The 114949-nt window shown below is 66.6% G+C and carries 104 protein-coding genes and 3 pseudogenes (1 of these 107 only partly in view); 55 read left to right on the top strand and 52 right to left on the bottom strand.

What is annotated here, in order from left to right:
- The 4 genes in view from F7O44_RS09720 to F7O44_RS09705 are tightly spaced (at most 11 nt apart) and all read right to left on the bottom strand, a layout consistent with a single transcriptional unit that may run on beyond the window.
- Positions 1-1050 carry the 5' portion of an N-acyl-D-amino-acid deacylase family protein gene (locus tag F7O44_RS09720; RefSeq protein WP_162449989.1) on the bottom strand. It extends 528 nt beyond the left edge of the window, so 1050 of the gene's 1578 nt are visible here — the first part of the coding sequence; its start codon is at positions 1048-1050; the stop codon falls past the left edge of the window.
- The gene (locus tag F7O44_RS09715) at positions 1047-1295 is read right to left on the bottom strand and encodes a hypothetical protein (RefSeq protein ID WP_162449988.1); all 249 of its coding nucleotides are present in this window, start codon (positions 1293-1295) and stop codon (positions 1047-1049) included. Before F7O44_RS09715 ends, F7O44_RS09720 begins: the two co-directional genes overlap by 4 nt.
- 9 nt (positions 1296-1304) lie before the next feature.
- Positions 1305-2147, bottom strand: coding sequence for a serine hydrolase (locus F7O44_RS09710; RefSeq protein ID WP_162449987.1), 843 nt, complete (start codon positions 2145-2147; stop codon positions 1305-1307).
- A gap of 11 nt (positions 2148-2158) precedes the next feature.
- The gene (locus tag F7O44_RS09705) at positions 2159-3568 is read right to left on the bottom strand and encodes an SLC13 family permease (protein WP_222851220.1); all 1410 of its coding nucleotides are present in this window, start codon (positions 3566-3568) and stop codon (positions 2159-2161) included.
- Between the two features lie 440 nt (positions 3569-4008).
- On the opposite strand from F7O44_RS09705, the gene F7O44_RS09700 reads away from it, so the two are divergent.
- Positions 4009-5184 carry an MFS transporter gene (locus tag F7O44_RS09700; RefSeq protein WP_162449986.1) on the top strand — a complete coding sequence of 392 codons (1176 nt, stop codon included), beginning with the start codon at positions 4009-4011 and terminating at the stop codon, positions 5182-5184.
- Positions 5185-5227: 43 nt separating this feature from the next.
- Here F7O44_RS09700 and F7O44_RS09695 read toward each other — a convergent pair whose 3' ends face one another.
- From F7O44_RS09695 to infC, 9 genes are all read right to left on the bottom strand, one after another.
- Positions 5228-6037, bottom strand: a complete 810-nt coding sequence (locus F7O44_RS09695; protein ID WP_162449985.1) for an SDR family NAD(P)-dependent oxidoreductase — start codon at positions 6035-6037, stop codon at positions 5228-5230.
- 86 nt (positions 6038-6123) lie between these two features.
- Positions 6124-6900, bottom strand: coding sequence for a polysaccharide deacetylase family protein (locus F7O44_RS09690; protein ID WP_162449984.1), 777 nt, complete (start codon positions 6898-6900; stop codon positions 6124-6126).
- Positions 6901-7008: 108 nt separating this feature from the next.
- On the bottom strand, positions 7009-9549 hold the full coding sequence (gene pheT / locus F7O44_RS09685) for a phenylalanine--tRNA ligase subunit beta (RefSeq protein ID WP_162449983.1): 2541 nt from the start codon (positions 9547-9549) through the stop codon (positions 7009-7011).
- Positions 9549-10658 carry a phenylalanine--tRNA ligase subunit alpha gene (pheS, locus tag F7O44_RS09680; protein ID WP_162449982.1) on the bottom strand — a complete coding sequence of 370 codons (1110 nt, stop codon included), beginning with the start codon at positions 10656-10658 and terminating at the stop codon, positions 9549-9551. Before pheS ends, pheT begins: the two co-directional genes overlap by 1 nt.
- A 932-nt stretch (positions 10659-11590) precedes the next feature.
- On the bottom strand, positions 11591-12052 hold the full coding sequence (locus F7O44_RS09675) for a PPOX class F420-dependent oxidoreductase (protein ID WP_162449981.1): 462 nt from the start codon (positions 12050-12052) through the stop codon (positions 11591-11593).
- 166 nt (positions 12053-12218) lie between these two features.
- Positions 12219-13052 (bottom strand): TrmH family RNA methyltransferase, encoded by an 834-nt coding sequence (locus F7O44_RS31720; protein WP_162449980.1) that lies wholly within the window; start codon positions 13050-13052, stop codon positions 12219-12221.
- 242 nt (positions 13053-13294) lie between these two features.
- Positions 13295-13675 carry a 50S ribosomal protein L20 gene (gene rplT, locus F7O44_RS09665; protein ID WP_162449979.1) on the bottom strand — a complete coding sequence of 127 codons (381 nt, stop codon included), beginning with the start codon at positions 13673-13675 and terminating at the stop codon, positions 13295-13297.
- A 74-nt stretch (positions 13676-13749) separates the two neighbouring features.
- On the bottom strand, positions 13750-13944 hold the full coding sequence (gene rpmI / locus F7O44_RS09660; protein ID WP_162449978.1) for a 50S ribosomal protein L35: 195 nt from the start codon (positions 13942-13944) through the stop codon (positions 13750-13752).
- Between the two features lie 14 nt (positions 13945-13958).
- Entirely contained in the window at positions 13959-14696 is a 738-nt protein-coding gene (gene infC, locus F7O44_RS09655; RefSeq protein WP_187361179.1) for a translation initiation factor IF-3, read from the bottom strand.
- Positions 14697-15003: 307 nt separating this feature from the next.
- Here infC and F7O44_RS09650 point away from each other — a divergent pair, with 307 nt between their 5' ends.
- Entirely contained in the window at positions 15004-15309 is a 306-nt protein-coding gene (locus F7O44_RS09650; protein WP_162450097.1) for a DUF1844 domain-containing protein, read from the top strand.
- 34 nt (positions 15310-15343) lie between these two features.
- Here F7O44_RS09650 and F7O44_RS09645 read toward each other — a convergent pair whose 3' ends face one another.
- A complete protein-coding gene (locus tag F7O44_RS09645) occupies positions 15344-15844 on the bottom strand; it encodes an SseB family protein (protein WP_162449977.1) in 501 nt (166 codons plus the stop codon).
- Between the two features lie 164 nt (positions 15845-16008).
- On the opposite strand from F7O44_RS09645, the gene F7O44_RS31715 reads away from it, so the two are divergent.
- Positions 16009-18210 carry a PASTA domain-containing protein gene (locus F7O44_RS31715; RefSeq protein ID WP_162449976.1) on the top strand — a complete coding sequence of 734 codons (2202 nt, stop codon included), beginning with the start codon at positions 16009-16011 and terminating at the stop codon, positions 18208-18210.
- A gap of 1 nt (position 18211) precedes the next feature.
- Complete coding sequence (locus F7O44_RS09635; protein WP_162449975.1) at positions 18212-19081, top strand: deoxyribonuclease IV; 870 nt, start codon at positions 18212-18214, stop codon at positions 19079-19081.
- A gap of 26 nt (positions 19082-19107) precedes the next feature.
- Here F7O44_RS09635 and F7O44_RS09630 read toward each other — a convergent pair whose 3' ends face one another.
- Positions 19108-20151, bottom strand: a complete 1044-nt coding sequence (locus F7O44_RS09630) for a Kelch repeat-containing protein (protein ID WP_162449974.1) — start codon at positions 20149-20151, stop codon at positions 19108-19110.
- Positions 20152-20437: 286 nt separating this feature from the next.
- On the opposite strand from F7O44_RS09630, the gene aroF reads away from it, so the two are divergent.
- Entirely contained in the window at positions 20438-21496 is a 1059-nt protein-coding gene (gene aroF, locus F7O44_RS09625; protein ID WP_162449973.1) for a 3-deoxy-7-phosphoheptulonate synthase, read from the top strand.
- Positions 21497-21551: 55 nt separating this feature from the next.
- On the opposite strand, the gene F7O44_RS09620 is transcribed toward aroF, so the two are convergent.
- Both F7O44_RS09620 and F7O44_RS09615 read right to left on the bottom strand, forming a co-directional pair.
- Positions 21552-22448 carry a sulfite exporter TauE/SafE family protein gene (locus F7O44_RS09620; RefSeq protein WP_162449972.1) on the bottom strand — a complete coding sequence of 299 codons (897 nt, stop codon included), beginning with the start codon at positions 22446-22448 and terminating at the stop codon, positions 21552-21554.
- A 226-nt stretch (positions 22449-22674) separates the two neighbouring features.
- Entirely contained in the window at positions 22675-23712 is a 1038-nt protein-coding gene (locus tag F7O44_RS09615) for a threonine aldolase family protein (protein ID WP_222851219.1), read from the bottom strand.
- A gap of 316 nt (positions 23713-24028) precedes the next feature.
- On the opposite strand from F7O44_RS09615, the gene F7O44_RS09610 reads away from it, so the two are divergent.
- The 4 genes from F7O44_RS09610 to trpS all read left to right on the top strand — a co-directional run bounded on the left by F7O44_RS09610 (position 24029) and on the right by trpS (position 29390).
- Positions 24029-24676 (top strand): DUF2461 domain-containing protein, encoded by a 648-nt coding sequence (locus F7O44_RS09610; RefSeq protein WP_162449971.1) that lies wholly within the window; start codon positions 24029-24031, stop codon positions 24674-24676.
- A gap of 58 nt (positions 24677-24734) precedes the next feature.
- Positions 24735-26384, top strand: a complete 1650-nt coding sequence (locus F7O44_RS30190; RefSeq protein ID WP_343073848.1) for a LuxR C-terminal-related transcriptional regulator — start codon at positions 24735-24737, stop codon at positions 26382-26384.
- 276 nt (positions 26385-26660) lie between these two features.
- Complete coding sequence (locus F7O44_RS09600) at positions 26661-28022, top strand: FAD-binding oxidoreductase (protein ID WP_222851218.1); 1362 nt, start codon at positions 26661-26663, stop codon at positions 28020-28022.
- A gap of 306 nt (positions 28023-28328) precedes the next feature.
- A complete protein-coding gene (gene trpS / locus F7O44_RS09595; RefSeq protein ID WP_162449969.1) occupies positions 28329-29390 on the top strand; it encodes a tryptophan--tRNA ligase in 1062 nt (353 codons plus the stop codon).
- A gap of 56 nt (positions 29391-29446) precedes the next feature.
- Here trpS and F7O44_RS09590 read toward each other — a convergent pair whose 3' ends face one another.
- Positions 29447-30808: a class II 3-deoxy-7-phosphoheptulonate synthase gene (locus F7O44_RS09590; protein WP_343073847.1), complete on the bottom strand. Its 1362-nt coding sequence runs from the start codon at positions 30806-30808 to the stop codon at positions 29447-29449.
- A gap of 238 nt (positions 30809-31046) precedes the next feature.
- Between F7O44_RS09590 and F7O44_RS09585 the strand changes: the two genes are divergently transcribed.
- Entirely contained in the window at positions 31047-32261 is a 1215-nt protein-coding gene (locus F7O44_RS09585) for a pyrophosphate--fructose-6-phosphate 1-phosphotransferase (protein WP_162449967.1), read from the top strand.
- A 90-nt stretch (positions 32262-32351) separates the two neighbouring features.
- Here F7O44_RS09585 and F7O44_RS09580 read toward each other — a convergent pair whose 3' ends face one another.
- Positions 32352-34427, bottom strand: a complete 2076-nt coding sequence (locus tag F7O44_RS09580) for a penicillin-binding transpeptidase domain-containing protein (RefSeq protein WP_162449966.1) — start codon at positions 34425-34427, stop codon at positions 32352-32354.
- Positions 34424-35275, bottom strand: coding sequence for a hypothetical protein (locus F7O44_RS09575; protein ID WP_162449965.1), 852 nt, complete (start codon positions 35273-35275; stop codon positions 34424-34426). The genes F7O44_RS09580 and F7O44_RS09575 overlap by 4 nt, the downstream gene beginning before the upstream one ends.
- An 87-nt stretch (positions 35276-35362) precedes the next feature.
- Between F7O44_RS09575 and F7O44_RS09570 the strand changes: the two genes are divergently transcribed.
- From F7O44_RS09570 to F7O44_RS09525, 10 genes are all read left to right on the top strand, one after another.
- Positions 35363-36322, top strand: a complete 960-nt coding sequence (locus F7O44_RS09570; protein WP_162449964.1) for a LysR family transcriptional regulator — start codon at positions 35363-35365, stop codon at positions 36320-36322.
- A 24-nt stretch (positions 36323-36346) separates the two neighbouring features.
- The gene (locus F7O44_RS09565; RefSeq protein ID WP_162449963.1) at positions 36347-37249 is read left to right on the top strand and encodes a serine hydrolase; all 903 of its coding nucleotides are present in this window, start codon (positions 36347-36349) and stop codon (positions 37247-37249) included.
- Positions 37250-37422: 173 nt separating this feature from the next.
- Positions 37423-37851 carry a DUF6153 family protein gene (locus F7O44_RS09560; RefSeq protein ID WP_162449962.1) on the top strand — a complete coding sequence of 143 codons (429 nt, stop codon included), beginning with the start codon at positions 37423-37425 and terminating at the stop codon, positions 37849-37851.
- A gap of 154 nt (positions 37852-38005) precedes the next feature.
- Positions 38006-38638 carry a DUF305 domain-containing protein gene (locus tag F7O44_RS09555; RefSeq protein ID WP_162449961.1) on the top strand — a complete coding sequence of 211 codons (633 nt, stop codon included), beginning with the start codon at positions 38006-38008 and terminating at the stop codon, positions 38636-38638.
- Positions 38635-39501 carry a F510_1955 family glycosylhydrolase gene (locus F7O44_RS09550; RefSeq protein WP_222851217.1) on the top strand — a complete coding sequence of 289 codons (867 nt, stop codon included), beginning with the start codon at positions 38635-38637 and terminating at the stop codon, positions 39499-39501. The genes F7O44_RS09555 and F7O44_RS09550 overlap by 4 nt, the downstream gene beginning before the upstream one ends.
- A gap of 337 nt (positions 39502-39838) precedes the next feature.
- Positions 39839-40450 (top strand): NYN domain-containing protein, encoded by a 612-nt coding sequence (locus tag F7O44_RS09545; RefSeq protein ID WP_162449960.1) that lies wholly within the window; start codon positions 39839-39841, stop codon positions 40448-40450.
- An 85-nt stretch (positions 40451-40535) separates the two neighbouring features.
- A complete protein-coding gene (locus F7O44_RS09540) occupies positions 40536-42332 on the top strand; it encodes an N-acetylglutaminylglutamine amidotransferase (RefSeq protein WP_162449959.1) in 1797 nt (598 codons plus the stop codon).
- An 89-nt stretch (positions 42333-42421) separates the two neighbouring features.
- Positions 42422-44113 (top strand): N-acetylglutaminylglutamine synthetase, encoded by a 1692-nt coding sequence (gene ngg / locus F7O44_RS09535; protein ID WP_162449958.1) that lies wholly within the window; start codon positions 42422-42424, stop codon positions 44111-44113.
- A gap of 175 nt (positions 44114-44288) precedes the next feature.
- Entirely contained in the window at positions 44289-45809 is a 1521-nt protein-coding gene (locus F7O44_RS09530; RefSeq protein ID WP_162449957.1) for a M48 family metallopeptidase, read from the top strand.
- A gap of 113 nt (positions 45810-45922) precedes the next feature.
- Positions 45923-47086, top strand: coding sequence for an osmoprotectant NAGGN system M42 family peptidase (locus tag F7O44_RS09525; protein ID WP_162449956.1), 1164 nt, complete (start codon positions 45923-45925; stop codon positions 47084-47086).
- Positions 47087-47228: 142 nt separating this feature from the next.
- On the opposite strand, the gene F7O44_RS09520 is transcribed toward F7O44_RS09525, so the two are convergent.
- Positions 47229-47942: a 1-acyl-sn-glycerol-3-phosphate acyltransferase gene (locus F7O44_RS09520; RefSeq protein WP_162449955.1), complete on the bottom strand. Its 714-nt coding sequence runs from the start codon at positions 47940-47942 to the stop codon at positions 47229-47231.
- Positions 47943-48308: 366 nt separating this feature from the next.
- Between F7O44_RS09520 and F7O44_RS09515 the strand changes: the two genes are divergently transcribed.
- Positions 48309-48833: a hypothetical protein gene (locus F7O44_RS09515; protein ID WP_162449954.1), complete on the top strand. Its 525-nt coding sequence runs from the start codon at positions 48309-48311 to the stop codon at positions 48831-48833.
- A gap of 33 nt (positions 48834-48866) precedes the next feature.
- On the opposite strand, the gene F7O44_RS09510 is transcribed toward F7O44_RS09515, so the two are convergent.
- The 4 genes from F7O44_RS09510 to F7O44_RS09495 are packed head-to-tail and all read right to left on the bottom strand — an operon-like array spanning position 48867 to position 51557.
- A complete protein-coding gene (locus F7O44_RS09510) occupies positions 48867-49658 on the bottom strand; it encodes an endonuclease/exonuclease/phosphatase family protein (RefSeq protein ID WP_162449953.1) in 792 nt (263 codons plus the stop codon).
- 6 nt (positions 49659-49664) lie between these two features.
- The gene (locus F7O44_RS09505) at positions 49665-50618 is read right to left on the bottom strand and encodes an ROK family glucokinase (RefSeq protein ID WP_162449952.1); all 954 of its coding nucleotides are present in this window, start codon (positions 50616-50618) and stop codon (positions 49665-49667) included.
- Positions 50615-51061, bottom strand: a complete 447-nt coding sequence (locus F7O44_RS09500; RefSeq protein WP_162449951.1) for an SRPBCC family protein — start codon at positions 51059-51061, stop codon at positions 50615-50617. The genes F7O44_RS09505 and F7O44_RS09500 overlap by 4 nt, the downstream gene beginning before the upstream one ends.
- Positions 51062-51104: 43 nt before the next feature.
- Positions 51105-51557, bottom strand: a complete 453-nt coding sequence (locus F7O44_RS09495) for a hypothetical protein (RefSeq protein ID WP_222851216.1) — start codon at positions 51555-51557, stop codon at positions 51105-51107.
- Positions 51558-51703: 146 nt separating this feature from the next.
- Here F7O44_RS09495 and F7O44_RS31710 point away from each other — a divergent pair, with 146 nt between their 5' ends.
- On the top strand, positions 51704-53281 hold the full coding sequence (locus tag F7O44_RS31710; protein WP_162449950.1) for a histidine kinase: 1578 nt from the start codon (positions 51704-51706) through the stop codon (positions 53279-53281).
- 18 nt (positions 53282-53299) lie between these two features.
- A complete protein-coding gene (locus F7O44_RS09485) occupies positions 53300-53923 on the top strand; it encodes a response regulator transcription factor (protein WP_162450092.1) in 624 nt (207 codons plus the stop codon).
- A 459-nt stretch (positions 53924-54382) separates the two neighbouring features.
- Here the strand turns inward: F7O44_RS09485 and F7O44_RS09480 are convergent, their stop codons facing one another.
- The 3 genes from F7O44_RS09480 to F7O44_RS09470 form a co-directional block, all read right to left on the bottom strand.
- Entirely contained in the window at positions 54383-55513 is a 1131-nt protein-coding gene (locus F7O44_RS09480; protein WP_162449949.1) for a glycosyltransferase family 4 protein, read from the bottom strand.
- A gap of 328 nt (positions 55514-55841) precedes the next feature.
- On the bottom strand, positions 55842-56885 hold the full coding sequence (locus F7O44_RS09475; RefSeq protein WP_162449948.1) for an NlpC/P60 family protein: 1044 nt from the start codon (positions 56883-56885) through the stop codon (positions 55842-55844).
- Between the two features lie 504 nt (positions 56886-57389).
- On the bottom strand, positions 57390-58679 hold the full coding sequence (locus F7O44_RS09470) for an NYN domain-containing protein (RefSeq protein WP_222851215.1): 1290 nt from the start codon (positions 58677-58679) through the stop codon (positions 57390-57392).
- Positions 58680-58877: 198 nt separating this feature from the next.
- Between F7O44_RS09470 and F7O44_RS09465 the strand changes: the two genes are divergently transcribed.
- Both F7O44_RS09465 and F7O44_RS09460 read left to right on the top strand, forming a co-directional pair.
- The gene (locus F7O44_RS09465; RefSeq protein ID WP_162449947.1) at positions 58878-60614 is read left to right on the top strand and encodes a DEDD exonuclease domain-containing protein; all 1737 of its coding nucleotides are present in this window, start codon (positions 58878-58880) and stop codon (positions 60612-60614) included.
- A gap of 80 nt (positions 60615-60694) precedes the next feature.
- The gene (locus F7O44_RS09460) at positions 60695-60979 is read left to right on the top strand and encodes an Lrp/AsnC ligand binding domain-containing protein (RefSeq protein WP_162449946.1); all 285 of its coding nucleotides are present in this window, start codon (positions 60695-60697) and stop codon (positions 60977-60979) included.
- Positions 60980-61148: 169 nt separating this feature from the next.
- On the opposite strand, the gene trpD is transcribed toward F7O44_RS09460, so the two are convergent.
- Both trpD and F7O44_RS09450 read right to left on the bottom strand, forming a co-directional pair.
- Positions 61149-62192 (bottom strand): anthranilate phosphoribosyltransferase, encoded by a 1044-nt coding sequence (gene trpD, locus F7O44_RS09455; RefSeq protein WP_162449945.1) that lies wholly within the window; start codon positions 62190-62192, stop codon positions 61149-61151.
- Positions 62189-62605: a hypothetical protein gene (locus tag F7O44_RS09450; RefSeq protein WP_162449944.1), complete on the bottom strand. Its 417-nt coding sequence runs from the start codon at positions 62603-62605 to the stop codon at positions 62189-62191. The genes trpD and F7O44_RS09450 overlap by 4 nt, the downstream gene beginning before the upstream one ends.
- Before the next feature lie 181 nt (positions 62606-62786).
- Here F7O44_RS09450 and ctaE point away from each other — a divergent pair, with 181 nt between their 5' ends.
- From ctaE to qcrB, 4 genes are read left to right on the top strand one after another with little or no spacing between them, the layout of a single operon-like run.
- Complete coding sequence (gene ctaE / locus F7O44_RS09445; protein WP_343073846.1) at positions 62787-63425, top strand: aa3-type cytochrome oxidase subunit III; 639 nt, start codon at positions 62787-62789, stop codon at positions 63423-63425.
- An 11-nt stretch (positions 63426-63436) separates the two neighbouring features.
- On the top strand, positions 63437-64312 hold the full coding sequence (qcrC, locus tag F7O44_RS09440; protein WP_343073845.1) for a cytochrome bc1 complex diheme cytochrome c subunit: 876 nt from the start codon (positions 63437-63439) through the stop codon (positions 64310-64312).
- Positions 64309-65388, top strand: coding sequence for a cytochrome bc1 complex Rieske iron-sulfur subunit (gene qcrA / locus F7O44_RS09435; RefSeq protein WP_222851214.1), 1080 nt, complete (start codon positions 64309-64311; stop codon positions 65386-65388). The genes qcrC and qcrA overlap by 4 nt, the downstream gene beginning before the upstream one ends.
- Positions 65385-67079 (top strand): cytochrome bc1 complex cytochrome b subunit, encoded by a 1695-nt coding sequence (gene qcrB / locus F7O44_RS09430; RefSeq protein WP_162449941.1) that lies wholly within the window; start codon positions 65385-65387, stop codon positions 67077-67079. Before qcrA ends, qcrB begins: the two co-directional genes overlap by 4 nt.
- Positions 67080-67262: 183 nt before the next feature.
- Here the strand turns inward: qcrB and F7O44_RS09425 are convergent, their stop codons facing one another.
- The 4 genes from F7O44_RS09425 to ctaC all read right to left on the bottom strand — a co-directional run bounded on the left by F7O44_RS09425 (position 67263) and on the right by ctaC (position 70905).
- The gene (locus tag F7O44_RS09425) at positions 67263-67736 is read right to left on the bottom strand and encodes an SRPBCC family protein (protein WP_162449940.1); all 474 of its coding nucleotides are present in this window, start codon (positions 67734-67736) and stop codon (positions 67263-67265) included.
- A 159-nt stretch (positions 67737-67895) separates the two neighbouring features.
- Entirely contained in the window at positions 67896-68291 is a 396-nt protein-coding gene (locus tag F7O44_RS09420) for an aa3-type cytochrome oxidase subunit IV (protein ID WP_162449939.1), read from the bottom strand.
- Positions 68288-70093 (bottom strand): aa3-type cytochrome oxidase subunit I, encoded by a 1806-nt coding sequence (gene ctaD / locus F7O44_RS09415; protein WP_343073844.1) that lies wholly within the window; start codon positions 70091-70093, stop codon positions 68288-68290. Before ctaD ends, F7O44_RS09420 begins: the two co-directional genes overlap by 4 nt.
- Complete coding sequence (gene ctaC, locus F7O44_RS09410) at positions 70090-70905, bottom strand: aa3-type cytochrome oxidase subunit II (RefSeq protein WP_222851213.1); 816 nt, start codon at positions 70903-70905, stop codon at positions 70090-70092. The genes ctaD and ctaC overlap by 4 nt, the downstream gene beginning before the upstream one ends.
- Before the next feature lie 179 nt (positions 70906-71084).
- Here ctaC and F7O44_RS09405 point away from each other — a divergent pair, with 179 nt between their 5' ends.
- Entirely contained in the window at positions 71085-72224 is a 1140-nt protein-coding gene (locus F7O44_RS09405) for a cysteine desulfurase family protein (RefSeq protein ID WP_222851212.1), read from the top strand.
- Positions 72225-72236: 12 nt separating this feature from the next.
- Positions 72237-72467 carry a sulfurtransferase TusA family protein gene (locus F7O44_RS29610; RefSeq protein WP_222851211.1) on the top strand — a complete coding sequence of 77 codons (231 nt, stop codon included), beginning with the start codon at positions 72237-72239 and terminating at the stop codon, positions 72465-72467.
- Positions 72468-72622: 155 nt separating this feature from the next.
- Here F7O44_RS29610 and erpA read toward each other — a convergent pair whose 3' ends face one another.
- Positions 72623-72970: an iron-sulfur cluster insertion protein ErpA gene (gene erpA / locus F7O44_RS09400; RefSeq protein WP_162449937.1), complete on the bottom strand. Its 348-nt coding sequence runs from the start codon at positions 72968-72970 to the stop codon at positions 72623-72625.
- A gap of 145 nt (positions 72971-73115) precedes the next feature.
- Positions 73116-74240 carry a glycerate kinase family protein gene (locus F7O44_RS09395; protein ID WP_162449936.1) on the bottom strand — a complete coding sequence of 375 codons (1125 nt, stop codon included), beginning with the start codon at positions 74238-74240 and terminating at the stop codon, positions 73116-73118.
- A gap of 17 nt (positions 74241-74257) precedes the next feature.
- Between F7O44_RS09395 and F7O44_RS09390 the strand changes: the two genes are divergently transcribed.
- On the top strand, positions 74258-75100 hold the full coding sequence (locus tag F7O44_RS09390) for a GNAT family N-acetyltransferase (RefSeq protein WP_162449935.1): 843 nt from the start codon (positions 74258-74260) through the stop codon (positions 75098-75100).
- Positions 75101-75257: 157 nt separating this feature from the next.
- Here F7O44_RS09390 and F7O44_RS32305 read toward each other — a convergent pair whose 3' ends face one another.
- Positions 75258-75497 carry a hypothetical protein gene (locus F7O44_RS32305; RefSeq protein WP_162449934.1) on the bottom strand — a complete coding sequence of 80 codons (240 nt, stop codon included), beginning with the start codon at positions 75495-75497 and terminating at the stop codon, positions 75258-75260.
- Positions 75498-75852: 355 nt separating this feature from the next.
- Here F7O44_RS32305 and F7O44_RS32300 point away from each other — a divergent pair.
- Positions 75853-76137: pseudogene (locus F7O44_RS32300) on the top strand (amidohydrolase family protein); the annotation flags it as partial.
- 258 nt (positions 76138-76395) lie between these two features.
- On the opposite strand, the gene F7O44_RS09375 reads toward F7O44_RS32300, so the two are convergent.
- On the bottom strand, positions 76396-76674 hold the full coding sequence (locus F7O44_RS09375; protein WP_222851210.1) for a hypothetical protein: 279 nt from the start codon (positions 76672-76674) through the stop codon (positions 76396-76398).
- An 86-nt stretch (positions 76675-76760) separates the two neighbouring features.
- Between F7O44_RS09375 and nadA the strand changes: the two genes are divergently transcribed.
- Together nadA and F7O44_RS09365 are read left to right on the top strand one after the other, a co-directional pair.
- Positions 76761-77948 carry a quinolinate synthase NadA gene (gene nadA / locus F7O44_RS09370; RefSeq protein ID WP_162449931.1) on the top strand — a complete coding sequence of 396 codons (1188 nt, stop codon included), beginning with the start codon at positions 76761-76763 and terminating at the stop codon, positions 77946-77948.
- Between the two features lie 120 nt (positions 77949-78068).
- Positions 78069-78305, top strand: coding sequence for a helix-turn-helix domain-containing protein (locus F7O44_RS09365; RefSeq protein WP_162449930.1), 237 nt, complete (start codon positions 78069-78071; stop codon positions 78303-78305).
- A gap of 119 nt (positions 78306-78424) precedes the next feature.
- Here F7O44_RS09365 and F7O44_RS09360 read toward each other — a convergent pair whose 3' ends face one another.
- A complete protein-coding gene (locus F7O44_RS09360) occupies positions 78425-79228 on the bottom strand; it encodes an alpha/beta fold hydrolase (protein ID WP_162449929.1) in 804 nt (267 codons plus the stop codon).
- A gap of 206 nt (positions 79229-79434) precedes the next feature.
- A pseudogene (locus tag F7O44_RS09355) lies at positions 79435-79941 on the bottom strand (LamG domain-containing protein); the annotation flags it as partial.
- On the opposite strand from F7O44_RS09355, the pseudogene F7O44_RS09350 reads away from it, so the two are divergent.
- Together F7O44_RS09350 and F7O44_RS09345 are read left to right on the top strand one after the other, a co-directional pair.
- A pseudogene (locus tag F7O44_RS09350) lies at positions 79942-80247 on the top strand (ABC transporter permease subunit); the annotation flags it as partial. It abuts the pseudogene before it with no gap.
- 253 nt (positions 80248-80500) lie between these two features.
- On the top strand, positions 80501-80923 hold the full coding sequence (locus tag F7O44_RS09345) for a pyridoxamine 5'-phosphate oxidase family protein (protein ID WP_162449927.1): 423 nt from the start codon (positions 80501-80503) through the stop codon (positions 80921-80923).
- 252 nt (positions 80924-81175) lie between these two features.
- Here the strand turns inward: F7O44_RS09345 and pspAB are convergent, their stop codons facing one another.
- From pspAB to F7O44_RS09325, 4 genes are all read right to left on the bottom strand, one after another.
- Positions 81176-81742 carry a PspA-associated protein PspAB gene (gene pspAB / locus F7O44_RS09340; RefSeq protein WP_162449926.1) on the bottom strand — a complete coding sequence of 189 codons (567 nt, stop codon included), beginning with the start codon at positions 81740-81742 and terminating at the stop codon, positions 81176-81178.
- 9 nt (positions 81743-81751) lie between these two features.
- A complete protein-coding gene (gene htpX, locus F7O44_RS09335) occupies positions 81752-82651 on the bottom strand; it encodes a zinc metalloprotease HtpX (RefSeq protein ID WP_162449925.1) in 900 nt (299 codons plus the stop codon).
- A gap of 84 nt (positions 82652-82735) precedes the next feature.
- Positions 82736-83029, bottom strand: a complete 294-nt coding sequence (gene pspAA / locus F7O44_RS09330) for a PspA-associated protein PspAA (protein WP_162449924.1) — start codon at positions 83027-83029, stop codon at positions 82736-82738.
- Positions 83026-83793, bottom strand: a complete 768-nt coding sequence (locus tag F7O44_RS09325; RefSeq protein ID WP_222851209.1) for a PspA/IM30 family protein — start codon at positions 83791-83793, stop codon at positions 83026-83028. The genes pspAA and F7O44_RS09325 overlap by 4 nt, the downstream gene beginning before the upstream one ends.
- A 142-nt stretch (positions 83794-83935) precedes the next feature.
- On the opposite strand from F7O44_RS09325, the gene F7O44_RS09320 reads away from it, so the two are divergent.
- Positions 83936-84559, top strand: a complete 624-nt coding sequence (locus F7O44_RS09320; protein ID WP_162449922.1) for a DUF3043 domain-containing protein — start codon at positions 83936-83938, stop codon at positions 84557-84559.
- Positions 84556-85077, top strand: a complete 522-nt coding sequence (locus tag F7O44_RS09315; protein ID WP_222851208.1) for a GNAT family N-acetyltransferase — start codon at positions 84556-84558, stop codon at positions 85075-85077. Before F7O44_RS09320 ends, F7O44_RS09315 begins: the two co-directional genes overlap by 4 nt.
- Before the next feature lie 63 nt (positions 85078-85140).
- Here F7O44_RS09315 and F7O44_RS09310 read toward each other — a convergent pair whose 3' ends face one another.
- Together F7O44_RS09310 and F7O44_RS09305 are read right to left on the bottom strand one after the other, a co-directional pair.
- Entirely contained in the window at positions 85141-87141 is a 2001-nt protein-coding gene (locus tag F7O44_RS09310) for a TPM domain-containing protein (RefSeq protein WP_162449921.1), read from the bottom strand.
- 198 nt (positions 87142-87339) lie between these two features.
- Complete coding sequence (locus F7O44_RS09305) at positions 87340-87561, bottom strand: hypothetical protein (protein WP_162449920.1); 222 nt, start codon at positions 87559-87561, stop codon at positions 87340-87342.
- Between the two features lie 633 nt (positions 87562-88194).
- Here F7O44_RS09305 and F7O44_RS09300 point away from each other — a divergent pair.
- The 5 genes from F7O44_RS09300 (at position 88195) to F7O44_RS09280 (ending at position 94258) form a co-directional block, all read left to right on the top strand.
- Positions 88195-88944 carry an SCO2322 family protein gene (locus F7O44_RS09300; RefSeq protein ID WP_162449919.1) on the top strand — a complete coding sequence of 250 codons (750 nt, stop codon included), beginning with the start codon at positions 88195-88197 and terminating at the stop codon, positions 88942-88944.
- Positions 88945-89001: 57 nt separating this feature from the next.
- Positions 89002-90114 carry an energy-coupling factor transporter transmembrane component T gene (locus tag F7O44_RS09295; protein WP_162449918.1) on the top strand — a complete coding sequence of 371 codons (1113 nt, stop codon included), beginning with the start codon at positions 89002-89004 and terminating at the stop codon, positions 90112-90114.
- Positions 90111-91928 carry an ABC transporter ATP-binding protein gene (locus F7O44_RS09290; RefSeq protein ID WP_162449917.1) on the top strand — a complete coding sequence of 606 codons (1818 nt, stop codon included), beginning with the start codon at positions 90111-90113 and terminating at the stop codon, positions 91926-91928. Before F7O44_RS09295 ends, F7O44_RS09290 begins: the two co-directional genes overlap by 4 nt.
- Before the next feature lie 40 nt (positions 91929-91968).
- A complete protein-coding gene (locus F7O44_RS09285; protein ID WP_162449916.1) occupies positions 91969-92778 on the top strand; it encodes an ECF transporter S component in 810 nt (269 codons plus the stop codon).
- 220 nt (positions 92779-92998) lie between these two features.
- The gene (locus F7O44_RS09280) at positions 92999-94258 is read left to right on the top strand and encodes an MFS transporter (protein ID WP_162449915.1); all 1260 of its coding nucleotides are present in this window, start codon (positions 92999-93001) and stop codon (positions 94256-94258) included.
- Between the two features lie 233 nt (positions 94259-94491).
- On the opposite strand, the gene F7O44_RS09275 is transcribed toward F7O44_RS09280, so the two are convergent.
- Positions 94492-95502 carry a LacI family DNA-binding transcriptional regulator gene (locus F7O44_RS09275; protein ID WP_162449914.1) on the bottom strand — a complete coding sequence of 337 codons (1011 nt, stop codon included), beginning with the start codon at positions 95500-95502 and terminating at the stop codon, positions 94492-94494.
- A 270-nt stretch (positions 95503-95772) separates the two neighbouring features.
- Between F7O44_RS09275 and F7O44_RS31705 the strand changes: the two genes are divergently transcribed.
- Positions 95773-97281 carry an alpha-L-arabinofuranosidase C-terminal domain-containing protein gene (locus F7O44_RS31705; protein ID WP_162450087.1) on the top strand — a complete coding sequence of 503 codons (1509 nt, stop codon included), beginning with the start codon at positions 95773-95775 and terminating at the stop codon, positions 97279-97281.
- A gap of 96 nt (positions 97282-97377) precedes the next feature.
- On the opposite strand, the gene gcvT is transcribed toward F7O44_RS31705, so the two are convergent.
- The gene (gcvT, locus tag F7O44_RS09265) at positions 97378-98463 is read right to left on the bottom strand and encodes a glycine cleavage system aminomethyltransferase GcvT (protein ID WP_222851206.1); all 1086 of its coding nucleotides are present in this window, start codon (positions 98461-98463) and stop codon (positions 97378-97380) included.
- 307 nt (positions 98464-98770) lie between these two features.
- Complete coding sequence (locus F7O44_RS09260; RefSeq protein WP_162449912.1) at positions 98771-99241, bottom strand: VOC family protein; 471 nt, start codon at positions 99239-99241, stop codon at positions 98771-98773.
- A 53-nt stretch (positions 99242-99294) separates the two neighbouring features.
- Between F7O44_RS09260 and F7O44_RS09255 the strand changes: the two genes are divergently transcribed.
- Positions 99295-100188 carry a helix-turn-helix domain-containing protein gene (locus F7O44_RS09255; RefSeq protein ID WP_162449911.1) on the top strand — a complete coding sequence of 298 codons (894 nt, stop codon included), beginning with the start codon at positions 99295-99297 and terminating at the stop codon, positions 100186-100188.
- A gap of 112 nt (positions 100189-100300) precedes the next feature.
- Positions 100301-101800, top strand: coding sequence for a leucyl aminopeptidase (locus F7O44_RS09250; RefSeq protein ID WP_162449910.1), 1500 nt, complete (start codon positions 100301-100303; stop codon positions 101798-101800).
- Positions 101801-101874: 74 nt separating this feature from the next.
- On the opposite strand, the gene F7O44_RS09245 is transcribed toward F7O44_RS09250, so the two are convergent.
- The gene (locus F7O44_RS09245) at positions 101875-102198 is read right to left on the bottom strand and encodes an oxidoreductase (protein ID WP_162449909.1); all 324 of its coding nucleotides are present in this window, start codon (positions 102196-102198) and stop codon (positions 101875-101877) included.
- Positions 102199-102449: 251 nt separating this feature from the next.
- On the opposite strand from F7O44_RS09245, the gene lpdA reads away from it, so the two are divergent.
- The 3 genes from lpdA to F7O44_RS09230 all read left to right on the top strand — a co-directional run bounded on the left by lpdA (position 102450) and on the right by F7O44_RS09230 (position 106740).
- On the top strand, positions 102450-103835 hold the full coding sequence (gene lpdA, locus F7O44_RS09240; protein WP_162449908.1) for a dihydrolipoyl dehydrogenase: 1386 nt from the start codon (positions 102450-102452) through the stop codon (positions 103833-103835).
- Positions 103836-103988: 153 nt separating this feature from the next.
- Entirely contained in the window at positions 103989-105806 is a 1818-nt protein-coding gene (gene sucB, locus F7O44_RS09235; protein WP_162449907.1) for a 2-oxoglutarate dehydrogenase, E2 component, dihydrolipoamide succinyltransferase, read from the top strand.
- Positions 105807-105831: 25 nt separating this feature from the next.
- Positions 105832-106740: a TIGR01777 family oxidoreductase gene (locus tag F7O44_RS09230; RefSeq protein ID WP_162449906.1), complete on the top strand. Its 909-nt coding sequence runs from the start codon at positions 105832-105834 to the stop codon at positions 106738-106740.
- A 155-nt stretch (positions 106741-106895) separates the two neighbouring features.
- Here the strand turns inward: F7O44_RS09230 and F7O44_RS09225 are convergent, their stop codons facing one another.
- Positions 106896-108740: a protein kinase domain-containing protein gene (locus tag F7O44_RS09225; RefSeq protein ID WP_162449905.1), complete on the bottom strand. Its 1845-nt coding sequence runs from the start codon at positions 108738-108740 to the stop codon at positions 106896-106898.
- A 299-nt stretch (positions 108741-109039) separates the two neighbouring features.
- Between F7O44_RS09225 and lipB the strand changes: the two genes are divergently transcribed.
- From lipB to F7O44_RS09210, 3 genes are all read left to right on the top strand, one after another.
- The gene (gene lipB / locus F7O44_RS09220) at positions 109040-109714 is read left to right on the top strand and encodes a lipoyl(octanoyl) transferase LipB (protein WP_162449904.1); all 675 of its coding nucleotides are present in this window, start codon (positions 109040-109042) and stop codon (positions 109712-109714) included.
- Positions 109715-109777: 63 nt separating this feature from the next.
- On the top strand, positions 109778-110713 hold the full coding sequence (lipA, locus tag F7O44_RS09215; protein ID WP_162449903.1) for a lipoyl synthase: 936 nt from the start codon (positions 109778-109780) through the stop codon (positions 110711-110713).
- A gap of 97 nt (positions 110714-110810) precedes the next feature.
- Complete coding sequence (locus F7O44_RS09210; protein ID WP_162449902.1) at positions 110811-111524, top strand: DUF4191 domain-containing protein; 714 nt, start codon at positions 110811-110813, stop codon at positions 111522-111524.
- A gap of 151 nt (positions 111525-111675) precedes the next feature.
- Here F7O44_RS09210 and F7O44_RS09205 read toward each other — a convergent pair whose 3' ends face one another.
- A complete protein-coding gene (locus F7O44_RS09205; protein WP_162449901.1) occupies positions 111676-112101 on the bottom strand; it encodes an RDD family protein in 426 nt (141 codons plus the stop codon).
- A gap of 260 nt (positions 112102-112361) precedes the next feature.
- Here F7O44_RS09205 and glnA point away from each other — a divergent pair, with 260 nt between their 5' ends.
- On the top strand, positions 112362-113786 hold the full coding sequence (glnA, locus tag F7O44_RS09200; protein ID WP_162449900.1) for a type I glutamate--ammonia ligase: 1425 nt from the start codon (positions 112362-112364) through the stop codon (positions 113784-113786).
- 295 nt (positions 113787-114081) lie between these two features.
- Entirely contained in the window at positions 114082-114780 is a 699-nt protein-coding gene (locus F7O44_RS09195) for an RNA polymerase sigma factor (RefSeq protein WP_343073843.1), read from the top strand.
- Positions 114781-114949: the final 169 nt, after the last annotated feature.

Here is a 114949-nt window from a genome sequence, read left to right as displayed (position 1 = left end):
GCCGACCGCGTCAGCGAAACGTCCCGCTCCCAAGTCGGCCAGGACCACTTTGGACGGGTCAAGACTCTTGCCACTCTGTGCCCGCAACTCGTCGGCGATCCGCGACCGTACCACCGGATCGGCCAGCCGAGACAGCAAAGCGGTGGGGCCGCCGTCCATCGACCATGTCGGCAGCCGCGTGGTCAGCGTCGTGCTGGACGCGGCATAGGGGTAGACATCCGCGGCGACGTCCACCCCGCGCCCGGCCGCGGCGTCGATGAGCTCTAGGGCGCCGACGACGGTGCCGTGGTAGGCCGGTCCGGCCGCCTTCAGATGGGAGATCTGCAGCCGGGCTCCCCCAGCTTCGGCGGCAGAAATCGCCTCGCTGATCGCCTCGTGCAGCCGCTCGGACTCGTTGCGGATGTGGGTGGAGTACAACACGCCGGCGCGTGCGGCTGCACCAACCAGGTGCCGCACTTCGCGCTCGTCGGAGTACGTGCCCGGGGCGTAGATGAGCCCGGTGGAGAATCCTTGCGCCCCGGACCTCGCGGACGCCGCCAACAGCTCGGCCATGCGGTGGAGGTCGTCGTCGGAGGCGATCCGCTCCGCGCCACCCATGACGGCCATCCGCAATGCGTGATGCCCGGTTTGCATCGCTATGTTGATCGCGGGACGGGCGGCATCGACGGCCTTGGCGAAGGCATCGTGGTCGAACCACTCCCACGTCAGCTCAGGCTCGAAGAACGCCGTGGCCGCCTTCATCTCATCCAGGTCGCCTACCGGGAACGGAGAAAACCCGCAGTTCCCCGTCAGCAGGGTGGTGACGCCTTGATGCAGCTGAGAATGCGCCGCGGGCCAGCCCTGGACGCTGAAGTCGGCATGTGAGTGCAGATCGATGAACCCGGGCGCCACCACCTGTCCGGCGGCATCCACCTCGGTGCGTCCGCGCAGCCGGCTATCCGACACCTGCTGGACGGTGCCGCCGGAGATCCCGACGTCGGCCCGCACGGGGTCCGCTCCGGTTCCGTCCAGGACCTCGCCGCCCCGGATAACGACATCGAACTCGCTCATACGAACCGCTCTCCCACAATCTGGCCATGAAACTTCTGACCGGTCGGGATGAACCCCGACCGCAAGTAGAACTGCTCCGGCCCTTCCGGGTGCTCGACCCACAGCACCGTGATCCGCGACTGGCCGCATGTTTCGGCGAGCGAGTGCGCCACCGACGCGACGAATCGATCCTGACCGTCCTCCAACTGCAGCGCACATGCCGCACGGACGTTGTCCTGAGCGACGAGTTCCAGCCGTGGTGCCATCTGCCGAGCCTACTGTCCCGCACCGGATGGCAGGGTTCGGGCGTTCTCGACGACTGCCTGCGCCGCTGCCCCGATGACGTCGGCGGCCACGCCGGTGCCGACGGAGTGCGTCGCCGGATCCGCCAGCTCCGAGCTGAGCGCCGCCAGCACCACCTGCCGGCCGTCGAACTCCAAGATGCCGACGTCGTGGCGCACACCGGACAGCTCGCCGGTCTTGTGCCGGCAGACGATGTCCGGACCGAGCCGGGCCGGCATGCGGTCGTTGAATTGCTGGCGGCCGAGGATGTCCAGCGCGAGCCGCCGCGCGTCCTCGCTGAGCAGCTGAGTTCCGGTCAGCAGGTCGAGCAGGAGCGCTTGGTCGTCGGCCGTGGTGACGTTGTCACGGCCGGAGCGGGCCGCTTCGAGGTCCATCAGGCGGCGCTCCAGCCTGGTACTACGGGCCCCCAGGGCGTTGATACGGGCCGAAATGTGGTCAAGCCCCAGCAGATCGACCACGATGTTGGTGGCGCAGTTGTCGCTCACGCCGATCATGAGCTCCAGCACCTCCCTCAGCGGCAGTGTCCGCACCGAGCGCATCAGTTTCAGCACACCGCTTCCGCCGGCTCGCTCCTCGGGAACATCGAGCTCGCTGTCGAGGCGGCATTGCCCGGCTTCGACATCCTGCAGGGCCAGGATGAGCAGCGCCACCTTGATGGTGCTGGCGGCGCGCATCACCTCGTCGCCGTTGACCGAGGCCACAAGCCCGCCGCCTTCACGCACGGCAAACGCCCACCGCCCATGCTGCGCGGCGGCTATCGAGTTCAGCTCGCTCCGCAGCTTGGTCGCGTGTTCAGCCGGCCACGTCGTCGTCATCGGCTCCTCCCTCACAGAATCGCGAACAAGAAGGCGAAGAGCACGAGGTTCGCGCCCATGATGGCCCATCCGTTGAACAACATCATGCGTAGATTCGACGAGCGAGCCAGCCCCATCTGCCCGATCATGTCCGCGTTGGGGAACGGGCCGAACCAGTCGATCTGGCTGCCGCCCAGCAACGCTGCCGACCACGCCACCGGGGCGACGCCGAGCCCGGCGGCCAGCGGCCACAGCAGTTCGTCGATCAGCACCACCTGGGCGACGGCCGCACCGGCGACCCCGATCCAGCCGATCACCAGCGCCAGCATCAAGAACGGCCATACACCGACCGATTCGAGCGTGGGCTGGAATGTCTCGAGCATCGCGGCGTAGGCGCCGGATTCCTCCAGCATCACCAGTAACGGGTTGAACAGCCAGAAGAGGAAGAACAGCCAGAGCAGCTGGGCGGCTCCGCTGTAGAACGAGTCCAGCGCCTCGGTGGGCCGCATGCCGCCGGCGAGGGCCGTCACGATCGCGGTGACGATCATGACGATGATCGCGAAAGCGAATCCGGCCTCGAGGATGACACCCAGCACTGCCATCGCCACGATGGTGCCGATGAAGGCGACGGCCGCCCGCTTCTCCCGCCCGGTGGACTCGGCAGGGCCGCTGTCCAGGCCGGACAGGTCGAGCTCCGAGTACTGCTCGGTCTCCTCGGTACGCCGCTGGATGAAGCGCGCCATGAAGAACCCGGTGGTCCACGTGACCACCGCCATCGGCAACCCGGCGGCGAGCAGATACTCGAGATAACTGATGCCCGCCGCACCGGTGATGGTCACCACCGGAGGCGTGAACGGGCCGATGATCAGACCGGCCGCGCCTCCCGCGTGCAGCATCGCCGCCACCGACGGGCGGCTACGTGCGACGGCGGCGGCCACCGGGATGACGATGGGCGCCAGGATGGCATTCGCGCCCGCTAGTGTGCCCAGCGCGCCGACCAGGACGGTCGATGCGAGCATGATCCCGATCTGGATCCGCAACGGACTGTCGACGCCGACCCGGCGGAGCAACTCCCGCACCAAGGTGTGTGCGGCGCCGGTGTCCGAGGCGATCCGGCCGAGCCCGCCGCCGAGCATGATGATCAAGCCGATGACGGCGATGAAAGAGCCCAGCGACTCCGACATCATGGTCGCCACGTCGAGCGGCGCGGTTCCAGCGAGGACGATTCCGACGACGACGGCGGCGCCGGTGGCCAGCACCACGTTGAGCTCGAGCACGACGAGCACCACGTACACGACGATTGGCAGCAGCCCCCACCACCGGAGCTCATCGGCGGCGAAATTGACGACCAGCGCCGTGACCAGCGCGGCGACGATAAGGCCCAAGGCTAGGGTCTGTTTTCGGGACAGCCTGTCCCGGTCCATGACGGACAGCTGTGTCATCGACACTCCATTGGCATCAGCACAGCGCCCCGGCCGGGACGGCTGCGCTGACGACTGCCGGCGGGTGCCTGAACAACACGTGAACCGGCTCACCGTACAAACAAATTCGCCAAAGGTCTAGACCACACGCAAGAGGACGTTGCATTGCGTCCTGCGGATCGTGGTCCCCAACGCTCACACCGCAGGACGCTGCGCCCCCGCTGCGTCCTGCCAACCGTGGCCCCCAACGCTCACACCGCAGGACGTCACGCTCCCGCCGCCCGCCCCGGGTCGGCACCGGGGACAATCGATGGGTGATGTCGTCAGCCGGCAGCAGCCGCGACCCCGCCGATCCGGCATCGTCGGGCCACGGAGCCTCGCCCCAGGGAGCGTCACCCTACAGAGCGTCGGCGCCTGAATCGTCCGGGCAGGCCGATTCCCGACCTCGGAACCGGCGCGCCATGCTTCTCGCGGCCGCAGCGATCGCGCTGATGAGTCTCAACCTGCGGCCCGCGGCAAATGCGCTGGACGCCGTCATCCCGGCGATTCGTGACGACCTCGGCCTCACGGCGACGGTCGCCGGGCTGCTGAACGCCACGCCGGGGTTCTGCTTCGTCGTGTTCGGGCTGGCCGCGCCTGCGGTCGGAGCTCGCATCGGCGTCCAACGCACGATCGTGATCTCATTGGTCGCTATGGTGGCGGGCCAGCTGCTCCGGGTCGCCGTGCCTGCCGTCGGATTCGTTTTCGCCGGGTCGATCCTGGCACTTGCCGGGATGGCGATGGGCAACGTGCTACTGCCCGGACTGGTTCGCACGCTCTTCCCGCGTCATGTGCCGACCATCACCGCCATGTACACGTTCTGCATGCTCGGCGGTGCGGCGGCCGCGTCCGGGCTGACCGTGCCGATCGCGCGCTCAGTCGATGGTGACTGGCGCGCCGGAATGGGTAGCTGGGCGTTGCTCGCCGCGCTGGCATTGATTCCTTGGATCGCGCTGCTCGTCAGCAACCGCAACGACAGCCGCTCCAAGCGGCCCGGCACCATCCAGTTGCGCACGCTGATCCGCAATCCGGTTGCCTGGTCCATGGCAGTGCTGTTCGCCATGCAATCGATGCAGGCCTACGTCGTGACCGGCTGGTTGTCCCAGATCCTGGTGGACGCCGGCCTGGACCTGGCGATAGCCGGCAGCGCCGTCGCCGTATTCGTCGCCGCCGGACTACCTCTGGCCGCCGTCATGCCACCGCTGGCCCGCCGGCAACGGCGGATCCCACCATTGATCGTCGGGCTGGGCGCCAGCTACCTCGTCGGATACACCGGCCTGATCCTCTGGCCAGCACAGGGGGCATGGGCGTGGGCCGTCCTGATCGGCATGGGCGCCGGGATGTTCCCGCTCATGCTCATGATGATCACCCTGCGTGCCCGCACCTTGGCCGGACTCACCGCGTTGTCGGCCTTCGCCCAGTGCACCGGGTACACCATGGCGATGATCGGGCCGTTCGTCTTCGGCTTCCTGCACGACCTCACCGGAGGATGGACTGTCTCGATCCTGACCATGATGGCGTCCGTCGTCGTCATGGTGGTGGCGGGGCTGCACGCCGCGCGACCCAGGATGCTCGAGGACCACACCCCCACCCCATGATCATGAACACCTAGTAACCAATATGGTCACCTAGTGTTCATGATCAGCGGAGGGGGTCGTTGGTGTTGATGAGTGCGAGGTCGAGCACGCGGGCGTGCTGCTCGATGATCTCCCCACGCCGCGCCGTCAGCGACTCGACGGTGTCGGCCCCGGCCCGGAAGTACCGTCCGGCAAGTTCGTCGAGCCGGCCCTCCCCGATCCCCGCGACCAGTTCGACGACCACCTCCGGCGGCGTCCAGTCGGTGCGCCCGGCGTGCATGGGCATGGGGGTAGTCATCTCGGTCTTGACATGACCAGGTGCGACGTCGAAAGCGTAGACGCCCTGGTCCCGGAACTGCGCGTCCAGCTGCGTGGTGAGCCGGGCCAGTGCGCCCTTGCTCACCGCATAACCCGTGTACGACGCCATCGCCTTGTACCCGGCGCCACTGTTGAGGTTCACGACGCGTCCGCCGTCCGCCCGGAGCATCAGCGGCAACACGGTGTGTGTCACGAGCATCGGCCCCAAGACGTTGACCTCGACGACCCGCCAGGTCTCGTCGATGCTGGTCTGGAGGAAGTCCTGATCCGTGCGCTCGATCACGCCGGCGTTGTTGATCAGCAGGTCGATGCCTCCCAGCGCGTCATTCACCGCACGGACAGCTGTGCCGACGGCATCGCGGTCGACGACGTCAGCGGCCGCCACCGCCACGGGCACTCCGTGTGCACGGCACTCGCCGGCGACCTGGTCCAAGGCGCCGGGGTCGCGGGCGAGCAGACCCACCGCCAGGCCACGCTCGGCCAATCCCACGGCCAGCTCCCGACCGATCCCCCGGCTGGCGCCGGTGATCAGCGCCCTCTCACATGGTGCTGTCATCGCCGTGGTCCTTCCTCACCTAGCGTCCTGCACACCGAGCGTCGGAGGCGTCACTCCGCAGGACGCAACCTACTAGTGTGGCGCGCTCACGCTACTCCATGATCACCGAGACGGGCGAATTCGAACCCGCGTGCACGCAGCTCCGGGACGGCCCTCGCAACCCCTTCGGCCGTGCCGCTCCCTGGATGGTTCATGTGCAGCAAGGCCACCGATCCGGGCTGCGCTGCGGTCAGCGCCGCGCTGACCTGCTCTGCGCTGAAGGTCGCGCCGGCATCGCCGAGCACGTCGTAGTTGACCACCTCGAAGCCGAGATCTTGCGCGATCCGCACGGCGACCTCGTCGTAGTAGGCCGTGCCAGAGCGCAACCACGCCGGCCAGTGCCCGCTCAGCTGATGAATCGCCTCCTGGTTGACCATGATCTCGTCCACGACGTCGGCCGGCCCGGCTGTACCCGTCACGCCGTAGGCGCTCTGCCCGGTCACTGACAGCGGCCGGTGCTCGGTGCCGTGATTGGCGATCTCGAACAGCGGCTCGGCAGCGAGGCGGGTGAAGGCCCGCTCGTTCGCCTCGATCCAGCGCAGATTGAAAAACAGCGTGGCCGGGATCTCCTCGGTCAGCAAGAAGTCGATCAGGTCGGCGTCATACCCGCTGCCGGAATCGCCGCCGCATGCGTCGAAGGTCAGGGCGACGACGGTGTCGTCGGTGTCGAGCCTGGTGCGCACGCCCGCGACGTGTTCACCCCACTCGGCCGCGGACGACGGATAGTCCGCCGGGTCGATGTCATGGGCGGTCGCGGTGGGCGGCGTCGTCGCCTCGGCCGGGCTCGCTGCACCCCCTGTGCTGGGCGGTTGCGACGGGCGCATCGTCTCGCGCGCACCGGCGGTTGGGCCACGGCCAGCGCTGTCCGCGCCGCACGCCGGCAACACGGCCAGCGCCGCACTACCGATTAGGAACTCCCGGCGTCGCAAGGCTCAGCCGCGCAGCGTCGCACCGGTGCGTTCGGCCGCCACGGCGACGGCCGCGTCTCGCGCCGCCGTCGTCTCCTCAACCGTGAGGGTGCGATCCGGTGCCCGGAACCGCAGTGCGTAGGCCAGCGACTTACGCCCCTCCCCCACTTGGGCGCCGCTGTAGACGTCGAACTGCCGGACCGATTCGAGCAGCTCGCCGGCGCCTTCGCGCAGTGCCGACTCGACGTCCGCTGCGGGCACCGCCACGTCGACCACAAGCGCCACGTCCTGGGTGGCGACCGGGAACGTCGACACCGCCGGCGCCGGGACGGGATCGTCCGTAGCGCTCAAGCCGTCGAGTTCGATTTCCATCGCCGACGTCCGCGCCGGCAAACCCAGCGCTTGCACGACACGAGGGTGCAGCTCACCGGCGTGCCCGACGAGCGTCGTTCCGTCGTACAACGCCGCGCACCGGCCCGGGTGCCACGGCGCGGCTTCGGCCTGTTCGACGCGCAGCGTCACGCCGGCGGCGCCAGCGACGACGCGCGCCGCCTCGATCGCATCGGCCCACGAAGACGACCGGCCCGGACCCCACCAACCGGCCCGCTCACGATCACCGCACAGGGCTACCGCGAGTCGCCGCGGCTGATCCGGCAACGCGGCCTCGAGCGCCGCCAATTCGTCCTCGCTGGGCCGGCGCTCCACCGGCAGCCTCGGTGGCGGCTCAGCCTCCCCCGGCTTGGGCAGAAACACCAGGCCGGCCTCGTAGATCGCGACGTCGACGGCGCCGCGCCCGACGTTGCGGCGCAGGCTGGCCAGCAAACCGGGCAGCAACGTGGTCCGCAGCAGCGGCTGCTCATCGGAGATCCGATTGGCCAGGCGCGTGGCCCGCCTGCGGGCGTCATCGGCGGGGAATCCGAGTGCGTCGAACTCCGCCTCGCCTACGAACGGGTACGACGGCGCCTCGACAAAACCGGCCGACGCCACCGCCCGCTCGATCCGCCGGTGCAGCCGCTGCCGGAAGGTGATGCCCCGCCCGGGCGGGGCGACGGGCAACACCGACGGGACCGCGTCGTACCCGTGCAACCGGGCGACCTCCTCCACGAGGTCGAACGGGTCGGTGAGATCGGGCCGCCAGGACGGCGGTGTCACCCGGAGCCGATCGGAGCCGGCGGCGACCACGTCCGCGCCGACGGCCGTCAGCAGCCGGTTGACCTCGCCCGGCGCATACTCCACGCCGACGACGCGGGCCGGCAGATCAGCGGCAATGTCGACCGGTGCCGGCGCCGGAGCGCTGCCCACCAGCGTTACGCCTGGCTCAACCGTCGCACCCCCCAGCTCGACGAGCAGCTGTGCCACCCGGGTGGCCGCGACCACCGGCAGCTGCGGGTCGACGCCGCGCTCGAAGCGACGCGACGCCTCACTGGGTAGCTTGTGCCGGCGGGCCGTGCGGGCAACACCGGTGGGCTCGAAATTTGCGGCCTCGATGACCACGGAGCTGGTGTTCGCACCGAGTTCGGTGGTGCCTCCACCCATGACGCCGGCCAGGCCGATCGGCCCGGAGTCGTCGGTGATGAGCAGGTCATCTTCGTCGAGCGTGCGAACCACACCGTCGAGGGTGGTGAGTTTCTCGCCATCGTCGGCCCGCCGCACCACGATGGTCCCGGCGAGCTGGTCGCGGTCGTATCCGTGGATCGGCTGGCCGAGTTCGAGCATGACGTAGTTGGTGATGTCGACCGCCAGCGAGATGGGCCGCATGCCCGCGAGCTGTACACGCCGGCGGAGCCAACGCGGACTCGGGGCTGTGGGGTCAAAACCGGTGACGGTGCGGGTGACGAACACCGGGCAGCGCTCAGGATCCTCAACGCGCACGGGGTAGTCGCCGGGACCATCGGCCAGCCCGCTGGTGTCCATGGTCCCGGCAATGTTGGACAGCTCGCCCGGGTCGCGGAACTCCACGCCGTAGGCGGTCGCAGCCTCCCGGGCGACGCCGCGCACGGACAGGCAGTATCCGCGGTCCGGGGTCACGGCGATGTCCAGAACGTCGTCGCGCAGGTACAGGATGGGCCCGGCGTCGTCGCCCGGACTCCCGGCGTCGGGATCGAGCACCATGATGCCGGCGTGATCGTCACCGAGACCGAGCTCGCGCTCCGAGCAGATCATGCCGTCGGAGACGTGGCCGTAGGTTTTGCGCGCGGTGATGGCGAACCCGCCCGGCAGCACCGCTCCGGGCAAGCAGACCACCACGAGGTCGCCGGCCTCGAAGTTACGCGCACCGCACACAATGCCGCGAGACGGCGACGCCGCGCCCTCGCCGCTCCGGTCGGCGTTGTGCTCCGGCCCGACGTCCACGGCGCACCAGCGGATGGTCTTGCCGTTCTTGTGCGTCTCTTCGCTGAATTCGAGCACCCGACCCAGCACCAGGGGGCCGGTGACGTCGGCACCGGCCTCCTCGACCGTCTCGACTTCGAGACCGGCCCGGATGAGACGATCCGCGACGTCGCGGCCGGACACGTCCGCCGGCAGGTCCACGTACTCGCGCAGCCAGGACAGGGGGACGCGCATCAGATCTCCATCCCGAACGTGGTGGTGAAGCGGATGTCGCCTTCAACCATGTCGTGCATGTCCTCGATGCCGTGGCGGAACATCAGCGTGCGTTCGAGACCCATGCCGAAGGCGAACCCGGTGTAGCGCTCCGGGTCGACGCCACAGGCGACGAGCACCCTCGGATTCACCATGCCGCAGCCACCCCACTCGATCCAGCCCTCGGAGCTGCACGTGCGGCACGGCCGGTCGGGGTTGCCCACCGAATCGCCGCGACACACGAAGCATTGCAGGTCCATCTCCGCGCTGGGCTCGGTGAATGGGAAGTACGACGGACGCAGCCGGGTGGTGATGCCCGCGCCGAACATCGCCGACGCGAAATGGTCAAGCGTGCCCTTGAGGTGACCCATGGTCAGGCCCTCGTCGACCGCGAGCCCTTCCACCTGACTGAATACCGGGGTGTGGGTGGCGTCGAGCTCATCGGTGCGGAACGTGCGGCCGGGGCAGATCACGTAGATGGGCGGCGTGCGGGTGAGCATGGTGCGCGCCTGCACCGGCGAGGTGTGCGTCCGCAGCACCACGCCGGATTCCTCGGACTCGACGAAGAACGTGTCCTGCATGGTGCGCGCCGGGTGGTCCGGACCGATGTTGAGCGCATCGAAGTTCAGCCATTCCGCTTCGGCCTCGGGGCCCTCGGCGATCTCCCAGCCCATGGCCACGAAGACGTCGCCCACTCGTTCCTGAATGGTGGTCAGGGGGTGCCGGGCGCCTTTGGGTGCGCGGTCCCACGGCAGCGTGACGTCCACTGCCTCCTCGACCAGGACACGCTCGTCACGCTCGGCTTCCAGCGTCAACTGCCGTGCTTCGAGCGCCCGCACGATTTCCTTGCGCGCGGCACCGACACGCTGGCCAGCGTCTTTGCGGGCCTGGGGTGGCAGGGCACCGATCTCTTTGTTGGCGAGCGCGAGCGGCGAGCGATCGCCGGCGTGCGCCAGCCGGACCTGCTTGAGCTGGTCCAGGTCTTGGGCGCTGCTGACGGCCGACAGTGCGTCGTCGCGCATCCGGGCGAGCTCGTCCGGATGCAGCGGTGTGACCTCGACTGGGTCGTATTGGCTATTGGGCGCGGACATCTTCCTCGCTACCTGCGTGTGGTGGCTGCCGGAAACAACCACGCGATTCTACGACTTCGTAGGGGTACGCCGCCCGTCGGCTCGTCGCTTCCAGCCCAGTTCCGCCACCCGTCCCCTAAATGAGGCGCTTCCGCCGTGCCTATGGGTGGCGTCGCGCCTTGTGCGTCCCCGGGGAAGCGTGACGGCTGAAGGCGCCCCGAGCTTGTCCCTGCGGTTAGGGCGTCAGTGCCCGCTGTGCCTGCCAGAGCCACTCCGCCCGCCCGCGACCGTCGTGATCCCCACGACGATCTTCACGGCAGGTGTGCACACAGTCGTGTGACTCCCAACGGCCCACAGCGGCATTCTCTGGCACGACAATCTCCGCGACCACGAATACGCCCCGACGAGCGGCCCATGCTCACACGACGATCTTCACGACCACCCCGCCAACGGAGATACACCGGCCCTGCGTCACACGGCAATCTTCACAATCGGTGACACCGACCCCACAGCCGCGCAGCCAGCCGTGGCGGGGTGGTCGTGAAGATCGTCGTGGGTACAACGCCCGGCGCCAGCCCCTGGCGCGATGGTCGTGAAGATCGTCGTGCCAGAAACAGCCACCCACGTGATCGGAGCACCAGTCCAGTCCAGGACCACGCCGGCCTTCCATAACTTGGCGGCCCTCCACTCATGAAGCGGCCCGGGGTCGCTCACCCCAACAGCTCCGAAAACCGCCCACAGCGATCTCCCTCGACTTCTACCCACGCGTGTCGCAACAACCCCCAAATGATCATGTTTGGTGGGTTTCCTCATGCGTCACCATGGCTGCGGACCCTTCGACCCTGGAGAAGCCGTGGTAACGCTCCGGCTCGACGGCGCAGATCCCGCGTACAGGGACTCGTCCGCCAGCCAACCGCCCAGTCACCCACCCCACACTTCCGGCCTGCGGCGGATCAACCCGCGAGGTGAGCGGGGAAACCTCCCGTAGCGATCGGGCCCCAACGCTTCGGAATGACTCTGATCAACGACTTGTCCTGTCGCCGCATGGCCTCGCGGTACTCGTCCCAGTCCGGATGCTCGCCGGAGATGTTGCGGAAGTACTCGACCAGCGGCTCCAGAGCGTCGGGCATGTCGAGCACCTCGGCGGCTCCATCGATCTGTACCCACGCGCCACCGAAGTCATCGGACAGAACGACGACGCTCGCCCGCGGTGTGCGCCGGGCGTTCACCGCCTTGGCCCGGTCCGGATACGTCGAGACGACGATCCGGCCGGCGTCGTCCACGCCGCACGTCACCGGCGAGGCCTGCGGCGTGCCGTCGGCCCGGACGGTGAGCAGGATCGCATGGTGACGAGGCCTGATGAAGTCCAGCAAGCCGTCGAGATCAACCGTTGTGTTCGTGGCAATGTTCGGCATCCGGCCAGCCTAGGGGTTGCACTAGGGGTTCCGGCAGATGGAGTCTCTCCATGGCGTGGTGGGCATCAGCGAGGGAGGCCGATGGGCGAAGCCCCTCTCCGACCGAGTCTGCTGGGCGAGGAGAGACTCCATCTGCCGGAGCCCCGAACTTGGCGGGGCGAATCGCCTAGCGTTGGGCGCGGGCGGACGCATAAAGGCAGACGGCAGCGGCCGTCGCCAGGTTGAGGCTCTCGGCCTGGCCATAGATCGGCACGCGAACCACGTGGTCGGCCAGTTCGAGGACATCGTCGGACAGCCCGCGCGCCTCGTTGCCGAAGAGCCATGCCGTCGGTCGCGAGAGGAGACCGGCGGCTTCGGCGTCATCGAGGTCCTGAACGCCTGTGCCGTCGGCGGCCAGCACCGTGTACCCGCCATCTCGCAGCCGGTCAATGACCACCGCGGCGGTCGCCCCGGTCACGACGGGCAGATGGAACAAACTGCCGGCCGAGGCGCGCACTGCCTTGCCCGACTGCGGATCGACCGAGCCGGAGGTCAGTACCACTGCCGCGGCTCCGGCCGCGTCCGCGCAACGGATCACCGTACCTGCGTTGCCCGGATCCTGCGCCTCGACCAGCACGGCGACCAGCAATCCTGGCGACGACGGCCGCCCCCCTGGCGCGCCGGGCGGTCCAAGCCACGGCACATCATCGACGGAGGCGGCAAGCGAACGGCACACGGCCACGATTCCCTGCGGCGTGACTGTCTCGGAGAGGCCGGCCAGGGCGTCGTCGTCGGCCAGATGAACGCCGACGCCAGCACTCTCGGCTGTATCGACGATGTCGGCGTGACGTGCCTTCGCAGCCGGCGTGACGAAGACCTCGATGACGCGGTCGGAGCCGGCTCGCACCGCCTCACGAACCGCTTGCGCTCCTTCGGCGAGAAACTGTCCGGTCTTCTCCCGGCCTGCCCGGCGAGTGAGCTTACGTGCCTGCCGTACCCGCTCGGAGCGCTGTGTGAGCACCGCTCGCCCCTTCTCTCCGGCTCTAGCTAAATGATCATGTTTGGTGGGTTTACCCGTGGATCAACAGGCCTGCAGGCATGGTAGAGCACGGGTAAACCCACCAAACATGATCATTTAGCGAGGAGCGGCTTGCGGTGGCGGCATGAAAGAGGGCCTGCCGGTCTTCCAGCAGGCCCCTCGCACCACAAATCCGACCATCAGCGGCATCGCGCCGTCGGACGCAGCGGATCGATACTGCGCGTTCAGGCGGCGGGAGCGTTCCGGTCCGCCGGAAGAGCGGCCCGGGCGGTCTCGACCAGAGCCTTGAAGGCCGCGGGGTCGTTCACCGCGAGATCCGCGAGGATCTTACGATCGACGTCGACCTCGGCCAGGCGCAGCCCCTGGATGAAACGGTTGTAGGTCAAGCCTTCCGCGCGGGCGGCGGCATTGATCCTGGTGATCCACAGCTGCCGGAAGTCGCCCTTGCGCTGCTTGCGGTCCCGGTAGGCGTACACCAGGGAGTGGGTGACCTGCTCCTTGGCCTTGCGGTACATACGAGAGCGCTGCCCCCGGTAACCGCTGGCCTTCTCGAGGGTCTCCCGGCGTTTCTTGTGGGCGTTGACCGCCCGCTTCACGCGTGCCACTGATTCTCCTTGCTTGGCCCGGCCTCTACCTACGCGAGACCGGGACGGTCATCGACATTCCTGGCTGACGAGATTCACTTACCGAGCAGCTTCTTGACCCGCTTCTCGTCGGCCTTGGCGACCTCGGTGGTGCCGTCGAGCCGACGAGTAAGGGAGGTGCTCTTGTGCTCGAGGTAGTGCCGCCGGTTGGCGCGCTGACGCCGGATCTTCCCGGTGCCAGTGACACGGAACCGCTTGCGCGCACCGCTGTGTGTCTTGTTCTTCGGCATGGTGCCGTGCTCCTCTACTCTTCGTTCTCGGCGGTGGGCTGTTCACGAGCCGGTCGGTCGGAACGTTCTTTCTCCGCCGCTGCCCGGCCCGCGGCACGTTCAGCTCTCTCAGCCTCTTCGTCGGCCTGGCGCTGGGCCTGCCGCTCAGCCTTGACCGCTTCGCGTTCGGCTTTGGCGTCCGCCTTCTTCTTGTGCGGCCCCAGGACCATCACCATGTTCCGGCCGTCTTGCTTCGGCGAAGACTCGACGAAGCCGAGCTCCTCGACGTCGGATGCCAGCCGCTGCAGCAACCGGAAGCCGAGCTCAGGACGGGACTGCTCCCGGCCACGGAACATGATCGTGACCTTGACCTTGTCGCCTTCGGCAAGAAAGCGCTCGACGTTGCGCTTCTTGGTCTCGTAGTCATGTGTGTCGATCTTCGGCCGGAGCTTCTGCTCCTTGATCAGGACATGCGACTGGTTTCTACGAGCCTCGCGCGCTTTCATCGCGGACTCGTACTTGTACTTGCCGTAGTCCATGAGCTTGGCCACTGGCGGCCGGGCGCTCGGCGCGACCTCAACCAGGTCGAGTTCAGCCTCCGCAGCGAGACGCAAAGCGTCTTCGATACGTACGATGCCGACCTGCTCTCCATTGGGGCCGACGAGCCGGACTTCCGGTACCCGGATCCGGTCATTGATACGGGGCTCGACGCTGATGCCGTCCTCCTGAGGTGCCTGAGTTCCACTGGGTTGACGTAGCGCGGCGACGACCAAGAAAAATGGCCCCCACTGCGCACAGCGGAGGCCTCCGGCATGACGACGACGCAGTCACGTCGGGCGCCACTATGGGCACTACTTGAATGCCCAGACCTGAAACCCGATGGCCTGGACGGCCATGGCGGGTGGGAGGTTCTCCGCTTGCGTTCCACCTTGCCGAGGACTCGCGATGAAGGCCTCGTTCGGGTGAACCGGTCAGTGTGACAGAGTAGCACGAGTGACGACCAGATCCCATTCCGGCTCCGGACCACCCGACGAGTCCCCCAGGACCCAAGAGCAGCTCGCCGACGAGGCCGGCCGTGACATCGCCGAGGTTCCGGCCGTCGAGGTCGTTTCGACCGCCGCGGTGCACTTGCTGAGCGCTTCGGCCGTTCACCTCGGCCTCGCCGATGACCTGCCCGAACACCGCGATCTGGACGAGGCGCGCACGCTGATCGATGCGCTCGCCGGCCTGCTCACCGCTGCCGCCCCGCACCTGGGACATCACCATGCCGCGCCGTTGCGAGACGGCCTCAAGAGTCTGCAGCTCGCCTTCCGCGAGGCGTCGCTGATCCCGGACGCCGCCGGCGAAGGCCCCGGCGAGAAGTTCACCGGACCTGTCTACGGCTGACGTCGGCACCTTTGTCCACCGGGCGCGGCCGGCGTCAATCACCGCCCCATGCTGCGACGGAGCGCCAGCCCGAAGCCAGCGCCCGCAAGCCGGTCGCGTCCACCGAGAACAGGACGGGCCCGGCCACGTCGATGACGAGCGCGTCGGCGCCGTCTGCCAGCGCCGCCTCAGCCGCCGCCCGGGTAGGTACCGGCACCGGACGCGCGTCTGGATTCCACCGGTGCAGACTCTCCAGCGACGTGAAGACCAGCAAACCGCGCCGGCCGTCGCGGCCGATCATGCTGACCGTTGCCATGCTGGATGACTTCTCACCGCGCACCGCACCGGTGGGGACGGCGACGTCGTCGCCCATCTCGTCGGCCGAAGCCACCACCGGAACCAGCACACGCCCACCTGCCAGGGCGGCCAGCACGTCGGCTGGTCCGCCTTCTCCGCTTTCATATGCCGATAATGCCGCGGCCAGGCTCGGGTCAGCCGAGCCGTCGTCGCCGGGGAACGACGAGGGCGGCACTGTCTTGCCGGTTTCCGAAATCACGGGCCGCGACCATAGCCTGGTTGCGGCTCAGATGCCAGAACCGGTGGTGAAACCCGCCCCCGGCGCCAAGATGATCGTCCCTTAAGCACCGAACCTCCCGAACTGTCGGCCAGACATGGTGTCGGCAACCCACCAGCCGGCCAACGTACGTACACTCCCTTGTCGTGGACCTCTCAGTCTCCGACGCACCCGTAGGGCGTCTTCTCGACCGACGCTACCGCGTCGAGTCGTTGCTTGCCCGCGGCGGAATGGCGACGGTATATCGCGGCACGGACACCCGGCTGGACCGTGTAGTGGCGCTGAAGGTCATGCACGCGGAGCTGGCCGCCGACGACGAGTTCGTCAGCCGGTTCATCAGCGAGGCCAGGTCGGTCGCCCGATTATCCGACCCGCACATCGTCAGTGTGTTCGATCAGGGCGAGGACGAGGGCGCCGTCTTCCTGGCGATGGAGTTCGTCAAGGGCCGCACGCTCCGGGACGTCCTGCGCGAGTATCGCCGGCTCGATGCCGATCTCTGCCTGGAGATCTACGAAGCCGTGCTTTCCGCGCTTCGCGCTGCTCATGACGCCGACATCGTCCACCGCGACGTCAAGCCGGAGAACGTGCTCATCAGCGATGACGGCCGGGTGAAGGTCACCGACTTCGGCTTGGCCCGGGCCACCCGCAGCCAGGGCAACACGACGGCCCGCGGCCTGCTGCTCGGCACCGTGAACTACATCTCGCCTGAGCAAGCCCTCGGAGAACGGGCCACCCCGCGCTCCGACGTGTACGCGGCCGGCGTCATGCTTTTCGAGCTGCTGACCGGCCGGCCCCCGCACTCGGGCCCGACCGACTTCGTGATCGTTCGCGCACACATCGACGAGGACGTGCCGCCGCCGTCGGAGGTGGTCAGCGACGTTCCGCCAGCTGTCGACGATCTCGTCCGGACGGCCACGGCGCGACGGCCAGAGCTTCGCTACGCCGACGCGGGCAGTTTCCTCGCCGCGGTGCGCCTGGCCCGGGCCGCCATCGCCAGTGGTGAGGCCCCGGGTGCGCGTCATGCGTCGCAGACACCGCCGGCGTTGATGTCGGATCCGCAGGGCGTCCAGGTCCCGCCACCACCTCCGGCCGCGGGCCACGCTGCGGGCGATACGGCCGACGACGACCCCGCGGCCGGCGCCATCGAACTCGCCGACTCGTTCTACCACGGGTACGACGCAGCGGCACCTGGCGCGGCGGAACCGGCTGCCGCCGGCGACGAGACAAACGCCAGCAACCCCCTAGACGTCGCGACAGCCTTCTACCACGAGGCCCCGGCCCTGCCACCCCCTCCGCCGCCCCCCAATCCGAATCGGACCAGGGTCATCAGCACCCAGCCGGACACGAGCCATGCGGGCCAGTCGGCCGAGAACTCCGGCACGGACGTGTCGACCGGACACGCGGGCGCTGGAAGAGCCGGCCGGCGCACCCAGGCTCAGCAGCGCCGTCGCTGGCGCGGGCCGGTCATGTTCATCCTCGTACTCGTCCTCGCCGCGGCCGTGACGGTCGGTGCGTGGTGGTTCGGCGCCGGCCGCTGGACGTCGACGCCATCCCTGCTCAACCTCGAGCCGGATGCGGCCATGACGGTTGCCGAAGAAGCCGGTCTGAGTGCCACGGCCGACGGCGAAGGGTTCTCCGAGCGCGTTGAGGCCGGACTCGTGCTGCAGACCGAGCCGGGCCCGGGCGAGCAGATTCTCCGCGGTGGCACGATCAGGTTGATTATCTCGCAAGGGCCGGAACGCTACGAGGTGCCGGACGTGCAGGGCATGACCAGGGAGCAGGCGGAAACGGCGCTGACCGACCGCAACCTCATCCCGGACTTCACCGAGCGCCACCACGGCGAGGTCGAGGAAGGCCGGGTGATCTCGCAGGACATCGATGCCGGCGACGAGGTCCGGCCGGAAACCGAGGTCAGCGTCGCCATCAGCCTCGGCCCGGAACCGATCGACATCACCGATTTCACCGGCCAGCCGGCTGAAGATGCGCGCGAGGCGCTCGCGGATGCCGGGTTCAACGTGGACGTGGACGAAGAGCACTCCGAGAGCGTCGCGCCGGGCGTGGTGATTTCCCAGGACCCGCCCAGCGGCACCGGTTTCGAGAACGACACGATCTCGCTTGTGGTCTCCAAGGGCCCGGAAGTAGTCGAAGTCGAGGTGCCGAGCGTCGTCGGCGAACGGGTGCGCGAGGCGGCGAAGATCCTTGAGGACGCCGGTTTCGAGTACCAGGTGGAGCCAGACTTCGGAGACGGCGGGCGCCTACGGCGCCAGCGCGTCCTGTCGCAGAGCCCTGAGCCCGGGTCCAGGGTTCCCGAGGGGTCCACCGTCACGCTCTACATCATCCAGTTCTGACATGCCGCCCAACGCAAGCCCGCCTCTCGTCGGTACCCACCTCCCCGCCGCGGGAAAGCTCGCCACCGTGCCCATACGGGCCCACGAGCTGGGCGCGGAGAGCGTTCAAGTCTTCCTGGGGAATCCGCGAGGATGGGCCAGGACACCTGGTGTGCCCGAAACCGACGCCGCGTTCCGCGAGGCCGCCGCCCAGCTTTCGATGCCGGTGCTGGTGCACGCGCCGTACCTGATCAATCTGGGCAGCCCTACGCCCGAAACGTACGAGCGCTCGCGCGTGAGCGTCGAGCATGCGCTGCTGCGGGGGAACGAGATCGGCGCGACCGGTGTCGTCGTCCACACCGGCTCGTGTGTGGCCGAGGGCAGTGACGACGTCGCGATGAAACAGGTTCGTGATGCCTTGCTTCCGGTACTCGATGCCCTGGATGACGACGCGCCCGCACTGATGCTGGAGCCGACTGCCGGTCAGGGCCGGTCGTTGTGCGCCACCGTCGACGATCTAGGCCGGTACCTCGACGTGCTCGATTATCATCCCCGGGCGAAGATCTGCTTCGACACCTGTCATTTCTTCGCCGCCGGGCATGATCTGGCCACTCCGGGCGGGATGACGGCTACCCTCGACGCACTCGTGGAAGTGGCCGGCCCAGGCCGGCTCGCTGCTGTGCACGCGAACGATTCGAAGGACGTCTGTGGAGCGTTCCGCGACCGGCACGAACGCATCGGGGCCGGCCACATCGGTGCCGAGGCCTTCCGGGAACTGCTCAGGCATCCCGCGGTCGCGGGCCTTCCCGTCGTCCTGGAGACCCCCGACGGTCCAGAGGCCTACCGCGAGGACATGGCTTTGCTGCGCAGCCTCCGGCGATCGTCGCCGTGAGGCTCCCGGGGCGTTCCGTGCAAGCGTCAGGAACAACCGTCCAGATCAGAGAGGTCAAGCACCTCCGCGGCGGCACTGACCACAATGCCCGGACTCGGTCCTCCGGACAACACGTACAACCCGGCGCCCACCGCCTCCACGCCGAGTCCGTGGCGGGCCGTCGGCAACGGCGGCAACGTTTGCCAGGTGCCTGATTCGACGTCGTACGCTTCTACTTCGTCGTAGACGCCGGCCTCGCCCTCGATGATTCTCTCTCCACCCACGACGATGACGTGCTGTTCACAGGCTGCGGCCACGCCCAGGCCGGAACGGGCGGTGGGCATCGCAGCCAACGAAGACCACGTGTCCGCCGCGGGGTCGTACACCTCCGCGGTGTCGAGGTTCTCCGCGCCCTCTCGCCCGCCCATCACGTAGACGAGCCCGTCGACCGCCGCGCCGGCCACATGCTCACGCGGCGTCGGCAGGCCGGTGGTGGTCGACCAGGTGTCTGCCGCGGCGTCGTACACCAGCATGTCGTCTTCGACGAGAGAGTGGCTGTGTCCTTCATCGGCCCCCATCCCGCCTGCGACATAGACGGTGTCGTCTACCGCGGCGACCGCGGCTGCCGCGCGACCTTCCGGCATCGGGGCCATCGCCTGCCACGTGTCGTCCTCAAGCCGGTATACCTCCATGCTGATGTCGGTCACAAACCCGCCGTATCCTCCGATGACGAAAATAGTGCCGGCGGCTGACACCGCCATGGCGTGGTTGAGCCCGACCGGCAACTCCGGGCCTTCGGACCACTCACCGGTTTCAGTGTCGAGGATCTCCACGGTGGACACCGTGGAACCGTCCGGGCCGAACCCCCCGACGACGTAGATCTGGGTTCCCAGGGTCGCTGCCGCAACCTCCGTTCGGCTGGACGGCGCGGCGTCGAGCCGAACCCAAGGCGCCTCCGGATCCTCGGCCGGCTCGGTGTCGACGGGAGGCCCCGGCTCGATGGTTGCGCTGTCAGGCTCCGGCCCGGTGTCGTCAGGCGAGCTGCACGCGGCCATGGCCATGGCGCCCACCACCGCGACGAGCGTCGTCATCGAGGCGACCTTCATGACGCCCAGCTTGCCATTTCGGCACCACCACCGCCACAGATCCTGGTTTTCGGTCACATGGCGGTATCAATGCGCCGGTTACCTACGAAGAATTCACGAACACCCGATCGACCGACGTCAGCGGCCCGTGTCTCGCACTAGCCGAACCCCATTCCACCCCCTTGACACCAATAGTGACCGAGCTGTGACCAATCGTCTTACTGGCCGGACTTGAGGTCTGGTTTACGGATCACCTGCTTTACCGTCGTTGTCGGCGGAAGGAGTCCCGGAGATGGTTGTCGTGATGACACCCGATGCAACCGATGCGCACATCGAAGCGGTCATCTCGCGAGTACGCCAGACGGGCGGGGAAGCCTTCGTCAGCCGCGGCGTGCATCGCACCATCATCGGCCTCGTCGGCGACGTCGACCGATTCCGCGCTCTCAATCTGCGCCGAATGGCAGGGGTGGCCGACGTGATCCGGGTCTCGACGCCGTACAAGCTGGTCGGGCTGGCCCGACCTCCTGGGCGCAGCACCGTGTTCGTCGGCCGAACCGACACCCGGCCCGGGGTGCCGATCGGCCCTGGTGTCTTCACGCTGCTAGCGGGTCCATGCGCGGTGGAATCGCTCGAGCAGACGTTCGAGGCCGCCGAGATGGCTCGGGCCGCCGGTGCCACACTGTTACGTGGCGGTGCGTTCCGGCGCCACTCCTCTACGCTGGCGTTCGAAGGTCTGGGCGAAGCCGGATTGCAGATCCTGGCAGAGGCCGGCCACGCCACCGGCCTGCCTGTTGTCACCGAGGTCACCGAGGTCGGCGACGTCGAACTGGTTGCCGGTTATGCCGACATGCTCCAGGTCGGGGCCCGCAACATGCAGAACTATGCTCTCCTGGACGCCGTCGGCCGGCTCCCGAAGCCCGTGCTGCTCAAACGCGGCATACAGGCAACTATCGAAGAATGGCTGATGGCCGCCGAGTACATCGCACAGCGCGGCAACCTCGACATCGTCCTGTGTGAGCGCGGCATCCGCACGTTCGAGCCCGCAACACCGGCCACCCTGGACATCTCGGCTGTCCCGATGGTGCAAAGCCTGTCGCACCTGCCGATCATCGTCGACCCCGCGCATGCCAGCGGCCGTCGTGATCTAGTGCTTCCGTTGTCACGCGCGGCGCTGGCAGCGGGCGCCGATGGCATCCTCATCGATGTTCACCCCGACCCCGAATCGGCGCTGTGCGACGGCCCGCAGGCGCTCGGTGGCGCGGACATCCGCGAACTGGCCTCGGCAATCCGAAGGCTCGCGCCGGTCATGGACCGACGCAACGCCGAAGTGGCGACCCCAGCCCCGTTCTGAGCACTCGTCGTCCGATAGGACTCGAGAGGCTGGACGGAACCGAAACGGCGCCGCCTCAGCGGGACCCCGTACCCACCAACTCTTGCCCGAGTTGCCGGCGATGCACCCGGACTACATGAACCACAGCGGCTGCCCACACGACCATCACCACTACGTACACCGAGCTGCGGACGTCGCTCGAGGCGTCGAACGCATGCTCGGACAAGAGCGTGCGCGAGTTCAGCAGGACAATGAGCCCACCCACAGCCGAGCCCAGGATCCGCGGCGGGATGTGGCGGACCAGCCACGCCGCGATGGGCGCCGCGGTCACTCCGCCAACCAGCATCAAGGCGACCCAGCTGAACTCGACGCCAGAAAACCCGAGGCCAAGAAGGAAGCCGGCACTGGCGCTCGTGGCCACCATGAACTCGCTGGTACCCACCGAGCCGACCACCTTGCGAGGCTCGATCCGGCCGCTGGCGAGCAACGTCGACGTGCTGATCGGGCCCCATCCTCCGCCTGCGGTCGCGTTGACGAAACCCGCCACAAGGCCCAGCGGAGCCAGGAATCTGTTCCTGAGCGGCTTGCCGAGGTTGGCCACCGGGACGCCGGCCGCGGTGAAACGGATCAGGATGTAGAGACCGAGAACGAACAGCACACCGGCCATCAACGGGGTGGCGGCGGCGGTCGACAGGCTGGATAGGAACGTGGCGCCGACAAACGCGCCGATCCCACCGGGTATACCGATCCGGCGCACCACCCGCCAGTCAAGATTGCCGAATCGCCAGTGCGAAAGCCCAGAGGCCAGCGTCGTGCCGATTTGGGTCAGGTGCACCGTGGCCGATGCCAACGCCGGGGATGTGCCCATGGCCAGCAATAGTGTCGTCGAGGTTGCGCCGAATCCCATCCCGAGGCTTCCGTCGACCATCTGGGCGCCGAAGCCCACCAGGCCCAGCATGACGAGGATCTGCAAGTCGACCTCTTCCCACTATTCCTACAGACTCAGTGGGTATTACTTTGCGCGAGTCCCCCTTGGGGGGTCAATAGCTGATACAGGACATCTCAAATAACGGACTTCCCCGCACCCACTCCCGGTGATCGTCAGTGCGCTGTGGTCGTCACGGTGGCGCTAAACCGGGGCGAATCGGACCGCATAGCAACCACAACGCACTGACGATCACCGGGAGCGGCGTGTGGAATCAGGGGGTGCGGATCAAATCTGCCAGGATCTCGCCGGCCTTGCGGGCCTGGGCAGTGTTCACGTCGAGATGCGTGATCAGCCGGACCAGCCCGGGGCCCACCATGCCGGTCAACACGCCGGCCGCGCGAGCCTCGGCAACCAGCCGCTGCGCAGACTCCCCCACGTTCAGCACGATGATGTTCGTCTCGACGCCGGCGGGATCGACCACGGCATTGTCGGCGTCCGCCACCAGCTCGGCAATGAGCCGCGCATGCGCGTGATCCTCATGCAGCCGCTCGACGTGATGGTCGAGTGCGTACCGGCCGGCCGCCGCAAGCACTCCGGCCTGCCGCCAGCCTCCGCCCAGCCGCTTGCGCCGCAAGCGCGCCTCAGCGATCGCGTCGGCCGGCCCGGCCAGCACCGACCCCACGGGTGCACCAAGCCCCTTGGACAGGCAGATGGAGACGGTATCGAACGGTGCGGAGATCTCCTTGACCGAGACGCCGGTTGCCGCCTGGGCGTTGAACAAGCGGGCGCCGTCGAGATGCAGCCGGACGCCGGTGCCGCTCACCAGCGCTCGGAGCGCTCGCAGGTCAGCGAGCGGTTGAACGGACCCGCCGCCGAAATTGTGAGTGTTCTCGACGGCGATCGCTGCGGTGGAAACGAGGTACGGGCCAGCGTCGGGAACCATCATCCGCCCGACCGCGTCGAGGTCCACCAGGCCGCCGGGGTGACTCCAGGTCCGCGTCGTGACGCCGTTCAATGCGGCATGTGCCCCCTGCTCGGCCCGGACTATATGAGCCTCCGCCTCACACAGAACCTCTTTTCCGGGAGCGGCCCACACACTGACGCCGAGAACGTTGGCCATCGAACCCGTCACGGTGAACAGGGCGGCTTCATGGCCGAGCACGTCGGCTACCTGCTCCTCCAGGGCGTTGACCGTGGGGTCCTCGCCGTAGACGTCGTCACCGGTCTCGGCCGAAGCCATGGCCGCCAGCATCCCCGCCGTCGGACGAGTGACGGTGTCGCTACGCAGATCGATCACACCAGATGTCACAGTCGCCACTTTAGTCCCGGCCATGGGTGCCTGGGTCCCGGCAATAGGCGCCTGGCTCCCGGCAATAGGCACCTGGCCCCACTCGCCGGCCGGCTCGCCACGCTCCCCCTCCGGTGATCGTGAGTGGATTGTGGCTGTAAATCAGTCCGATTCGCCCCCTTTGCACCTAGGTTGAACAGCCACAATCCACTCACGATCACCGGAGGTTGTAGGGCCAGCTCTCAGGCAGAGCCAGTTCACCTAAAGCGCCGGCCGGCACGTAAAGTGCAGTTCGACAGATCAGGGCGTCATACGGCACGAAAAGTGCCTTCCGGGGATGGTGACCGTGGCATTCAATGGCTGGCCCGCCGAGGCGCTGGAATTCTACGAGGGCCTCGAGGCGGACAACTCGCGCGCATACTGGACGGCCAACAAAGCGGTCTTCGACCGTGACGTGCGCGAGCCCATGGTGCAGCTCCTGGCCGAGCTCGAAGCCGAATTCGGCACCGGCAAGATCTTCCGTCCCCATCGCGACGTCCGGTTCAGCGCCGACAAGTCCCCGTACAAGACCGCCATCGGCGCTACGCTCGAGCGCGGGGGCTACGTCCAGCTGTCGGCCGACGGGCTCGCTGCCGGTAGCGGAATGTATGTGATGGATGCCGAGCAACTTGCCCGCTACCGACATGCCGTCGACGACGACCGCCGTGGTGCGGAACTGGCCAGCGTCGTCGCCGACCTCACCGGACACGGCATCGAGATCACCGGCCACGGGCGGCTGAAGACCGCGCCTCGCGGCTACCCGCGCGACCATCCACGGGTTGATCTGCTGCGTCACAAAGGTTTGGTGGCGTGGAAACAGTGGCCGGTTGCGGCGTGGCTGGGCACTGCCTCGGCGAAGAAGCGTGTCGTCCAGTTCTTGCGCACGGCGCAGCCGCTGAACACCTGGCTCGAAGATCACGTAGTCAAACCTGGTGGTGCAGTATGATTCGGTAGCGCATCTTGGCCACGGCGTGCGCACGGACCGCCGCGCCGGATGAGCTGATGTGCAGGGGCTGGGGGCGATTGTGAGCCAGGTCACCGGGTCGGGGCGGTCATCGACGCCGGCGAAACACGCCTTCTGGACCGAGATCTACGATCGCCTCGGCGGCATCGATCCCGAGATACTCGGGGCCGACGATCTCGAGGCGCTCTCCGACGCGGCCTTCTGGCTCGGCCGCCCACGCGAGTCGATCGCCGCACGACAGGTCGGCTACCGCAAGCACCGAGAGGCGCACGATTCCAGGCGCGCGACCATCACCGCGTGGAGACTGTTCTACAGCTACTTCGATCTCGACGAAACCTCGGCAGCCAGCGGCTGGCTCCAGCGCGCCCACCGGCACGCGCTCGAGGTTCCAGACCTCATCGAGGGCCGCTATGTGGCACTCGCCGACGCGGACTGGGCGCTTTACAACGGCAACTTGGACGACGCCCTGACCAGTGCCCGTCGGGCCGGCGACGCTGGCCGTCAGTTCAACGAGGGTGATCTCGAAGCCCTGGGCCTGGCTACTCAAGGGCGCATACTCACCGTCCGCGGCGATGTCGCCGCAGGGCTGGCGTGCCTCGACGAAGCTATGGCTGTCACCCTCGGGAACGAGCTCACGCCTTTCGCGATGGGCTGGATCTGCTGCCTGCTGCTCTACACGTGTCAAGAACTCGGAGAGCTGCGCCGGGCGTCGGAATGGACCGATCTGGCGGTGCGATGGTGTGAGGCGAAAGGCCAGGACAGCTGGTATCCGGGCCTGTGCCGGCTACATCGAAGTGAGGTCCAATCACTGCACGGCGAATGGTCGGCCGCCGAGCAGGAAGTGCTCCGGGCTGCCGAAGAACTCGCGCCCTTCGGTGACTATCTGGTCGCCGAAGGGCAATACCTCGCTGGTGAGATCCGCCGCCGCAGGGGCGACTATGCCAGTGCCGAAGACGCGTTCCGGCGCGCCCACGAACTCGGACGTGCTCCGCAGCCGGGCCTGGCATTACTACGACTGGCCAAGGGCGAGGCACGAGACGCCGCGGCCGCACTCCGGCTGGCTCTCGCGAGCGGCTCGCTCACGCCGGTACGCCGGGCTCGTGTGCTCTCGGCACGCGTTGACGCCGAACTGGCACTAGGCAATCATGACGCCGCGACCGGCTCCGCGGACGAACTCCAGGAGCTCGCAACCGCGAACCGCGCTCCATACCTCCGGGCGCTTGCCGAGATGGCACAAGGCGCCGTCTTTCTTTCCAAGCACGACATTGCCAACGCGCTGCCTGTTCTGCGCGGTGCGTGCGACCGGTTCCGGGAGCTCTCCTGCCCATACGAGACCGCCGAAGTTCGCCTGATGCTCGGCGTGGCTGCACGCGAGTCCGCCGACGACGAGACCGCGCGACTGGAGTTCGAAACGGCCAAGGCCACCTTCGAGCGGCTGGGCGCGGCGCCCGGTGTCGCGCGGGCCGTTTCACTACTCGGTCACGGTTCCGGCAAGCCGCATGGGCTGACGTCCAGGGAGGTCGAAGTGCTCCAGCTCGTGGCCCATGGCAAGTCCAACCGGGAGATCTCCACAGAGCTTGTCATCAGCGAACATACCGTCGCCCGGCACGTCAGCAACATCTTCCGCAAGCTGGATGTCACGTCCCGGTCCGCTGCGGCGTCGTTCGCATACGAACACCACCTCGCCTAACACTCCGCCACGCAGCGCGCCTGGTTTCCTCCATCGTCCAGCTGAACACCTACTTCAACAGGGGCGACAAGCTCTCGACGGGCGCGCGCATGGTGAATTCTGACCATGCACCCAAGCTGGCAGTTACATGATCCTCTCGATGAGCGGCCGCCGCGGAACTGCGTAGCGTCCACAGCGTCCGCACCGACCAGCGGTGCTCACTACGACACCCCGATCACGACGGAGCTGCGCCACGGCTGTCAGTGACCGCTGGGGTCGGCAGAAGGCAGGTTTGACGTGACCCCAACCCAGGATCTCGAAGCTCGACTTCATGGCACGCTGATCCGCCCCGGTGATGCCGCGTACGACGACGCGCGAGCCGTCTGGAACGGCATGATCGACCGTCGTCCGGCGCTCATCATCTGCTGTGCCAACGCCCACGACGTCGCGACCGCGATCGCCTACGCACGCCAGCACGCTATGCCGCTGTCCGTGCGCGGTGGCGGCCACAACGTGGCGGGCACCGCGGTACCTGACGACGGGATCGTCGTCGATCTGTCCCGGATGAGGGAAGTGCAGGTCGACGCTGCTCGCCGCCGAGTCCGGGCGCAGGGCGGCGCGACGATCGGCGACGTGGACCGCGCTTCTCAAGCTGCCGGCCTGGCCGTTCCGTTGGGCCTGGTCAGCCAGACGGGTATTGCCGGGCTGACGCTGGCCGGTGGAATCGGGTGGCTGCGCCGCGCCTACGGAACCAGTTCGGACAATCTGGCCGCCGCGGACGTCATCACGGCAGCCGGCGAGCGGTTGCACGTCAGTGAAACCGAGAACCCAGAACTGCTCTGGGGCTTGCGTGGAGGCGGAGGCGGCCTCGGCGCCGTGACGTCGTTCGAATATCACGCCTATCCCGTCGGGCCAGACGTATCGTTCGCCCTCGTCTTCCACACTTGGCAGGACGCCCAGAGCGCGCTGCGAAACTACCGTGAGTGGGCCAGCACAGCACCGGACGAGGTCAGCTCGTTCGCGATCCTGTGGCACGCGCCCGCGCTCGACGAGATCCCGGCCGAGTACCATCACACGCCCGTGGTCACGTTTGCCGCGATGCATCTGGGCGACTCCGCTGAGGCACGTCACGACCTCGCGCCGTTGCGCGACTTCGGCAATCCGATCGCCGATCTCAGCGACGTCATCCCGTACCTCGACGCTCAGCGAGCCTTCGACGACGACTACCCAGCACACGAGCTGCGTTACTACTGGAAGTCGCTGTACCTCACCGGGCTTGACGACGACGCCCTCGGCTTGCTGACCAAGATCAATGAGGCAAGCCCGTCGCCACATTCGACCCTCGATATCTGGCAGCTCGGCGGCGCGTTCAGCCGGGTGGGCGCCGAGGAGACCGCATTCGGGGATCGTTCCGCGCCGTTCCTGCTCGGGATCGAGGCCAACTGGGAGAGTCCCGACGACGACAACGCGAACATCCAGTGGGCGAGGAACGCGCACCAGGCGATGAGCGCGTACTCCACGGGCGCGGAGTACCTGAACTTCCCCGGCTTCTACGAGGAGGGAGAACAAGTGCTGCGCGCGTCGTTAGGGGCGAATTTCGAGCGGCTCATCGCGCTGCGAAAGCAGCATGATCCGACCGGTCTCTTCAGCCGTCGCTGATCGTCAGCCAGTTCGCGCCCCTTTCGGTGATCGTCAGTGCGTTGTGGTCGTCGCGCGGCGCATTTTGCCCCAATTTGCACTGCGGTCAGCAGCCACAACGCACTGACGATCACCGAGAAGGGTGGTGGCATGACATACTGCTGGACGTGACGTTTACTGTGCTCGCCTCTTGGTGGTGGCTGCCCTAACCGGCGGCCCGACCCGAGCACACCCATCGGCCGCCGTCGCAGGCGGCCGAGAAATTTCATCGTCACGACCTCATCGGCTGGCCCGTCGTCGGCGGCTCCTCATCCAAGGAGCAGAACCATGACGAACACCGTGAACCCGGCGATCATCCGTGAGACCCTGCTGGCTGATCCCGGCGACGTCCAGACATTTCCGGAACGCTACCGCGTGCTGACCGGCGATCGCCCCACGGGCCCGCTGCACATTGGGCACTACCTGGGGACACTACGCAATCGGGTCGAGCTACAGGCACTCGGCGTGGAGACCTACGTGGTGATCGCGGATTATCAGGTCATCACCGACCGCCACCTTCCAGCCAGCATCGCGACCACCGTGCACGAGGTCGTCCTCGACTACCTCGCTGCCGGTCTGAATCCCCAGCGAACCACCATCTTCACCCACAGCTCGGTGCCGGCCCTCAACCAGCTGCTACTGCCGTTCCTGGCGCTCACCAGCGTCGCCGAGATGCAGCGGAATCCAACGGTCAAGGATGAGGCCGAGGCAGCCGGCATCCGCTCCATCAGCGGCCTACTCCTGACCTATCCGGTGCACCAAGCCGCCGACATCCTGTTCTGTCATGGCAACCTGGTGCCCGTCGGCGCGGACCAATTGCCGCACATCGAACAGGCACGGCTACTGGCCCGCCGGTTCAACGAGCGCTTCTCCGCCGGGCGTTCGCTGTTCGCCGAACCACAAGGGCTACTGTCGCCGGCGCCGACGCTGCTCGGCGTCGACGGCCGGAAGATGAGCAAGAGCCGCCGCAACGGCATCGCCCTCAGCGCCGGCGAGGACGAGACCGCGGACCTCATCCGGCGCGCAGTCACTGACAGCGAACGGCTGATCACCTTCGAGCCCGAGCGGCGGCCCGAGGTCGCCAGTCTGCTGCTCATGGGGGCGTTGTGCGGTGGTTCGGACCCGGCCGAGCTGGCCATGGAGGTCGGCGACAGCGGCGCCAGCGGCCTCAAACGCGTGGTCACCGAAGCCGTCAACGAACACCTGCGACCACTCCGGGCACGACGCGCTGAGCTCGCCGCCCATCCGGAACTCGTCCGCGACGTGTTGCGCGCCGGGAGCGAGCGCGCCAACGACGTCGCCAACCGGACACTCGCTGACGTTCAGGACGCGATGGGCATGCGCTACTGACGAGGCTCGGCGAGAAGCACTGGGACCAGCTTGCCGCACGCGTCGGCGGGCAGGCTTCAGCGCGCGGTGTCGAGCAGTTCGGCGACGAGGAAGGCAAGTTCCAGAGACTGGGTGCGGTTCAGCCGTGGATCGCACACCGTCTCGTAGCGGCTGTGCAAGCCGTCCTCGGCAATGGGATCCCCGCCGCCGACACACTCGGTGACGTCGTCGCCGGTGAGCTCGACGTGCAGCCCGCCCGGGTGAGTGCCCAAAGTGCGATGAACCTCGAAGAAGCCACGCACCTCGTCCATCACGTCGTCGAAACGCCGGGTTTTGTGCCCGCTCGGAGCCTCGTAGGTGTTGCCGTGCATCGGGTCACATATCCACGACGCCACGAGACCGCTGGCAATCGCCTTCTCGATCAATGGCGGCAGACCGTCGCGTATCGCCTTGGCGCCCATCCGGGAGACGAAGGTCAGCCGACCAGGCTCACGGTCCGGATCCAGCTTCTCCGCGAGGGCCATCAGGTCGTCGGGCGACGTTGTGGGCCCGACCTTCACCCCGATCGGGTTGCGGATCCGGGACGCGAATTCCAGGTGGGCGCCGTCGAGCTGCCTGGTGCGCTCTCCCACCCAGACGAAGTGGCCGGAGACGTCGTACGGCTGACCGGTACGTGAATCAACCCTGGTCAGCGCGGTCTCGTAGTCAAGCAGCAGCGCTTCGTGACTGGAGTAGAGCTCGACCTTGTGGACGTTCTCCGACTCGACCTCGATGGCGCGCATGAAGCGCAACGCCTGGTCGATGCGGCCAGCCAACCGCTCGTAGCGCTGACCGGCTGGTGACGAGCGGACGAAGTCGGTGTTCCACGCGTGTACCTGGTGAAGGTCGGCGAAGCCACCTCCGACGAACGCGCGGGTCAGGTTCAGTGTCGCTGCCGAAGCGTGGTAGGCGCGCACCATCCGTGCTGGATCCGGGGTGCGGCTGCTCTCAGAGAACTCGAAACCGTTGACGATATCGCCGCGGAAGGCCGGCAGCGTGACGCCGTCGCGGATCTCAGTCGGCTTGGAACGCGGCTTGGCGAACTGGCCGGCCAGCCGCCCGACCTTCACCACCGGCATGCTGGCGGCATATGTCAGCACGACAGCCATCTGCAGGAGCGTCTTGAGTTTGTTGCGAACGTTGTCCGCGGTGACCCCGTCGAAGGTCTCGGCGCAGTCGCCGCCTTGCAGCAAGAATGCCTCGCCGCGCGAGACCGCGGCCAACCGCTCGCGGAGCAGGTCGCATTCACCGGCGAACACCAGAGGAGGCATGGCCCGAAGCTCAGATACCGCCTGATCGACCGCGCCACGATCCGGCCAGTCCGGCTGCTGTGCGGCAGGGAAGCCACTCAGTTCAGCGGTCAGCTCAGCGAACAGGTCGGGATCGGCATGCGACGTCACCCGGCCAAGAGTAAGGGGTCTTCCGTCATTTGGCCGAAACATCCCACGTTCCGGACTGTTCGCAGGACGTTGCGCTGCGTCCTGCACGGCGTGCGCCGGGAGCCACACTCTGCAGGACGCAACGCAGTGTCCGGCGAATCGGCACCTTAGATAGGGTTGCATGGGACCGCAGCACGACGGCGTGATGCGTCGCCAACATCTTGAATGCGCGGGAAGTGTGTGCGGAAAGGTCAAAACCATGCCTGAACAGCCGATTCGTAAAGTCGCGATGCTGACCGCAGGGGGCTTGGCACCCTGTCTCTCGTCTGCTGTGGGCGGCCTCATCGAGCGCTACACCGAGATCGCGCCGGACGTCGAGATCATCGGCTACCTCGATGGCTACGCAGGGCTTCTTACCGGCCGCTCGGTCACGATCACGCCCGAGATCCGTGCCACTGCCCACCGGCTGCACCGATTCGGCGGAAGCCCGATCGGCAACAGCCGCGTCAAACTCACCAACGTCGAAGATGCGGTCAAGCGCGGTCTAGTGGCCGAGGGTCAGGACCCGTTGCAGGTCGCCGCGGAGCAACTGGAGCGCGACGGCGTCGACGTCCTGCACACCATCGGCGGCGACGACACCAACACCACTGCCGCCGACCTCGCGGCGTTCCTCGCTCGTCATGAGTACCAGCTGACCGTCGTCGGCCTGCCGAAGACCGTCGACAACGACATCATCCCCGTGCGCCAGAGCCTCGGGGCATGGACCGCGGCCGAGCAAGGCGCACGGTACGCACAGAACGTCGTCACCGAGAACACATCCAATCCGCGCCACCTGGTGATCCACGAGGTCATGGGCCGCCACTGCGGCTGGCTCACCGCTGCCACCGCACGCGCCTACCGGTCCTGGCTGGCTACTCAGGAATGGGCGCCGGAGATCGGTGTCGATCCGCGACGCTGGGATGTGCACGCCGTCTACGTGCCGGAACTCGAGCTCGACATCGATGCCGAGGCCGGCCGGCTGCGCGCCATCATGGACGAGATCGGCTGCGCCACCATCTTCTTGTCCGAGGGCGCCGGGGTCGAGGAGATCGTCGCCGAGCTGGAGGCATCCGGGCAGGAAGTCCCCCGCGACCCGTTCGGCCACGTCAAGCTGGACAAAGTCAATCCGGGTGAGTGGTTCGCCAAGCAATTCGCCGCGCGGCTCGGCGCGGAGAAGGTCCGCGTGGAGAAGAGCGGATACTACAGCCGGTCCGCCGCGGCCAACGCCGACGACCTTCGGCTGATCAAGAGCTGCACCGATTATGCGGTCGAGTGTGCGCTACGCCGCGAAGGCGGCCTGATCGGGCACGACGAAGAGCACGGTGGACGGCTGCGCGCCATCGAGTTCGAGCGAGTCAAGGGCGGCAAGGCGTTCGACCCCGCCACCCCGTGGTTCGCCGACTTGCTGAGCGCGATCAACCAGCCCGTCAGCTAGCCGAATTTCGAGCCGACTTCGATACCGCCAGAGGGGTTCCGGGCCGGTTTCCGGCCGCAAACTCCACCTGGCGGTATCGAAGTCGGCAACTCAGATCCCGCTGAGGAACTCTTCGAGCAACGGACCAGCCGTCTGCGACCCGGAGTCACCGTCCTCGACGAACACGGCGACGGCGAAGTCACCCTGAATAGCGATCATCCAGGCATGAGTGCGCGGCGGACTGTCCGTGCCGTACTCAGCCGTGCCGGTCTTGGCCCCCACTCGCTCACCGGGGACACTCTGCAAGAAAGTCGCGCTCCCGCTGTCCACCGCCGCGTACATCATGTCGCGCAGTTGCTCCGCCTCGTCGTCATCAAACGGAACAGACGGTTCGGGGTCCGTCTCGCCGGCCCCCTCGACGAGGCGTGGCGCCACCGTCTCTCCGGCGGAGATCGACGCCGCGACGGTCGCCATCGCCAGCGGTGAAGCCAGCAGCTCGCCCTGACCGATCATCGAAGCGGCATGCGCGGTGCCGTCGGCCTCGTCTGGCGCGGATCCGAGAAAGGCCGAGTAGCCCAGCTCGTTCTCGTTGCCCAGCCCAAGCCCCAGCGAATTGGCCGCCTCAGCGAGCGCGCTCTGCGGCACTTCGCCGTTCAGACCGATGAAGGCGGTGTTGCACGATTCAGCCAGCGCCGTGCGGAGGGTGATCTCGCCAAGGGCACTCTCCGGGTAGGCGCTGTAGTTGCCGAACTCGCGGCCGTCGATGTTGATGGTGTCCGGGCACTCGACCGAACTGTCCGGTGTCAGCCCGGCGCGGAGCAACGCCAGCGCCGTGGCGACTTTGAAGGTCGAGCCAGGAGCGTACTGTCCCAGCGTGGCAGTGGAGTAGCCCTCGCTGCCGGGCCCACTGGCCGCAGCCAAGACATGACCCGTCGACGGCTGGACGGCGACGATCGCGCTCGGCGGCCCCACGTCGGACAGCACATCTTCGGCATACATCTGCAAGTCGATGCTGAGGGTGGTGACCAGGTCCTCTCCCGCTTCGGGCTCGTTCTCGTGAACGGTCGACGGGTCGCCGTCGCTCGGCACGATCTGTATCTGAAGCCCCGGTGTGCCCCTTAGCCGTTCGTCGTACTGACGCTGCAGACCGGACGTGCCTACCAGGTCGCCAGCTTGAATACGTCCTTCGGATTCCTCGACGATCTCCGCTGTCGCGTCGCCGACCGTGCCCAGAATCGGCCGCGCGAATTCGCGAGTCGGCGCGAGCTGCATGGTGTCCGGTAATGCCACGGCGCCGTCGATGTCTTCGATGTCGTTGAGTATCGAGCCCACATCGGTCTGCCGCAGGGTCACGGCATCGACGAAGGCTTGGTCACCCGTCGCCCGGACGCGCTCCCCAAGGCCCTCGGGATCAACGCCGACGACGTCGGCCAGCGCTTCCGCGGCAGCAACCATGTCGCCTTCACTGGTGCCGTCGTCGAACTTGGTCTTGTCGATGCCGATGCGGAACACATCACGGTCAGTCACCAGGACCGACCCGCCCGCGCCAAAGATCTCGGCCCGTTCGGCGGATTGGCGGCGCAGCCGGAGCCGGTCACCGGACTCCAGGTCGGGGTGCAGTAGCGACGGCGCCCACTCCGTGCGCCATTGCTCATCCTCGCCCTCGTCGTCGAGGATCAGCCGCGCCGTGGTGGAGTAAGACCACTCGACGGACGCACTCGCCTCGCTGTCATCTTCGCCGGGGTCGTCTTCCCCGTCTTCTTCCGATGCGTCGTCCGTCTCATCCGCGTCGTCCGGCTCGTCGTCCGGGGGTGCGTCGTCGCCGTTCGCTTCCCCGCCTGTCCCGTTGGTGTCACCACTCAGATTCCATGAGACGTCATACGTGACGGCCCACGCGTCCTCGAGCTCCTCATCGGCCACGATGGCCCGGACGTCGACCGACCTGGTCAGCCCGCCCATGCCTTCGACGATCTCTTCGAACTCGGCCTCGACGTCACTGGCAGCTGCACCCGCCAATGCGACGCCCCCGAACTCTCCCGAGACGAGCGCTTCGGCCACTGCTTCGGCCGCCGGGTCCGGGTCGGGCGGGTCGCCGCTGCACGACGACAGAATGAGCGCCGTCGAGGCGATACCCGCGATGGCCATGCCCCGCATCCGGCGGGTTCCGAGGTGTGTTGGGACGCTCATAGCTCACCGCCCCGCGCTGCCCAGCTCGCCGAGCAGCCGATCTCACCGCGCTCGAGGGCGATGCGCGGCGGATGCCACACCCTCACCTCATGTGCGGTGACTCGGCCAAGCACGCACTCCCTGTCCTGGCCTATTGCTATTCCGATCGCATTGTCCACGGTCACTAACCAGTCATCTCCTGCTAGAACATCATTGCTGTTCAATATCTCGTCAGGGTGCGTCCCCGGCACGTCGAGGGCAGCATCGGCTGCCTCGCCGTAGGTCGACCGTACCGTGCGCGCAACCGCAGACTCGGACTCCCTGTCAGCAGCGTTCAGCAACCTCAGATCGGCTTCCAGCCGATCGGGGAAACCACCCGGGATCGCGGGGACCACGGGAGGAGGGCCGAGGTGGATCACCGGATTGTCCGGGCACTTCCTGAGCCGTTCCGGACCCTCGCGACCGTCAGGTGCGCCGAACACCCACCGATAGCAAGCACTGATCTCGTAGGTGTCCGCGTTGCCCGGCGGCATCCAGCTCCAGCCCTGGCGCTCGGGCCGATGTCTGCGCAGCCGCAGGACGATCTCGGCCCCGCCTTCGTGCGTCGCCCCGGACAGCTTCAGAATCTCGACATCCGGCCCTGGGCCATCGACTCTCCGTGCGAACGCCTCGGGGTCGCTGCTGTGTCCTCGCGCCCTTCCCATCACGATGCCCAGGTTCTCGGCGTAGTCGTCGAGGAAGGCAATATCGCCCCATGTTTCGAGTCCTTCGACCGAGGCTCGTTCACTCATGACGTGCGCGACGATCAACGTGACGGCAGTCGCCACACCGAGCACCGCCGTGCCCCACAACCCCCATGTGCGCCTCACGATTCACGACCCAAACACGCGACGACGCCTCGGGTCCAATATGGATATCACCCTCCTTCCCATCGATTTCGAATATCGTTCCTCTTCATGGACTTGGTCCGGCATCTGGAGTACTTCACCGCCATCGCCCATGAGCGGCATTTCGGGCAGGCCGCGCAACGGCTGGGGATCCGCCAGCCACCCTTGTCACAGGGGCTCAAACGTCTCGAAACGGAACTCGGGGTACGCCTGTGCGACCGAGGCAGCCAGGGGGTCACGCTGACCGAGGCCGGGAATGCCCTACTGCCGGCGGCACACCGGGTGCTGGACGAGGTCGAACAGCTCCGGTTGCTCGCACGCCGCCAGGAAGAGCCGGCGAAGCCGCGGATCTCCGTGCGCGTGTCACCTGGCCTGGGCTCGGGCCACTATGCCGCACTCTTTGCCGCCTGCCGCCGGAGCGCACCGGAGGCCGATGTCGACATCAGCGAGCAAGCGACACCCGATCAGATCCACGACCTTTTCCATGCACGCGCCGATGTCGGAGTGCTCCGCGAGCCGGCCGCCGTACGCGGCCTCACTCTGGGCCCGCAGGTGAACGTCACGTTGAACTGTCTACTGCCTGCCGAACACCCGGCCGCTCGGGCCGGACGCGTCAGATTGGGAGAACTCGCCGGTCACGCTCTCGCACTGCCACCCCGCGATCAGACTCCGGCCGCACATGACGACCTCATAAGCACCTGTGAGCGACACGGCTTCCTACCTGAGACCTTGCACGAGGTTTCCGACGACCGCGTCATCCGTGGTTTGGTCGCCTCCGGCAGGTGCGTCAGCTTCACGACCGACAGCCCGGGCGAGGTCGCCAGCGACGGCAGCGTCGTTGTACCGATCCAGGATCAACCGCTGAGCCTGCTCCTCCGACTGGCCTGGCGGGGAGCGCTCCGCCCGCCGATCGCTCAGCTGCCCACGGCGATCGTCCACACACTAGTTCGAGGCGATGACACCACCGGCCGGCGTTCCGCGGACCGGCCGCCACGGGCCGTGTCCGAACTGCCGTCGACGCCATCCTGAACCAACCAGAAGCCGGGTGACAAAATGACCGGGGCCACCATCGCGAAGATCGAGCGATCCTTCCAAGACGCCGGTGTCTTCGGTTGTCTGCATGCCACAGACCTGCACGACCGAAGCCGCGAGGTCAGCTTCCAGGCGGACGAACAAGTGGTGCTCGCCTCGGTGTTCAAACTGCCGTTGGCGGTTGCCTTCGCCCGCATGGTCGACGCAGGCGAGATCGACCCGCTCGCCACCACCACATTCGATCCGGCGCAACGCACTCCGGGGTCGACCGGCATCGCGGCGATGACCGATCCGGTCACGTTGTCCTGGCGGGACGCGGTGCGATCGATGATGACCGTCAGCGACAACGCGGCCGCCGATGCCCTGTTCGACCTCGTCGGGGCGAGCCGGATCAGCGCGATGCTCGCGGACATCGGCCTCACAGCGACCCGCGTCGTCGGCGGCACTCGTGATCTGTATGCGTCCCTGGTCGACGACTTCGGCAGCGCGTCGCTCGACGAAGCCATCCGGCACGTTCAAAACGCGGCGACGCTGTCCGAACTCAGCACCTTCGACGCCGGGCGCGCAGCCAACAACGTAGGAACGTGCCTCGACATGACCAAGCTGCTCGAAGCCGTCTGGCAAGACAGGGCTGCATCGAGCGAACAGTGCGCCTTCCTCCGCTCGGTGATGGCTCAGCAGGTCTGGACCCAACGGCTGGCCGCCGCGTTCCCGTTCGACGACGTCGTCGTGTCCGGCAAGACAGGGACGTTCGTCGCGCTGCGGCACGAGTGCGGCGTCGTCGAGTATCCCAATGGGGAGGCATATGCGATCGCTGTGTTCACCCTCTCGACACGCGGCCGGCTGATTTTGCCCAGCGCCGACGCCTCGATCGCCCACGCGGCGAAGCTCGCCGTCGCGGCGCTCCGCCACCCTGCTCGTTGATCATGGGCGAAAACACCCTTGCAGCGACTCGATCCCTGCACTTGCCCATGATCAACACGGAAGGGTCTCGATCCGGGCGTAACGCGACAACGTGTTGACGTGGGTGGCGCCGCCGGCCGTGGGTATGCTCGGATCTCGTGGGGAGAATGCCGCCGCGGAGGCACCGTCATGCAGTGTTATTGCTGCTGATCGGCGCGCTGTCACTGGGCGTGGTGGCCATGCACCAGCTCGCCGGTCCCGCGCCATCGTCGCACTCCGCCGCGGCAATGGTCGGTCAGCATGCTCCTTCGCTTCACGACGAGACCCGGCACGGCGCTGCACACGATGAACCCGCCGCCCACAGCACCGGCACCACGGCCGCGTCGTCCTCGTCAAACAGCGCTGGCCACTCGTCTGACCATGACCATCTTCTGCATCTCTGCCTCGCCATTCTGAGCGCCATCATCATGGCGCTGGGCACATGGCTGCTGACCAACCCATGGCTTCGGGCGGCAACATCCCGGTTCACGCGTCGCGCCGGATGGAACACCGCACTGCTGCGGCCGCCTCGTCGTCCGCACGGCTTCGCGCTTCTGCTGTCGCTCGGCGTGATGCGGACCTAGAGGCCACCGCTCAGACCCCTGTTGCTCGATACCACCGGCGTGCCCAGCGGCACGGCGGCAATCGCCCACTCTGAGTTGGCTGCCGAGCACGCCTTCCATGGGTCTGACCGTCGCCAGGCAACCGCTCAACACCAGCAGAATCGAAGGACATCTAATGCGTAACAACAAACTCAGCACACCTACCAAGGCTGTGTCCGTCATCGCCGGGCTAGCCTTCACCGCCGCCGTCGGGCTCACCGCCTGCGGGAATGACGACGATGCCCTCGACGGCACCGCGAACGACAGCGCGACGAGCGGCGAAGAGGCAGGACACAACGCGGCCGACGTCGAGTTCGCCCAGGGCATGATCCCGCACCACGTCCAGGCCGTCGACATGTCGGAGCTCGTTCCGGAACGTAGCGACATGCCCGAACTACGCACGCTTGCCGATGAGATTCAGGCAGCTCAGCAGCCGGAGATCGATCAAATGACGGAGATGCTCGAGAGTTGGGGTGAGGACGTCCCGGACCCAGACGATCCACACGCCGGGCATGGCGACACCTCCGGCATGGAGGGCATGATGAGCGACGAGGAGATGGCAGCGCTCGAGAACGCCTCCGGCGCGGAATTCGACCGGATGTGGCTGACGATGATGATCGAGCATCATGAAGGCGCCATCAGCATGTCGGAAACTGTTCTCGCCGACGGTTCCGATGCCGAGGTCGAGGAGTTGGCGGCAGAGATCATCGAGGTCCAGCGGGAGGAGATCGACCTGATGCGCGATCTTCTCGAGGAGGTCCCATCGTGAACGCGCGACGCCGTCCGACGGGCCTGGCCGCCGCTGTCGCGGCCGGACTCCTCCTTGGCGGCTGCGGCGGCGACGACGATCACGACCATGATGAGTCGGCTTCCGGCCAATCCGCGGACGCCGCTGAGAGCGACTTCGGTCACATCCACGGGCTCGGTGTTGCCGACGACGTCCTCTACGTCGCCACCCACTACGGTTTGTTCACCGTTGCCGAGGACCAAGCCACAGAGGTGAGCGACGACGACCACGACTTCATGGGTTTCACCGTGGTCGACACCGACAGCTTCCTGGCCAGCGGCCATCCGAACAGCCGCACCGATCTGCCGGCCAATCTCGGGCTGCTCGAGAGCACCGACGGAGGCCAGACGTGGGACGAGGTATCGCTCATGGGTGAGGTCGACTTCCATGCGCTCGACGCCAAGCACGGCGTGGTCTACGGATTCGACAGCGCGACGGCTGAGCTCATGCGCAGTGATGACCATGAAGACTGGGAACGGCTGGGTCAACTCGCCATGGCCGACGTCGCCATCAGCCCCGAGGACGCCGAGTCGGTGATCGTCACCACCGAGGACGGGCCCGCGCTCAGCGCCGACGGCGGCGCCCAGTTCGACGTCCTCGACGACGCGCCCATCATCATGCTCATCGACTGGCCGCAACCCGACCAGCTCGTCGGCGTAGGGCCGGACGGGGCGGTTCATCGCAGCGCCGACGGAGGCGAAACCTGGGAAGCGGGCGCCGACCTGGATGAGCGTCCGCAGGCGATGACGGTTGCGCCGGACGGCGAGGTGTATGTGGCGCTGGGTCAGTCGATCGTCGTTTCCACCGACGGCGGCCAGACCTTCAGCGAGTTCTACACCTGGTGATCAGCTCGTGGCGGCGGTCCACGTGGCTCCGGCTACAAGGACCGCCACCGAGTCAAGCGCACTCTGGTATCGACAGTCGGGTTCATCGCGCCGAGCATCACCAAGCCCCCTGTCATACAAAAACGGCCCTCCGAAGAGGGCCGTCGGGCCACGCTCGCTGAAGCGTGGTGGGGTCTACGACCAGCGTAGGGCACCTCCGCAGAATGAGCAAGTCAAGTTGGGCAGTTTGGGTCAACTAGGCAATCAACCGGATCTGTCTAGAGCAACTAGACGCAAATACATGCAAGCTTGTCAGTCCTCGGTGTAACAATCATCGGCACAAGATCGAGGAGGGCAAGTGTCGGATCTCATCGTCTACGTGGATGGTTTCAACCTCTACCACGGCATCCACGAGAAATGGGGCCGGCGCTACCTCTGGCTTGATCTTGTCGCCCTTGCCCGGCTGCTGCGGCCGCGCGATCGCTTGGTGGCGGTGAAGTACTTCACCGCCAGCGTGCTCGACGACCCTGATGGCCAGGCCCGCCAAGACACATACATCAAGGCTCTCGCCAATAGCTACCCCGCAACGCTCGAGGTTGTCTATGGACGCTACCAGCGGAAACAAATGATGTGCCGCGTGTGCAGAATGAGTTGGACCAGTTATGAGGAGAAGGAAACAGACGTCAACATCTCTACCGCGCTCGTGGCCGACGCCGCCCGTCAAGCCATGACCACCGCGCTACTCATCAGCGCCGACAGTGATCTCGCTCCGGCAATCAGAACGGCTCAGTCCATCGACCCCGAACTCTTCGCCGTGGCCGCTTTCCCACCTCGTCGAACATCGGCACATCTGCGCGCACTTATGCCTGCCTCGTTCACCATCGGCGCAGGCCGTATCAAAGCCGCTCAACTGCCCGACGTCGTCACCGTGCCGGGTGCTACGTACAACCGTCCCGCGAAGTGGCGCTGAGGGATCGGAGGGAGCACCGATTCGACACGTCGCCGTTACCTGGTCACGTGTCACGGCCGGAAGGCGACGTGTAGGGTCAAATTACATGTGCGGACTCTCAGGCGAGTACACGTTCGACGGCCGCTCCGCTGATCTGGCGGCGGTGGCCCAGATGTGCGACGCGATGGTGGCGCGTGGCCCGGACGATTACGGGGCCTATGCCCACGGGTCACTGGCCCTCGGTCACCGACGGCTCTCCATCATCGACCTGACCTCGCACGGTCACCAACCCATGGTCGATGCCGAACTCGGCCTCACCATCGCTTTCAACGGCTGTATCTACAACTACAAAGAGTTGCGTGAGGACCTGGCCAAGGCCGGATACCGGTTCTTCTCGACGTCGGACACCGAGGTCATCGCGAAGGCCTACCATCGCTGGGGCGAGAACTTCGTCGACCATTTCAAGGGCATGTTCGCCGTCGCGATCCACGAACGCGACACCGGCCGGCTGATCCTCGCGCGCGACCGACTCGGCATCAAGCCGCTGTACTACTCCGAGACCAGCAGCCGGATCCGGTTCGCCAGCAGCCTCCCGGCGCTGGTGCGCTCCGGTGGGATCGACACCAGTATCGATCCAGTAGCGCTGCACCATTACCTGTCCTGGCACGCCGTCGTCCCGGCGCCGTACACCATCCTGCGCGGGGTCCGGAAGCTCCCGCCGGCCACGGTTCGCATCATCGAGCCGGACGGCACCAGCCGTGATCGCCTGTTCTGGGACCTGACCGCCACCCGCGACCCGGAGAAGTCCGGGTGGAGCGAGACTGACTGGGAAGAGGCGGTGCTCGAGTCGCTACGAGTTGCGGTCCGGCGGCGGCTGGTCGCCGACGTCCCGGTCGGCGTGCTGCTCTCCGGTGGCCTCGACTCGAGCCTCGTCGTCGGCCTGCTCGCCGAAGAAGGCCAGACCGGGCTCAACACCTTCAGCATCGGCTTCGATGCCGTGGGCGGCGAAGAGGGCGACGAGTTCAAGTACTCCGACGTCGTCGCACGCACCTTCGACACCGAGCACCACCAGATCCGCATCGGCACAGAGCGCATGCTGCCGGCGCTCGAAGACGCCATCCAGGCCATGAGCGAGCCGATGGTCAGCCACGACGCCGTCGCCTTCTTCTTGCTCAGCCAGGAAGTCAGTAAACACGTCAAAGTGGTGCAGTCCGGTCAGGGCGCCGACGAGGTGTTCGCCGGCTATCACTGGTACCCGCCGCTGGCCAACGTCGACCGCTCCAGGGCCGTGGAGATCTACGCCGAGGCGTTCTTCGACCGCGATCACGACGGGATGCGCCAGGTCGTTCGCCCCGAGCACCTGACCGACTCTCCGGTCAGCCTCGAGTACGTCACCGCGCACATGAAGCGGCCCGGCGCCGAGACCGCCGTCGACGCCGCGCTACGACTGGACACCCAGGTCATGTTGGTCGACGATCCAGTCAAACGTGTCGACAACATGACCATGGCGTGGGGCCTGGAAGCGCGTGTCCCGTTCCTCGACCACGAGCTGGTCGAACTCGCCGCACAGTGCCCGCCGGAGTACAAGCTCGCCCAGGAAGGTAAGGGCGTGCTCAAAGAGGCCGGGCGGCGCGTGCTGCCACACGACGTCATCGACCGCCCGAAGGGATACTTCCCGGTGCCGGCGCTCAAGTACCTGCGCGGCGCTTATCTCGACCGAGTGCGTGACGCCTTGCACTCGCCCGCGGCGCGCAACCGCGGCTTGTTCAACGATCAATACGTGGACACGCTGTTGGCTGACCCGAACGCCGAGCTGACACCGCTGCGCGGAAACCGGCTCTGGCAGCTCGGTCTGCTCGAAATGTGGCTCCAGACCCACCTCGGCGAGACAGGCACGCCGTGACCGATGCCCGCCGCCGAGGAACAAGCGAGCCACGGCGGCCGCTGTGGAGCCGGCCGTGGCAGGAGACGCCCGAGCACTTGGTGCGCGACATGCGGCGCGATGTCGCCATGGACTGCGGCTGGGGGCGGCTGTTGTTCGCGCAGACCTTCGACGACGACGACGAACTGATCAACCTCCTGCGGGCGGAGGAGGAAGGCCGCCGCGATATTGCCATGTACGTGCCCGATCCACACGTGCTGGTCTCGCGTGCCCCTGATGAGCTGTTCATCGACCCGTCCATGACCTACCGGCTGGAGCTGCACCGGTATCGCCCGCGTCGGGAACTGATCCCCGGCGTCGTCGTCAGCACGATGAGCGACGCGAGTGACGCCGAAGAGGTGAACCGCATCTACGCCGCCCGGCACATGGTTCCGGCCGACCCGGACCTGATGTGGTCCAACCAACGCACCCGCACATTCACCTACCTGGTCGCCAAGGACGAACACACCGGGGCGGTCATCGGGACCGTGACCGGGATCGACCACGTTCTGGCCTTCGACGACCCCGACCAGGGCACCAGCCTGTGGTGTCTCGCCGTGGACCCCCTGACGCCGGTTCCGGGGGTGGGCGAAGCGTTGGTGCGAGTTCTGGCCGAGCGGTATATCGGGCGCGGACGCGATCACCTCGACCTGTCGGTGATGCATGACAACGATCCGGCCATCCGGCTGTACAAGAAGCTCGGGTTCCGCCGGGTGCCGGTCTTCGCGGTCAAGCGGAAGAACATCATCAACGAGCCGTTGTTCGTGCCCGAGCCCGAGGCCGACCTGGCCGAGCTCAACCCCTACGCCACGATCATCGCCGACGAGGCCCGCCGCCGTGGCATCATCGTCGAGGTCCTGGATCCCGAATGGGGCGAGATGCGCCTGATCCACGGCGGGCGCAAGATCGTGACTCGCGAGTCGCTGTCGGAGCTGACCACGGCCGTCGCGATGAGCCGGTGCGACGACAAACGTATTACCCGCAAGATCTTCGAACGAGCTGGGTTGAGCGTTCCGCGTGGCCGCCTCGCCGACCACTCCCCCGCCGACGAAGAGTTCCTGTCCGAGGTCGGCGAACTCGTCGTGAAACCCGCCAGGGGCGAACAGGGCCGTGGCATCACCGTCGGTGTCGAAGACACCGAATCCCTGCGTCGAGCGGTGGAGCTTGCCCGCACCTATTGCCCCGACGTCCTCCTGGAGGAATGCGTGGAGGGTGAGGATCTGCGCATCGTCGTCATCGGGCACAATGTCGTCGCCGCGGCGGTGCGCCGTCCGGCCACCGTCATCGGCAATGGCCGGCTCACGATTGCCCAGCTGATCGAACGCCACAGCCGGCGACGCGCGGCCGCGACGGGCGGAGAGTCGACCATTCCTCTCGACGACATCACCGAAAACACCGTCAAGGCGGCCGGATACAGTCTCGACCACGTCCTGCCCGACGGGGAATCGCTGCGAGTACGGCGTACGGCGAACCTGCACACGGGCGGCACCATTCACGACGTCACGGGGCAATTGCATCCGGAACTGGCGGATGCGGCCGTCGCGGCCAGCAAGGCGATCGACATCCCGGTCACCGGGCTCGACATGATCGTTCCGTCGGTCGACGAGCCGGACTACGTGCTGATCGAGGCCAACGAACGCCCAGGACTCGCCAATCACGAACCGCAGCCGACGGCGGCGCGTTTCGTGGATCTGCTGTTCCCGGAGGCGCGGTCCACACCGCGCGCCTGGGAGCCGCCGCCTCCACCCGGACACTCCGCCTGAATGATCCGTCCAGCCTCAGCTGTCGTCGCCGGATGGCGTGACAGCTCAGCGCGCTGAGCACCTACGGTCAACGGAAGTCGACGGGCGGTCGGCCCCACCGCCGGACCGCTCGCTACAGGTGCAGCAAATGCTGCTAAACTCCTCAGCCTTCTGACTGACCAAGGAGCTAATACCTATGAGAACAACCCTCCGCGCTTTAGTCGCGGTGGCCCTGCTCGGTGGTTTCTACTTACTCGTTGGCCTCGTGGTGGCTGCCGCCGTCGTCATCGACGTCGCGCTGATCGTCCGCGGCGACGGCCAAGGCCTCCAAGCCGCCATCGCCATCACTCTGGTCGCTTTCGCGCTGATCCGCGCACTCGTCGTCGTATCCAGGCAGCAGATGGGCGAACCTCCCGGTATCCCGGTCAGCCCCGACGACGAGCCGGCGCTGTGGCAGACGGTGGACCAACTGGCCGAGCAGGTCCAGACCGCACCACCGGATGAGATCCGCATCGTCGGCGACGTCAACGCGGCCGTCAGCGAGGACACCAAATTCCTCGGCCTGAAGGCGACCCGACGGCGCATGTACATCGGCATGCCCCTGCTGACCACCATGACCGTGGATGAGATGCGCTCCATACTCGGACATGAGCTCGGGCACTACAGCGGCTCGCACACCCGCCTCGGCGCCCCCGTCTACCGGGGCCGCACATCGCTGGTCGCCACCGTCCAGGGTCTCGACAATCACCCGCTCGTCCGGAAGATATTTGTCGGTTACGCCAAGTTCTTCTTCCGCGTTTCGCAGTCGGTATCCCGGCGGCAGGAGCTGGAGGCCGACGAGCACTCGGTGGCCATCGCGGGCCGCGCCGCGGCATCGAGCGCGCTGCGTAAGGTTCATGGTCTCGCGCCCGCGTGGGGCTACTTCATCGAGAACTACGCCCGTCTCATCGGTCCCGCGAACGCCCGTCCGGCAGACATGTTCGGCGGCTTCCACTCTCTGGTCAGCGATCCCGTGCGGCAGCGTGAGATGGCCGCGATGATCTCAGAAGAACGGGAGCATTCGCCGTATGACTCCCATCCATCGCTGCCCGATCGACTGGCCAACATCGAGCGTCAACCCGACCGGCAGATCGAGCCGGATGAGCGCCCTGCCATCGTTCTGCTGCGCGATCCGAGCAGCGCGACGCAGAAGGCCACCGAATGGTTCCTGAGCGAGGAAGCCCTGGCGATGCCGACGGCCTCCTGGGAGGACATCGTCGCTCGCGGCATGTATGTGGTGAGCAATCGCAACCCCGCCGCCGACCTCGCCTTGCTCGGGCAGCGTCTGACCGGCGCACCGCATCCGTATCTCGACACCGCCTTCGAGGCCATGCTGCGCGGCCAGTCCGAAGAGCTGCGCGCGGCCCTGGTCAACGTCGAAGGCTGGCCGGACGACGCTCGGCTGCTGGACCACGTGATTGCCCGGGCGCTGGAGGCAGCATTGATCGAGCACGGCTCTGCCTACTGGGCGCTGTCGTGGTCCTCGCAGCCCAGACTGCTCGACCTCAATGGGCAGGAACTCAAGCTCGACGACTTCGCGGCGGCCATCGTGGCCGATCCAGCCTCCCAGGTGCCCGCTGTGCGGGACTGGCTGACCCGCAGCGGCATCGGTTCCGACTACACACCGCAGTACTCGCTGGATCCAGCCAGGTCCGCTGACGCGCAGCCAACCGCCTAAGCACCAACCCCCGGTGATCATGAACACTACGTGACCATATTCGTCACTTAGTGTTCATGATCACCGGGGCAGGCGGTCGTCGTCCGGGGAAAGCGCTGTGCGAACCTTGGGTCATGGACCGCCTCGAGATCGACGATGAATATTTGCGCGAAGTCCTCATGGAACTGTTGCGCACGCCCAGCCCGTCCGGCCGAACCGACGCCGTCATGCAGATCATCGGTGACCGTCTCTCTGACCTGGGGGTACCGATTCAGGTCACCCGCCGCGGCGTGCTGCGGGCCACGATCAACGGAGACACCGACGACACCACGCGGGCTATCGTCGTACACGCGGACACGATCGGCTGCATGGTGAAGCGGCTGAAAGAGAACGGCCGGCTCGAGGTCGTCCCCATCGGGACGCACAGCGCCCGCTTCGCCGAGGGCGCGCACGTCACGGTGTTCGTCGACGACCTCACCCGTTTCCATACCGGCACGGTGCTACCGCTGAAGTCCAGCGGCCACAACTTCGGCGAAGACGTCGACACCCAGGGCGTCGGGTGGCATCAGGTGGAGATCCGGCTCGACGAGGTAGTCGAAAGCCGTGAGGACGTTGCCGCGCTCGGCATTCAGGTCGGTGACTTCGTCGCGCTTGACGCCGCCCCGCAGATCACCCCCAACGGCTTCGTCAAGTCCCGGCACCTGGACGACAAAGCCGGCGTTGCGGCCTGTTTGGCCGCCGTCAAGGCATTGGTGGAGCACAGTGCCCCGTTGCCGGTCACCGCCTACCTCCTGGTGACGATCGGCGAGGAAGTGGGCATGGGCGCCACCCACGGGCTGGACGACCGCGTCGCGGAACTTGTCGCGGTCGACAATGCCGTCGTCAGCCTGGGACAGGAGTCACGCGAAGACACGGTCAACGTCGGCATGCTCGACTCCACGGGGCCGTTCGACTACCACCTCACCCGGAACCTGATCGGGCTGTGTGAAGAGAACGACCTTCCTTACCGGCGTGATGTCTACCGCTACTACCGGTCTGACGCCGCTCCCGCGATCGAGTCAGGTATGGAATGCCGCACCGCCCTGATCGGGTTCGGCGTGGAGTCGAGCCACGGGCACGAGCGCACCCACATCGACGGGATCCGGCGCATCGCGGAACTACTGACCGTATACCTGTCCAGCCCGCTCACGTTCCGCGAATGGGACGAGGAACCGACCGGGAAGCTCGAAGACTTCCCCAGCCACAGCGTACAGCCGGCGGAGCCAGAGCCCGAGCACACGCCGGGCCGGCACGGCTGACCTGGCACCCACCGCCCGCTGCCCCCCGAACGCTGCCTAGATGATCATGTTTGGTGGGTTTTCTCGTGCGCCGCCATGCCTGCAGTCATGGTGAGGCACGAGAAAACCCACCAAACATGATCATCTAGGCGGAGCCGGGCAGTCAGTCGTCGCCGGGCGACTTCTTGTCGCGTTGTTCGGCGGCCAGCTTCGCCTTCACACTCGCGGCGTAGGCGTCGACGTACTCCTGGCCGGACAGCTCCATGAGGGCGTACATGATCTCGTCCGTGACGGCCCGCAGCACGTAGCGGTCGGCCTCGAGCCCTTCGTACCGGCTGAAATCGAGCGGCTTGCCGAAACGTACCCCTGGACGCATCCGCTTCGGGATGAGCTGGCCGGCCGGCTGCATCTCTGCGGTGCCGATCATCGCCACCGGGATCACCGGGACCTTCGCTGCCAGCGCCAGGCGGGCCGCTCCGGTCTTGCCCCGGTACAGCCGGCCGTCGGGCGAACGTGTCCCCTCTGGATACAGGCCGAGCAGCTCGCCCTCCTCCAGCACCTTCAGCGCGCTTCGCATGGCTTGCTCGCTGGCACGTCCACCGGAGCGATCCACCGGAAGATTGCCGGTGCGCGAGAAGAAGAAGCGCTTGAACCAGCCCTTCACACCCGTTTCGGTGAAATAGTCGCTCTTGGCCCAGAACGTCACCTTACGAGGTAGGAGCAATGGCATGAAGAACGAATCGACCACGGTGAGGTGATTACCAGCCAGAATGGCTGGCCCTTCGGTGGGGACGTTCTCGGTGCCCTCTGCCCACGGGCGGTAATAGACACGCAGAAGAGGACCCAGCAGTACCTTCTTGAGCAGCCAATAGAGCACGTCGGAACACTACAACGAGAATGCCCCCGTACGCTCGGGCCACCCGTACCTGGGCGCGTCACGGTTCACCTGGCCGAGGCTGCACTTGCCTTACCCACCTGGTCAGAGTCCGTTGCTGAGAACCTTGCCAAATCGGCGCGCGGGCCATTCGCAGCTTCGATCCGGCAACACGTACAAAGAAGTGTGGTTTGCGTCCCACACAGCGGTGCGGGTAGGCACATAGGCCGCGTTCCGTGGGACGATAGTGGCCATGCGTGCGGCTACGCGGCCGGCCCATGATCGAGCCCAGACAAAGCCGGTACACCCAAGCAGGAAGCTCCACGGCTGCCTCGCTGTTATACGGGACGAAGGGGGTGCGCCTTACCGATGAGCGGCGAACGCGACGACGAAAAGACGTGGGCCGAACTGGTCGATGCCTTCAATGCCGACCCCGAGCCCCGCGACGGCGTTACGCGATGGCCGGCGGCCGAGAACGTCGAACAGGATGATCTCCCCGACCAGCATGAGGACGATCCCTACGGCGAGATGCCCGACCCCTACGCCCGCACACCGCGTATCCCCGGGAATCTCCCCCATGAGGAAACCCCCGAAGGCGGTCGTGTTGCCGCGTCGTCGGCCGACGGAACGGCGGAGCCCTACACCTCCGAAGACGACCATTTCGTCCCGCCGAACCCGCCGCCCATTCCTCGCGGAGATCGCGCCACCCGATGGGCTTGGACCGGTATGGCCGGCGCGCCGTCCGTGCTGCTGCTCTCCAGCGTGCTGAACTGGACGCCGTCAAACGAGGTCATGCTCGTTCTGGTGGGCGGATTCGTCGCGGGTTTCGTGACCTTGATCGGTCGGATGCGGGGCCGCAACCCGCACGATCCTGACAACGGGGCGGTCGTCTAGAAGTTCGTGGCCGTCGTCAGCGCGCCGCGGCGATCACCCGAACGCCGCGGGGCGACTGGACGACGGCAGCAGCAGATCAGCGACCACTGGCCGATGGTCGCTGGCGGCGGCCACCAGTGGCGAATCCAGCACGCTGTACGACGCCACCTCGACCGGGCCTCGCGTGAACACCCCATCGATCCGGTGCCGTGGCTGAGCTGTGGAGAACGTCGGCGTCGGGTCGTCGGCGCCCGCGTCAACGTATTGCCCAGCGATTCGTGTCCATGTCATCGCGCTCGGCGTCTCGTTCATGTCCCCGGCGATGATCACGACCGGGTCTTCCGCCCGCGACGCCGCCTGGCCGGAACGCTCGCCGCCCCGCGTCCCTGCACCTTCGACCGAACGAGTCATCTGCTTGATCAGACCACTGATATCGGTGAAATGCCGGGCTCGTTCGGCAGCATCCAAACCCAGGTGGACCGAGGCAACGCCGAATCGGGCCGGGCCCTTTCCGAGCGTCGCGAGCACCGTTCCCCGGCGATGCAGGCCAGGCGTGCGCCGTAGCCGGTGCTCCCGCAGATCGTGCACGTCTACCCGCACAGCCGTCATCAACCCCGTGCCACCGGTGTTTCCTCCGCCACCGGCGTACAGCAGGTGGGCGCGGCGCGCCAGGGCCGCGCAGCGCCCGCGCCAGGCGAGCCATCGGGGCATTTCCTGTAGGCACACGACATCGGGGTCAAGCTCCCGGAGGATCTGCGCCACGGCGCCGGCATCGTCTCGCAGACCGCGGACGTTGTAGGACACCAGCCGGACGCGGACCGCCGAACCGTCAGTGAAGTCAGACATGGCGTATCAGAGCCGCCCTAGGTCCGCCGCTCCGACGATTCCGGCGTCGTTGCCGAGAGTCGCCAGCCGGATCGTGGCGTGTGGCAGCTGGCTACCACCGGTGACGTTGCGGCGCATCGCTTCCTCGGCCGGCTTCAGCAGGAGGTCTCCGGCATCACCCACGCCGCCTCCGATGACAAACGCGGCGGGATCGAAGATAGCGGTGAAGGAGCCCATAGCGGCCCCCAGCCAGGTGCCGACCTCAGTGATGAGATGCCTCGCCAGCACGTCACCTTCATTGGCCGCCGCGGTGACCATGGGGCCGGTGATCGCGTCCGGATCACCTCCGGCCAACTCCAGAAGCAGGGCGGCCGAGCCCGGCACCGCCACCGCGGCGCTGGTGGCCGCCGCTCGCGCGTTCCGGACCAGGGCGGTGCCGCTCGCGTAGGCCTCTAGACAGCCACGCAGGCCACAGCCACACAGTTGTCCGTCCGGTACCAGCCGGACATGACCGAGCTCCCCGGAGAAGCCGTGTGAACCCCGGTACAACTCGCCACCGAGCACCAGTGCGCCGCCCACGCCGGTGCCGATCGTCAGAAGCACCATGTCGTTCACATCGGCCGCGGCGCCGAAGCGGAACTCCGCCCAGGCGGCCGCGTTGGCGTCGTTCTCGACCACCACCGGCATTCCGGTGGCGGTAGCCACCTGATCACGTAGTTCGAGGTCTCGCCACGCGAGATTGGGAGCGAAGAAGACCCGGGACCGCCCGGCGTCGACGAAACCGGGAGCCCCTACGCCTACGACGTCGACGTCAAAGTCGGCGGCCAGCTCCCGGGTGACCTCCACGATCGCCTCGACGATGGCCGGCGAATCCTTCGACGGGGTGTCACGCCGTGTCCTGGCGAGAATCTCGCCCTTCTCATCAACGACGCCCGCGGCGATCTTGGTGCCGCCGACGTCGATGCCAATGCTCTGCCTCACTCCCCAGACCCGCTCTCCACGCGCTTCTTCAACTCTTTCAACGCCGTATCGATGATGACCTTCTCCGCCTTGCGCTTCATCATGCCCAGCAGAGGGATGGATACATCGACCGTGAGCTGGTAGGTGACCTCCGTACCGTTGTCGCCCTCGACCAGGCGATACGAGCCTTCGAGCTGCTTGATCAGCGTGCCCTCCACGAGGCTCCACCGGACCTCGTGGTTGTTGTCCCACTCGTAGGTCAGCGTGTAGGTGTCCTTGACCGGTCCCGCGTCGAGCACGAATTTCGCCTCACCGGGCCGGCCGTCGTCGTCGTACACCGTCAGCACTTCAACCTGCCGTACCGATGCCGTCCATTCCGGGTAGGCCTCGAGGTCGGCGATGACCGCCATGACGTCCGCTGCTGGGGCGGCAACGGTGATGCTGGACGTGGTCTGCGCAGCCATGCGGATAACCATAGAGTGCCTGGCCGGCAACGGCCTAGCTGGGTTACCTACTGGCCGCCGGCGGCGCCGGCCGGCGGCTCATTTTCGAGGGACGGGCGTGACCAGCCATCCGACCAGCATCCAGCTCATCCTTCAGCGCATGGATGTGGCGCTTGAACGACGCCACATAACGCTCGCGGATCCTTGTCGGATCCGGGGGACGACGCCAGCGGAGTCCGGTGTCAGGGGCGGCCGGTTCCGCTCGCAAGAACCAATGGACGATCACGCCATCGTGCCAAGGTTCCAGCCAGATCTCGGCGGTGCCGACCAGTTCGCCCCGCACCGTCCATCGGGTGCCAAGCCGTCCGCGGTCCTCGACGACGGTGAGCTGCAGCCGCGGCCACCATCGTCGCCACAGGCCGGGGTCGGCGAGCACCGCCGCCAAGGCCGAACGGTCGGCGACGACAAAAGTCTCGTCCATGATGTCGACGGACGGGCGGCGCGAGTCCGTGCTCAAGGTCGTCTCACCGGCGCCATCCGGCAGCTCCTCCTCGCGGGCTTATCTGGATGACCCACTCGTATCAACTAGTGACGCCCAACAATATCTGGCCGGACCGTGCTCAACACGCCACATTCGGAGCCGATAAGGCACACTTATCCGCTGTGAGCGTTCTTACGTCCGACCCCGCGGTGGCACAGCGTCATTGGCGGGCGCTCGCGGTCGCGCGGCCCGGTGTCCTTGCCCTGGTGGTTGCCCTGACAGGCTCGGCCAGCAGCCTGACCGAAGCCTGGTGGTGGCTCAGTGCCCTGGCGCTCGTAGCGTTGGCCGCGGCCATCGCGGAACGCGCGTTGCCGCCGTCCCGGCTGCGCGCCGCCGGCGAAATGGCGCTCGCCTCGATCGTCATCGGCCTCGGATTCCCGGAGGCCTACCTCGCGCTGCCATACCTTCTGCTGCCGGCGTTCGCCGGCGGCCTCACCGGCGGCGCGGGCGGAGCGATTCTCGCCACCATCATCGCCGCACTCGGGATGGCCGCGGGCGACATCTTGGCGCGCAACGCGCTGCTCGACCTCAGCTCCGCCAGCAGCCTCGCCGCGTGGCTGGCGATTGTCTTCGTCACCGGCGCCATCGGCGCCTGGCTACTGCGCCAGGAGAACGTCCACGTCGCCGACGGCGAACGCTACGCCGCCGCCTACCGGCTCCTTTCCGAGCTGCGCGTAGTGTCCCGGCGGCTGTCCGGTGGCCTCGATCCCATGACACTTGCCGAGGGGATCTTGGACAACGTAGCCGCCCGGATGGACGTACGAAGAGCCGCGCTGCTGGTCCGCCGCGAAGGCGGCGTCCTGTTTCCACTAGCCCGCCGTGGAGACGACGACGGCTGGCTCGTGGGAGCCGAACACGATCCCGTTGTGCTCGACGCCTGGACCAACGAGGTGCCTGCCTGGGCGCCGGCCGGCCGGCGCGGGCATCGCGTCGTCCTCCCGCTCCGGGTCGGGTCGCGGACCATCGGCGCCGTCGTCGCGGATGTTCCCGAACAGGCATCCCCTGACGAACTCACCGAGCTGGCCCGGTCGACCGACGAGGGCGCGGTACGGCTCGAAACGGCCCTGCTCTTCGACGAAGTGCGCGAGCTCGCCACCCGTGAGGAGCGGCAACGCCTCGCCCGGGAGATCCACGACGGCATCGCCCAGGAGCTGGCCTCGATGGGCTATCTCGTCGACGATCTCCTCGCCCGCACGACGAGCGCCGACACCGCGTCTCTGGCCACCACCCTGCGGCGGGAGCTGACCCGGATCGTCACCGAGCTGCGGCATTCGGTCTTCGACCTGCGTAGCGATCTGGACCGCGAAACCGGCCTGGGCGAGACCCTCTCCGGATACGCCCGCCAGGTCGGCGCGCAAGCACGACTCAAGGTACACCTGGTCAATCAAGAAGGTCAGGAACGTCTTCGCCCCGAAGTCGAGGCCGAATTGCTGCGAATTGGCCAAGAAGCCATCACCAACGTGCGTAAGCATGCAAAAGCCCGTAATCTGTGGGTCACCGTCAGTGTTAATCCGCCATCAGCACACATTCGCGTCGCCGACGACGGCACGGGAATGCGGGACCGCCCGAGCGACCGCTACGGGCTCGACATCATGGCTGAGCGCGCCAGGCGCATCGGAGCAACATTGGTGATCGAAGATGCACCTGAAGGGGGTACCGTCGTTGGCGTATCCCTGGGACCAGACAATGAAGAGGGGTAATCCGTGCCAGTGACGGTCATGCTCGTTGACGATCATGAGCTCATCCGGCAAGGGCTTCGCCGTGCGTTCGAGCGCGACGCCGAGTTCCAAGTAGTTGGCGAGGCAGGATCAGTCGCCGAGGCTCGACGTCTCGCCGAGACGGTACAGCCGGACGTAGCGGTACTTGACGTCAGGCTGCCGGACGGCAGCGGCTTGGATCTGGCACAGGCGCTGCGCTCCGCGCGCCCCGAGGTCGGTCTCGTCATCCTCACCATGTACGCCGGCGACGACCAGCTGTTCGCCGCGCTCGACGCCGGAGCGTCGGCGTTCGTGCCCAAAAGCGCGCCCAGCGACGACGTCGTCGCCGCGGCGAGGCACGCCGCCGCCAAGCCGTCGTCGTTCATCGCCGCCGACCTAGCCGAGGCGATGCATCGCAAGCTCAACCCGACCGGACCGCAACTGACCCGCCGCGAACGGGAAGTCCTCGGGCTGCTAGCTGAAGGGCTCGGCGTGTCCAGCATCGCCCGCAAGCTTTACATCAGCGAGTCCACCACCAAGACACACGTATCCAAGCTCTACGACAAACTCGGTGCCGGGAACCGCGCGCAGGCGATCATGGCGGCAGTGCGGGCCGGCTTGCTCGACAACACGACGGAGCCGTAGGGGCGTGTGTGGGCGCGGGAGGGATTCGCTTCCGAGGGTGGCCTGAGACGATCCGCCCTTGCCCGCGAAAGCTCCTCCGTCGCTTTCGATGCCCACCGCACCATGGACGGATCGTCTCAGGCCACCCTCTCGTTGCGCTCTTTTCTCACCTCCCGCCTACACCCGCGCTTCGGGCTCGGTCGCCTTTTCGAGCGCCGGCACCGCGGAAACAGCACAACGGGGTGACGGAGATGCCCACCGCACCATGGACGGGTCTTCTGAGCCCACACACTCCTCTCTCTGTTTCCCACCCCCACTCGCGCACTTGGGCTCGGTCGCCTTTTCGAGCGCCGGCACCGCGGAAACAGCACAACACCCATCCGGTGATCGTGAGCGGGATTCTGCCGTCCACCCGCCCGAGTTGGTGCAATTTGGGCGAGTTATGACGACCGGAATCCGCTCACGATCACCGGGTGGATTTCACAGGGTGAGGAGCTTACGGAGGGTCTCCATGGAGGCTTCCCACGCCCACTCGCGGTTCACCCACTCGCGACCCTTCATGCCGAGCTCGTTCGCGTACTCTCGATCCGCCAGCAGCGGCGTAGCTCGCCGTGCGATGGTCAACGGGCTGAGCGGGTCCACCACATAACCTGTCTCACCATGCCGGACAGTTTCCGGAGCACCACCGCTGTCACCCACCAGGACGGGCCGCCCGGCCGCCTGGGACTCCAGGAAGACGATCCCGAGTGCCTCGGGTTCAAGACCGCCCAGTCGGGTCCGGCACGGTACGGCGAAGACGTCAGCCGCGTCGAACCACTCGGGCGCCTCCGACCACGGCACCGCGCCGGCGAATAGGACACTGTGCTCCAGCCTGTGCTGCCGGACCAGCCGCTCCAGCCGACGACGATTCGGCCCGTCGCCCACGAGCAGCAAGAGTGCATCAGGCACCGATGCCAGAATCATTGGCATGGCGCGGATCAGCATGTCCTGGCCTTTGCGCGGCACAAAACGAGAGACCGACAGCAACACCGGACGCTCTGGCTCAATCCCGAGCCGTTGACGGACCCGATCGCCGCCGGCCCCGGGCCGGAATACACCGGTGTCGACGCCGGGCGCAAGCCGCACCATCCGGTCCGCGGCCTCCGGCGACAACGCATTCATGATTCGGCGCCGGCAGAACCCAGAGACATAGGTCAAGGTGTCGCACGAGTCGCCTATCTTGCGTAACGCCAGCCGCGCGGGGGGCACCTTGGCCCACCACGTCTCGTGCCCATGGGTGAGTCCGACGATCCGCTCCGCTCCCGAGTCTCGCAGCCTGTCCGCGAGCAAGCCGAGCGGGGCCGCGGCCCCGAAGAGCACCGACGTGCAGCCGTAGTCACGCATCACCGCTGCTGTACGCTTCGCCACCTCACGGGTCGGTAGCAGCACGGAGGATCGATCCCGCAGGACGGGATATCGAAGATTCTCGTCGAACTCGCGGTGACCGGGCATAGACGCCGTGTAGACGACCACTTCTTCCGAGGGCAGCCGATCGCACAGTGCATACACAAAGGACTCGATGCCGCCCTGGCGGGTCGGGAAGTCGTTGGTCACGACAAGAGTGCGAGACATTAACGAGAGCTTGCCATAGAAGACCAACCAGACTGCGACGTTCGGCTCAAGAGGTCGCGCGAATAGGGGCTGCGGGTAGTGTGCGGGACCGGGCCGGTGAGGGACAGCACCTCGTGGCCGGTCGCGCTGGGCTGGCGCGTGGACCGCCCAGAACGTGCGCCCGAAGGAAATCCAGGCGCACGAACCCGGCCATTCCCCGTTGTTCGGTAGGCCTCTGAGAGACCTAGATGCCTGACCGAGGGGGCACGTTCATCTGGCGTCCACATGCCGCCGTCATTACCCGTTTCCCACTTCGGAAAACAGTCCTGCCACCCTCGGGGTGACAGCCTCAGCCTGGACGGCTGGCACCTGCGAACGGCATCTGATCCACCGGGCTCACCTTAACCACGTCACCTGGGCGGGTGGCGTGCACGATCTGGCCGTTGCCGATGTAGATGCCGACGTGGCTGATCGGGCTGTAGTAGAACACGAGGTCACCTGGCTGGAGCTGGCTCCGGGAAACCCTGGTGCCGACGTTGATCTGTGAACCCGAGGACCGTGGCAACGAAACGCCCGCCTGACGCCAGGCCATCATCGTCAGACCCGAGCAGTCCCACGAGCTGGGCCCAGAGGCACCCCACTGGTATGGATCGCCGCGTTGTGCCATCGCGAAGTCGACAACCGCCTGGGCATTGCCACTCGGCGGGGGATCATCTGTTTCGCCGTCGTCGGTGTCGCCGTCGTCGGTGTCGCCGTCGTCGGCGTCGCCATTGCGGTCGTCGTCACCACCGCGACTTGGGTCCTCGGCGGCTTCTTCACGCTGCCGACGTTCTTCTTCTTCGCGCTGGCGACGCTCCTCTTCGAGGCGCTCGCGCTCTTCCTCTTCCAGCTCATCGAGGATGGCCTCGGCCTCTGCCAACGCGTCCTCGATGGCCGCCTTCTCGGCCTCGATCTCTTCTTCGATGGCTGTTCGGCGGGCAAGTTCTTCGTCCGCGGCGAGCTTCACCTGCTCCAGCTCGCGGCTTTCATGCGCGACGGTAGTGACCTGGTCTGCCTGCTGGCGGGCGTAGGCGTCAAGCACCGAGGCGTGAGCGAGATAGCCGACAGGGTCGTCGGACAGGAGTGTTCGAATGGTCGGGTCGATACCGCCTGTTTGATACGTGGCGGCGGCGTATCCCGCCATATCGGCGAGCGCCCTCGCGACTCGCTCTTCCTGCTTGGCGATGGCGCCCTCGGCACGCTCCAGCCGCCGCTCGACTTCCTCGAGCTTCTCTCCGGCAAGGTGGTAACGCTCAGTGGCCTTCGTGACTTTCGAATTGAGCTCGTCGACCTTCTCCCCTGCTTCCTCGAGAGTCGGCCTCGGGTCGGCATACCCGACCTGGACCAGCCCCACGCCCGCCGCGACCACAACGGTCGCTGCACAGAGCGCTATGAAACCTCGAGGGGACTTACGCGATCGACTACTGTGCTCAGGCACACTGATCCTTCCGTTGAGTGGGCTGGCAGCAGGCACCTGATGCGGGAGCCTAGCCAGCCGACCGCATGTCAGGCAAACCCCTGGGCCAAGTTTCTGTGAACTTTTTGCCAAGATCAGCGTCTGCGGTGCCCGGAACCTGCTCCACAACCGTGAGCCGAAGGGGCGGAACCATGCCCGCATCAGCAAGAACGCCGATAGCCTCTTGCTCCGCCCCGTCGAGATCGGCGACACCGCCACCAAGTAGGACATTCACCACACAATCGGAGCACGCCAGGTTGCGCATCTCGCAACGGTCGCAATCGATCAGCATCTCCTGTACCTCCTGATATCTGCCGTCACATCCAGATGTCAATGAAGGTAAACGCGGGCACTGACAGAGTCCGCCACTGTGGCACCACGAGATTCACAGGGATCAGGCGTTCAGGTGCGCAACAGGCCCACCAGCGCTGCCGCTTCGACAGAACGCACACCGGGACGCCGCACCGACTCGGCGACTTCCCGGTCGGACGACACGACCACTCCGACTCGCCCTTCGGGCTCGGCAGCGATCAGATCCCTGATCAGCTCGTCGGCCGTCTGGCCGGGGCGGCTGAACCGCACCCGCACCCCTGGGGCCAGCCCGACCGGCGGTGGCACCGATACGTCGGAGCCGTCGAACACACACGTGACCTCTGCTCCGGTTCTAGCCGCCAGGGCGGTGAGTCCTTGGAGCAGCCGTGTTCGCTGGGCGTCGAGCGGAGTGGCGGGCCACGCTTCTTTCGTCACGTTGTAGCCGTCCACCACCGCGTGCGCGCGTGGCAGGGCCAGCAGCTCGGACAGCAACGCGGGATCATTGGCGGCGCGGCCGGACCCCACCCCGGACGCCGGCCTCGGCTGCGCCGGCTCGACAGCCTGGACGGTGTCCGCCGGGCGTAGAGAATGGGCCGGCAACGCAAGCTCGCGACGCACCCCGGTCACGGCATCGGACAGCGTATCCAGCAGCAGGGTCAGGCGCGCCGTGCCCAGATCGCGTTCGCCTCGCCCGGTTCGCCGGTTGGCCGCAGCGGCTTCCTCAGCCTCTGCCAGGCGGGAACGCAGCCTCCGCGCTTCCGATTCCGCGGCCTTCTGGGCGGCCTGGGCCTGTTCCACCGCGGTGGCGGCCTCGGTCCGGGCATCAGCTTCGGCGTCCCGCGCCGCTGACAGCTTGGACCGGGTCTGCTGAAGCGTCCGGCGCAGGGTCGAGTTCTCCTCCTTGAGTCGGTTCACCTCGCCTCTGAGACGGTCGCGTGTCTCCCGCGCATGCGCTCGCGCGGCGTCCAACTGCTCCTGTATCCGGGCGGCGACCTCGGCTTCGCGCTGTCCCCGGCTCCGCTCGGCCTCCCGTTCCACCGCGGCCGCGGCGGCATCGACCAGGTCCTCCCAGCCCTCCGGTCGCTGCAGGTATGCGATCGCCGCGACTTCGACCGGATCCGCCGCAGCCGGCGGCTCGCCGTTCTCGAGACTCCGCACGAGCATGGGATTGCTCTTGGCCACGGTTTCGAACACCTTCCGCCGAAAGGACGGCTCAGACTCGATTGCGGCCGCTATAGCGGCACCCCCGAGCCGAGCCCGCTTGGCGGCCGCGAACCGCGCCACCGGGCGTAGAGCAGCCGGGACGTCAGACAGCGCGAGAGTACCGAGGATGTCGGAGCCCAGGGCGACAACCCTGGCTCGGACCGGATCGGGAAGCACGATTCCAGCCTAGGTCCCGTAGCGCCGGCGTCACATCCATGGCGGAAACGCCGACGTCATCAGCTTCCGCGCGGCCAGCGGCTCTTGCGGGCGGCAGCGGGCCGGGACCTGGCGCACTGCCGCCCGAGCCCAGATCTCGGTGACCCGGTACCGCGTGGCTCGTCGATGTTGTCGGTGCCGGCACCTACCGTGCGTTGCATGCGGGGCGTGCAAGGAACCATTGACGAGATCGGATTGCCGCTGGCGTCCACCACCTTCGTGGTTGTCGACCTGGAAACCACCGGCGGTTCTCCCAGATCAGCGGAAATCACCGAGTTCGGGGCTGTGAAAGTCTGCGGCGGCGAGACGCTCGGCGAGTTCAGCACCCTTGTTCGCCCCACCGTGCCGATCCCACCGTTCATAGCCGTGCTCACCGGTATCACCGACGCGATGCTGGCCGATGCGCCCAGGGTCACTTCAGCGCTGCCGTCGTTCCTCGAATTCGCTCGCGGATCGGTGCTCGTCGCCCACAACGCGCCGTTCGACATCGGCTTTCTCCGGGCCGCTTGTGACCAGCTCGGGATCGCCTGGCCGAAGTTCCAGGTCCTGGACACCGCGAGGCTCGCCCGCCGCGTGCTGGCACGGGACGAGGCACACAACTGCAAACTGTCCACGCTGGCCGCTCTCTTCCGCGCCCGCACCATGCCGACCCACCGTGCTCTCGACGACGCCCGGGCGACGGTGGACGTACTGCACGGCCTGTTAGAGCGGCTGGGCAACGTCGGTGTACACACGGTCGAAGAGCTCAGCCTGTGGCAGAGCACCGTTACCCCGGCCCAGCGGGCCAAACGCCATCTCGCCGAACGGGTCGCCTCCGCCCCGGGGGTCTATGTCTTCGCCGACACCGACGGACGGGCGCTCTATGTGGGCAAGAGCAAGAACATGCGCGCTCGCGTTCGCACGTATTTCACAGCGTCGGAGACACGCACCCGGATGACCGAGATGGTCGCCATCGCGTCGTCGATCACCGGAATCGAATGTGCCACCAATCTCGAAGCCGAGGTCCGGGAGCTACGGCTCATCGCCGAACGCAAGCCCCGGTACAACCGTCGTTCGCGATTCCCCGAACGTGGCAGCTGGCTGAAGCTCACCATCGAGCCTTTCCCCAGGCTGTCGCTTGTTCGTCAGGTTCGCGACGACGGCGCCGCGTACCTCGGGCCGTTCAGTTCGAAACGCAGCGCCGAGGCCACTATGACGGCATTGCACGAGGCCATTCCGATCAGACAATGCACCCAGCGCCTCTCCCCGTCCAAGCCGACATCACCGTGCATTCTGGCCGAGATGGGCCGGTGCGGGGCGCCCTGCTCGGGCGCCGAGACCGTTGACGAGTATGCGGCGCACGCCGACGCCGTGCGTACCGCCTTCACCGGTGATCCCAGCACCGTCGTACGACGCCTGCGCAGGCGTATCGACGACCTCGCCGAACGGCAGCGCTACGAGGACGCCGCGTCGCATCGAGATCGTCTGTCCGCCTTCGTTCGCACGGCGATGCGGTGTCAGCGGATAGCCGCGCTGGCCGCCGTCCGGCAACTCGTGGCCGCAAGGCGGCTCGAGATGGGCGGTTGGGAGATCCACGTCATCCGGCACGGCCGGCTGGCAGCCGCGGGCACATCGCCACCGGGCGCCGACCCCCGCCCGTATGTCAGCTCACTCGTGGCCACGGCCGAGACGGTCGGTAGCCCTCCCCCGCCGCTGCCGGCCGGCACCTCGGAGGAAGCCGAGTGCGTGCTCCGCTGGCTGGAGACGCCGGGTGTCCGGCTGGTCGAGGTGGACGGCTGCTGGTCTTACCCCGCCCCCAGCGCGGCTGCCTATGCCGACATCGTGGCCGCTTCGGAAACAGATCACATGAACGCCCAACCCTTCACCGACCGCCGCGGGTTACGCCCCACCGGATGAGCACCCCCAGGAGTTCGGGTCAGCCAGATGGCTTCGCCGACACCCAGGTAGTGTCTGACTTGTCAGAGAGGAGACAGCTTGTGATCACTGCGATCGTGTTCATCCAGGCCGACGTCGCGAGAATTCCAGAGGTAGCTGAGAAGATCGCCGCGTTGGACGGCGTCAGCGAGGTCTACTCCGTCACGGGCGAGATCGACCTGGTCGCGATGGTCCGGGTGCGCACCCATGAAGCCGTCGCCGACGTCGTCGCTGACCGGTTGAACAAGATCGAAGGCGTGCTCAACACGGAGACGCACATCGCGTTCCGGGCCTACTCCCGGCACGATCTCGAGGCCGCTTTCGCCCTAGGCGCCGAAGGTGGCTAAGTGGCTCCGGCGCCATCCATTTACTCGCGTCTGCGGGGCGAGGAGGGGCTCCGGCTGATGGAACCTCTCCATGGCGTGGCGGGCATCAGCGAGGGACGACGATCGCGAAGCCACTCTCGGACCGAGTCTGCTGGGCGAGGAGAGGTTCCATGAGCCGGAGCCCCGAGTCTCAACGCGCGGCGGTCACCCAACGCTCCAACACCGCGCCAGCAGCGCCGGAGTCGACGGCCGCGCGTGCCTGTTCCAGGCCGGCCGCCAGCCGCTCCACAAGCGGCGCGTCCGAGCCGTAAAACGCGGCCAGACCGGCGGCAGCGTTGAGCAGCACAGCGTCACGGACCGGGCCTTGCTCGCCAGCCAGGAGTCTGCGTACGGCATCGGCGTTGTAGGCAGCATCGCCGCCGCGCAAGGCCTCGGGCCGGCCGGGAGCGAGCTCTAGCTCGGCCGGGTCGAAACGTTCTTCGACAACTTCGCCCTGGCGTACGACCCATACCCGCGATGTTGTGGTGGTGGTCAGTTCATCCAGACCGTCGTCGCCGCGAAATACCAGGGCAGACACTCCCCTACCGGCCAGCACCCCAGCCACGATCCCCGCCATACGGGAATCAGCAACGCCCACGGCCTGTGCACTGGGCCGGGCGGGGTTGGCCAGGGGTCCCAGGAAGTTGAACGTGGTGAGTACCCCGAGCTCGCGACGAGGGACGGCGGCGTGCCGCATGGATGGATGGAAGGCCGCCGCGAAACAGAAGGTGATGCCGACCTCGTCGGCGATCTCGGCTACCCGTTCCGGTGGAAGGTCGAGCCGCACACCGAGCTCTTCCAGTACGTCGGCCGCCCCGCAGGCCGAGGACGCGGCGCGGTTGCCGTGTTTGACCACCCTGGTTCCCGCGCCGGCCGCCACGATCGCCGCCATGGTCGAGATGTTCACAGTGTGCGAGCGGTCACCGCCGGTACCGACGATGTCGAGTGCCGGGCGGAGCTGGCCAGATGTGCCGAAAGGTGTCGCATTGGCGTACATGGCCTCGACCATGCCGTCGACCTCGTCGACCGTCTCTCCCTTGGCCCGCAGCGCGATCACGAATCCGGCAATCTGCGCCGACGTCGCTTCGCCGCGCATGATCTCGTTCATCGCCCAGGTGGTGGCTTCGGCGGGCAAATCCTGCCGGTTAAGCAGCGACGACAACAACTCCGGCCACGTCTGCGGCGCCCCACTCATGATGCGGCTCGCAGCTCCGCGCGTCGGCGCATGAGGTCCGCGACCGCCGAGGCGACCTCCAGTGGGTCCAGTGGGTGAGCCACCACTGCCTCGGCCCGGGACCAGGTGGCGAGCCAGGCGTCATCACGACGGCCGATCAGGAGCAGGATGGGCGGCGCCTGGAAGATCTCCTCTTTCGCCTGCCGCGCGATACCCATGCCGCCAATCGGTACCGCTTCGCCGTCGAGCACCGCGACGTCGATGTCGCCGGTCTCCAAAGCGTCGATCACGGCCGCTTGGGTGGCCGTCTCGACGAGTTCGACCAACGGAAGGTCGGCTGCGGGCCGCCGCCCGATGGCAAGCCGGACCTTGTCGCGCGTGGCGCGGTCGTCGCTGTAGACGAGTACAGTCATCTTCGGCTCGTTGCTGGTCATCGGGTAGTCCTCGCTGGCACTCGATCTAGCGGGCGGGCCTCGGCGAACACCGCAGGCAGGATCGTTCGCGTCTGCTCTGTCACCGCTGGCCATCTTGTCATTCACGATGGTACTGGCTTGTTTGACGGCGTGTCGGCGGGGCGGGGTCACATCCGCGAAGCGGTACCGACATAATGGCCACGTGGCTTCCACGACTGCAGCTGACTCTGCCCATCCACAGGCGCCGGTGCGACCAAATCTGTCCTCGGTCGGCACCATCGTCTTCCTGTCCAGCGAGCTCATGTTCTTCGCGGCTCTGTTCGCGATGTACTTCACGCTCCGGTCAAATGCCCCGGGTGTGTGGGAAGAACAGGCTCAGCTACTGGACGTGCCGTTCGCGCTGACCATCACCACCGTCCTGGTGTTGTCGTCGGTCACGTGCCAGTTCGGCGTGCTCGCCGCGGAACGTGGCCAGGTCGGGCGGACCGGCAGCGTACTCCAGGTCGGCAAGTGGGGCATGCGTGAGTGGTTCGTCCTCACGTTCCTGATGGGGTCCTTCTTCATCGCCGGCCAGGTTTACGAGTACGCGGAGCTGGTCCTCCACAAGGGGCTGACGCTCTCGAGCGATCCCTACGGGTCGATCTTCTATCTGGCCACCGGTTTCCACGGTCTGCACGTCACTCTTGGCCTTCTCGCGTTCCTCCTCGTGATGGGACGCACCTACATGACCCGGCGGTTCACCCACGAGCAGGCCACCAGCGCCATCGTCGTCTCCTACTACTGGCACTTCGTCGATGTCGTCTGGATCGCCCTGTTCCTCACCATTTACGTCATCCAGTGATGAGGAGAAACGTGTCTCGATCTTCTTCGGGCCGCCGCGCCGGCGGGTGGTTCGGCCGGACGCTGTCGACACGCCGCCGCCACCCTCTGGCGGCGGTGGCGGTCCTGCTCGTCGTACTCCTCACTTGCGGCACGGCCTACGCTGCTCTCTCACCGACCACCAGCGCTCCCTCCAACGCCACGGCCCAGTCCACGCAGATTGAGGAAGGCCGCCAGCTGTTCGCCATCGGCTGCGCGTCATGCCACGGCCTCGGCGGCGAAGGCCAGATCCGCGAAGACGGCACGGTGCTGGGGCCGTCTCTGATCGGAGTCGGTGCCGCAGCGGTCGACTTCCAGGTCGGCACCGGCCGGATGCCCATGGCGGCCCCGGCCGCGCAAGCGCCCGCCAAAGAGGTGGCCTACAGCGACGAGCAGATCGCGGCCATGGCCGAATTCGTCGCCTCGCTGGCTCCGGGCCCGGAGATTCCCGAGGGCGACATCATCGACCCTGAGGCCGATGGAGTGGACATCGCCCGCGGTGGCCTGCTCTTCCGCACCAACTGCGCCCAGTGCCACAACACCTCCGGGCAGGGCGGTGCGCTCACGTACGGCCAGGAGGCGCCCATGCTGACCGGCGTCGACCCCAAGCACGTCTACGAGGCCATGCTTACTGGCCCCCAAGCGATGCCGGTGTTCAACGACGAGCTTCTCGTGCCCGAGGACAAGCGCGACATCATCGCCTTCCTGCACTCGGTCGAGAACGAGCCCAACCCCGGCGGTCTCGGCATCGGCCGGGTCGGTCCGGTCTCCGAAGGCCTCTGGGCCTGGCTCGTCGGTCTCGCCGGACTCATCGGCTTCGCTGCCTGGATCGTTACCAGGTCGGCGGCAGCCAGGAGGTCGTCGTCATGACTACATCGAAGAGTGAGGACATGAGTTACCCGGTCGACCACCCCGAGCAATCCGGTGAGGTGGAGCATCACGCACCAGCGGGTGATCCCATTCCGGATCCGGGCATGCATGACCCCGGACCACGGCTGACCGACGTCGACGCCAAAGCTCAGCGGCGGGCCGAACGGCAGGTTGCCGGTATGTTCGGTCTCGCCTCGGTGCTCATCATCGCCTCGATCGTCGCCTATGTGGCTTTCGAGATCGAGACGCCCGAAGGCGTCAGCAATGTCGGCGACGTCCAGGTCAGCAACTTCGCCCTCGGAATGACCCTCGGGCTGGCACTGCTGCTCATCGGCGTGGGCGCCGTGCAGTGGTCGCGTGCACTCATGACCAGCCCGGAGTTCGCGGAGAAGCGCAAGCCGCTCCACAGCCCGGTGGAAGCCAGAAACGACTCGCTCGCCGACTTCAACCTCGGCACCGAGGAGACCGGCTTCGGCCGGCGCAAGATGATCCGGAACTCGCTGCTCGGCGCGCTGGCCCTGCTGCCGTTGCCGGCCATCGTGCTACTTCGCGACCTCGGCCCGTTGCCCGGTGACACCAAGGAGAACACCGTCTGGGCCGAAGGCGTCAGGCTGCTGACCGACGTCACCTTCCAGCCGATCCGCGCTTCCGAGCTCGAGCTGGGCCAACTGGTCAACGTCATGCCCGCCACCTATCAGGATCTGCCGGACCACGGCCCCGCACGTATCAACGAGCGCGCCAAGTCCCCGGTCATGCTGATCAGGATGCTGCCGGACGAGCTGTCCCCCGCGGAGGGCCGCGACAACTGGCACGTCGACGGCATCATCGCCTACTCCAAGATCTGTACTCACACAGGCTGTCCCATCAGCTTGTACGAGCGGACCACCCATCACATGCTCTGTCCCTGTCACCAGTCGACCTTCGACCTCGCCGACAACGGCAAGGTCATCTTCGGCCCGGCTACCCGGCCGCTACCTCAGCTGCCGATCGCGGTCGACGACGAAGGATTTTTGGTCGCGCAGAGCGACTTCACGGAGCCGGTCGGGCCGACATACTGGGAGCGCGGTAGATCATGAGCACCACCACCAGCACGCCCGCGGACGTGAGCACCAGCAACAACGCAGTGGTCAAAGGCGCTGGCAAGGTCGTCGGATTCGTCGATGATCGGGTCAGGTCGAATAACTGGCTGAAGCGGAACCTACGCAAGGTCTTCCCCGACCATTGGTCGTTCCTGCTCGGCGAGATCGCCCTGTTCAGCTTGATCCTGGTGCTTCTGTCCGGTGTTTTCCTCACCTTGTGGTTCAAGCCCTCGATGGCGCACATCACCTATGAGGGCGCCTACGTGCCGATGCGCGGCATCGGCATGTCCGAAGCGTACGCCTCGACCCTCGAGATCTCGTTCGAGGTCCGTGGTGGTCTGCTGATGCGTCAGGTGCACCACTGGGGCACCCTCGTATTCGTCGCCGCCATGTCGGTCCATATGCTCCGGGTGTTCTTCACCGGCGCGTTCCGCAAGCCGCGCGAGATCAACTGGCTGGTCGGCCTCACACTTCTGGTGCTGGGGGCGCTCAACGGCTTCACCGGCTACTCGCTCCCGGACGACCTGCTCTCCGGCACCGGGCTCCGGATCATCGAGGGTGGCGTACTAGCCATGCCGGTGATCGGGACCTATCTTTCATACTTCCTCTTCGGCGGGGAGTATCCGGGCGAAGACATCATCTCCCGGTTCTACGCGATCCACATCTTGCTGGTACCCGGTCTGATCGTCGCCTTGGTCACTCTGCATTTGCTGTTGATCTGGTTCCAGAAGCACACCCAGTGGGCCGGTCCTGGCAAGAGCAACAAGAACGTCGTCGGTTACCCGTTCTTCCCGATCTACATGACCAAGGCCGGCGGGTTCATGTTCATCGTCTTCGGCTTCATCTTCTTGATGTCGGCGACGATCCAGATCAACCCATTGTGGTTCTACGGTCCATACGATCCATCGCAGGTCACGGCGGGTGTCCAGCCAGACTGGTATATCGGGTTCCTCGACGGTGGATTGCGGCTGATGCCGCCCTGGGAGATAGGGATCTTCGGGTACTACTTCGCACCCAGCGTTCTACTACCCGCGATCATCCTGCCCGGCGTTATCCTGACGGCCTTCGCACTGTATCCATGGATCGAGCGGAAGATCACCGGTGACAACCGCGAGCACCACACTCTCGACCGGCCGCGCAACGTTCCGGTTCGCACCTCGCTCGGCGTCGCGTTCATCGTCTTCTACATCCTTCTGTGGATCGCTGGCGGAAACGACTTCTTCGCCACGACGTTGAATATCCCGGTCAACTGGGTGTCGAGATTCTTGCAGGTCAGCGTGATTGTCATGCCGCCCATAGCGTTCTGGATCACCAAACGGATCTGCCTCGGCCTGCAACGTCGAGACAGGGAGAAGGTGCTGCACGGACGTGAGTCGGGCATCATCATGGTCAGCCCGGACGGTGAGTTCACCGAGCGGCACGTCCCGCTCGATCAAGCCACCGCCTTCACGCTGACCGCCCACGAGCGCGACGTTGTCTACGAACCCGGTCCGGCCACGGATGCACAGGGTATTCCGAACCCGGATTACAAGAAGGAGCGTCGACGGGCGCAGATCTCCCGGTTCTACTTCGGCGATGTCATTCCGAAGCCGACGGCCGAGGAGCTCGAGCACAGCCACCACGCACATGGCGAACTCGAGATGGCTGACGACGAAGCCTCGGAGAACATCATCTCCGGACAGCAATAAGCCCTGAGAAGCTCGAGAGGCCGTGCCCTGTTAAAAAGGGGTCACGGCCTCTCGGCTTTTCCGGGGACGGCCGGACGGGCCCCGGGGCGGCTTACCGCGACCATTCCAGAGCCAGGGCGCACACGGTCGGCTTCCGCTCCCCCGTGCCTCGCTATGGGGCTATCTTTGAGCCCGGGCGGGATCTCAACCGGGTGATTCGGCCGCCAGAGCCTGTCGCAGCCCTCGCTCGCCACCGCGCATCACCGCCCGGTGACCCAAGAGGAACAGAGGCCGTAGCGCGGGTGCGAGGAGATTCATCCAGGTACGCGTCGTATGCACCCACCACGTCACGTCGATCCGGGTGCCGCCGCCGGGCAGCTCCGAAAGTGCGACTTCGGCTAGTCCGGTCAGGTCGCCGCCGGCCGCCATCCGAACTCGCGTGCCTTCCACTACTTCGGTGACGAGCAACGAGGTCCGCAGCCGGTAGCCGAGTGGGCTCTTCCACGTACACACAGCGCGGCTGCCAACCAGGCGACTCGTGCGTTGTATCTCGATCTCCCGCAGCCGCGGCCACCAGTCGAACCACCGTTGGCCAGGCGACGTGAGGAAATCCCAACACCGACTCAGCGGGACGGCAACGACCCACACAGACCCGAACTGGTAGCTTCGCGGCTTCATACTTCCCGAGGCTAACCAATCGGCGCTCCCGCGAACCGACCTGAGGAGTGCTAGAAAAAGCACCTCGCACGGGACCTGCATGTCCCGCGCGAGGTGAGAGGGAACAACCCGGCGAACTACAAAACCTGGGGCCAGCTCGTCCGAGCCCGCCCTGCGGTTCTAGTGAGCGTGCTCGCCCCGGTAGTACTCGAAGACCCAGCCGATCACCGCGATAGCAGCCAACGCCGCTCCGATGATGAAGATGAACCAGGCAAACACCAGCCCGACAAACACGACCGTGGCCGCCGCGCCACCCATCAGCGGCCACCACGAGTGCGGACTGAAGAATCCGTACTCGCCGGCCAGCTCCTCGATCTCACCGTCATGACGGTCTTCTGGCCGCGGCCCCATTCTGCGCGCCAACAGCATGAAGTAGAAGGCGATCATCGCACCAAGGCCGAACGTCAGCGTCAACGCCGTCGTTCCCGTGGGATCGTTGGACAGCAGCCAATAGATCGGTGTGACGACCGCCAGGAAGATGGCGACAATAACGAAGATCAGCGCCTCGATTTTCACTGCTCGCCCTCCCGCTTTTCGTTCTCGTCGCGCTGATCATCCTCGGGCGATTGGACCGGCTCGTCCGGAGTGCCCATCTCACCGGCCAACTGAACGTCAGGCGGACCGAATACCTCGGTCATCACCCCACTGGACGCCGGTTTCAGCTGCGACTCAGAGGCGGCTTCGGGGTACTTCAAGTCGAAGGCTGGACGCTCACTGCGGATTCGCGGTAGCGAAGTGAAGTTGTGCCTCGGCGGTGGCGACGAGGTCGCCCACTCGAGAGACTGCCCCCAGCCCCAGGGGTCGTCGACGGCCACCTTGGGTGACAAGCGAGACTTCCACACGTTCCAGAGGAACGGCAGCGTGGAGACTCCGAGCAAGAACGCCCCCACAGTCGATATCTGGTTGAGTCCCGTGAAGCCGTCTTCGGGTAGATAGTCGGCGTAGCGCCGGGGCATGCCGTCCACACCCAGCCAGTGCTGCACCAGGAACGTGGTGTGGAAACCGATGAACAGCGTCCAGAAATGGATCTTGCCCAGACGCTCGTCGAGCATACGGCCGGTCCATTTCGGCCACCAGAAGTAGAAGCCGGCGAACATCGCGAACACGACCGTGCCGAAGACCACATAGTGGAAGTGCGCCACGACGAAGTACGAGTCGGACACATGGAAGTCGAGGGGCGGTGAGGCCAGAATGACGCCGGTCAGGCCACCGAGCAGGAAGGTCACCAGGAAGCCGAGTGAGAAGAGCATCGGCGTTTCGAAGGTCACCGAGCCTCGCCACATAGTGCCGATCCACGCGAAGAACTTCAGACCGGTGGGCACCGCGATCAACATGGTCATAGCGGCGAAGAAGGGCAAGTTCACCGCACCTGTCACGTACATGTGGTGAGCCCACACAGTGACGGACAGCGCCGCGATCGACAGTGTGGCCAGCACCAGTCCCTTGTAACCGAAGATCGGTTTTCGGCTGAACACCGGGATGATCTCGGTGATGATGCCGAAGAACGGCAGCGCGATGATATAGACCTCTGGATGACCGAAGAACCAGAAGAGGTGCTGCCAGAGGATCGCACCACCGGCCGATGGGTCGAAGATGTTCGCGCCGAAGTTACGGTCGGCGAACAGGGCGAACAGCGCGGCCGCCAGCAGCGGGAAGGCGATGATCACAAGGATGCTGGTCACCAGGATATTCCAGGTGAAGATCGGCATCCGGAACATCGTCATGCCGGGCGCGCGCATACACACGATGGTGGTGATGAAGTTGACGCCACCAAAGATGGTGCCGAAACCGCTCATCGCCAGACCCGCTACCCAGAGGTCGCCACCCGCGGACGGACTGTAAAGCGAGTTGGACAGCGGGGTGTAGGCGAACCAGCCGAAGTCGGCTGCACCACCCGGCGTCAGGAAGCCGGCCACCACGATCAGCCCGCCGAACACGAACAGATAGAAGCTGAACATATTCAGTCGGGGAAAGGCGACATCCGGTGCGCCGATCTGCAGCGGCACCATGATGTTGCCGAAGCCGATGAACAAAGGGGTGGCGAACAGCAGCAGCATGATGGTGCCGTGCATGGTGAACAGCTGGTTGAAGAAGCTGTCACTCATCACCTGCGTGCCGGGCGAGAACAGCTCCAAGCGCATCAGCAGGGCGAGCACGCCGCCGATCAGGAAGAACCCGAACGACGCCATCAGGTACATGTACCCGATCACCTTGTGGTCGGTGGACGTAAGCCACCGGACGACGACGTTGCCCTTGCGGTGCGCCGACTGCCGCGGCTGAGGCGCGCCCTCGGTAGTGGGCTCGACGTATGTGGTCACTCTTCACTCCCGGCCTCGTTGAGCGGCCTCTCCGAGTACGCGCCTCGCAGCGGCGCATCTATCTGTCCGGTCTGACCGGCCTCGCGCAGGTTATCCATCTGAGCGGCATACTCCTCGGCCGGGACGACCTCGACGTTGAACAGCATCCGCGAGTGGTACGCGCCACAGAACTCAGCGCACTTACCCGCGAAGGTGCCCAATTGGTTCGGTGTGACGTGGAAGCTGTTGGTGCGCCCTGGAACGACGTCCATCTTCATGTAGAACTGCGGCACCCAGAATGAGTGGATGACATCCGGCGAGTTCAGCTCGAAGCGGACCGTCTCATCGACCGGCAAGTAGAGAGTGGGGATCTCCGTGGTGGTCCCGATGTCGTAGACATCTTCGTCGACGTAGTTGAACGTCCAGGACCACTGCTGCCCGATGACCTCCACCGTCAAGTCCGGAGACTCGGGTTCGGCGAGGATCTCGTCCTGGTGCTGCATGGTGAAGTAGAAGAGCACACCGATGACGATCAACGGCGTCACCGTGTACAAGAACTCGATCGGGATGTTGAATCGCGTCTGGGCGGGCATCTCGTCGTTGCGCTTGCGATACGCGATCGCGGCCCAGAGGATCAGCCCCCACACCAGCACACCTATCACCAGCGCGGCGACCCAGGACCCAACCCAGAGGTCCCCGATCAGCGGCGCTTCCTCAGTGGCGCCCTCGGGCAGCCCCATGCGCTGCCACTGACCGGAAGCGTCCGCGGCACAGCCACTCAGTGCCAATACCGAGGCAACCGCGGCGGCCGCAGCCTTGACCCTGCGACGCACCGGGCGAACTCTTTCATCGTGACCCACGAGGCGCCCTTCCATGCATGGCACTCACCTTGATACGAGCGCCCATCCGGCAACCGGCATGGAACGCCCAAGGCAAGCTTCTGTTGTCGTCGCCCACCTTAGCGGTTACGCGCTGGCGATCTCCGAGGAGGTCTACGGTTACCGTACGTGTCGTGGGTACTCCGCGTGACGACGAGCCGGCGGCCAGTGTTTCAGGTTACTTCGACGCCGCTTCGACCGAACCACTGCATCCCGCTGCGCGCGAGGTGTGGATGGATGCTCTCGACCAAGGCTGGTTCGATCCGGCGCGGCTCTACGGCTCCGCGCGACGTGCGAAGCTGCTGCTTGACAATGCTCGCGAAATCGTGGCGTCCGTCGTGGGAGCCCGCCCCGATGAGGTCTCCTTCACCTCCAGCGGCACGCAGGCGGTCCATCTCGGCATGCTGGGCACGATGCACGCTCGACGCAGAGTGGGGCACGAGGTGGTCGCCTCGGCGGTCGAGCACTCTTCCGTTCTGCACACCGCCACCAGTCGTGTGAGCGTGGACCAGCACGGCCGGGTCGACCCCGCCGAGTTCGCAGCGGCACTACGCCCAGACACGGCGCTGGCGTGCCTGCAGTCCGCCAACCACGAGGTCGGCACCGTGCAACCGGTAGCCGAGGTCGCCGAGGCCTGCCGTGAGCACGGTGTGCCGCTGTTCGTCGATGCCGCCCAGAGTGTCGGAAGGACGCCAACTCCAGGCGGCTGGTCGGTACTAGCTGCCAGTGCCCACAAATGGGGCGGCCCGCCAGGCGTCGGCGTCCTGGCCGTCCGGCGCGATAGCCGCTGGCGCTCAGCGTTGCCCGAGGACGAGCGCGAGAACGGCCGGGTTCCCGGCTTCGAGAACATACCCGCCGTGCTGGCCGCCGCGGCGGCGCTACGGGCCAGAGCCGAAGAGGCCGAACAGCTGGCCGCCCGGCACCGGGACCTCGTCGAGCGGATCCGCCGGGAGATCCCGGCCCGTGTCCCGGACGTGGAAGTGGTCGGGCATCCGGTCGAGCGTCTCCCCCACCTGGTGACCTTCTCCTGCTTATACGCGAACGGTGAGGCATTGGTCACCGAGCTGGACAGGGAGGGTTTCGCGGTGTCGAGCGGCTCGTCGTGCACGGCGAGCACGCTGCGGCCCAGCCACGTTCTCGAAGCGATGGGGGTTCTGACGCACGGCAACGTTCGCGTCTCACTGACGCGGGACAGCACCGCCGAGGACGTCGACCGGTTCCTCAGCGTTGTGCCCGGCGTAGTGGCTCGGCTCCGCACTGAAGCCGGCGTGTGACTGGAGGGGTAGATGAGTGATCTGGTGCTCGACTGCCGGGGTATGAGATGCCCGTTACCCATCATCGAGCTGGCCAAGCGGATCAGTGACGTCCCCGTTGACGGGCTGATTCGGGTCATCGCCGACGATCCCGCCGCGGCCACGGATGTGCCGGCGTGGTGCCGGATGCGCCGTCACGAATACGCCGGGCCAGGCGAACCCGAGGAATCTTCGCCCTCGTACCTGGTCCGGCGCACCCACTAACGGCTTCGCCACCGCACCCCCACCTAAATGATCATGTTTGGTGGGTTCTTTCGAGCGTCAACAAGCCTGCAGGCATGGTGTTGCACGAGGAAACCCACCAAACATGATCATTTAGGTGGGCGCAGGGCCGTGCCGGCGGGCTGACTCAGGCAGTGCTAGTGGAACGAGTCGCCACAGGCGCACGAGGCCGTGGCACTGGGGTTGTCGATGGTGAAGCCCTGCTTCTCGATCGTGTCGACGAAGTCGACCGTGGCACCCATCAGGTACGGAGCGCTCATCCGGTCCACCACGAGGTTGACCCCGCTGAAGTCCTGAACGATGTCGCCGTCAAGCGAGCGCTCATCGAAGAACAGCTGGTAGCGCAGACCAGAGCAGCCGCCCGGCTGCACAGCGATACGCAGTTGGAGGTCGTCCCGCCCTTCTTGCTCGAGGAGAGCTTTGACCTTGGAGGCCGCGTCCTCTGTGAGCACGACGTCGCTGGCGGTCTGTTCCTGAACCGTCATCGTTGTTCTCCTGACGAAATATGTGGACTGCGTCTGTAGGTCTAACGTGCGCGACCGGGATCTCATTCCAAGCCGTAGCTGCCAGTTTACGCAAGATGGGCGTCTCGGCCGCCATGTCGCGAGTCACAACGCCGCACAGCACCGCTCAGCGCCGGCTCCAGGTCTTCGCCACCCGCTCGGCCACGGCCGCCAGGCTACGGGCCGGATGCGCGAACGACTCCTCCGTGCCCACGATGTCGACCAGCGAGTACGCCGCCTCGATCCCGTTGGCGCGCAGTTCACGGTTGCCAACCTGGACGGCTCCGGCCATCGCGATGCACGGACGCAACGCCGAGCCGGCCAATCCGGCTACTCCGACCGGAACCTTGCCGTTCATCGATTGCCAGTCCAATTTGCCCTCACCGGTCACCACCACGTCGGATGTGGCTACCAAGTCCGGAAGGCCCACCGCTGCCGCCACCGTGGCGAAGCCGGGTTCCCGACGCCCGCCGACCAGCAGGATCCCGTATCCCAGCCCTCCAGCCGCGCCCGCCCCCTTGGCGTCAGCGACTTTGCGCCCGGCTGCTTCGGCGAACGTGGTCAGTGCGGCGTCGGCGGCCAGTTTGGCGTCGTCGCCGACGAAGCCTTTCTGTTCTCCGAACACGTTGGTCGCCCCCCGCAGCCCGAGCAGCGGGTTGTCCACGTCCGAAGCCGCGACCAGCTCGACGCCCGCCAGTCTCTCCCGTGCGGGCTCGACGTCGACCGACGCCACGTGAGCCAAACCCTCCGGGCCGGACGTCATCGCCTTGACCGGTTCCGACGACGCGCCAAGCGCGGCCAGCATGCCCGCCCCGGCGTCGTTGGTGCCCGAGCCGCCGAGGCCGATGACGACACGCCGCGCCCCGGCATCGATCGCCGCCGCGATCAGCTCACCGACGCCGTACGTCGAAGCTTGCGCCGCCACCCCGGGGCGAGGCGTACGACCATCCGCCTCGGTGGGCAGAAAGACCAACCCACATGCCTGTGCGGATTCGATGTAGGCCGTCTCCCCCACTTTCAGTACCGCCGCCGGTACCGGGTCCCCGAGCGGCCCGCGCACAGTCACTGCCAGCAGTTCACCGCCCAGGCTCGCGTGCAGGACCTCGATGAACCCCGGTCCGCCGTCTGCCATCGGAACCGTGACGACGTCAGCTTCCGGATCGGTCCGTGACCAGCCTTCGGCTATGGCGTCAGCCGCTTCCACGGCGCTGAGAGTGCCGGCGAATTTGTCAGGTGCAACGAGGATGCGCATACGGCAGAGTCTGCCTCATGCGCATCCGACCGATGAGAGCCGACGACATCGATGCCGCCGAACGCGTCACCGCACGCGCTTTCGCGCCGGACGGGCCGCCGCGCTCCGCGCTGGCCAAACAGCGCTGGACGGGCCGGCTGGCGCATATTCTCGCGGTCGACCGAGACGGCTGCTGGGTGGCCGAAAACGATTCGGGGGTGATCGGGGTGGCGGCCTCGCTGCGCCGGGACAAACTCTGGGTGCTGTCGACTTTCGCCATCGACCCTGATCATCAAGGCCGCGGTGCGGGCAAGGCGCTGCTCGACGCGGCCGTCGGCTACAGCCAGGGGTGCCTGCGCGGGATGCTCTGCGCGATGCCCCACCCCGGAGCGCTGCGTCTGTACCGGAACGCGGGTTTCAACCTGCATCCCACCATGTGCCTCACCGGCGTCGTCACCGGCGACGTCGTGCCGGATGTGCGCGGCGTCCGGCTGGCCGGCGAGTCGGATCTCGACCTCGTCGACTCCGTGGACCGCCGGGCCCGGGACGCAACCCACCGCCCGGACCACGCCATCATGGCCAGCTACGGCCCGCTGCTGATCTGCGACATCATGAACGGCTCCGGCTATGCCTACCTGGACCGGGCCACCATCGGGCCACTGGCCGCGACCAGCCGCGCCGTCGCTCAGCGGCTGATGTGGGCCGCCCTGGCCCAGATCCCACCGGGCGAAGAGGTCAAGGTGCGTTATCTCACATCTGAGCAGGAGTGGGCGCTGGACGTCGGCCTGGCGGCGGGTCTACGCATCGAGCAGGACGGATTTCTCGCCTTCCGGCACATGCGCCCACCGATGCCGTACATCCCCTCGGTCCCTTTCGGCTGATGCGCGGGCGGCGCGACACACTGTCAGCACCGGCCCATATCCTGAGATCATCTCGCATCGGATGCAGCGGAGGTCGGTTCTTATGTGTCAGATGACCCGCCGGAACCTCCTGGGTGCCGCTCTGGCCGGTCTGTCGGTGCCGGCGATCGGCGCGTGTTCATCCGGTGCCGAGACCGGCGGCTCCCCGCCCACACCGGCTGCTCCCACCGAACCTGATACGACGAATTTCGCCGTGACCAACGCCGTCGTCTTCGACGGTGAGCGTGTACTCGACGCGGACACGGTCGTGGTCCGCGACGGGCTCCTCGACGAGATCATCACAGGTCCGCCGAGCGCCGGTGTCGAGGTTCTCGATGCGAAAGGCCGGGTCCTGCTGCCCGGACTCATCGACGCCCATGTGCACATTGCCACCCGATTGTCCCGTCCGGCACTGCGTTTCGGCACCACCACGATGTTCGAGATGTTCGGCCCCGTGGCCAGCAGCTTCCGTGCAGACCGGACGTCGATGACCCAGCCGAAAGGCGCGGACGTGTGGACAGCAGGGATACTGGTCACCGCTCCCGAAGGCCACGGCACCCAATTCGGTGAGATCCCCACCGTCGACGCGGATACGGACATCCCTGGCTTCGTGGCCAACCGCCTCGACAAAGGCTCCGACTACATCAAACTCGTCATCGAGGACGGCGGACTGTATGGCGGCTCACTCAACACGCTGACACCCGAACAGGTCGAGGCAGTCGTCGCCGCGGCACATGACCATGGCGTTCTGGCCGTGGCCCATGTGGCCACGTGTGCCCATGCCGCAATCGCGGTGGCAGCCGGCGTCGACGCACTCGTCCACGCTCCCGGCGACGGCCATGTACGAAGCCGGGGTGCCCGTGCTGGCCGGTACCGATCTGACCAACCCGGGGACCATTTCCGGTGTGAGTACCCTGCACGAGATGCAGCTTCTGGCCGCCGCGGGCCTTCCCGCCGAGGCCGCGCTGGCCGCGGCCACGTCCGCCCCGGCCGACCTGCTCGGGCTCACTGACCGTGGCCGGATCGCTCCCGGTCTCCGCGCGGACCTGGTGTTGATGAACGCTACGTCCGTCGACGACGTCATCGGTACTTACGACATCACGGCGATCTGGAAGAACGGCTACTCGGTCGACCGCGAACCCGCCTAGAGGCCCGGCACGTGGAGTCTCTCCATGGCGTGGTGGGCATCAGCGAGGGAGGTCGATGGCGAAGCCTCTCCCCCGACCGAGTCTGCTGGGCAAGGAGAGACGCCACGTGTCGGGGCAATACAAGCCGCATCAGCGGTCGAGGCCGGTGTCGTCGCCGCGCGCGGCTCGCCGGATGTCCTCGATAGCGGAGTCGATCTGTACGGCCATCCCAGCATCCAGCCGGGTGTCGTGCGAAAGCGAGCGCAAGGACTGCTCAGCCACGCCGAGGGCACGCTCCAGCCGGTGGTTGTGCTCGGCCAGCGCTTCGGCCCGGCGCTGGAGTTCTTCGGCGCGTCGCTGGGCGGACGACGCGAACCCGAACGCCGCCGCGACGGCGACGAACACGAGAGCCGCGAGCATGGCAGTCATCACATTGGGAAGTCTGCCACCGTTGGCGTGGTTATCTCTATGGGACTATGTAGAGGCATCAGCCCGTGAAAGTGAGGCGTCGACCCGTGACCGTCACCGATCCACAGAGCGCTGCTCCGTTGCCCCTGCTTCTGCTGGGCCGCGGCGCTGACCCCTCCACCGAACGCGGCGTGGAGTGTCCGGGTGACCTGCCCTCCGCGAGCGACCCCGATCTGGTCGACCGGGCTCGCAAGGCCAGGGAGGCGCTCGGCGAGCGGGCGTTCCTGCTCGGCCACCATTATCAGCGCGACGAGGTCATCCAGTTCGCCGACGTCAGCGGCGACTCCTTCAAGCTGGCCCGGGACGCCGCCGCCCGGCCGGAGGCCGAGTTCATCATCTTCTGCGGCGTGCATTTCATGGCCGAGTCCGCCGACATCCTGACCGGCGACCACCAGCAGGTCATCCTGCCCGATCTCGCCGCTGGCTGCTCGATGGCAGACATGGCGCGGATCTTGCAGGTGGAGGACGCGTGGGCCCGGCTGGCCGACGCGGGTGTCGCGTCGTCGACCGTCCCCGTCACGTACATGAACTCCTCCGCCGACATCAAGGCGTTCGTCGGGCGCAACGGCGGTGCGGTGTGCACATCCAGCAACGCCCAGCGCGCCCTGGAATGGGCGTTTGAACAGGGCGAGAAGGTCTTGTTCTTCCCCGACCAGCACCTGGGCCGCAACACCGCCGTGCTGCAGATGGGGTTCTCTCTCGAAGACTGCATCGTCATCGACCCGCACCAGCCCGGTTTCGGCGTCACCGACGAAGAACTCCGCAACGCGCGGATCTTGCTGTGGAAGGGACACTGCTCCGTGCACGGTCGTTTTACGGCTGATTCGGTGCGTGAAGTACGCGAACGGGTGCCTGGTGTGAATGTGCTGGTGCACCCGGAGTGCAAGTACGAGGTAGTCACACAAGCCGACTACATCGGGTCCACGGAGTACATCATCAAGACCATCGACGAGGCTCCGTCCGGCTCGGCGTGGGCCGTGGGCACCGAGCTGAACCTGGTCAAGCGGCTGGCTGACCGGCACCCGGACAAGAACGTGGTCTTCCTCGACCGCAATGTGTGTTTCTGCTCCACCATGAACCGGATCGATCTGCCCCACCTGGTCTGGGCCATGGAGAGCCTGGTCGAGGGCCGTGTGGTCAACCGCATCCAGGTCGACCCCGACACCGCCCACTGGGCCGGTGTGGCTCTGGACCGGATGCTGGCCCTTCCCGGCATCAGCCCCGCCAAAGACTGAGGCAGGCTCCGACTTCGATACCAAGAACGACGTTTGAACCGTTCCACACGGCTCCGCCGTGCAGTTCTTGGTATCGAAGGCAGCCGTAGCCGCGCGACGAGCGGCGGTAGATTGGGCATTATGACGGACGAGAGCCTGCACGAGTTGCTCAAGGCAGCCGACAGCCCTCGGGCGATCGACTCGTTGCGTGCGCTGGCTGAACTCCGCCGCGAGGTTCAGCGCCGCGAAGCGGTCCTCGTCCGCCGTGCCCGCAACGACGGCGCGTCGTGGGCGCAGATCGCGGAGGCCCTCGGCGTCTCCAAGCAGTCGGCACACCGCAAGTACGGCGGCAAGGGCTTCCTGCTCAGAGGGTCGTAGGCGCTCCGGCAGATAATGTCTCCCCCGATGACGCGGAGCAGCGAGTCTGCTGTATAAGGCAAGGCTCCGTGTACCGGAGCCGTGTGGATAGCTCGCCGAGCCCACCGGGATGATGCCGTTCAGTCCCCACCTGGCTGCTGCGGGTGAAAAGCGCCGGCGATCAGGTCAGCAATCCGATGAGGCACCCGGATCGGCATGGCGTGATCGCTCTCCAGCCAGCGGATCGGCACATTCGGGTAGGCGGCGGCCAGGCGGTGCGCACCGGCCCGCCAAGTCTCGTCGCTCACCTGCCCAGTGCCCCCCTCGGTCCGCCCGGCCGCGACCGCATCGTTCGGCGTTTCCGCAAGGACAACCTCCACGGGGCACGACACCCGCGCATACGCGTCCAGGATGGAGCGGCGCCGCTCGTGGAGTTCGTCGGTCAGCGCAAGTAGCTCCCCCGTGCTCATCCGCACTCCGGCTCCGAACATCCGCGCCAGTCCACCCAGCAGCCGGGCCCTCCAACTATCCATCCAGTCTGCCTCCGCGGCGACAGGCTCGGCCGGAATGCCGCCGTCCAGGGCGATCACGTGGTGTACGTCCGAATGGCCGGCAGCATGCCAGACCGCGAGGTCGGCACCTAAGGACCAGCCGCACAGCAACGGATTTCGCGCATCAGTAGCGTCGAGGACCGCCGACACGTCGTCGAGAAGCAGGTCGAACGAATACTCTCCCGCGACCCCCGATCGGCCGTGTCCACGGTAGTCGAACGTGATCACCCGGTGTTCTCCGCTGATCCGCTCAGCCACCCGACTCCACACACTTTGCGGGGTCCCCAAACCGGTCAGAAATATGACGGCAGGGCCTTCGCCACTGCTTTCCCGGACCGCGAGCGACACACCGTTGGATGTGACCGTTCTCTTCCGCCACTCAATGCCTGACATCTCCGACCTCCTGCAGGGCTGTGCCGCCGGGGTCTCCTGGGACCCGCTCAACCGTCAGCATATGCTGACGCAGCCGTGGCCGTCAACATATGTTGACGGCATCTGCCCGGGCCGCCGACTTCGATACCAAGAACGACGTTTGAACCGTTCCACACGGCTGCGCCGTGCAGTTCTTGGTATCGAAGGCAGCCATAGCCGCGCGACGTCTAGCGCGGCAGGCCGCGGATCAGCTCCTCGAGAGCCAGGTGCAGCACCTGGCCGCCCTCGGCCGCGCCGTTGTCGCTGGCCAACGCCGCTACATCCTCGGCGGAGAGCGCGCGGTCGTACAGATACACCTCGCCCACCGCCCCGACCAGCGGGTTCACGCCGTCCGGCCGCTGCCCGACGTAGACACCGCGCTGCGCGCCGGCCGACGTCGATCCGGCGAGATTCTCTGCCGTGGCCACCGCCGCACCGTCGATATACAGCACGACGCTCTCGTCCGAACGGGTCAGCGCGACATGGTGCCAGTCGCCGTCGGCGAGGTTCCCAGCAGCAACCAACGACCGGGATCCGGAGCCGGTATCCACCAGCGCCCGCAACCGGTCCGAACCAGGCTCCACGCGAATCCACCACTGAGGTGCACCGGAGCCAACACCGTAGGCCCACATGATCGCCTGTGATGCCGTTGAGTCGGTGCGGAACCACGTCGCTGCCGTGAACGTGTCACCGGCGCGGGGCGGCTGCGGACGCTGGTGAGCGTCATCCTGCCGCTAACCAAGCCTGGCCTGGTGGCCGTCGGCCTCTACGCCTTCATCCTCGCGTGGAACGACTACCAATACGCGCTGATCATGACCAGCTCCTCCAGTACCCGCACGGTGCAGATCGGTATCGCCCAGGTATTGGAGAGCATGGGCGCACAGAACTGGGGCGGCATTCTGGCCGCCGGTGTGCTCGCCGTGGTGCCCGTCGTGGTGCTGTTCGCGTTGGCGCAGCGTTACCTCATTCAGGGTCTGTCCGCCGGAGCCGTCAGAAACTAGCGTCGCCCCACAAAATCCCGCCACCTCCCCGGTGATCGTGAGCGGATTCTGGTTGCCACCGCCGCCCCAAATCGGGACATATTGGGGCGGCGAACCGCATAAATCTGCTCACGATCACATCGACGGGGAATCCTGCGGACTCTGCCGGGAGTTGTACAGATGAGTTGTACGGCCCTGAGGGCCGGCACCAGAACAACAGCAGGCGCGATAGAGCCGCCGTCTTCCACTCTCTCAGGCTGAAGGAGTCACACCCATGTCGTTTGTCATGACCAGCGCCGAGCGTGAATCGTTTCTCTCCGGCATCCACGTCGGAGTGCTGGCCGTGGAACGCGACGGGCGAGCTCCACTGGCCGTGCCCATCTGGTACGACTACGAGCCAGGAGGCGACGTCCTGCTCTGGATGCACCGCGACAGCATCAAGGACCAGCTCATCAGCAAAGCCGGACGGCTCACGCTGGTCGCCCAGACCGAGCAGGCGCCCTACAAGTACGTCTCCGTCGAGGGACCGGTGGTGAGCAACGGCGAGGCCCCCACACGCCAGCAGGCGCTGGCCATCACGCGACGCTATCTCCCCGACGACGAGGCTGTCGCCTACGTCGATGGCTCCCTCGGCGAGGTGTCGATCCTCGTGCGCATGCGCCCGGAGAAATGGCTGAGTAACGACCAGAGCAAGTAACCCACAGGGGCGGAAAGCGGCTCGGGGAAATGGAGCCTCTCCTTGCCCAGCAGACTCGGTCGGAGCGAGGCTTCGCCATCGGCCTCCCTCGCTGATGCCCGCCACACCATGGAGAGGCTCCATTTCCCCGAGCCGCTTTGCTCTTGGGTTGCCTGTCCGGGCGAGATGGCCGTTTGGACGGGAGACCTCACCTGCCAGGGCCGGCTAGGGCCGTGGGTCGCCTGTCTGGGGGACGTCCGCGGCCACAGGGGGTCAGATGCCGGGGGCTCCCCACACGGGGAACCAGCGGCTCACATCGGGCTCGATCGTCAGATCGCCGCCCACCAGGGCTCGCACCTGCAACTCGAGCGCGTTGTCGCGACGCTGGGCCCGGCTGTCGACCGGGGCGAACGGGTAGAACGTCCCCCGCTTGTACAGATACACCAGCGCCAAGCCGCGGGCGTCGTCGGAACGCAAGCCGATAGTGGTGCATAGCAGCGAAGGTCCGAAGCCGGCCGCTTCGAGAGTGGAGTTGACCGAATGCAGATCGGTGCACAGCGCCGACATGTCGTCCGGAGCGCGTTTGACGACTAACCACGTGTAACCGTAGTCGTCTTTGATCTCTTCCGGTTCAGCGCCACCGAGCAACTCGGTGATCTCGCTCTTCAAGCGTGCGAAGGGCCCACCCTCGGCTTGCCGGAAACACACGGCGCCGACGCCCGTGGGGTGCATCTCCGCGGAAGCTTCGAGCGTCAAAGCCGCCGTAGGCAGCCCGAACAGCGCGTCAAGATTTGGTTCGACCTGCTTGGACCGGCCGAAGAGCGCATTCCAGAATCCCATAAGCCGTGATCACTCCCGGCCGAGCTCAACGGATATCTTGTCGAGCTGTTCAAGGCGGCGCTCCAGCCGAGGGTGGCTGGCGAACAATGCGGCAATATCCATCTTGCCGGTAAGCGCCGGAACGAAGAAGAATGCGTTGTACGGCTCGGCGGCGCGCAGGTCCCGGGCCGGGATCTTGGCCATCTCGCCGGAGATCTTGGTGAGAGCGCTGGCCAGGGCCGACGGCTGCCCAGTCAGAATGGCGCCCGCGCGGTCTGCCGCCAGCTCCCGGTACCGGGACAACAGCCGAGTCAGCAGGAAACTGACGAAGTAGACCACGGCAGCGATGAGCAGCACGATGAGGACGACCGGCGCGCCGTTGTTGTTGCCTCGGCTGCGGCCCGCGCTGAAGAACAACGTGTAGCGGGTGATGAATCCGGCCATCACGCCGACGACGGATGCGATGGTCATAACCAAAACGTCGCGGTGTGCCACGTGGGACAGCTCATGAGAGAGCACTGCCTCAAGCTCACGCTCATTCAGCCGCCGCCGGATACCGGTGGTGACACAGACGACCGCACGGTCCGGGCTGCGCCCGGCCGCAAACGCGTTCGGCAGGTCTGTGTCAGCCACCGCTACCTTGGGCTTCGGCATGTCAGCCAGCGCACACAGCCGATCAATCATGGCGTGCAGTGCGGGATCCTCCGACGGCGAGACCTCCCGGGCCCGCATGGCCGACAGCGCCATCTTGTCCGAGAAGTACCACTGCGCCCACAACACCCCCAGGCCGATCAGGATGCCCAGGATCCACGCACCGGAGGCCACCGAGATAGCGGCCACGATGACCACGTACAGCAGCGCCAACAAGATCATGGTCGCCACCATGCGAGTGGTCAGCCCCCGATCCGGGGCGAACCTCGTGCGTGCCAACGTGTGTTCCTCCTGGTCGATTGGGGCGTACGGTGCTGCTGAATTCAACGCCGCAGCACGCCACGGCGTTCCCGGACACTCGCCTCAGCGAGCCGGAGGATCGAGCGGGATCAGACCCTCATCAGTCAGCAGGGCGCTGACCTCGTCGACATGAGCCTCGGCATAGGGCAGCACCAAGTCGCTGTCGACCAGCTCGTCGTCACGCACCGGCGTACCAACCGTGCGCACCTCGGTCAGCAGGCGTACGAGCGCGGCCCGGAAACGGTCGTCGTCGCCGGACTCGATGGCCGCACCGAGCTCGTCGTCCAGGCGGTTCAGTTCCGGGAAGGCCTCGTCCGGGATCCGGACCTGGCCCTCACCCATGATGCGGACAATCACCGCTGCTCCTCCTCACGGTCGGCCTCGACAGCTTCGGCCGCGTTCGCCTCACCGCCGAGCGCCTTCGGAGTCTCGCTGGAGCCACCGCTGATCTCCTGGCGCATCCTCGCGAGTTCGAGCTCGACATCACCGGTGGAGGAGAGCCGATCGAGCTCCGCGCTGATGTCGTCTCCGGGAGTACCGGTGACGTCGTCGAGGGCACCGGATGCCAGCAGCTCGTCAATGGCGCCGGAACGCGCCTGCAGCTCTGCCGTGCGGTCCTCAGCACGCTGCACCGCCATGCCGACGTCGCCCATCTCCTCGGAGATGCCACTGAACGCCTCGCCGATCCGGGTCTGGGCCTCGGCGGCGGTGTAGGTGGCCTTGATCGTCTCTTTCCTGGTCCGGAACGACTCGACCTTGGCCTGCAAGCGCTGTGCGGCGAGGGTGAGCTTCTCTTCCTCGCCCTGCAGCGCCTCGTGCTGCGTGCGGAGGTCGTTGAGCTGACCCTCCAGGCCGGAGCGCCGGCCAAGCGCTTCCCGGGCCAGGTCTTCCCGGCCCAACGACAGCGCCTTCTTGGCCTGCTGCTGAAGTTTGTCGGCCTGTTGCTGCAACTGCGTCATCTGCACCTCGATGCGCTTGCGGCTGGTGGCAACATCAGCCACGCCACGACGCACCTTCTGGAGCATGTCGAGCTGTTTCTTGTAGGAGTAATCGAGAGTCTCCCGGGGGTCCTCGGCGCGATCTAATGCTTTCTCGGCCTTGGCCCGGAAGATCATGGACATTCGCTGGAGGATCCCCATGTGGCCAGGTAGCCCTTTCTCGAGCGTGGGTCATTGGCTGATACGCGAAGCGTTCGCCTCCTAGCCTACGGTGTCAAGCCCCGTGTTGGCAGGGGAGGTTGCGTTCCTGACCTACCCTATAGGTGTGTTCCGTCGTCGATCCGAATCCAAGACACCAGATACCGGCACCGACACCGCTGCGTCGCCGAAGGCTGATGCCAGTGGTCACGATGCCAACAACGAACCCGGCCAACCCGGGACAAAGGGCCGCCCGACGCCCAAACGCAGCGAAGCCGAGCAGGCTCGAAAAGAACGGGTCCGCCCGCCGCTGAACAAGCGCGAAGCCATGCGCAAGGAGCGCGAGCGCATCAAGTCGCAGCGCTCACGCGCCAGACAGGCCATGGCATCCGGCGACGAGCGATACTTCCTCGCTCGCGACCAAGGGCCGGAGCGAAAGTTCCTGCGGGACTACGTCGATTCCCGGCGCGGCGTCGGCGAGTTCTTCTTGCCGATCATCCTCATCGTGTTGTTCGGCAACTTCATCCCGATCCCGCAGATCCAGTTGATGATGATGACTGTCTGGCTGGTTGTCATGATCATGCTCTTCGTCGATATGACGTTCCTGGGCATCCGGGTCAAGCGGGAGTTCCGCAAGCGGTTCCCCGACGACGACCGTCGCGGCCACGTCTTCTACGCCTTGATGCGGGCTATGCAGATCCGCCGTCTGAGGCTTCCCAAACCTGCCGTCAAACCGGGAGATCTGGTGTGAGAGACACTTCTCGAGCCGACAACGGCGCAGTGGAGGTCACTATACGCCCGCTGCGCTACTCGGACCCTGTCGTCCGAGCCCTCGAGGATGAACTGCAACAGGAGTACATCGAGCGCTACGGCGACGAACGCGAAGCCCCGGTGGATCCCGACGAGTTCGCCCCACCCCACGGCCAGTTCCTCGTCGGGTTCGTGGGCAACGAACCGGTCGCCACGGGCGGATTCCGCCGGCACGACGACCTCGTCGCCGAGATCAAACGGATGTACGTCTCGCATGACCACCGCGGCGGCGGACACGCCAAGCGCCTGCTGGCAGAGCTCGAGGCGCGCGCAGCCGACGCCGGCTACAAGCGCATCGTGCTGACCGCGGGGGTGAAACAGCCGGAGGCGATAGCTCTGTACACCTCCAGCGGCTATACACCCGCCAGCCCCTACGGCCAGCACAACGACGAAGACATCAGCCGCTTCTTCACCAAGGAGCTGCCGCCACCGGATCGGTCGCCGGTCCCCCAGCTCTAGAACCCGCGCGAATAGGTGCGCCAGCAGGGCGCGTCCTCGTTCGGGCGACCTCTTGATCGCCGGTTACCGGCGGGACGAGCCTCCCCGCCGGCTGCCGCCGCTGGAGCGGCGCGACGAGCCGCCGCGAGACGACGAGCTGCGAGACGACGAGCTGCGACTGCGGCTGCGCGAGGAGCCTCCTCCGCTGCCGAATGATCGCGAGTAGCTGCTGCCGTGCCGGCGCTGACGTTCGCGGCGCTGGCGTTCTTCCTCGCGGCGCCGGATCTTCTCGGCCTCTTTGGTGGCCTTGGTGGTCTTCTCCTCGATCGAGTCGAGACGTTGGTTCAGCGCGATCCAGTCCGGTCGCGAGCTCTGGACATCCACCGAACCGAGTTCGGCCTCGAGCTCGGCGACCTGCTGCCGTATTCCGGTTGTGGCCGCCGAACCGAGCCTGGCCACCAGGTTCTGCAGTGAACTCACGTTCGCGGCGACGGTCCGATGCCGGTCCGGCACACTTTGCTGCAACCTCTGGGCGCGCCCGAGCAGTTCGGTCACCGCGCCGAATATGGACTGAGCCTCGGCCTGCGCCTCGGCTGCCTCCTTGAGCCGTGCCTCGGCGACACCCAGGTCGCGTCCGTCGAGCGCTTCGCGGCCATTAATGATCGATCGGGCCGCGGTCTCAACCGCCTGCCTGCCCGTATCGACATTCCCGGAGACCGCGGCGTAGATGCTCTGCGCAAACGCCTCATGCAGGTTCCGGTCCGCGTCAGAGGCAGCGTGGCTCATCGCCACGACGTCCGCCTGGGCCTGTTCGAGTTCGGTCACCCGGTCGCCGAGTTCGCCAGCGCGTTGCGCCATCCGGCCGAGCGCGTCGCGAGCGTGTTCAAGATCCGCGATCAGCCCGGCGGTACCGGTGTCTACGGCGATCAGGCGTTTCTCCTCGAGCTGACGGCCGATCATCGTCACCCACTCGTCGACCACGCCAAGGACAGCGGCGTCAGTGGTGGTGACGTATCCGTCCGCGGCGGCTGCCGCCTCGGCTTGGCGAACGTCGTCCGCGAGGGAGGCGATCCGGGCCAGCCGTTGCGGCGCCTCGTCCCGAACGGCGAGCAGCGTGGCCATCCGCGTCTCCTCCGCTTCGAGTTCAGGCAAAAGGTCGCGCACAGATTTCTCGAGTGCTTCCCATCTCGCTACTCCATCCGCGACCTTGGCCAGGCTTCGCTGCTTGAGCAACTGGTCGCGGTCGGCGCTGGCTTCGGAACGCCGGTACACGAGCTGGTCGGCCGAGTCGAGCATCTCTTCGGACGATCCGATCGCCGCACCGAGCTCGTCGTCCGCCACGGCAGTACGCATCAGCTCGATGTCCCGACGCAACGACTCCGTCTTCGGATCCAGCCGCAAAGTGAGAGTGTCGAGTTCAGCTGTGGATCGCTCGAAGCGATCGGTCAGCTCGCCGCGTTTCCTTCGACGCCACAGCAGCACACCGCCGCCTGTGCCGGCGGCGGCAGTACCGGCGACGGCCGCCGCCACGACTCCGGCATTGCCCAGGGGCGGGTCGATGACCTGCCGGATGTCCGCCAGCCCGCCGGTGATCCCGCCGACCCAGTCGTCGTCGTTCAAGGCGTGGTTGATGGTGTCGGACTGGATTCCCGGCCACGCGTCGTCCATCTCGTGCGGCATCCGGTCGCCGAACAGCAGCAACGTCTCGCCGTTCTGCTCGGCGGTGTCGGTGGTGAACGCGAGCACCAAGAGGTTCTCGCGGAATCCGCCGTTGGGGTTCCGCCACGACTCACACGCCAGCTCTTCCTCGACCATCCGGCCTTCGAGATAGGGCGCCTGCTCCTGCGTCATGATGCGGATACGGATCTCGTAGGCGAGGTCGCTGCGGAAGTCACGCGCCGCCTGCTCGATCTCCGCGGCTTCGGCCTCGGAGAGGTACTCGGCATGATCCACCAGAACCGCGTCGCACGCGTCGCCCACAGGTACCTGAGCAGCGACGTCCCCGGTCACAGCCGCGGCGACGCTGACCAGGCCCGTCGGTACCGCAACTGCGGCCGCGACAGCCATCCGGACAAGACCACGCAAAGCTTCCTCCTCGAATCAGTGGAACGAGCCATGCCGTACACCTTGCCGAGCCGAAGGCAGACATCAGGCGCACAGCCGCACCGTGCGCGTGAAATGTTCTCACACGCCTGGTTCATTGCCGCTATATCCAGCTCAGATCCCCACCAAAGCGGTGGCAGGGGCCGTCCGGGCTAGTCGCGTCCACACGGATCAAACAGGTCACTCAGGTGGCTGGAGGCTCATCGGGCCATAGACTTCGCGGCCGTCCTCGAGCAACGTGACGCCGTCGACGCCGGAGTCCGCGAGCTGGCGCCAGTGCTCACCGATCCAGCTCTCCGCGTCGGATTGGGTGGGGAATTCGACACCCTGTCCGGCAGGCGAGCCTTCGTCATCGGTGATCAGGTCGCCATCGGCATTCACGAACCGCCAAGACCATGCCATGTGCCGTGCCTCCTCCATCGTCGATCCCATGAGCCTGCCATACCCCGGTGACACAGCGGCCCCTTCCGGGCCTGCCGCCGCAACACCGCCCAACTCCGCCCGGTGATCGTTGCCGGATTTTTGCCGCGGGCAACAGCGCAAACCGGGACGAAACTCCCCCATCGAACAGCAAAAATCCGGCAACGATCACCGAGCCTGGGGGCGGCGCCACCCTGGGCGTTTTTGACCAGTTCAGAGCCGCATGGGAACCTTTGAGTACCTCTACGCATCCGTTTTCGGGGAAGTCGGTCGGAAACCGACGCTGACCCGCAGCCGTAGGCCACGCACGGAAGGTGATACTTCCGTGACCGCGTTCGTGGTGAGCCGGAATGCCGGATTCGGATGCGAGCGGCCCAACGTTTCCGTCGAGGCTTACGGGACGAGGCACAGGACACTTGCCAGGCGCGGGCCGGCCAGAACCGGCCGCCGCAAGGAGCGGTTTCCCACCTCGTCACCGGACCGCTCAACGAAAGGTCAGACCTGATGCGCCTGAGAACACGATTGGCCTTAGAGGCTGCGCAGAATGGGGCGCCTGACAGCGAGCGGGGGCGAGCGCCTGGATGGCAAGGCGGAGGAAGGAGTCGCACTGGGTTTGTGCGACGACTGACGACAACGCCGCCAGCCAGGATGCTCGGGCACGCGAGCCAGGCGACTCCCATACTGCGCGGCCTCTTAGCCGCCATCGTTGCACTACTCCTGCCGATCGGCCTCGCCACCAGTGCCAGCGCCGACGCGTTCCGATTCTGGGGTTACTACCAATGGACTGACGGCGAGTGGGCATTCGCCCCCACCGGTCCTGCTGACACCGTGCCTGAAGAGGGCGCCATCGAGGGGTGGCGCTTCGCCGTCGGCGGCGAGTCTGCGACCCGGTTCCCCCGCACCGGCGACGTCTTCGACGACATCTGCGGTGCCGCGACGGCCAGCGACGGCGAGAAGCGGGTGGCCGTCGTCCTTGACTACGGCACGGTCGAGGACGCCCCGGACGGTGAGGAGCCGCCCGAGCCTCGAGGTGACTGCGCCGTCGTTCCGGAGGACGCGAGCGGCGCCGATGTTCTCACCGCCGTTGCCCAGGTACGCCTCGACGAAGGCCTGACCTGCGGCATCGACGGCTATCCGACGTCGGAATGCGGGAACGCCGTCGATGAAGCCGCACCGTCGGGTGACGAGGAGCACGTCACACTCGTCCTGCCGTCCGCAGCGGACACCGATACAGGCGGCGACGCCGGCGACACCGACGCCGACGAAGACGACAACCAGCTCCTGCTGCTGATCGCGGGCGTGGCCGCGGTCGTGCTGGTCGGTGTGGCGGCGTTCGTCCGGGCCAGGCGCTCCCGAGGACAGTGACCTACTCCACGAAGCCGGAACCGGACGCCCGTCCACGAGGGGCCCGGTGAGCATCCGATGACGCCCCCGGCGTGGTGGTCGGAGCTTCGCATCCCGCGAGCGCTGCATGCGGGAGCATGGTGGCTCTGGGCGCTCGGCCTGGCGGCGGCCGCCAGCCGCACCACCAACCCACTCCTGCTGGCGCTGCTGATCGCCATCGCCGCCTACGTGGTGGTCGCCCGCCGCGGCAACGAGCCTTGGAGCCGGTCCTTCACCGTCTTCCTCAAGCTAGGCCTGCTGATCATCCTCATCCGGGTCGTCATTCAGGTCGTCTTCACCTCGTCGCACGGCGGCACGGTGCTGTTCCGGCTGCCGGAGCTGACCCTCCCCGAGTGGGCCGCGGGGGTGAAGATCGGCGGTGCCATTACGGGTGAGGCACTGACGCTGGCGTTCTACGACGGCCTTCGGCTCGCGGCGATCCTGGCCTGTATCGGCGCGGCCAACGCACTTGCCGACGCCAGGCGGCTGCTGCGTTCGGTACCGGGAGCCCTGTACGAGGCCGGGGTGGCGCTCGTCGTCGCCATGACGTTCGCCCCACGGCTGATCGAGGACGCCTCCCGGATCCGGCAGGCACACCGGTTGCGCGGCCGGCAGGTGCGCGGCGTGCGGGCCGTCGGCCGAGTGGGTATGCCAGTCCTGCAAGGCTCACTTGAACGATCGCTCGACCTGGCCGCGGCCATGGACTCCCGTGGTTTCGGTCGAGCGGCAGCGGTCGATCCACGGTACCGCCGTTCCTCCGGACCTCTCGTGCTCTGCGGTTTGATCGGCATCTGCATCGGGCTTTACGGCCTGCTGGACGGAAGCGCGGCAGCGGTAGTGGCACCCGCGGGCATTGGTGCCGGGCTCGCACTGGCAACCGCCGGACTCTTCCTCGGCAGCCGCGGCTCTCGCCGCACGCGCTACCGCCCCGACCCATGGCGAACCCCTGAATGGGTGGTATCCGCTTCCGGAATGGTCGCCGCTTTGGCGTTCGTCGTCGCGGCGACGCAAGCCCATGCCGGAATGAACATGATGGTGGTGCCGCTGCTGCTGCCCGGTATGCCGCTGCTCGCCGCCGCTGGCGCACTCGTCGCCTTGGCCCCGGCGTGGGCGGCACCGCCGCCCAGAGATCACGCGGAGGTACCGGCATGATCGTCTTCGAGAACGTGTCAGTGCGCTTCGACCCGCAGCCCGAGCCGGTCCTGCGAGACGTCGATCTCGCGGTCAACGAAGGCGAGCTATGCCTTGTGGTGGGCCAGACCGGTTCTGGCAAGTCCACCCTGCTGCGCACGGTCAACGGGCTGGTCCCCCATTTCACCGGAGGAACGCTCACCGGACGGGTCGTGGTCGAGGGCCGCGACACCAGGCATCATCGGCCGCGAGACCTCGCCGACGTCGTCGGATTCGTCAGCCAGGACCCGCGCTCCGGTTTCGTCGCGGAACGAGTCGAGGACGAGCTGGCCTTCGGCATGGAGTGGCTCGGGCTCACGCCCGATGTCATGCGTCGGCGCGTCGAGGAAACGCTGGACCTGCTGGGGCTCGCGGATGTGCGGCGCCGAGCGATGTCCACGCTCTCGGGTGGGCAGCGGCAACGCGTCGCGATCGGCGCGGCCATGATCGCCCACCCGCGGATCCTCGTTCTCGACGAGCCCACTTCGGCGCTGGACCCGCAGGCGGCCGAAGACGTGCTCGCCGCGTTGCATCGCCTCGTCCATGATCTGGGGACGACGGTCCTGCTCGCCGAACACCGTCTGGAACGCGTCATCCAATACGCCGACCACGTGGTGTATCTGCCTGGTGACGGCCGGGCGGTGGATGGCGCCCCCACCGAGATCATGACCGCCGCGCGGGTGGCTCCGCCCGTCGTCGAGTTGGGCAGGCTGGCCGGATGGTCACCGCTGCCGTTGTCTATTCGCGACGCCAGGCGTGCCGCCTCCGGCTTGCGGGACCAGCTGGCCGGCCTCCCCCACGTACCGGCATCGGGCGGCGCCACCGGTGGGTCACCACCAGTAGAGCTGGCCTCGCGCCGGACTGTGCCGTTCGCGAAGCGTCCCGATGCCGCTGAACGACTCGAGCCCGCGGAGCCGTCCACGGCCGGATCCGGGGCGCCGCGCCGAGGCGGCCGTTTCGGTCTCTCGTCACTGCGGAGACGGCTACGGCCGGATCACGTTGCGGCGACGACCGAACGAAACACCGACCCGGCCGGCGCCGCTCAGAGTCGATTCAGCGTGTCGCGGCTGTCCGTGCGCTACGGCACCACGGTGGCATTACACGACGTGACGCTGCAAGCTCACGCCGGCGAGATCGTCGCTGTGATGGGGCGTAACGGCGCCGGCAAATCGTCATTGCTGGCGGCCGTGGCCGGGCTCATCGAGCCGGCCGCGGGCCGGGTGCGCACCGGTGGCATCGATCCGCACGGCGCCGACCCAGCTCAGACCATTCGCGTCGCCGGCCTCGTCCCACAGGACCCGACCGATCTGCTCTACGCGGACAGTGTCGCGGCCGAATGCTCCGACGCCGACACCGACGTCGGCGCCACCGCCGGCAGCTGCCGGGCCCTGCTGGCACAGCTGGCACCGGAGATCGCCGACGACGTACATCCCCGGGACCTCTCCGAAGGGCAGCGGCTGGCGCTGGCCCTGGCCGTCGTGATGGTCGCGCGGCCGCCGTTGATCCTGCTCGACGAGCCAACACGCGGACTGGACTATCCGGCAAAACGCAGACTGGGCGACATCCTCCGCACGCTCGCCGCTGCCGGCCACACGGTGATGCTGGCCACGCACGATGTGGAGCTGGTGGCGGAGCTGGCGACCCGGGTGGTCGTCGTCGCCGACGGCGAGGTAGTCGCGGACGGCGCGACCGCGGAGGTGGTCGTCGGCTCACCGACCTTCGCACCTCAGGTGGCCAAGATCCTCGCACCGGAGCGCTGGCTGACCGTGGCCGAAGTCCAGGCGGCGCTGCCATGATCATGAACAGTCACCCCCGCTGTCACCCGGGAACGTGCTCATGACCACGCTCAGGGATGTTCCGGCGCTGCGGATCATGCCGCCCAGCACGCTGGCACTGATCCTGGTATCCAGCATCGGGCTGGTCTCCTTCGGGTGGCCGCTGCTGGCCGCCCCTGACTCGGCCCTGGCCCACTCCGCGGATGCGCCCTGGCTATTCGCCGTGCTGCTGCCATTGCTACTGATCATCGTGCTCGCCCAGCTCACCGAAGGCAGCATGGATGCCAAAGCGGTGGCGCTGCTCGGGGTGCTCTCCGCCGTGGGCACCGGGTTGCGGATGCTCGGCGGCGGCGGTGGTGGGTTCGAGCCTGCGTTCTTCTTGCTGATCCTGGCCGGCCGGGCGCTGGGACCGGGGTTCGGTTTCGTGCTCGGCCAGCTGACCCTGCTGGCCAGTGCCATGCTGACCGGCGGCGTCGGCCCCTGGCTTCCATTCCAGATGATGGCCGCGGGGTGGATTGCGCTGCTCGCCGGCCTGCTGCCGCCGCTGCGCGGGCGCGGCGAGATATGGCTGCTCGCAGGCTACGGCGCCGTGGCTGGTCTCCTTTACGGCCTGTTGATCAACTTGTGGTTCTGGCCGTTCGTCTCCTTCGCGGACACGGCCATCAGTTTCGTGCCCGGCGACCCGCTCTCTGCGAACGCGGCCCGCTACGGCGCCTTCATGCTGGCCACGTCTCTCGGCTGGGATCTCATCCGGGCTGTGTTCACCGCGGCGCTCTGCTTGGTGGCCGGACGTCCAGTGCTCTCGGCGTTGCGCCGGGCGGCGCGGCGGGCCCGATTCCAGTCTCAGCCCCTAGCCGACAAAGAGACCTAGGTCACGCGTCATGCCTCGCCGGCCCGTACGTCTTGTTGGTATCGCGGGCGGTCTGCCGCCGACGCACAGGGGACGACGGACGTCCGGCCGCCCGCGAAATCCGTCCGCTGACCGCATGCCGAGATACCGCTGAGGATCTGCACAGCCACCTTGACATATAAACCGTCATGCTGTTGTCTCCCAGGTAAAGTAAAGGCTTCGGGGGGCGAGCGGAGTCCGCGTGCATTCTTACTCACACGGGGCAGAGGGCCCTCTACTACGCGACCCCGATCTTCGCCGGTATGTCGCCGCTCGGTTGATTTCTCTCGCTGGCACGTCGGTGACATTCGTCGTCATGCCGGTGCTGGTCTATAGCTTGACCAGCTCTGCCACATGGACCGCGATGGTGGCCGTAGCCGAGGGCGTGGCCTATCTACTCACCGGCCTTTGGGCGGGCCTGGCTGCTGACCGGTTCGAGCGTAAACGGGTCATGATCGGCACCGATGTAGGCGCCGCGCTCGTCCTTTTCACCATCCCGATCGCGGCATGGTTCGACCAGTTGACCGCTTTCCATGTGCTAATTGTGGCTTTTACCGCGCAAATGATCTTCGTATTCTTCGATGCCGCCAACCTCGGCGCGCTACCTACGCTCGTTCCACGCCGTAGATTGCCCTCCGCCAACTCGGTGATCGCCGGTGGCGGCACGGTCGTCGAAGCCACGGTTCCGGCCCTGACCGGCGCCCTTCTCGTGGTCATGAGCCCGGCCTCGCTTCTGGTCATCGACGCTGTGACATTCCTCGCCTCGGCGTTGCTCGTGCGGGCCATCATCCGGCCGCTGAACCAGGCCCGCACCGGGCCTCTGCGCGGCAAGGCCGCCATTGCCGAAGGTGTGAGCTTCATCGTCAAGCACCCGGTACTCCGGTATATGACGGTAATCGGATTCCTGGTCGCATTCAGCGGTGGTTCGCTGGTGGGGATCCTCGTCGTCTGGGCGGACCGTAACCTCGGCATCCAGGAAGGTGACTGGCGGCTCGGGTTCGTCTTCGCGGCATGGGGTGTCGGCGCCGTCATCGGCAGCTTCCTGATGTCTCGTCTGGTGTACCGCTTCGGTGGCGTACGCACCGCGCTGATGTGCCTACCAGCCACCGGCGTCGGCGGCGTGATCACCGCAACCTCGACGTATTGGATCGCCGGAATGGTCGCCCTCGCCGCTTGGGGTGCGGCTTACATGGTGGTCGCAGCCAACTCGGTCACCTTGCGACAGCAGGTCACGCCGGAACCGTTGATGAGCCGCGTCATGACGGTCGGGCGGATGACCTCCTTCGGCGCGGGCTTTCCGGCGGGCGCGCTCGTGGTCGGACTGCTCGCCGACACCATGGACACCGGCTCGGCCTTGCTCATCTGTCAGGTGAGCATCGCCGCCGCCACCGCGATCGCCTGGCTGTCGCCGCTGCGCACGGCACCACGCCACCTCCCCATGCCGGAAGACGCAACGACCTGAGCAGCCCCGCGAGGCCGGGCGCCGGAAAACGGCGGGCCGCAGCCGCGGGCCCCGTGGAGATTGACAGTGTCTGGTGCCGCCGTCTAACTTTTAACGTTACAAACTCAAGGTCAGTGGCTCCAGGTTGGCCACGAGCCGCGGAGACGGAGCTGCGGATGATACGTGCGAGCTCGCCGGCGCCTAGGCGTCGGTACCGTTCGGGCGTTGTCAGGTCAGGAATCAAATGTGAACGCTCACACACTCGTGGACTCGCGCATCACCACGCGGTAGTCGCTGACCAGCTCCGTCGGCTCCGCGGCCGTGCCGGCCTTGGCTATCCGGGCCGCCAGCAAGTCGACGGCGGCCGTCGCCATCTGGACATGATCCGGGGCGACGGTCGACAGAGACGGAATGCTGTACCTCGCCTCGAGCACGTCGTCGAAACCGATGACCAGCATGTCGTCCGGTACACGCACGCCGGAGTCGGCGAGCCGGCGGAGCACACCGAACGCGAGCGAGTCGTTGGCGCAGAAGACCGCGTCGACGTCGACGCCCGAATTGATCAACATGCCCGCCACACGCGCGCCTTCCGGCATAGAGAACGACGCCGTCCGGAACAGCAGGCGGGAATCGAACGCCAGCCCGGCCCCTTCCACGGCCTCGCGATATCCGCGCACTCGCAGCCCCGACGCCCCGATCTCGCTGAGCGACTCCGGAGACCCGATGAAGGCGATGCGGCTGGCGCCCTGGCTGATCAGGTGTTCCACCGCGCTCCGCGCACCCTCGACGTTCGGCATCGCGACATGAGGGACCGGTCCGTCGAATATCCGCTCTCCGAGCAACACCACGGGGTACTCGACGTTGAGCAGGTCAGCGTCGGCAGGACCGAGCCCGACGGTGCTGAGCAGCAGCCCGTCGTACAGCCGGATCCGCGATGCCGCGAGTGCCTCGAGCTCGTTCTCCCGGGATGCGCCTGTCTGCTCGACGGCCACCCGGAAGCCACGCGCAGCCGCGCGTTCGATCACCAACGCCGCGAGCTGGCCGAAATAGGGACGATCGATCTCCGGCACGGCGAGGCCGATGGTACCGGTGCGGCCACTGCGCAGGTTGCGGGCGGCGACGTTGACCTTGTAGTTCAGCGCGTCGATCGCCTCCAGAACCCGCTCCCGGGTGCCCTGCTTCACGTGCGGATGGTCGTTGATCACATTCGACACGGTCATCAGCGAAACGCCCGCGGCACGGGCCACGTCGTGCATCGTCACCATCGGCGATCTCCTCGCTTTCGGCCTGCCATGGTCGCATTCTCGCAGCGCTTCCGCCAAAGTGCGGACAGCCAATCGACAGCCCGCCCGTGGGGCGCGCTAGCGGCGGTGGCGGGTGCTGACTCCCAGAATGGTCCTCTTCGTGAACATGCCGCGCCACATCGTGAAAGGCCTGGTGAGTAGCAGTGTGAAGTCGTGAGCGTGCGGAGCGAGACGTCAGATTCACAAGAGAACATGCAGGAAAATGAAAGGACTCACGTGTCGAAATCGATTATGAAGGCCGTTGTCAATGTCGACGTCGGAGGTCCCGCGATCAGCCGGCACCTCTACGGCCATTTCGCCGAGCATTTGGGCCGGTGCATATACGACGGTTTCTATGTCGGCGACGATTCGCCGGTTCCCAACGTCGACGGCATCCGCACCGACATTGTCGCGGCACTGCGGGAGCTGGAGATACCTAATCTGCGCTGGCCAGGCGGGTGTTTCGCCGACGAATACCACTGGCGCGACGGAATCGGCCCGAAGGAGTCACGGCCGAGCATGGTGAACACACACTGGGGCAACGTCGTCGAGAACAACCATTTCGGTACGCACGAATTCATGCAACTGTGCGAGATGCTGGGCGCCGAGCCGTACATCTCGGGCAACGTCGGCAGCGGAACAGTGCAGGAGATGAGTGAGTGGGTGGAGTACCTGACCCGCTCCGGAGACTCCCCGATGTCACGCCTGCGACGAGAGAACGGGCGCGATGATCCGTGGAAGGTGCGGTTCTGGGGCATCGGCAACGAGACCTGGGGCTGCGGTGGCAACATGCGCGCCGAGTACTTCGCCGACCTCGCCCGTCAGTACGCCACCTACTGCAAGAACCACGACGACAACACCCTCTACCGGGTCGCGTCGGGCGCCAGGGACGACGACTACTCCTGGACTGAGGCACTGATGAAGTCGATCAGCTGCCTCGGGTGCGCCCAAGGGCCGCGCGACATTTATCAGGCGCTGTCCTTCCATTACTACACGGTGGCGCCTACCTGGGAGAACAAGGGCAGGGCGACGTCGTTCAGCGACGACGAGTACGAGCTGACCATGGCCAAAGCGTGGCGGATGGACGAGATCATCGCCGGTCATTCACGCGTCATGGACTGCTACGACCCGCAGGCCCGGATCGGACTGGTGTGTGACGAGTGGGGCACGTGGTGGAAGGCCGAGGATGGCACGAACCCCGCGTTCCTGTATCAGCAGAACGCCTTGCGGGATGCCCTGGTGGCCAGCCTGCACTTCGACATCTTCCACAAGCACGCCAGGCGGCTGACCATGGCCAACATCGCGCAGACGGTCAACGTCCTGCAAGCCATGGTTCTCACCGACGGCGCACAGATGATCCTGACCCCGACGTACCACGTCTTCGAGATGAACAAGGCACACCAGGACGCCACCAACCTGCCCCTGCACGTGGTCCAGCCCGGGCAGCGTCGCACCGCCGACGGCCGGGAGTTCGAAACCGTCTCGGCCTCAGCCAGCATCAAGGACGGCCAGATCCTGGTATCGGCGACCAATCTGGCGCTGGAGGGTGACGCCCGTATCGACCTCGACCTGCGAGGCACGACGTGGACCCTGGGCGAGGGCCGGATCCTGACCGCACCGTCGGTGCAAGCTCACAACACCGCCGACGACCCGACGGCCGTCGCGCCAAAGAAGTTCGACGGCGCCGACCGCGACGGAAATACCCTCGTCATCGAGGTCCCGGCACATTCGTTCGTCACCGTGCAGCTCAGCGTCGATTGACGCGTGGAGCGTCGGCCAGCCACGCGGCCAGTGGTGCCTCCGGCTCAATGGGTCACTGACCCGTTGCCGGAGGCGCCGCGCCGCGGACTCCCCCCGTCAGGACGGCGACGTCTTGACGAAGGGCGGACGGACCACCTCGAACGTCTCGGACCGGCCGCGAATGTCGACGCTGACCTCATCACCCTCACTGATGCTGGAGGACAGCAAGGCCAGTCCGATCCCCTGCCGCAGCGTAGGCGAGAACGTTCCGGAGGTGACCTGGCCCACCTCGGTGTCGTTCGCGGACACCGTCATGCCCGGGCGCGGAATGCCGCGACCCGTGGCGCGGATACCCCGGAGCCGCCGCTGCGGGCCGGCCTCCTTCTCGGCCAGCAACGCATCACGTCCCCAGAATGTCGGCTTGGACCATCCGACGGCCCACCCGGAGCGGCCCTGCAACGGGCTGATGTCCATAGACAGGTCCTGGCCGTGAAGGGGGTAGCCCATCTCCGTCCGCAGCGTGTCGCGGGCGCCCAGCCCACATGCCTGAATGCCGCGCGGCTCCCCGCCGGCCAACAGGGCATCCCATACCGTGCCGGCGTCGTCCCAGGGAACCAGCAGTTCGTAACCGCGCTCACCGGTGTAGCCGGTTCGGCACACGGTGATCGGGATGTCGTTGTACTCCGCATCGACAAAGGTCATGTACGAATGCCCGGCCGGTATCCATAGCGATGAAAGCACTCCGTCGCAGTCCGGCCCCTGCAGCGCCAGGATCGCGTACCGCCGGTGGTCGTCGCGTACCTCGACGCCCTTGGGCACGGCTTCGGTAAGCCGGCGCGCCAGCTCTGAGCTGTTGGCGGCGTTGGGGACGAGGAGGAGTTCGTCGTCCGAACGCAGATAGACGATGAGGTCGTCGACGACGCCACCCGTCTCGTCACAGCACAGCGTGTACTGGGCCTGACCAGGCTCGATCTTGTCCAGCGCGTTGGTCAGGCACGAGTCCACGAAGTCACGGGCGCCAGGGCCACGGACAGACAGCTTGCCGAGATGGCTGACATCGAACAGCCCGACGCCCTCACGGACGGCCGTGTGCTCGTTCACCACGCCCTCGTACTGCAGCGGCATCTCCCAGCCGCCGAACTCGGCGAACTTCGCTCTGAGTTCCACGTGCCGGTCGTACAGGGCGGTCCTGGCGGGTGTCACAGCCACCTACTCCTTCACTCGTCTGCGTCTGGTCCGGTAGCTCATCCGGCTCCGTCCGGCGGCGCCTCGCGGATTCCCGGGCGCCCGTCGGACCACACCCCGCACCCTAAGGGTCGTCGCCCGCACAACGCCATCGCAGCGCCCGAAAGAGGTGTCCCATGGCACGCTGGGTACACGCCAGAAACCGTTCTTGCGGCCGGATCAGCGTGTATCCAGCGTGCCATGGCTCACTTCGGTCGGCGATGGTCGAGGGGCCGGTCGCACGGACGCGTGGCGGTGCACGGGCACCAGCAGGTGAGCAAGCGGGTCAGGACGTGCCGGCAACCCACTCGCTGACACGGCGCTCGGCCTCCTCGGCAGGCACATCCTCGACCCTGGTCATGATCGCCCACCGCCGCCCGTGTGGGTCCACGATGCTGCAGAAGCGATCGCCGGTGACGAACGTCTGAACCGGTTCCCGCACCGTTGCCCCGGCCGCGACGGCCCGGGCGAACACGGTGTCGACGTCCTCGCAGTACAGCGTCAGCGATGCGGACGCGCCGTCCGGCGACGGCGGGATCAGGCCGAACTCCGGACTCGGGTCACTCAACTGCAAGATCGAATCACCGATCCGGATCTCGGCGTGCGCCACCGTGCCGTCCGGGTTGTCATGGCGGCTGATGACTTCCGCGCCGAACACCTGCCGGTAGAAGTCGATCGCGCCGGATGCGTCCGAGCAGACGATGAAGGGGGTCAGACTGTGATAGCCGTCAGGGATGGGGTTTACCGTAGTTGTCATGGCTGACACTCTGATCGCCGCCGTCCGCCGGGTCTTGTAAGAACGCGACACCCATGGATCCCACTACTGCCACGGCGATGCCGGAGCCGGCGGCGGCCACCGCGCCTGGTCACACCACGAGCACCAAAGGGCTGCTACTTCAGCACGAGCACGGTGAACACCTTTCACTCCGCCGCTACCCTGCCTCCGCGCGCACCGGGCGATTCGTGGAACGGTACTGGTCAGTGCACTGGGATGTCCGGGACCAACCGGTCTACGAGGTCCAGCTGATCCCCCATCCGTGTGTCAATGTCTCGTTCATGCCCGGGCCCGGCTGTGAGATATACGGCGTGGTCAGCCGCAGCGCCTCCCGGCAGCTGTCCGGGGCGGGCGTGGTCTTCGGAGTCAAGTTCCGTCCAGGCGGATTCACCGCCGCCACCGGGCACACAGCGTCGGCGCTCACCGATCTGGCGATACCGATGCGCGACGTGTTCGGGCCTGCCGCGGACGACCTCACGGAGGCCGTGCTCGCGACACCGGCCGACACCCAACGCCTGCAGCTTGTCGACAGTTTCCTCGAGCGTGTGCTGCCCCGATCGCACGACGGCGCCTACGATCTGACGCTCCGGATGATCTCCACCATGCTCGACGATCGCTCGATCACCCGGGTGAGCCACGTCGCCGGCCACCACAACGTCTCGGTCCGCACAGTGCAGCGGCTGTTCCACCGGTACGTGGGAGTTGGCCCAAAGTGGGTGATCCGGCGCTACCGCATGCACGACGCAGCTGAGCTGCTGAGCAGCGGCGCTACCGACCCCGCGGACCTCGCGGTGCGGCTCGGGTGGTTCGACCAGGCACATTTCGCGCGAGACTTCCGGTTCCTGGTCGGCATGTCGCCGGGTGAGTACGCGTCCGTATGCGCCGCCGGCATCGATCACGTCGCACGGCGGACGCCGCGTAAGTCGTAGGCGCCCGCCTGACCGAACAACTCGCCCGATGTTGCTTCACTCGCCATCGGGCCGGCAACAGGCGCGGAGTAGCATCGACGTTCGACCTTGCAGTACTACGTCAGGGAGAACCGTGAGCGCCGTTACCTTGTCCTCTGCCAATCCGACCGGACTGAAGGTCGACGCCGTCGTCATCGGCATTGCCGCCAGCGACAACGGCATCGTTCTCCAGGCCGGAGCCGAGCCCGTCGACAAGGCTCTCAAGGGTTCGTTGGCGACGACGTTGACGCAGCTCGGCGCCACCGGTGCGGCCGACGAGGTCACCAAACTCCCTACGATGGGCAAGGCCAAGGCGCCGGTGATCGTGGCGGTCGGGCTCGGCTCACCAGGTGAGCCCGGCACACCGGAGCACCGCGAACAGCTTCGCCGGGCCGCCGGCGCGGCTACCCGTGCGTTGGCCGGCACCGCGAGCGCGGCCTATGCCCTGCCGATCGACGGCGAGGCCGACGCCGCCGCCATCACCGAGGGTGTGCTGATGGGCGCGTACTCTTTCGACGAGTACAAGACGGGCGACACCAAGACCCCTGTCGGCGCGGTGACCGTCGTCGGCCCCGGTGTCAAGGCCAAGGCAGTCAGGGAAGCCGTTGCCCGCGCCGAGATAGTCGCCACAGCGGTGAACCGGGCGCGAGACTGGATCAACACACCGCCGCGCGACCTCGGCCCCAAGGCCTTCGCCGACCTCAGCACCAAGCTGGTCAAGGGAACCAAGCTCAGCATCGAAGTGCTCGACGAGAAAGCCCTGGCCAAGGGGGGCTACGGCGGCCTGACCGGAGTAGGCCAGGGTTCTGCCAATCCGCCGCGGCTGGTCCGCCTTTCGTACCGGCCCGCGCGGGCCAAGAAGCACGTCGCCCTCGTCGGTAAGGGAATCACCTTCGACACCGGAGGCTTGTCCCTCAAGCCGAGCGACGCGATGAAGACCATGAAATGCGACATGGGCGGCGCCGCGGCTGTGGTCGCTGCCACACTCGCCATCGCCGAGCTGGCTCCGAGGGTGGCCGTCACCACCTACGCCGCCATGGCCGAGAACATGCCGTCCGGCGAGGCGCAGCGCCCCTCGGATGTCATCACCATCTACGGCGGCAAGACCGTCGAGGTGCTGAACACCGACGCCGAGGGCCGTCTGGTCCTCGCCGACGCTTTGGTCAGGGCCAAGGAGGACGAGCCGGATGTGATCGTCGACGTCGCCACACTCACCGGAGCAGCCGTCGTCGCCCTCGGCACCCGGGTGTCCGGCATCATGGCGAACAACGACGACTTCGCCACCCAGGTACAGGCCTCTGCCCAGGCGGCGGGCGAACACATGTGGCCGCTGCCGCTCCCCGCCGAATTGCGCGAGAAGCTGGATTCGCAGATCGCGGACATCGCCAATATCGGCGACCGTCAAGGCGGCGCGCTACAAGCCGGACTGTTCCTCAAAGAGTTCGTGGACGACGACGTCCCGTGGGCACATCTGGACATCGCCGGTCCCGCCTTCAACGAAGGTCAGCCCTTCGGCTACACCCCGCAGGGTGCTACCGGCGCCGCAGTGCGGACATTGGTGAAGATCGTCGACGACGTCGATCACGCAGGCTAACGGTGATCATGAACACTTAGTGGCCATACTCGTTACCAAGTGTTCATGATCATGAAAGCGGGCGCCGGCGCTCGTCAGACGCCGCGTCCGCCGGTCTTGCGGTTCCACTCCCGCATCCGCTGCGGGTAGCCGACCACCTGGGCGTCGTATGCAGGGATGCCGAGTTTGCGCGCGAGGTCGTGTGCGGCGTCGGAGTCCTTCACCCGCCGGCGGGTCCACTCGCCGTCATGCGCCACCAGCACCACGGTGGTGGCGGTCATGGTGGTGGGCGGCTCGACGAACGCCTCTACCCCGTGGCGGGAGCTGGCGAACTCCTTCAGGTGCTTGGAGTCGGCGTCGTCGGCAGCACGGTCCAGGCTGCCTTCAGCGCTCTTTCGCCGCCGGCCGAACCATCGCATCCGCAAAACCTCCGTCATCCGCTTCGAACACCGACACTATCGCTTTCACTATGTCGAATCCCCACCCACGTGATCAGCGGCCGCGTAAATGGGGCGCGCTCTGTTTCCCGTGGCTCCCGAATGGATCCCACACGCAGGTCGCCGCCGCCCGGATGGGAGGATCGACGAAGCGTGAACGTCCGCACCTTCGAGGAGCTGGCGTTCGAACACCACCGGATCATAGGTGATCACGGAAGGGACGGGAGCAGATGATGGCTGAGGCGGGCAACTTCGACGTCGTTGTCCTCGGGGGCGGAAGTGGTGGCTACGCCGCGGCGTTTCGCGCGGCCGAACTCGGACTCAGTGTCGCGCTGGTCGAGAAGGACAAGGTCGGCGGCACGTGCCTGCACTACGGCTGCATTCCTACCAAAGCTCTGCTGCATGCCGCCGAGGTCGCGGACGTCGCGCGCGGCAGCGAGAAGTTCGGCGTCAAAAGCACCTTCGAGGGTGTTGACGTCACCGGAGTCAACGCCTACAAGGACGGCGTCGTCGCCCGCCTGTACAAGGGGCTGCAAGGCCTGGTCAAGGCGAACAAGGTGACGCTGATCGAAGGTGCCGGCAAGCTGGCCGGACCCAACACCGTCGAGGTCGACGGCACGCGGTACACCGGCCGTCACGTCGTGCTGGCCACCGGCTCGTATGCCCGCACCCTTCCCGGCCTCGATATCGACGGGCACAAAGTCATCAGCAGCTACGAAGCCCTGACGCTCGACCGGGTGCCGGCGTCGGTCGTCGTGCTCGGCGGCGGTGTCATCGGCGTAGAATTCGCCAGCGTATGGCGATCGTTCGGCGCGGAGGTGACGATCGTCGAGGCGCTGCCCCGGCTCGTACCAGGCGAAGACGAGGCCTGTTCGAAGACGGTCGAGCGCGCGTTCCGCAAACGCGGCATGACCATCAAGACCGGTGCCCGGTTCGCCGGAGTCGAGCACAACGAGAACGGCGTGGCCGTGTCGCTGGAGGGTGGCGAGGTGATCGAGGCCGAGCTCCTGCTGGTCGCGATCGGACGCGGCCCCGTGACCGACGCACTGGGCCTCGCCGATGCCGGCGTCCAACTCGACACAGGCGGGTTCGTCACCACCGACGAGCGGCTGCGCACCAGCGTGCCCGGCACATACGCGGTCGGTGACATCGTCGCCGGACTGCAACTGGCCCATCGCGGGTTCGCACACGGCATCTTCGTCGCCGAGGACATCGCCGGGCTCAACCCCATACCGGTCGAGGACACCGGCATCCCCCGCGTCACCTACTGCGACCCTGAAGTCGCCTCCGTGGGGCTCTCGGAGGCCCAGGCCGTCGAACAGCTCGGGGCGGACAAAGTCACCACCTTCGACTACAACCTTGCCGGCAACGGCAAGAGCCAGATCCTCGGCACGCAGGGGTTCGTTAAGCTCGTCCGGGAGAAGGACGGTCCGGTTCTAGGGGTTCACATGGTCGGTGCCCGAGTGGGTGAGCTGGTCAGCGAAGCGCAGCTCATCTGCAATTGGGAAGCGCTGCCGGACGAGGTCGCGCAGCTCATCCATGCTCATCCGACGCAGAGCGAAGCACTCGGCGAGGCCCACTTGGCGCTGGCCGGAAAGCCCCTGCATGTCCACGGGTGAACGCGTCCGCTCCCCGCTGGCCGGGCGTCCCACTGATGTGTCCCCGGTCACAGGATGCCGTGTCGAGGCGAGAACCGTTCACTTATACGCTCTTCATCAGCTGATACGTTCACATAGGCTCATGGTCGAGAGAGACTTTCGAGAGGAATGACGATGGCAACCTCTGTCACCCTGCCCGCACTCGGCGAGAGCGTCACCGAGGGCACTGTGACCCGCTGGCTCAAACAGCCCGGCGACCAGGTGGCCGTCGACGAGCCACTCCTGGAGATCTCCACCGACAAGGTCGACACCGAGATCCCCTCCCCCGTCGCCGGCACCCTCCAAGAGATCAAGGTCGCCGAAGACGAGACCGTCGAGGTCGGCGCCGAACTCGCCATCATCGGCGACGACGGCGATGCGGGAGACAGCGACCAAGCTGCCCAGCAGCAGGAACAGCTGGCCGAGGCCGAAGCAGAGTCGGAGCCGGAAGCTGCCGAGTCCGAGCCGGCTGCCGAGTCAGCTCAGGAGCAGCAGGAGCAGCCGCAGGAATCCGCTCCGGCCTCGTCCGGTGGCGGCACACCCGTCACGCTGCCGGCCCTCGGCGAGAGCGTCACCGAGGGCACTGTGACCCGCTGGCTCAAACAGCCCGGCGACCAGGTGGCCGTCGACGAGCCACTCCTGGAGATCTCCACCGACAAGGTCGACACCGAGATCCCCTCCCCCGTCGCCGGCACCCTCCAAGAGATCAAGGTCGCCGAAGACGAGACCGTCGAGGTCGGCGCCGAACTCGCCATCATCGGCGACGACGGCGATGCGGGAGACAGCGACCAAGCTGCCCAGCAGCAGGAACAGCCCGCCGAGGCCGAAGAAGAGTCGGAGCCGGAAGCTGCCGAGTCCGAGAAGGCAGCCGAGCCCGAGACGCAGGCGCCGCCGCAGCCTCAGCAGCCGACTGAGAAGAAGGAAGAGCAGCCCGCCGCCCAACAGCCCACCAAGAAGCCGGAGTCCCAGTCGGCCACGGCTCAGACGGGTGGTCGGCACCAGGCCGCTCAGGCGTCGTCCGACGACGGAAAGCCGTACGTCACACCGCTCGTACGCAAGCTGGCGGCTGAGCACGGCATCGACCTGTCGACGGTGACCGGCTCCGGAGTAGGCGGACGGATCCGCAAGCAGGATGTGCTGGCCGCCGCTGAAGAAGCCACCGCGGCCCAGGCCCAGCCCGCTGAACCGGCCGCTGCTGACGCTCCCGCCGCGCCCGCTCCGGTCGAACCGTCGCCGCTGCGCGGCACGCGACAGAAGATGAGCCGGGTCCGCAAGGCCATCGCCGCGCACATGGTCGACTCGCTGGCCACATCGGCTCAGCTGACCACGGTGGTCGAAGTCGACGTGACGCGTATTGCCCGGCTACGTGATCGCGCCAAGGCCGACTTCCAGAAGCGCGAGGGCACGAAGCTGTCGTTCCTGCCCTTCTTCGCCAAGGCCGCCGTCGAATCGCTGAAGGTGTATCCGGTCGTCAATGCCAGCGTTGACGGCGACGAGATCGTCTATCACGATGCTGAGAACCTGGGCATCGCCGTGGACACCGAACGAGGCCTGATGGTTCCGGTTGTGAAGAACGCCGGCGATCTCAACATCGGTGGCCTGGCCCGGCAGATCGCCGATCTCGCCGAGCGGACGCGGTCCAACAAGCTCAAGCCCGACGACATCTCGGGTGGCACGTTCACGCTGACCAACACCGGCAGCCGTGGCGCGCTCTTCGACACCCCCATCCTCAACCAGCCTCAAGTCGGCATGCTCGGCACCGGGGCCGTCGTCAAGCGGCCGGTGGTGGTCACCGACGACACTGGGTCGGACAATATCGCCGTACGGTCCATGGTGTACCTCGCGTTGACCTACGACCACCGCATCGTCGACGGCGCCGACGCCGCCCGCTACCTCACCGCGGTGAAGCAGCGACTCGAGGCGGGCCAGTTCGAAGGAGAGCTGGGGCTGTAAGGGCAACAACCGAGTCGCCTCTCCCATGCGTATCGCGATCAGCGGCTCCAGCGGCTTTGTCGGAACGGCGCTGCGGACATCGCTGGTTCAGGACGGACACGAGGTGCTGCGGCTAGTCCGTCGCGCCCCGGCTGGGCCGGACGAGGTGCGCTGGGACCCCGTCGTCGGCGATATCGACCCGGCGCCCCTCGAGGGCCTGGACGCCGCGGTCAATCTCGCCGGCGCGGGGGTAGGAGACCGCCGGTGGACCAAGGCGTACAAGACCGAACTGCGTCAAAGCCGGGTCCGCGCCACGACGCTCTTCGCCCAGACACTCGCCGGCCTCGACGCTCCACCTCGCGTGTTCGTCTCGGCGTCAGCACAGGGCATCTACGGAGCCGACCGTGAGGACGAGTATCTAGACGAAGACTCCACGACCGGCCAGGACTTCCTGGCACGGATGTGCCTGGACTGGGAGGCCGCGACAGCACCGGCCAGGGATGCCGACATCGCCGTGTGCCATCCCCGCTTCGGGCTGATCATGGGTGCCTCCGGCGGTGCGTTCAAACGGCTGCACACACTGGCTCGGCTCGGCATCCTGGGTCCGCTGGCCGGCGGACACCAGTTCTGGAGCCATATCTCGCTCACGGACACGGTTCGCGCCCTGCGTTTCCTGATCGAGCAGAGCGGCTGCGTGGGTGCATTCAACATCACCGCCCCCGAGCCGGTGAGCAATGCCGAGTTCATCCGGGTGCTGGCGCATGCGATCGATCGGCCGGCCATCTTGCCCGCACCATACTTCGGCCTGCGTATTGTTCTCGGTGAGTACGCGAAGTACGTCGCCGGCAGCCTACGAGTGGTGCCCAACCGCTTGGTTCAGAGTGGTTTCCGGCATGAGCACCCTGATGCCAGGTCAGTGGTCGCCGCCGCACTCTCCCCGAACACCCCGCCGTGATCATGAGTCATTCTCCGCGCCCCGGCTGCGTGATCATGTGCGGGATCCGGTCGCTCTAGCAACGCGAATCTGCTCACGATCACGGGGGGTGGGGCTGAAATCTGCTCACGATCACGGGGAGTGGGTGGCGGTGGGTAGCGGTGACTGGCGGGGCATTAGCCGAAGCGCCAGGTGGGCGTGGCCGAGGTGTCGTCGGCGATAGGAACCAGTTCAGCGGACCAGGTGTCGTCTTCGATACCTTCCTTCGGGTCGACCACTTCACCGTCGTTGTCCACCAGCTCGTAAGGCGGCAACCGGTCGGAGATCTCGAGCACCACTGTTCCCCCGTGCTGCTCGATCAACTCGACGTCAATCACCTCGAACGAGAGATTCTGCGGGCGGACGTCGTGATCGGCCCATTCCTGCATCAGCTCTACGTCGCGGATGAGGCCCTCGCTGGTGGGTGCGTACACCTGGCACAGCAGTTCGGCGTCGACCTCTTCGAATGCTTGCGAACGCAGGCTGTAGAGACGCTGTACCTCTTGCGTCCAGTCGCTGACCTCAGGCGGTTCTTCCTCCGGTGCCGGGCGTGGTCCTCCGCAGTATTCTCCTTGTCCGACGTCGACAGACTCCGGGTTGCCCAGCCCGGCTTCGGGGAGCTCGTCGTCCTCCCCGCCGAAAATCTGCATACCAAGAATGACGGCACCGGCCACCAGCAAGAGGACCACCAGCCCGCTGGCGACCTTCGTCATATCCCCTTTGCTGGGCCGACGGCTGCCGCTACGGCCGCGCGAACTGGAGGCAGCCGTTTTGTCCGGCTCTGCCGATCTCGCCGCTTGACGGCGCTTGGCGGGCTCTTCCGCTGGCCGAGACCGCTCGGGAGGTCTCACCTGGTCTCCACGGGCCGAACGACGGCCTCGGGCACGGTGTCCGCCGGGTTCGGTCGCGGGGCCGGGGTCGGGGTCTGGCCGTGGCGGCTCGTGGTGCGCCGGCTCGGCGCCGGCGACCCCGCCGAACTCCGATGTCTCGCTCCCGGATGTGTTTCCTCGCCGCGCTCGCCGGCCGGCCGGCGGCGCCGCGACCTGCCGCATGTAGGCGGTGACGTCGTCCAGTTCGTCCGGCGAGGTCAGCTCTGGGTCGAAATCCGGTGCCGGCCGGGGCGCCGGATCGGGCGACGGTGCTGATGCCGGCGCCGCCCCGGCCAGGGGGTCGGCGAAGGGGGGTGCTCCGAAGCCCGGTGGGTGGGTGGCGGGAGGAGGTTCGGGCTCGCTCACCAACTCGACGGGCTCTGGATCGGCGATCGCGTACAAGGCATTGACCAGCGTCTCGGCCGCGGGACGGCGCCCGACATTGCGGCCGATGGCGCGGGTGATGACCGCTTGTGCGGCTGGGGCCACGCCGGTGGCGAGCAGATGCTCTGCCGACGCCGCGAACAGCCGGTCGGCGGAGACCGGCCCGGTCAGAGCCACGACACCCATCGCCGCGATGCTGTACACGTCGGCCGGCGGCGCGAACCCGACACCAGAGACGACCTCAGGCGCGATCGTCGGCCCGCTCAGATCAACCTGTCCCCCGATCGAAGCGATGCCGATGCCAGCCAGCATCGGCCGGCCGTCGTGGGCGAACACGATCTCGTCTGGTGTGATGGCACCGTGCACGATTCCGTGCTGGTGAATCTCGGCCAGGGCCTCGGCGATGGGAGCACACGCCGTGACCATTTCGCCAGCAGGCAATATGCGCCGCATCATCAGGATGTCCGCGAGACTGCCGCCTTCGGCCGGCCCGAGGACCAGCACCGGCCCCGCAGGGCTGTCCACCAGGTCGATCACCGGGATGACGTGCGGATGCTGGAGCGCGCGCATCACCAGGATGGCGCTGCTCAGTCCGGCTTTGACCGTGCTGGGGTCGCCCTTCACCAGCCTGAGGGTCACCGGATTCCCGGTGGCGTCGTCGGTACCTAGCCACATTGACGAGTTCGCTGATCCCAGCCGCCGTACGGCGGTGTAACCAGGTACGCGCAACGGCCCCTCCATAGCCTCTATGTTTCCAAAGTTCGGCGTTTGCCGCCGCTTGAGATCAACTTTCGCGTGACTATTTCGGTGCAGGGAAGGTTTCTCTGACCTCTACAGACCGCTGTGGTAGCGCTCAGCACCAACTTTGACGTATTTCGCCCCCAGTTACCAACCGGAGTCCACCGGGAGGAGCTCGCGCCGGGCTCCCGGCACGGCCGCATCGTCGTCTGGAACCTGTTTTCGGAGCCGGGTGGTGCGTGATGCAAGCCATACAGCCCCGGCCGGTTACGGGCATAGGCTCAGTAGGTATGAGCAACGTCCGGGTGATCCAGCACGACGCGCCGGTGCCCTACGAGGACGCGTGGGCAGAACAGCGACGCTTGCACGCCGCCAGGGTCGCAGGTGAGATCGAGGACACTGTGGTGCTTCTCGAACATCTTCCCGTCTATACCGCCGGCAAGCTCACCAAGCCACACGAGCGGCCCTTGATCGATGCCGGCGCGCCGGTGCTCGACGTCGACCGTGGCGGCAAGATCACCTGGCACGGACCGGGCCAGATCGTGGGCTACCCCATCGTCGCGCTCCAGCGGACCTACGACGTCGTCGCCTACGTGCGCCGCGTCGAGCAGCTCATGATCGACGTCTGCGCCGAGTTCGGGCTGGCCACGGAGCGCATCAAAGGCCGCAGTGGCGTCTGGGTGCCGGCCGACCAGCACGGGCCGGCCCGCAAGGTCGGCGCCGTCGGCATCCGGGTGGCACAGGGCGTCACCATGCACGGCTTCGCCTTGAACTGCGACTGTGACCTCAGCTGGTACAACCGCATCGTGCCGTGTGGGATATCCGATGCCGAGGTGACATCCATCTCCCGTGAACTGGGCCACCCCGCCACCGTGGCTGATGTCCTGCCGAAGGTTCTGGGGCATCTGGGTGTGGTTCAGGAAGGTGAACCCGTCGCGCAGGAGGAAGAGCCGGTACCGCGATGAGCCCGACGAAGCCACGCAAGACCGCAGTAGCTGCCCCGTCCGCCAACCTCGTAAGGTGACAACGTGACTGTCGCACCGGAGGGCCGACGCCTGCTGCGCCTCGAAGCGCGCAACAGCGAGACGCCTATCGAGAAGAAGCCGTCCTGGATCAAGACCAAGGCCACCATGGGTCCGGAATACCGGGAACTGCAATCCCTCGTGAAACGCGAAGGCCTGCACACCGTCTGTCAGGAGGCCGGCTGTCCCAACATCTTCGAATGCTGGGAGGACCGCGAGGCCACCTTCCTCATCGGCGGCGACCACTGCACCCGGCGCTGCGACTTCTGTCTGATCGACACTGGCAAGCCGGATGAGCTGGACCTCGACGAGCCCCGCAGGGTGGCTGAGTCGGTTCAGGCCATGGGTTTGCGTTACGCCACCGTCACCGGTGTCACCCGCGACGATCTCGATGACGAAGGCGCCTGGCTCTACGCCGAGACCGTTCGCCAGATTCACCAGCTCAACCCGAACACCGGTGTGGAGATCCTCACCCCGGACTTCTCCGGCAAGCCCGACCTGCTCCAGCAGGTCTTCGACGCCAACCCCGAGGTGTTCGCGCACAACGTCGAGACCGTGCCGCGAATCTTCAAGCGGATCCGGCCGGCCTTCAGCTACGAACGCTCGCTGGAAGTCTTGAGCATGTCGCGCGCCGCCGGCATGATCACGAAGTCGAACCTCATTCTCGGCATGGGCGAGACTCGCGAGGAGATCTCGCAGGCACTCGCTGACCTGCACGACGCCGGGTGCGACCTCATCACCATCACGCAGTACCTGCGCCCGTCGCCACGTCATCATCCCGTCGACCGTTGGGCGACGCCCGAAGAGTTCGAGGAGCTCGGCGCAGAGGCGACCGAAATCGGCTTCGCCGGCGTCATGTCCGGTCCGCTGGTGCGCTCGTCGTATCGGGCCGGCCGGCTGTACCGGCAGGCAATGGCCGCTCGGATGGCTCAGCCCGGCTGACCCAGCGCCCCGCTTCCGGCGCGCCGCCGGTCGAGCTGACCCGATTCGCCCACTGACCGGCGCTCGCAACCCCGCGAGCTGTTAGTAGGATTCACGTATGGCGCGTAAGAAGGACCAGGAGCCCACCGAGAAGAAGCCGGGCCGGATCGCACAGATCAAACAGACCTACAAGATGGCCAGGCGGTCAGATCGGTGGGTCGGCTGGATCACGCTCGGCTACATGCTCGGAGTCTTGGGCTTGGTCGTGCTCATCGGCCTGCTGCTCGGCCCGCTGTGGATGTGGCTCATCATGGGCCTCCCGTCCGCCCTGCTCGCCGGTGCCATCGTCTTCGGCCGTCGTGCGGAACGCGCCGCGTACGCACAGATCGAGGGGCAGCCTGGCGCAGCCGCGGCGGCACTCGGCACCCTTAGGCGTGGCTGGGACACCACACCCGGTATCGGCGCCAACCGCTATCAGGACGTCGTTCATCGGGCGGTCGGCAAGCCCGGCATCGTGCTCATCGGTGAAGGCGAGGTCCCCAGCCGGGTGAGCAATCTGCTGGCGCAGGAGAAGAAGCGCCACGCCCGGGTCGCGCCGGAAACGCCTGTCTACGACATCGTCGTCGGCCGCGGCGATGGTCTCGTCCCGCTGCCCAAGCTGCCCAAGCATCTACGCAAGCTGCCGAAGAATCTCCGCGGCGCCGAGATCACCGAGCTGCGCCACCGGCTGCGTGCGCTGGGCACCCAGCCGGTCGGTATGCCCAAGGGCCCGCTCCCCAAAGGCATCAAGATGCCCAGCGGTGGCCCTCCCCCGCCCACCAACCGTCGCTGAGGAACGCCGCGACTCCTCGGGCCCCTTGTGGCGTCCGGTACATGGAGTCTCTCCTTGCCCAGCAGACTCGGTCGGAGCGAGGCTTCGCCCGGTGGGCTCCCTCGCTGATGCCCACCACGCCATGGAGAGACTCCATGTACCGGACGGCCGTTCAGCGAGACTCCGGTCCGTTCACAGCGGCGGTATTGGCGGCCAGATCGTGCAGACCACGCCGGTCCTTGTCGAAGATCAGCGGCGGGATGATGAGCAGGATCAGCGCCGTGCGCAGCGCCGCCGCACCGATACCGACCCTGCCGCCGGACAGCCGCACGATCCGTAGCCTGAGCATCCACTGCCCGATGCTTGCACCGGTCAAGGCCGTTGCGAGCCATACCAGACCGAACCAGCACAACAGCGGGAGCCATGTCAGCCCGGCCTCGACGTCCCAGACCTGACCGCCCACGATGATGAAGGCGGCGACGTTGGCCAGGATCCAATCCACGATCAGCGCCGCGACCCGCCTTCCCCACGTAGCAGGCGAGCCGGGACCAGTGGCGGGAAGTCCGGAACGGGAAACAGAAGGATCGTCGGTGCTCACTCCTGCGAGCTTATCGGCCAACTCAGGCGACGCACGGCGCGGGCTGACGCTGACTCGTCACACAGCCGAAGCCTGACCTCTCCGGGGCGGCCTCTTCACACGTCAATGTTAAAGCCGCACACTGTGGCGTAACACTCATGAAACAATTGAGACACGAGGGGGAAATCCTGCCCTCTTACCGTCCGTGGCTATCGAGAGCACGTCGGTCAACGCAGACCGTCGAACCCGGCCAATCCTCGCGCGGCGCGAAGGAGAAACACATGTTCACCAACGCCGACGAGCTCCTGAAGTTCGTCAAAGACGAGGGCGTCGAGTTCATCGACGTCCGTTTCTGTGACCTTCCTGGGGTCATGCAGCACCTCAACATGCCGACGGAGGCGTTCGGCGCCGATTCGCTGGCGGACGGCGTCATGTTCGACGGTTCGTCCATCCGTGGTTTCCAAGCCATCCACGAATCCGACATGAAGTTGATCGCCGACCCCGCCACGGCGTTCGTCGACCCGTTCCGCAAGGCCAAGACGCTGGCGCTGAACTTCTCCATCGTCGACCCGTTCACGGACGAGCCGTACAGCCGGGACCCCCGCAACATCGCCGCGAAGGCTGAGGCCTACCTGGCCAGTTCCGGGCTGGCCGACACCGCCTACTTCGGCCCTGAAGCGGAGTTCTACGTCTTCGACGACGTCCGGTTCGAGACCCGCGAGAACGCCGGGTATTACTACATCGACTCGATTGAAGCCGCGTGGAACACCGGCCGGGACGAGGACGGTGGCAACCGCGGCTACAAGACCCGGTACAAGGGTGGCTACTTCCCCGTGCCGCCCACCGACCACTACGCCGACCTTCGCGACACCATCGTCAAGACGCTGATGGGTGCCAACTTCGCGGTGGAGCGTTCGCATCACGAGGTCGGCAGCGCCGGACAGGCCGAGATCAACTACCGCTTCGACACCCTGCTGCACGCCGGTGACCGGCTGATGCTCTACAAGTACATCGTCAAGAATGTCGCGTGGGAGGCGGGCAAGACCGCCACGTTCATGCCGAAGCCCATCTTCGGCGACAACGGCTCGGGTATGCACTGCCACCAGTCGCTGTGGAAGGACGGTTCGCCGCTCTTCTTCGACGAGCTCGGCTACGCCGGGCTCTCGGACATGGCTCGCTGGTACATCGGTGGTCTGCTCAAGCACGCGCCGTCGCTGCTCGCCCTGACCAACCCGACGGTCAACTCGTTCCACCGCCTGGTTCCGGGTTACGAGGCTCCGGTCAATCTGGTCTACTCGCAGCGCAACCGGTCGGCCGCGGTCCGGATTCCGATCACGGGCACGTCCCCCAAGGCGAAGCGGATCGAGTACCGGGTCCCCGACCCGTCGTGCAACCCGTACCTGGCCTTCTCCGCCATGCTGATGGCCGGCATCGACGGGATCCGTAACAAGATCGAGCCGCCGGAGCCCGTCGACAAGGACCTCTACGAGCTCCCGCCCGAGGAGTACGGCGACATCGCCACGGTGCCGGCGTCGCTCCCCGAGGCGCTCAATGCCCTCGAAGAGGATCACGGCTATCTGCTCGAGGGTGATGTCTTCACCGCCGATCTGATCGAGACCTGGGTCGACTGGAAGCGCACCAACGAGGTCGACCCGATCCGTCTGCGGCCGCATCCGCACGAGTTCGAGCTCTACTTCGATCTGTAAGGAGAGGCCCGCACGGCCCTGAGCCCGGTGGCCCAGCTCATGACCAGCCTGAGCGGCCACCGGTTACGTTCAAAGGCCCGTGTGCGACGACGATTGTCGTTGCACACGGGCCTTTGTGTGGGCGATGCTCCGATCACCCAAGCGGCGCTCCGCTTCTTTGTCGAACTTGGGGGGCCGAGAAGCGAAGCGCCGTCCCCCGTGGGATGGGAGTCCCCGGCAATGCCGTGAACGTTCCCCTTTGTATGAATGAGGGGCATAGCGCCCCGATCAGCACGCGTCGCGGCAAATTTTCTGTATGAGTTATCGACACGTCGCCCCATCGAGGGTTTTTTCTCTCCTTTCGTCCCATATTGCGAGTACACACGCAGGCGCTTCACCCTCGACACTGCGGGAACCCCGGATGACCGGCGAAGGGCGTCACGGCAGGGTCAATCATGTGACTCATGGGGTGGGAGTTGAGGTTGAATGCGCGGCCCTCGATCGGATCCGCGCTGGCGACGATGACGCTGTCGATACGGTCTACCGGGAGATTGCACCGCTAGCCCGGCAAACCGCGAATCGAATCTTACGCGATCACCACGCGGCTGATGACATGGTGCAGGAGGCCTTCTACCTCGTTATCCGTGCGATTCGGGCCGGGCGCGGCCCCACTGACTCGTTCGAAGGTTATCTCCTCTCCACGGTCCGGCGCCTCGCCTACCAACACTGGACGGCCGAGCGCCGAACGATATGTACGGACGACATCTGGTCCGAGCACTTGGTCGACGCCCCCACCGTGCCCACGCCGCAGTCCGATCTGGTGGGTGCGGCCTGGGCGAGCCTGCCACAGCGGTGGAGGAGCATTCTGTGGCTCATCGAGGTCGATCGCTACGCACCGGCGGAAATCGCCCGTGAGCTGTCGATGAACGCCAACGCGGTCTCCAGCCTCGCTAGCCGGGCGCGATGCGCGCTGCGCGCCGCCTATCTCACATTGGCCTGCGACCTCAGCGACTGATCTCGTCCCTGGGAGCCGGACGCTCCCCTGTTCTGGACGTCCGCTCGGGCATACACGGCCTTCTACGGGCACGGCCGTGGCTCGGCCTCAGTGAAGCATGGGGCGGGGGGGGGGCCCCGAACGGGGGTGACCCGCCCCCCCCACACCACAGCATTTCAGACCCCCAACC

The organism is Phytoactinopolyspora mesophila (genome assembly GCF_010122465.1).
Classification (GTDB): Bacteria; Actinomycetota; Actinomycetes; order Jiangellales; family Jiangellaceae; genus Phytoactinopolyspora; species Phytoactinopolyspora mesophila.
Note: the sequence above shows the minus strand (reverse complement) of the source record. Positions and strands in the feature narration are given on the sequence as shown.

What these genes read in the sequence shown, in the direction of transcription:
- F7O44_RS09580 (WP_162449966.1), bottom strand. Translation starts at nt 34,427, where the DNA reads ATGAGCGTCCCAACACACCTCGGAACCCGCCGGATGCGGGGCATGGCC.
- F7O44_RS09375 (WP_222851210.1), bottom strand. Translation starts at nt 76,674, where the DNA reads ATGACTGCCATGCTCGCGGCTCTCGTGTTCGTCGCCGTCGCGGCGGCG.
- glnA (WP_162449900.1), top strand. Translation starts at nt 112,362, where the DNA reads ATGTTCACCAACGCCGACGAGCTCCTGAAGTTCGTCAAAGACGAGGGC.
- F7O44_RS09195 (WP_343073843.1), top strand. Translation starts at nt 114,082, where the DNA reads ATGAGTTATCGACACGTCGCCCCATCGAGGGTTTTTTCTCTCCTTTCG.
- pheT (WP_162449983.1), bottom strand. Translation starts at nt 9,549, where the DNA reads ATGCGCGTCCCCCTGTCCTGGCTGCGCGAGTACGTGGACCTGCCGGCG.
- F7O44_RS09540 (WP_162449959.1), top strand. Translation starts at nt 40,536, where the DNA reads ATGTGCGGACTCTCAGGCGAGTACACGTTCGACGGCCGCTCCGCTGAT.
- F7O44_RS09345 (WP_162449927.1), top strand. Translation starts at nt 80,501, where the DNA reads ATGTCGTTTGTCATGACCAGCGCCGAGCGTGAATCGTTTCTCTCCGGC.
- F7O44_RS09675 (WP_162449981.1), bottom strand. Translation starts at nt 12,052, where the DNA reads ATGCCGAACATTGCCACGAACACAACGGTTGATCTCGACGGCTTGCTG.
- F7O44_RS32305 (WP_162449934.1), bottom strand. Translation starts at nt 75,497, where the DNA reads ATGGGCGTCGATGAGTCCGGGCAGCAGGACCCGGCCTTTCGCATCGAG.
- F7O44_RS09585 (WP_162449967.1), top strand. Translation starts at nt 31,047, where the DNA reads ATGCCTGAACAGCCGATTCGTAAAGTCGCGATGCTGACCGCAGGGGGC.
- F7O44_RS09710 (WP_162449987.1), bottom strand. Translation starts at nt 2,147, where the DNA reads ATGACGACGACGTGGCCGGCTGAACACGCGACCAAGCTGCGGAGCGAG.
- F7O44_RS09260 (WP_162449912.1), bottom strand. Translation starts at nt 99,241, where the DNA reads ATGACAACTACGGTAAACCCCATCCCTGACGGCTATCACAGTCTGACC.
- F7O44_RS09255 (WP_162449911.1), top strand. Translation starts at nt 99,295, where the DNA reads ATGGATCCCACTACTGCCACGGCGATGCCGGAGCCGGCGGCGGCCACC.
- F7O44_RS09360 (WP_162449929.1), bottom strand. Translation starts at nt 79,228, where the DNA reads ATGTCAGGCATTGAGTGGCGGAAGAGAACGGTCACATCCAACGGTGTG.
- F7O44_RS09390 (WP_162449935.1), top strand. Translation starts at nt 74,258, where the DNA reads ATGCGCATCCGACCGATGAGAGCCGACGACATCGATGCCGCCGAACGC.
- qcrA (WP_222851214.1), top strand. Translation starts at nt 64,309, where the DNA reads ATGACTACATCGAAGAGTGAGGACATGAGTTACCCGGTCGACCACCCC.
- ngg (WP_162449958.1), top strand. Translation starts at nt 42,422, where the DNA reads ATGCGGCGCGATGTCGCCATGGACTGCGGCTGGGGGCGGCTGTTGTTC.
- sucB (WP_162449907.1), top strand. Translation starts at nt 103,989, where the DNA reads ATGGCAACCTCTGTCACCCTGCCCGCACTCGGCGAGAGCGTCACCGAG.
- F7O44_RS09500 (WP_162449951.1), bottom strand. Translation starts at nt 51,061, where the DNA reads ATGGCTGCGCAGACCACGTCCAGCATCACCGTTGCCGCCCCAGCAGCG.
- F7O44_RS09485 (WP_162450092.1), top strand. Translation starts at nt 53,300, where the DNA reads ATGCTCGTTGACGATCATGAGCTCATCCGGCAAGGGCTTCGCCGTGCG.
- F7O44_RS09295 (WP_162449918.1), top strand. Translation starts at nt 89,002, where the DNA reads ATGACGCCCCCGGCGTGGTGGTCGGAGCTTCGCATCCCGCGAGCGCTG.
- trpS (WP_162449969.1), top strand. Translation starts at nt 28,329, where the DNA reads ATGACGAACACCGTGAACCCGGCGATCATCCGTGAGACCCTGCTGGCT.
- lpdA (WP_162449908.1), top strand. Translation starts at nt 102,450, where the DNA reads ATGGCTGAGGCGGGCAACTTCGACGTCGTTGTCCTCGGGGGCGGAAGT.
- F7O44_RS09715 (WP_162449988.1), bottom strand. Translation starts at nt 1,295, where the DNA reads ATGGCACCACGGCTGGAACTCGTCGCTCAGGACAACGTCCGTGCGGCA.
- F7O44_RS09700 (WP_162449986.1), top strand. Translation starts at nt 4,009, where the DNA reads ATGCTTCTCGCGGCCGCAGCGATCGCGCTGATGAGTCTCAACCTGCGG.
- F7O44_RS09610 (WP_162449971.1), top strand. Translation starts at nt 24,029, where the DNA reads ATGGTGACCGTGGCATTCAATGGCTGGCCCGCCGAGGCGCTGGAATTC.
- pspAB (WP_162449926.1), bottom strand. Translation starts at nt 81,742, where the DNA reads ATGGGATTCTGGAATGCGCTCTTCGGCCGGTCCAAGCAGGTCGAACCA.
- F7O44_RS09245 (WP_162449909.1), bottom strand. Translation starts at nt 102,198, where the DNA reads ATGCGATGGTTCGGCCGGCGGCGAAAGAGCGCTGAAGGCAGCCTGGAC.
- F7O44_RS09690 (WP_162449984.1), bottom strand. Translation starts at nt 6,900, where the DNA reads ATGCGCCCGTCGCAACCGCCCAGCACAGGGGGTGCAGCGAGCCCGGCC.
- aroF (WP_162449973.1), top strand. Translation starts at nt 20,438, where the DNA reads ATGGTTGTCGTGATGACACCCGATGCAACCGATGCGCACATCGAAGCG.
- F7O44_RS09570 (WP_162449964.1), top strand. Translation starts at nt 35,363, where the DNA reads ATGGACTTGGTCCGGCATCTGGAGTACTTCACCGCCATCGCCCATGAG.
- F7O44_RS09305 (WP_162449920.1), bottom strand. Translation starts at nt 87,561, where the DNA reads ATGGCATGGTCTTGGCGGTTCGTGAATGCCGATGGCGACCTGATCACC.
- F7O44_RS09395 (WP_162449936.1), bottom strand. Translation starts at nt 74,240, where the DNA reads ATGCGCATCCTCGTTGCACCTGACAAATTCGCCGGCACTCTCAGCGCC.
- trpD (WP_162449945.1), bottom strand. Translation starts at nt 62,192, where the DNA reads ATGAGTGGGGCGCCGCAGACGTGGCCGGAGTTGTTGTCGTCGCTGCTT.
- F7O44_RS09465 (WP_162449947.1), top strand. Translation starts at nt 58,878, where the DNA reads ATGCGGGGCGTGCAAGGAACCATTGACGAGATCGGATTGCCGCTGGCG.
- F7O44_RS09275 (WP_162449914.1), bottom strand. Translation starts at nt 95,502, where the DNA reads ATGGTGACGATGCACGACGTGGCCCGTGCCGCGGGCGTTTCGCTGATG.
- F7O44_RS09530 (WP_162449957.1), top strand. Translation starts at nt 44,289, where the DNA reads ATGAGAACAACCCTCCGCGCTTTAGTCGCGGTGGCCCTGCTCGGTGGT.
- F7O44_RS09695 (WP_162449985.1), bottom strand. Translation starts at nt 6,037, where the DNA reads ATGACAGCACCATGTGAGAGGGCGCTGATCACCGGCGCCAGCCGGGGG.
- F7O44_RS09705 (WP_222851220.1), bottom strand. Translation starts at nt 3,568, where the DNA reads ATGACACAGCTGTCCGTCATGGACCGGGACAGGCTGTCCCGAAAACAG.
- erpA (WP_162449937.1), bottom strand. Translation starts at nt 72,970, where the DNA reads ATGACGGTTCAGGAACAGACCGCCAGCGACGTCGTGCTCACAGAGGAC.
- pheS (WP_162449982.1), bottom strand. Translation starts at nt 10,658, where the DNA reads ATGTCCGCGCCCAATAGCCAATACGACCCAGTCGAGGTCACACCGCTG.
- F7O44_RS09480 (WP_162449949.1), bottom strand. Translation starts at nt 55,513, where the DNA reads ATGTCTCGCACTCTTGTCGTGACCAACGACTTCCCGACCCGCCAGGGC.
- F7O44_RS09515 (WP_162449954.1), top strand. Translation starts at nt 48,309, where the DNA reads ATGAGCGGCGAACGCGACGACGAAAAGACGTGGGCCGAACTGGTCGAT.
- qcrB (WP_162449941.1), top strand. Translation starts at nt 65,385, where the DNA reads ATGAGCACCACCACCAGCACGCCCGCGGACGTGAGCACCAGCAACAAC.
- F7O44_RS09325 (WP_222851209.1), bottom strand. Translation starts at nt 83,793, where the DNA reads ATGTCCATGATCTTCCGGGCCAAGGCCGAGAAAGCATTAGATCGCGCC.
- F7O44_RS09290 (WP_162449917.1), top strand. Translation starts at nt 90,111, where the DNA reads ATGATCGTCTTCGAGAACGTGTCAGTGCGCTTCGACCCGCAGCCCGAG.
- F7O44_RS09425 (WP_162449940.1), bottom strand. Translation starts at nt 67,736, where the DNA reads ATGAAGCCGCGAAGCTACCAGTTCGGGTCTGTGTGGGTCGTTGCCGTC.
- F7O44_RS09365 (WP_162449930.1), top strand. Translation starts at nt 78,069, where the DNA reads ATGACGGACGAGAGCCTGCACGAGTTGCTCAAGGCAGCCGACAGCCCT.
- rpmI (WP_162449978.1), bottom strand. Translation starts at nt 13,944, where the DNA reads ATGCCGAAGAACAAGACACACAGCGGTGCGCGCAAGCGGTTCCGTGTC.
- F7O44_RS09565 (WP_162449963.1), top strand. Translation starts at nt 36,347, where the DNA reads ATGACCGGGGCCACCATCGCGAAGATCGAGCGATCCTTCCAAGACGCC.
- F7O44_RS09510 (WP_162449953.1), bottom strand. Translation starts at nt 49,658, where the DNA reads ATGTCTGACTTCACTGACGGTTCGGCGGTCCGCGTCCGGCTGGTGTCC.
- F7O44_RS09450 (WP_162449944.1), bottom strand. Translation starts at nt 62,605, where the DNA reads ATGACCAGCAACGAGCCGAAGATGACTGTACTCGTCTACAGCGACGAC.
- F7O44_RS09630 (WP_162449974.1), bottom strand. Translation starts at nt 20,151, where the DNA reads ATGACGACGCTCGTCGCGGTGGTGGGCGCCATGGCCATGGCCGCGTGC.
- F7O44_RS29610 (WP_222851211.1), top strand. Translation starts at nt 72,237, where the DNA reads ATGAGTGATCTGGTGCTCGACTGCCGGGGTATGAGATGCCCGTTACCC.
- F7O44_RS09285 (WP_162449916.1), top strand. Translation starts at nt 91,969, where the DNA reads ATGACCACGCTCAGGGATGTTCCGGCGCTGCGGATCATGCCGCCCAGC.
- F7O44_RS09230 (WP_162449906.1), top strand. Translation starts at nt 105,832, where the DNA reads ATGCGTATCGCGATCAGCGGCTCCAGCGGCTTTGTCGGAACGGCGCTG.
- lipB (WP_162449904.1), top strand. Translation starts at nt 109,040, where the DNA reads ATGAGCAACGTCCGGGTGATCCAGCACGACGCGCCGGTGCCCTACGAG.
- F7O44_RS09210 (WP_162449902.1), top strand. Translation starts at nt 110,811, where the DNA reads ATGGCGCGTAAGAAGGACCAGGAGCCCACCGAGAAGAAGCCGGGCCGG.
- F7O44_RS09555 (WP_162449961.1), top strand. Translation starts at nt 38,006, where the DNA reads ATGCGTAACAACAAACTCAGCACACCTACCAAGGCTGTGTCCGTCATC.
- F7O44_RS31705 (WP_162450087.1), top strand. Translation starts at nt 95,773, where the DNA reads ATGAAGGCCGTTGTCAATGTCGACGTCGGAGGTCCCGCGATCAGCCGG.
- F7O44_RS09525 (WP_162449956.1), top strand. Translation starts at nt 45,923, where the DNA reads ATGGACCGCCTCGAGATCGACGATGAATATTTGCGCGAAGTCCTCATG.
- F7O44_RS09635 (WP_162449975.1), top strand. Translation starts at nt 18,212, where the DNA reads ATGCCGCCCAACGCAAGCCCGCCTCTCGTCGGTACCCACCTCCCCGCC.